Raw genomic sequence first — 115,343 nt, forward strand, 5'->3', positions numbered from 1 at the left:
GAGGTCGAGGCCAACACCCGCCTCCTAGAACTCTGTGCGATCTATACAAAACCGCCACAGCGTTCCTAGCGCTTAACATGGCGTCCGCAGGTGAGGCCCTGCGGATAAAGTAAGACCAATAAGCCAAAATATATGCCGGAATCGGAATGCATTCCGAACGGGGCATATATCCCAGCGATTGCCGCGCTTTTGGATGCGGCAAGCAAGGAGACGGTATGGGCGCCACACATCTGCCCGCGACCGAGTTCGACGGAACCGGCATGGATGACCAGCGCGAGGCGGAGGCCGAGGCCCGGCTGGGCGGCCCCGCCGAGCCCATGGTGCAGTTGCTGGCGCCCGACGGGACGCTGGGCACGGACCCGGTTTTCTCGGAATACGCGCAGCGGCTGGACCCGGACAAGCTGCGAGGGTTCTATGCCGACATGGCAAAGATCCGCCGCTTTGACGTGGAAGCCACCGCCCTCCAGCGCCAGGGCCAGCTTGCGTTGTGGGTCCCGTTGACCGGCCAGGAAGCGGCGCAGATCGGTTCCGGCAGGGCCAGCCAGCCCCAGGACTATATCTTCCCCACCTACCGCGAGCACGGTGTGGCGCTGACCCGCAACGTTGACCTGGCCGAGCTACTGCGCCAGTTCCGCGGCATCTCCAACGGCGGCTGGAACCCGAAGGACACCAACTTCCACCTCTACACACTGGTACTCGCCGCGCAGACGCCCCACGCGGTCGGCTACGCGATGGGCATCCAGCGGGACCAGAAGCTCGCGGCTGCGGCCGCGCAGGCGGACGGAACCGCGGGCCGGCCGAGCGAGCCGAAGGCCGCCGTCGTGGTCTACTTCGGTGACGGCGCGAGCTCGGAGGGAGACGTTCACGAATCCATGGTGTTCGCCTCCTCCTACAACGCGCCGGTCGTGTTCTTCTGCCAGAACAACCACTGGGCCATTTCGGTGCCCAGCTCGGTGCAGACGCGGATTCCGCTGTCCAACCGCGCCAAGGGGTACGGCTTCCCTGGCATCCGGGTGGACGGGAATGATGTGATCGCGGTGCACGCGGTGACAGAGTGGGCGCTCGAGCGGGCCCGCGAGGGCAGGGGTCCCGTGCTGATCGAGGCGTTCACCTACCGCGTCGGGGCGCACACCACGGCAGATGACCCGACGAAATACCGGGAATCCGCCGAGGAAGGCCTCTGGAGGGCCAAAGACCCGCTCGACCGCCTGGAGAAGTACCTCCGGGCCGCAGGGCTCGCGGACGACGCGTTCTTTGACCAGGTCAAGGCCGACGGCGACGAACTGGCCGCTTACGTCCGCAAGACCACCCACGACCTGGAAACCCCGGACATCCGGACGGCCTTCGCCAACACCTACGTGGAGGCGCACCCGCTGGTGGCCGAGGAGCTGGCCTGGTTCGAGGAGTACAGCGCAGGGTTCGCCGACGAGGCGGAACCGGCCGACGCAGAGACAGGGGCGGCCCACTGATGACCACCATGACCATAGCCAAGGCCATCAATGAGGGCCTCCGCGCAACATTGGGCAGCAACCACCGGTCGCTGCTGATGGGTGAGGACATCGGAGCCCTGGGCGGCGTCTACCGTGTCACCGACGGTCTCCTCGCCGAGTTCGGCGCGGACCGCGTGGTGGACACACCGCTCGCCGAGTCCGGCATCATCGGCACGGCCATCGGCCTGGCCCTGCGCGGCTACCTGCCCGTCTGCGAGATCCAGTTCGACGGCTTCGTCTTCCCCGGCTTCAACCAGATCACCACGCAGCTGGCCAAGATGCATTCGCGCAGCAACGGCAACCTGACCGTGCCGGTCGTCATCCGGATCCCTTACGGTGGCGGCATCGGCTCCATTGAGCACCACTCGGAGTCACCGGAGGCGCTGTTCGCCCACACCGCAGGCCTGCGCATCATCACTCCGTCCAACCCGCACGACGCCTACTGGATGATCCAGCAGGCCGTTGACTGCCAGGACCCCGTGATCGTCTTCGAACCCAAGCGCCGCTACTGGCTCAAGGGCGAGGTGGACACCGAATCCCCCGGTATGTCGGAGGACCCGTTCAAGGCGCACGTGCTGCGCGAGGGAACGGATGCCACCGTCGTCGTCTACGGCCCGCTGGTGCCTGTGGCCCTGGCCGCGGCCAACGCCGCCGCCGAGGATGGTCACAGTGTCGAGGTAATCGACCTGCGCTCCATCTCGCCGATCGACTTCGACACCGTCACGGCTTCCGTCAACAAGACCGGCCGGCTGATCGTGGCCCACGAGGCGCCGACGTTCGGCGGCATCGGCGGGGAAATTGCGGCCCGGATCAGTGAACGGGCCTTCCACTCGCTCGAGGCGCCGGTCATCCGGGTGGGCGGCTTCCACATGCCCTACCCCGTGGCCAAGGTCGAGGAAGACTACCTGCCGGATATCGACCGCATCCTCGAGGCACTCGAGCGAGCCCTTTCCTACTGAAACGCATTCCGAACCGCCATACTGCCGGGACGCCTTCTCCAACCAAGGACCACCATGACTCTTCACAAGTTCAACCTCCCCGACGTGGGCGAAGGGCTGACCGAGGCCGAAATCGTCTCCTGGAAGGTCCGGGCGGGGGACACGGTGGCCGTCAATGACGTCATCTGCGAGATCGAGACCGCCAAGTCCCTCGTCGAGCTGCCCTCCCCGTTTGCCGGCACGGTCGCGGAACTGCTGGTCCCGGAGGGGGTAACGGTCGACGTCGGAACCCCGATCATCAGCGTCAATGATACGGAGGCGGCCGTCGCCGGGGCCGCCCCGGCCGGCGCCCCTGCCGCTGCCGTCCCGGCCGCGGCGCCGGTTGACCAGCCCATGTACGGGAAGTTGGACGAAGACATCTCCGACGCCGGCGGACCGGCCGGGCTCCCGGCCGGCGGACCGCTGGTGGGGTCCGGACCGAAGGCCGACGCCGCGAAGCGCCGCCGCCGGGTGTCCTCGGCCCCGGCGTTCAAGCCTCCGGTTCCGACACCTTCAACCGCCGGACCCGGTCCGGTGGCCGCGCCCGTCAGCCCGGCCGAACGCGCCGTTCCGGCGGAGGGCATCGTTCCGGCGGAAGGCATCGACCCTCGGCCCACCCTCGGCGGTGCCATCACCGGCCTCGTCAACCGGGTCCTCGCCAAGCCGCCCGTCCGCAAGATTGCGCGCGATCTGGGCATCGACCTGTCCGATGTCGTCCCCACCGGCGCCCGCGGCGAGGTGACCCGCGAGGACCTGGTCAGCTACCAGGCACAGCGCGACGCCGAGGTGGACAAGGCCGACAGCTTCTGGGGTAAGACCGGGCGCCCGCAGGATCAGCGCCTTGAACGGATCCCGGTCAAGGGCGTCCGCAAGGCCACGGCCAAGGCCATGGTCGAGTCGGCCTTTTCCGCCCCGCATGTGAGTATCTTCGTGGACGTCGACGCGAGCCGCACGATGGAATTCGTGAAGCGGCTGAAGGCCTCCCGCGACTTCGAAGGCATCAAGGTCTCGCCGCTGCTGATTCTCGCCAAGGCCGTCATCTGGGCAGCGGCCCGCAACCCGAGCGTCAACGCCACCTGGGTGGACAACCCGGACGGCAGCGATTCGGCCGAGATCCAGGTCAAGCACTTCATGAACCTCGGCATCGCCGCCGCGACGCCCCGCGGCCTCATGGTGCCCAACATCAAGAACGCCCAGGACCTCTCGCTCAAGGAACTGGCACTTGCCCTGAACGAGCTGGCCACCACCGCCCGCGCCGGCAAGACCCAGCCCGCCCAGATGCAGGGCGGCACCCTCACTGTCACCAATATCGGGGCGCTCGGAATCGACACCGGCACGCCCATCATCAACCCCGGCGAGGTCGCGATCGTGGCCTTCGGCACCATCAAGCAGAAGCCGTGGGTCCTCGACGGCGAGGTGATTCCGCGCTGGATCACCACCCTCGGCGGTTCCTTCGACCACCGGGTCGTGGACGGCGACCTCTCGGCCCGCTTCATGGCCGACGTCGCGTCCATTCTGGAAGAACCCGCGCTGCTGCTGGACTGACACCCGTTGGCGCCATTGGTATGTAAACCGTCCTAATAGCTCTAAAACAGGTATTTCCCCTTACTAATCGGGGATCCTAAGCTGGTTGGAGCAGGCGCCGGGCCTGCTCCGATCCGCCGGGGGCAAAATGGAGACGCGGCATCTCAAGTACTTCATCGCGGTGGCCGAAGAACGCCACTTTGGCCGGGCAGCCCGCCGCCTGCATATGGCCCAGCCCCCGCTGTCCCAGCAGATCCGCCAACTGGAGGAACAGCTCGGCACACCGCTCCTGATCCGCACCACCCGAAAAGTGGAGCTCACCCCGGCGGGACAGGTCCTGCTGGACCGCGGCAGGGTGCTGTTGCAGGAACTCGACGCGCTCGAGGAGGACGTCCAGCAAGTCGGCGCCGGTGCCACCGGGGTCATCCGGGTGGGGTTTACAGGAACCGCCACTTACCGGCTGATGCCAAGCATCGTCCAGGCGGCCCGCCGCACCCTGCCAGGACTGCGCATCACTGTCCAGGGTGAGATGCTGACGCCGCAGATGGAGTCCGCGCTCGAGGACGGACGGCTCGACGTCGCCGTCCTCCGCCCGCCGGTCCGCTCCGGAATTGTGGCCCTCAAACTGCTCGAACAGGATCAGCTGGTCGCCGCACTGCCAGCGGATTCACCGCTGGCAGCCAGGGGCACCCTGGAACTGGCGGAGCTCGCCGGCCAGGACTTCATCGGCTATCCCAGCTATTCCGCCGTGAGCAGCATTTTGGTGGACGCCTGCCGCAAGGCCGGATTCCAGCCACGGCTCGTCCAGGAGGCGAGGGAAACCTCGACCCTGCTCTCGCTCGTCGCGGCCGGGATGGGGATCGCCCTGGTCCCGATGACCTCGCGGACGTTCTCCTTCCAAGGCGTCGTGTTCCGGCCGCTGCGCAACCCGCCGCCGGTCGACCTCGCCGTCGCGTGGAACCGGAACAGCGAGACGCCGCTGCTGCACAATTTCCTACGGCTCTTCGACTACCTGCCAGCCCCCCAGCCGGGTCAGCCGAGTCAGTCGGGCGCGCAGCAGCGCCCAACACCTCCAGAGCCACCATCACCGCCAGTAGCCGCAGTAAAGGAAACACCCCGTGAAAATTGAACGCATCGAGGCTATCCCCTATGCCATCCCCTACGCGCGTCCCCTGAAGTTCGCCAGCGGGGAAGTCACCTCCGCGGAGCACGTGCTGGTCAGGATCCACACCGACACCGGCATCTGCGGTGTGGCGGACACGCCCCCGCGGCCCTACACCTACGGCGAAACCCAGGACTCCATCGTCTCCGTGGTGACCAGGGTGTTTGCCCCGCAGCTGATCGGACTCGACCCGCTGGACCGCTCCAAAGTCCAGCAACTGCTCCGCCGCACCATCCACAACCCCACCGCCAAAGGCGCCCTGGACATCGCACTCTGGGACATCGTCGGGATCTCGCTGGGCACCCCGGTGCACAAACTGCTCGGCGGCTTCACGGACAGCATGCGGGTCTCCCACATGCTCGGCTTCAAACCCGCCGCCGAGTTGCTGGACGAGGCGCTGCGGTTCCGCGAGACCTACGGGATCAACACGTTCAAACTCAAGACGGGCCGGCGGCCGCTGTCCCTCGACGTCGAGGCCTGCCATGTGTTGCGCGAGGGCCTGGGCGAGGACACTGAGATCTACCTCGACGCTAACCGCGGCTGGACGGCAAACGAGGCCATGGAAGTGCTCCGCCGCACCGCAGGACTCGGCTTGTCCGCGCTGGAGGAACCGTGCGAGGCCGGCGAGGCCATGGGCCGCCGCAGGCTGGTCCAGCACTCGAGCATCCCGATCGTCGGCGACGAAAGCGTCCCCACCCTCGGCGACGTCTCCCGCGAGCTGCTCTCCGGCGGCAGCAACGCCATCTGCATCAAGACGGCGCGCAGCGGCTTCACCGAGGCCGCACAGATCCTCGGACTCTGTGAAGGCCTCGGCGTGGACGTCACGATGGGCAACCAGATCGACACGCAGGTAGGCAGCCTCGCCACCGTGACCTTCGGCGCGGCGTTCGAGGCCAGCTCCCGGCGGGCGGGGGAGCTCTCCAACTTCCTGGACATGACGGATGACCTGCTGGCCGAGCCGCTCCGCATCACCAACGGCGCGATCCGCGTCCGCGAGGTCCCCGGCGTCGGTGCTGCCATCGACGCCGACAAACTCCAGACCTACCGCCAGGACTGACCTGGGCCCGCGCCGACCCCTGGCAAAACCTAGCCGACACCTGACAAAACTAGGAGAAACTCATGCTGTATCTGGTCCGCATGGAAGTTAGCATCCCGCTGGAGATGCCCAAAGAACGCGCCGATGCCATCAAAGCCGAGGAACGCGAATACTCCCAACAGCTCCAGCGCGACGGCCGCTGGGCGCAATTGTGGCGGGTGGTGGGGGAGTATTCCAACTACTCGGTCTTCGACGTCGCGGACAACGACGAGCTGCACACCCTGCTTGCCGGCCTGCCGCTCTTTCCGTACATGGACATCAAGGTCACGCCGCTGGCCAAGCACCCGTCCGCCATCGAATAGCCCGGCCCCGCCTCCAGCATTCATACCCAAAAACTTTCAATGAGCCGGAAACAGGTATTTCCCCTCGATCCATTCCGGGCCTACCGTTGAAACAGCACCGGATGTGATGCGCGGCACGACGCGCGGCGCAGCATGCCAGTCCGAAACCCACCGACAACCGCTTTTTACGATCGTTCTTTTTGACAAGGGAGTCACCATGACAATGGAAACCGAAGCCACTGCGGCCGCTTCTGGCGCGGGGGCCACCGCCCGCTTCCGCGAGAGCAAGCACCTTGCGGCCGGGACCAGCCAGGAGCGGGTCAGCACCCTCGCTGGCCGGGTCATCAAGGCGATCAACGACACTGTCCTGGACGAGAAGGTCACCTACAACGAGTACAACGCCTTCAAGGCGTGGCTCATCCAAGTCGGCGAGGACGGCGAATGGCCGCTGTTCCTCGACGTCTGGGTGGAGCATTCCGTCGAGGAGGTTGCCAACGCCAACCGGCACGGTTCCAAGGGAACCATCGAGGGCCCGTACTACATCCCGAACGCGCCCTCGCAGGACACCCCGGCCACCCTGCCGATGCGCGACGACGAACCCGGCACGCCGCTGCTGTTCCGGGGCCAGGTCACGAACGTCGCCGGCGAGCCGCTCGCAGGGGCACTGATCGAGCTGTGGCACGCCGATGACCTCGGCTTCTATTCCCAGTTCGCTCCCGGGCTGCCTGAATGGAACCTCCGCGGCTCCATCATCGCCGACGGCCACGGCAACTTCCAGATCAACACAATGCAGCCTGCGCCGTACCAGATCCCCACCGACGGCGCCTGCGGTGCCCTCATCGCCGCGGCCGGCTGGCACGCCTGGCGGCCGGCCCACTTGCACCTGAAGGTTTCGGCCCCGGAGCACCAGCTCATCACCACCCAGCTCTACTTCGAAGGCGACGAGCACGTCGCTGACGACATCGCCTCGGCTGTGAAGCCCGAACTCGTCCTTGCCCCCACAGAGCGCGCCGACGGCAAGGGCCGCGAAGTCACTTACGACTTCATTCTCGACCCCCAGGACTAATCCGCCCATCCAGGGCCCGGGGCACCCAAATGCCCCCGGGCCCGACCCGGCCGGGCCCTATCCAGACATCATCCCCACCACCCGCCGTGATGCCGCCTGTCCAAAATCAAGCCGCCGCACCGCGTGGATCCCGGATCAATCGGATCAGAACATCACACACACGAAAGTGAGTTACCGGTGACAAAACTCGCCTATAACGTCCAGGACGTTATCGACAACACGCCCATGGGATTCAAACGATGGTCCATCGTCGTCCTCTGCTTCGTGATCGCACTGCTGGACGGATTCGACACCCAGTCCATTGCATTCATCGGACCTGCGATCGCCGAAGACTTTGGCTTGCAGGCCACTGACATGACATGGGTGATCACCGCCAGCACAGTCGGCATGTGCGTGGGCGCGATGTCCCTTGGCGCTTTCGGGGACCGGATCGGCCGCAAGAAGACCATTCTGCTTGCACTGACCCTGTTCGGAGTGTTCTCCCTTGCCGGTGCTTTCGCTCAATCGCTGGAGCAGATTGTCATCCTGCGCTTCCTCATTGGCCTGGGAATGGGCGGGGCCACGCCAGCGCTGCTTGCCCTTACGGCGGAGTTCAGCCCCAAATCTCGCCGCGGCACGTTCATGACATTGGTGCTGCTGGGCCTGCCCGGCGGCGCGCTTCTCGGTGGGCTTATGGCCGCGGCATGGCTGCCCGTTATGGGCTGGCGCGGCATTTTCCTGATCGGCGGCGTGCTGCCGCTGGCCATGGTGTTGGTCTGCATCAGGATGCTCTCCGAATCGCCTGTTTTTCTGGCGGCCAAGGGCACGCCCACGGCCGACGCGCAGGCACGTCAGATCATGGCGACCGTCTCCGGCAGCCCGGTCAGCCCGGACGCCGTAATGGTGACAAATGACAAAATAGAGGCGCGCAGCTCCATCGCAGCACTTTTCTCCGCCAGGTACCGGATGGTCACCATCGCGGTCTTCGCCACGTACCTGCTCAACTGGATCGCCTGGTTCCTGCTGCTGCTTTGGATGCCCACCGCGCTCAAGATGTTGGGGCTGGCAGGCTCCCAGGCCGCGATGGGAACTGTTACCGTCAACGGCGCGTTCATCCTCTTCGCCATCCCTCTGTCCATCATCCTGCCCAAGGTCAACCCCAGGAAACTGCTGCTGGTCATGTTTGCTGCAGGGATCGTCATTGCGCTGGGCCTGGGGCTGGCCGGCTCCAACTTTGCGCTGGTCTTCGTGCTGATCGGCCTGGCCGGCTTCGGCATTGGCGGCCAGCAGTTGGCCCTGAATTACCTGATCGCTAACGCATACCCCACACAACTTCGTGCCACGGCCACCGGCTGGGGCATCGGAATAGGCCGCCTCGGTTCCATCGTGGGCTCTGCCCTTGGCGGGGTCATCCTCACGGGGCTGGGCGTCTCCGGTTACTTCATGGCCCTCGCCGTGCCGCTGGTTCTGGCCGCTCTGGCCACCCTGATGGTGCGAAGCACGGCAACCCAAGCCGAGATTGCACGGACGACGATGGCGCCATTGGAACGCGAAGCCATCAGCTAACGGGCACACAGAGACTACAGGCGGGGCCCGCGGCAGCGGTACGGACGGGTAATTCCCGGGACCCACTCCGATGCCGCGGGCACCTGCAAGGTTAACTGGCCCTAACCGGCCGAAAGATCCCAGGACGAAAGGAAGCACAGCCATGCGTTTTACTGACAAGGTTGTAGTGGTGACCGGCGCCGCCCAGGGGATTGGCGCCGTCGTCGCCCGTGCGATAGCCGCCGAAGGCGGCACCGTAGTGTTGGCGGACCGGTCAGGGCTGGTCGGTGAAGTGTGTGCGGAGCTTACGGCCAGCGATGTGCCTGCCCGGTATTTTCTTTGCGACCTGGAAACCCATGCGGGCGCCACGGACCTGATGGCCTACGCCGTGGCGGAGTTCGGACGGATCGACATCCTGATCAACAATGTTGGCGGTACGATCTGGGCAAAACCCTACGAGCACTACCAGGAGGAGGAGATCGAGGCTGAAGTGCGGCGCTCCCTGTTCCCCACCCTGTGGTGTTGTCGCGCCGTCCTGCCGCACATGATCGAACGGACGGCTGGGGTCATCGTCAACGTCTCCTCGATAGCCACCCGCAGCATCAATCGCGTGCCATACGCGGCGTCCAAGGGTGGGATTAACGCCCTGACCGCTTCACTGGCGTTCGAAGCCGCTTCAAACGGTATCCGCGTAGTGGCCACCGCCCCAGGCGGTACGGAAGCCCCGCCGAGGAAGGTTCCGCGCAACCCCAACACGCAGTCCGGCCAGGAAGAGCAGTGGTACCAGCAGATCGTAGACCAGACCACCGAAAGCACGCTGTTCAAGCGGTACGGCACGCTGGAAGAGCAGGCCGCTCCGATCTTGTTCATGGCCTCTGACGACGCCAGCTACATCACCGGCGTGGTGCTGCCGGTGGGCGGCGGGGACCTAGGGTAGCACCTTGTCGATCGACCAGATGGACGTGGCCCTGCACTTCGCCGGCCACGTCCTCGACGGGGAACCGGAATGGACCCTGCACGGCAACGCCCCCGTGCTCACGAAGAACGCCGACACCCTCCAATGCCGGCCGTGGAACACCTATGACGGCTCCGACCACCTCACGCGTGGAATTCATCGCCGCTGCGCCGAAGTCCTCCTCGGGAAAAATCCTGCGCCGGATGCTGAAGACCGCTGCGCCGACGGGCACCGGCAAGGCCTGAGGTGCCGGTCTCCTAGTCGGCGACGTCAGTCTTGGCGATGTAGACGTCGCAGGGTGCGTTGTGGGCCACGCTGTTCGCGACGCTCCCGAGCACCCTGCCGATCCCGCGCATCCGCCGGTTTCCGACCACGATCATCCGGGCACCCGAACGCTCGGCCTCGTTGATCAGGGCGTCGGCCGGCTTGCCCCGGGCGGCCGAATAGGTCACCGTGATCTCCGGTGTGCGGAGGCTCTCGGCGACGCTCCTGGCGACCTTCTCCGCGTCGCCGGCGTCGGAGACAATCCACTGGTCACTGCCGCTGCCGAAGACCTCGGTCCGGTCGCTGTCGAAGGCGCTGACCACGTGGAGGGTGGCCCCGAGCGTGAGGGCCAGATCCTTCGCGGTGCGGGCAGCCCGCAGGGCCGTTTCGCTGCCATCGACGCCGACAACAATAATTCCGGTCATAAAGTTCTCCTTGGGTCAACGATCATCTTCGGTCCTGCGCCAGTGATGCTTCAGGCTACAACGCCTCAATGGCTTCCCGCAGGACCGGCGCCAGCCGGCGGACACCCTCGCGGATGGATTCCGGCGGGACGGCACTGAAGGCCAGGCGGATCTTGTTGGACGGCTCGTCAGAATGCGTAAATGCGGCTCCGGGAATGAACACCACGCCGGCGTCGATGGCCTTTTTCAAGAGGGGGTAGCTGTCAACACCCTCGGGCAGGGTCACCCAGACAAAGAAGCCACCTTCCGGACGGGTCCAGCTCAACCCGGCCGGCATGAATTCCTCAAGGGCCGCCAGCATCGCATCACAGCGTTCTTTGTACAGTCCGCGGTAGGTTTCAATCTGCCCGCGCCAGTCATAGTCCCGCAGATAGGCGGAGACGAGCATCTGGTTCAGCGTGGGTGGGCAGAGCGTCACGGCTTCCGAGGCCAGGTAGTACCGGCGCTGGAGGTGGGCCGGCACCAGGGCCCAGCCGATCCGCAGCCCCGGGGCGAAGATCTTGGAGAAGGACCCCATGTAAATTACGTCGTCGGGGTTGGCGGCGCGCAGCGGTGTCAGCGGTTTGCCGTCGAAGCGGAGCAGGCCGTAGGGGTTGTCCTCCAGCACTAAAATATTGGCGTTACGGCAGATCTGCACGACCTGTTGCCGGCGGGCCTCGGACAAGGTGATTCCCGAGGGGTTGTTGAAGCTCGGAATCGTGTAGAGGAACTTGATGTTCTTGCCCGCCGTCTGCAGCGCGGTGATTCTGGCCTCGAGCAAATCCGGGATGATGCCGTCCTGGTCCATCGGTACGGTCGCGACTTCCACCTGGTAGGCCTCGAAGGTGTTCAGGGCGCCGACATAGGTGGGATCCTCGACGAGGACCACGTCCCCCGGGTTGCAGAACACCTTGGTTGCGACATCCTGGGCGGACTGGGAGCCGGCGGTGATCACGACGTTTTCGGGCTGGGCGTCCAGGATCCCCTCGGCCGCCATGACCTCGCAGATCTGGTTCCGGAGCTCCCCGGTGCCCTGCCCTCCGCCGTACTGCAGGGCGGTCATGCCCTGCTCGGCGATGATCTTCGCGGCGGTCTGCCCCAGCCGTTCCAGCGGGAGCGACCGCAGGTACGGGCTTCCGCCCGCCAGGGAGACGAGTCCGGGGCGCATCGAGATGTCAAAAACATCCCGGACCGCCGACTGCTTGATGTTTGCTGCGCGCTCCGAGAAAAGCTGCTCGTGGCGGTGGGCGGACGTAGCCGCACGTTCGATTGCGTCAATAGCCTCGGCCGGAAGGACTTCTGCGGCGGCATCCATTGTTTCGTGGGTCACACTGCCCAGACTACATCCCTTGTTGCTGGGAAGTAAACGTTTGTTCACCGTCGCCCGATGAAGATGGCCGTAAACAAGCTTCCCCCGGAGTCTGGGACTGCCGGGGGAAGCTTGCAACTCTTCGTAGTGAGCTAGGCAGCGGCAGCCGTGCGCGAGACTTCCAGCGCGTCGAAGACGCCCTTGATCTGCTCCACGACCTCGGCGTCGTCCTTCGGGTGCACCTCGGCGAAGCGGACCATCGAGCCCGGAACTGCGAGCTTTACGTCCTCGAGGACCTGGGCGCCGGCGATGCCGACGGCCTTGCGGGCTTCATCTTGGGCCCACACGCCGCCGAACTGGCCGAATGCGGTGCCGACGACGGCGGTCGGCTTGCCGCTGAGGGCGCCGGCGCCGAACGGGCGGGACAACCAGTCGATGGCGTTCTTGAGCGAGGCGGGCACGGTGCCGTTGTGCTCCGGGGTCACGAGGAGGAGGGTATCGGCGTCGTTGGCGGCGGCGCGCAGGGCCGCTGCCGCGGCCGGGACCTGCCCCTCGACGTCGATGTCCTCGTTGTAGAACGGGATGTTGCCGAGGCTGTCGTGGATGACAACCTCAACCTGCTCCGGCGCATTCAGCTGGATAGCCTCGGCCAGCTTCTGGTTGGTGGAATCGGCGCGGAGGCTGCCGACCAGGGTGAGGACAGTGTTCTTGGGCATGGGAACTCCTAGGTGTCGCGCCGCGGTCTTCCCGCGACTGGCTGATCGTCGAGGCTTTTGGGGCCTTCACCGTTCTAAACGGACTGAGGTCCGGTTAATATTCCCCCGGGCTACAATGAGCGTTGTGAGCTTAATCCCATTGCGGCCCGGCGCCCGGAACGGCGTGCTCCCGGTCGCGGCATCCGAACGAAGCGATGCTGCGCGGAACCGCGAGCTGCTCCTGCAGGCGGCCCGGGAGCTCATCGAGGAATGCGGCGTCGACGGGGTCACCATGGGCGCGCTCGCGCAGCGCGCCGGCGTCGGTAAGGGCACTGTGTTCCGGCGCTTCGGCAGCCGGGCCGGTCTCATGATGACTCTGCTCAGTGACGCCGAGGCCGGATTTCAGGGGCGGTTCATGTTCGGCCCGCCCCCGCTGGGCCCCGGCGCCCCTCCGCTGGAGCGGCTGGTGGCCTTCGGCGTCGAACGCATCGCCTGGGTGCTGGAGTACGGGGAACTGGCGCGGGCCGCCGATGTCTCCGCCTACAACCGCTTTGACGTGCCGGCCGCCGTACTCTGGCACCGGCATCTCGAAATGCTGCTGCGCGAAGCGGGGGTGACCACCGACCCATGGCTCATGGCCACCTCGTTGAGCGCAACCCTTGAGCCGGAACGCCTCCTGCACGCCGTGAGAGTGCACGGGATAGCCCCGGAGCGCCTCGCCGCGTCCTGGCGGGAACTTGTTTCGCGCCTGCTTGGAAAGGCGTAAAATGGCTCAGATTTCCCGCCGCCAAATCCAGTGCAGTGATGATTCATAACGATCTGGTGCTAGACCTGCCGTTGTGCCGCGAGGGCGCCCGAAGCGGCACCCTCGATGTGGTAGTTTCCTCTGGAATGTGATCCGCAACATAGTGCACCAGGACTGGCCGAGGCCTGGGGACCGGCCAGGCATCCGGCGGGCCATGATCCCGGATCAGCAGCGGAAACCACCTGCTGGAGGGGACCTATGGAAGGATTAACGTTGTGAACGTTGCTACGAATCCCGCGCACGGGCAGGCCGCACCGACCTGCCCAGTTTCCGGTCCTGCACAGACAACGGCGACTCGGAACTAGAGGCTAAATGCTCCGGTACCTGGCAAAACGAGCCGCCACCTACGTTTTCATGATTTTCCTGACCACATCGGCCGGGTACTTCCTGGCGGTCAGCACCTTGCAACCGGCCCTGTTGGAACAGGAACGCATCCCCCGCCCCACGCCGGAACAGGTGATCAATTCCTTCCGGCTCAGGGGCCTCGATCCGACCCTCAACCCCTGGGAACGGTACGTGGACTGGTTGGCCGGGATCGTCACCCGTTGGGACTGGGGGCGCAGCCCCAACGGCGCCTTTATCAATGCCGAGTTCGGCGACCGGGTCTGGATCTCAACCCGGCTCTTCCTGGCCTCGATCGTCCTGACCCTGATCATCGGCGTCGCCCTCGGGGTGTACACGGCGGCACGGCAATACAAGTTCTCGGACCGTGTCATCACCTCCTACAGCTACCTCGTGTACATCGTGCCGGCGCCGATCGCGTACTTCCTGGTCCAATTGGGCGCGATCAACATCAACGAGACGGTGGGCGAGCGGATATTCTTCGTCACCGGCATCTCCACTCCGGGCCTGGCGGGAGACGGCTGGGTCCAGTTCCTCGACATGCTCGCCCATTATGCGGTGCCGACCTTCGCGATCACGATCGTCGGCTGGGGCACCTACCAGATAGCCCAGCGCCAGTACCTGCTGGACAACGTCAACGCCGACTTTGTCCGCACCGCCCGGGCCAAGGGCCTGACCCGGAACCAGGCCATCACCCGCCACGCCCTGCGGGTTTCCTTCATCCCCGTGGCACAGAGCATCGCCTTCACCATCCCGGCCATCTTCGCCGGCGGCTTTTTCGCGGAGAAGATTTTCGCCTGGCACGGCGTCGGCTCCTGGTCCATCGACGCCATCGCCCTGCAGGACGTCAACGCCGCCACGGCGACCCTCGCCTACGGTTCCGTGATCTTCGCGATCGGTGCCATCCTGGCTGACTTCGCTACCACGCTGGTCGACCCGAGAGTACGGGTGCAGTAACCCATGACGAACCTGAACGCCATCGATCCGGCCGCCGTCGCTGCCGAGGCAAAAATCGAGAACAACGATGTGGTGATCGGCAAGGCCACCATCATCGCGCGGCGCTTCCTGCGCAACAAGACGGCCGTGGCCGGTCTCGTCATCTTTTTGGGGCTGACCGTCTTTTCCTTCATTGGCGGTTTCTTCTCCAGCTGGGACAAGGAGACCATCGACCCGTTCAACATCGGGATGCCGCCGTCGGCGGAGCACCCGCTGGGCACCTCCCAGGCCGGGATCGACCTCTACGCCCTGACCGTCGAAGGGACCCGGATCTCGATCCTGATCGGTCTCGTTGTGGGCCTGGTCTCGGTGCTGATCGCCGCCGTCTACGGCTGCACCATGGCCTACTTCGGCGGAAAAATCGACAAGGTCATGCTGTTCGTCCTCGAAGCCCTGATCATGATGCCAGCCCTGCTGGTGGTCGCCGTGGCCACGAGCGGCGGCGGCAATGGCCTCCAGCAGAACCTTCCCAGCTGGCTGTTGCTGATCATCGTCCTGCTGATCTTCAGCTGGATGGGCACCGCCCGCCTCATCCGGTCCCTCTCGATGTCCCTGATGCAGCGCGACTTCGTCAAGGCCGCCCAGTACATGGGCATCCCGCCGCGCCGCATCGTCTGGCGCCACCTCGTCCCCAACATCGGCTCGCTGCTGGTCCTGGACATCACCCGCGGCGTGACCGGAGCCATCCTGGCCGAAGTGGCGTTCTCCTTCATCGGCATCGGCATCAAGGTCCCGGACGTCAGCCTTGGCGTGCTGATCGGCCAGGCCACTTCCCAGGTCTCCACCTTCCCGTGGATGTTCTGGGTGCCGCTGGTCGTGATGTTCCTGCTGACCGGATCACTGGCCATGATGAACGACGGCCTCCGGGACGCATTCGATCCCAGTTCCAGCTCCATTGGCAGCGCCAACAGGAGCCGCGCCCGGACGGGCAAGACACAGGCGGGCAAGACACAGGCGGGCAAGACACAGGCGGGCAAGACACAGAAGACAGCAAAGAAGACCAGCAAATGAGCTTCGAAATCGCCGCCAACACCGAATCGAACGGTCCGAACACCGCCGAGCGACTGCATGTGGCGGGGCTGCACGCACCCACGGACGCCGTCCTGTCTGTCCGGAACCTCAACGTCCGCTTCAACACGGAGAACGGCGTGCTGCACGCGGTCCGCGGCGTCGACTTCGACCTCCTGCCCGGAAAGACGCTCGGGATCGTGGGCGAGTCCGGCTCCGGAAAATCGGTAACGGCCATGGCCATCATGGGCCTGCTGGCCCCGACGGCGGAGATCACCGGTTCGGTCCGGCTCAAGGGCAAGGAACTGCTGGGCCTCAGCGACAAGGCCATGTGTGCGTTCCGCGGCAACGACATCGCCATGGTCTTCCAGGATCCGCTGTCCTCCCTGACCCCGGTCTACACGGTCGGGGCCCAGATCATCGAGGCGCTCACGGTCCACAACCCCACCATGAGCAAGCAGGCCAAGGAGGCCCGCGCCGTCGAGCTGCTCGCGATGGTCGGCATCCCCAGCCCGAAGGACCGGCTGAAAGCCTTCCCGCACGAGTTTTCCGGCGGGATGCGCCAGCGCGTCATGATCGCGATCGCGATCGCCAACAATCCCCGGGTGCTCATCGCCGATGAGCCGACGACCGCCCTCGACGTCACCATCCAGGCCCAGGTGCTGGAGGTGCTGCACACCGCGCAGGAGGAAACCGGCGCCGCCGTCGTGATGATCACCCACGACCTCGGCGTGGTCGCAGGCATGGCGGACGACATCATGGTCATGTACGCGGGCAGGCCGGTGGAGACCGGCACTGTGGATGACATCTACTACAACCCGCGGATGCCGTACACCATGGGCCTGCTGGGTGCGGTGCCGCGTGTGGACATGGCGGAGAAGTCGTCGCTGGTGCCGATCGAGGGCACCCCGCCGAACCTGGTCCACGCTCCCACCGGGTGCTCTTTCGCCCCGCGCTGCCCCCTGGCCAGCGAGGCCTGCCTGAAAGGCGAGCCGGAGCTCTGGCCGGTCGGCGGAACGGGCGGGAACGGCGGCATGGAACATAAGGCCGCCTGCATCAAGACGGATTCGCTCGGCGCCGGGGTGGACGTTCACGAGATCTTCCGGGCCCCGGCCGTTCCGGTCTCGCGCTTCGATGCGGTCCCCCGCACCGAGCGCAAGGCCGTCCTGGAGCTCAAAGACGTGAAGAAGCACTTCCCGCTGACGAAGGGCGCGCTGATCAAGCGGCGGATCGGCACGGTGAAGGCCGTGGACGGTTTGAGCTTCGACATCCGCGAGGGCGAGTGCTTTTCCATCGTGGGCGAATCCGGCTGCGGCAAGACCACCACGCTGCTGGAAATCATGGAATTCCACAAGAACCAGGACGGCGAGGTGAGGATCGGCGGTCTCAGCAACAAGGAAGCCTCCGATTTCCGGACCCGCAGCGCCATGCGCAAGGAACTCCAGATGGTGTTCCAGGACCCCACCGGTGCCCTCGACCCGCGCTTCACGGTGTACGAGGTGCTGGCCGAACCGTTGGAAAACGCCGGAATGGCCAAGCCCGCCATTCGGAAGCGGATCCTGGAGCTGATGGAACTCGTGGGTCTGCAGCCTGACCACGTCAACCGCTTCCCCAACCAGTTCTCCGGCGGACAGCGCCAGCGCATCGGCATTGCCCGGGCCCTCGCCGTGAACCCCAGGCTGGTGGTGCTGGACGAGCCGGTTTCCGCCCTCGATGTGTCCGTGCAGGCCGGTGTCATCAACCTCCTGGACCAGCTCCGCGCCGAGCTCGGGCTGAGCTATCTGATGGTGGCGCACGATCTGTCCGTGGTGCGCCATATCTCCAACCGCGTCGCCGTGATGTACTTGGGCAAGATCGTGGAGATCGGGGAGGTAAACAGCGTCTTCGACAACCCGCGCCACCCCTACACGCGCGCACTGCTCTCCGCGATCCCGGTCCCGGACCCACGGCTGGAGCGCACCCGCGAACGTATCATCCTGCAGGGCGACCTGCCGTCGCCGCTCGATGCGCCCAAGGGCTGCAACTTCGCCAGCCGCTGCCCGGTGTTCGCGGCGCTGCCACCCGCGAAGCAGGAGAAGTGCCTGACCATCGAGCCGCGGCTGGAACCGGATGCGGCGGCGGCCGCCGGCACCACAGACCAGCAATTCGCCTGCTTCTACCCCGACGGCGAACTGGACGCGGACATGCTCGTTGTCCACGAACCCACCTGACTTACCGAACCACCACGCATCACAACTCGCAGCAGGAAATGAAGGGAACACCATGAAGAATCTGACCAAGATCGGCGGAGTTACCGCCGTCGTGGCAGCGCTCGCGCTCACCGCTTGCGGTGGCGGGGGCGGCGGTGCCCAGGGCCCGGAGGCCGGCAGGGGCCAGGATGCGGGCAGTGATCTGACCAAGCTCATCAGCATCAACGCCAAGGACGCCAAGGACCTGCAGCCGGGCGGAACTGTCACGCTGCCGCTGGGCAACATCGGGCCGGACTTCAACGGGTTCTCCAACAACGGCAACAGCGCGGACAACACCGCCCTGATGGTTCCGGTAAATCCGGTGGCCGTGAACGGTGGCGGCACCGGCGGCTGCTGGAAGCTCGACTTCGTGGGCAAGGCCACCCCGAACAAAGACTTCTGCGAGTCGGTGGACAGCAAGATCGCGGATGGCAAGCAGACCATCACCATCAAGGTCAATGACAAAGCCAGCTACAACGACGGCACGCCGATCGATGTGAAGGCCTTCCAGAACACCTGGAACGTGCTCAAGGGCGAAAACAAGGATTTCGACGTCGTCAGCTCCGGAGCCTACGAGTTTGTTGAGTCCGTAGAGGCCGGCAGCAGCGATAAGGAAGTCATCGTCAAGACCACCCAGCCGGTCTACCCGCTGGAATCGCTCTTCTTCGGTCTCGTTCACCCGGCCGTGAACACCCCCGAGATCTTCAACACCGGCTTCACGGGCGAGATGCACCCGGAGTGGATGGCCGGCCCCTTCAAGGTTGACCAGTACGACAGCGCCGCCAAGACGGTCACGCTCGTCCAGAACGAGAAGTGGTGGGGCACCAAGCCCGTCCTCGAGAAGGTTGTCTTCCGCCAGCTGGAGAGCAGCGCCGCCATCGCCGCTTTCAAGAACGGTGAGATCGACGGCGTTTCCGCCAACACCATCACGCCGTACAAGCAGCTCGAAGGCACCCAGGATTCGGAAATCCGCCGCGGCCAGCGTCTCTTCGCCGGCGGCCTGAACATCAATGCCCAGAAGGCGCCGATGAACGACGTCGCTATCCGGAAGGCCATCTTCACGGCGGTAGACCGCGAGGCCCTGCGCAAGGTCCGCTTCAACGGCTTGAACTGGGAAGAGCCCAGCTCCGGATCGATGATGCTGCTGCCGTTCTCCGAGTACTACCAGGACAACTACCCGGTGACCGAGAGCGGTGCCGATGCCGCCAAGAAGGTCCTGACCGACGCCGGCTACACGGCCAACGCCGCGGGCATCATGGAGAAGGACGGCGTCCCGGCCGCGTTCAAGATCAGCAACTTCGGTGACGACCCCACCACCCTGGCCTTTGCCCAGACGCTGCAGAACCAGCTCAAGGCCGGCGGCATGGACGTCGGAATCGACCAGCGCGCCTCGGCCGACTTCGGGAAGGTCCTGGGCAGCCGTGACTTCTTCCTGAGCATCTCCGGCTACACGGTCGGCTCTGACGCGACGGATGCGGTCAAGCAGTTCTACGATTCCAAGACCAACGAAAACGGGCTGGGCGACGCCGAACTGGATGCTGACATCGCCAGGCTGGCCTCGATCGAGGACAACGCCGAGCGGAACAAGGCGGCCATGGAAGTGGAAAAGAAGCACATGGCGAAGTACTTCTCCATGGGTGTCGTGATGAACGGACCGCAGATCTCCTTCGCCCGCACCGGTCTGGCCAACTACGGCCCGTCCCTGTTCCAGAGCCTGTCCCAGGTTCCGGACTGGACCACACTGGGCTGGGAAAAGAAGTAGTCCTCCCCGTTCGATCCGACGCTCCCTCACTTTTCGCAGCTTTCGGAGTGACGCTCCCTCAGCGGGTGAGGGAGCGTCGCTCAATTTTCTGCATTACGTGGGGGAGCGTCCGGGGTAGCGTATGAGCCATGACAACAGATTCCTCCCGGCCCATCCGAGTCGCCATTGCCGGCTTCGGTCTCTCCGGCAGCGTCTTCCACGCGCCGCTGATCGCGGCCGTCCCCGCCTTCTCCCTCGAGGTCATCTCCACGTCCGACGCCGGCCGCAAAGCCGCGGCGTCCGCGAGCTATCCCGCGGCCAGGATCGTCGACAGTCCGGCGGACATCCTCGAACTGGGCGGTGAACTGGACCTGCTGGTGCTCGGCACGCCGCCGGCCACGCACTACCCGCTCGCGAAGGCCGCGCTGGAAGCCGGGCTCGACGTCGTCGTGGACAAACCGTTCACGGTGCACAGCGCGGAGGGCGAGGAGCTGATTGCCCTGGCCGAACGGCTGGGCCGGGTATTGACCGTCTTCCAGAACCGGCGCTGGGACGGCGACTTCCTGACCGTCCGCGGCCTGGTGGGCAGCGGCGGCCTCGGTACCGTCTCGCGGTTCGAGTCACGCTTTGAGCGCTGGTCGCCTGCGGTCGCGAAGGCCTGGAAGGCGTCAGCGACGGCGGACGACGGCGGCGGCGTGCTGTTCGACCTCGGCACGCACCTGCTGGACCAGGCGCTTGAGCTGTTCGGACCGGCCGCGGTGGTCCACGCGGAACTCGACGCGCGGCGCCCGGGGGAGAAGGTCGATGACGACGTGTTCCTGACGCTGCGGCACGATTCCGGCGTCACCAGCCACCTGTGGATGAATATGCTGTGCGCCCAGCAGGGGCCGCGCTTCCGGCTGCTGGGCAGCGAGGGCGGCTACACCAAGCACGGCGTGGACCCGCAGGAACCGTACATTGTGGCCGGCGGCAGCCCGCTGGACGAGGAGTACGGCGTCGAGGACCCCGACTGGGCCGGATTGCTCGGGCGGGACGGCCACCTGGACCGCCTGCCCACCGACCGCGGCGCCTACCCGGAGTTCTACCGGATCCTGGCGGAAAAGATCAACGACGGCGGCGCGGCCTCGGGGCTGCCGCTCCCGGTGGATCCCGCGGGTCCGGTTGAGGTCCTGCGGCTGATCGAGCAGGCCCGGGCGCTGGCTTAAACAGCAAACGGCTGCTCCCCACCGGCCCCCTCGCCTCGCAAGCTCGGCCAGGGAACCCTGCCGGTGTGGGCCCAACCGCCCTTCCGGGTGTCCGGAAGGGCGGTTAGGGAGCAGCCGACGCGTAAGCCGGTGTCAGGCGGAGACCAGCTGGTGCCAGTCGGCCACGAGCGGCAGGTTGTGCGCCTCGGACACGGAGCGGTGGGCGACCTTGCCGGCGGCGATGTTCAGGCCGGCGGCCAGGGCGGCGTCGCGCTCGAACGCGGCGGAGACGCCGAGGTTGGCCAGCGCGACGGCGTACCGCAGGGTGACGTTGGTCAGCGCGTAGGTGGAGGTGTTCGGCACGGCGCCGGGCATGTTGGCAACGCAGTAGAAGATCGTGTTGTGGACCTTGTACGTCGGTTCCTGGTGCGTGGTCGGGTGCGTGTCCTCGAAGCAGCCGCCCTGGTCCACGGCGATGTCCACCAGCACGGAGCCCGGCTTCATCCGCGAGACGAGTTCGTTCGTGACGAGCTTCGGGGCCTTGGCGCCCGGGATCAGCACGGAGCCGATCACGAGGTCGGCGTCGACGACGGACTTCTCGATCTCGTAGGCGTTGGAGGCGACGGTCTTCAGGCGGCCCTGGTACTGGGCATCGAGTTCGCGGAGGCGGTTGATGTTGATGTCCAGGATGGTGACGTCGGCGCCGAGGCCCAGCGCCATCGCGGCGGCGTTGGTGCCGGCCACACCGGCGCCCAGGACGACGACCTTGGCCGGGCGGACCCCCGGGACGCCGCCGAGCAGCACTCCTTTGCCGCCGGCCGGAGCCATCAGCGAGGTCGCGCCGACCTGGACGGACAGGCGGCCGGCGACCTCGGACATCGGGGCCAGCAGCGGCAGCGTGCGGCCCTCCTGGACGGTCTCGTAGGCGATGGCGGTGACGCCGCTGTTGATGAGCTCCTGGGTCAGTTCCGGCTCGGCGGCCAGGTGCAGGTAGGTGAAGAGGATCAGGCCCTTGCGGAAGCGGTGGTATTCGGCCTTGACCGGCTCCTTGACCTTCAGGACCATGTCGGCGCGGGCCCAGACGTCATCGGCGTCGACGACGATTTCGGCGCCGGCGATGGCGTATTCCTCGTCCGTGATCCCCGAGCCCAGGCCGGCGCCGCGCTCCACCAGGACCGGGTGGCCGTGGGTGCGGAACTCGTGGACGCCGGCAGCGGTGATGGCGACGCGGAATTCGTTGTTCTTGATCTCTTTGGGGACACCGATGATCATTTGGGCTCCAGTGCTGGTGGCCTTTGCGGCCGGATGTGCGGGGGGAAGTCGTATCTCCAGAATAAATCCCGCTGTGAGGCAGCCGACAGCGCCGGGATACCGCCGTCGCACCCGTTCCGCGGATTTCCACGGTTCCTGGAAGCAGTCGATAGACAATTGTCGAGTCCGGGAGCGTCAGGTGTCGCCTGCTGTCCGTCCGGCCAGTAGTCTGGCAGGATGCAGCAGCAGGACGTGGAACAGCTCGTGGAGCAGGTGGCGCTGAAGCTGGGCCGGGGCCTCTCGCTCGAAGACCTGGACGGGGTCCTGCTCGCGTACAGCTCCAACCAGTCGCATGCGGACCGGGTGCGGGTGAACTTCCTGCTCAGCAAGCGGGTGCCGATGGATGTCAGCGCCTGGCAGCTCTCGCATGGGATCGCCACGGCGGTGCGCCCCGTCGTCGTGCCGGCGAACGAGGAGCTGGGCATGCTCGGCCGGGTCTGCGTCCCGCTGCTGGTACGGGGTTTCCGGGTGGGCTACCTGTGGGTCCAGCTCGACGCCGAAGAGCCCAATGCGACGTCGGTGCTCGCCCACCTGCCCGACGTGGCCCGCGAAGTGGAGCAGCTCTCCGCCTTGCTGCTGGATTCCAATACTGCCGAATCGGAGTTCCGCCGTCGCCGCGAGCAGGAATTTCTCGCCGCCTGCCGGAGCGAGTTCAACGCGGTCGCCGCCGTGGCCGGTTGGAAGGAAGTGCAGGGACGCGGGCCCTGGCAGCTGGTGACAGTGCTCGACGCCGACGGCTGGGCCGAGGGATCGGATCCCATCGCCGCCACCCTGATCCACCGCTCCGCCGCGCTGCAGGCCACGATCGGCGTGGACGCGGCCCTGTTCAGCGCCGGCACCGAAACCCACGCCGTGGTGCTGTTCCAGGAATCCACCGGCCGGGCGGACCACGCCCAGGTCCTGGTCCATTACCAGCTGGAGCTGGCCAAACGCTCCGGACGGCCAGTCCGCCGGATCATCCTCGGCACGTCGGAGGGCTTCGCCAAACCGCGTGAACTGGCCGAGGCGTACCGGCAGTCCCGCCAGGCGGCGCAGGCCGCGGCGGTGGACCCCCAGCTGGGCGAACTTGTCGATTCCCGGGCCACCGGGCTCTACCAGCTGCTGGCCTCCGCCGGCGGTGGTGCAGGGGCCTGGGCGGATTCGGGCTCGGTCTATTTCCGGCTCCTGGAGGACCAGGACCGGAACGGGGAACTCCTGCCCGTACTCGAGCTGTTCTACGACAACGACGGCTCGGTCCAGGAGGTGGCCGACAAGCTGCACCTGCACCGGAGCAGCATCTACAACCGGCTCGGCCGGATCCGGCAGCTCCTGGGCGTGGATCCGCTCAAGGGGATGGTGCGGCTGGAACTCCACGCGGCGCTCAAGGCGCGGCGCTGGGCGGCACGGCCCAGAATCTAGCGGGCCGGAAGCCAGCCGAGGCCGTCCCGTGTGGGGCTGTCGGGTGAGCACCAAGGCGGCAATGCCAGCCACGATGTGCCACCCTCTGAACTTACCCGAGATTCAAGCGTAACCCCGGCCTTCTCCGCGTTTCCGCGCAGGGCCGGGATCGTTGCTTGAGCCTGATCGCGGCTTCACGAACCATCCGCGGCACCGTCATGCCCGGCGCCCGGGGCTCCGTCGGCAGTACTGTTCTTTTTCTGCGTTTCGAGCCAGGCCATGATGTCCGCCAGCCTGATGCGGCGGTGAGTGCCCCGGTATTCCACCGGGATTTCGCCCCGGTCCGTCATGTTCCGCAGGTAGGTGTGCGAGATGCCGGCCAGCTCCGCCGCCTTCGAGGTGGTGAGCATTTCCTCGACGCTGCTGACCGTGACCGCCTCGCCCCGGCTGAACCGGCTGAGCAGATCGACGACGGCGTCCCGCGCCTCCGGCGGCAGCCGATGTACCGTGCCGTCCACGAAAACGGTGATGTCGTCACTGCCGTTCAGGGCGTACTTCAGTTTCTGCGCGTCCTCGGCCGGAAGGCCGGCCGTCACCCGGGGGGCTATCTGTGCCATGGAGTGCATCCTAGCGCCCCGGGTGGAGGCTCGCGCTGCCGCTGCTGACTCCGGCGCTACAGCCCGAGCTCCTCAAGCACCGGCAGCTTCTCCCGGACCCATGCCCGTGCCTCGGTCGCGCTCGGCGCGGAGAGGGCCAACTTGGCAAGCTCCTGCGCCTCGGCGAGCGTGACGGTCTTGAGCACTGCGGCCACGGCCGTGATCGACCGTGCCGTCATGGACAGCGTGCTGACGCCGAGTCCGGTGAGGACGACGGCGAGGGCGGGGTCCGCCGCGGCCTCGCCGCAGACACCCACCGGCTTGTTGTGGCCCTCAGCGACGGAGCCCTCGACCGTCAGGCCGACCAGCCGGAGCACGGCGGGCTGCCACGGGGTGTTCAAGGCCGCGAGCGGGCCGAGCTGGCGGTCCGCCGCCATGGCGTACTGCGTGAGGTCGTTGGTGCCCAGGCTGGCGAAGCCGACCTCGCGGAGGATGGCCTCGGCGGTCAGGGCCGCGGAGGGGACCTCCACCATGACGCCAGGGGTTTTGATCCCGGCCTCGGCGCACATACTGGCGAACCGGGCGGCTTCCTCGGCCGTGGAAATCATCGGCGCCATGACCCAGACGTCGGCCTCGGATTCCTGCTCCGCCCGGGCGATTGCCTGCAGCTGGCGCTCCAGCACACCTGGCGTGGTGAAGTCGGTCCGGTAGCCGCGAACGCCGAGGGCCGGGTTCGGCTCGGTGGCGTCGGACAGGAAAGGCAGGGGCTTGTCGGCTCCGGCGTCGAGGGTCCGGAGCACCACCTTTTTTCCCGGGAAGGCGTCGAAGACGCCCTTGTAGGCGACCGCCTGCTCGTCCACCGTGGGTTCGGTGTCGCGTTCCAGGAAGCAGAACTCGGTCCGGAAGAGGCCCACGCCCTGGGCGTTGAGCGCGGCGGCGGCGACGGCGTCCTTGGCTCCGCCGACATTGGCGAGGAGTGGCACGAGGTGACCGTCCGCCGTCGCGCCCGTGCCGTCAAAGTCGGCCAGCAGCGAGGCGGTGACTGCCCAATGGGCCGCGGCCGCGCGTTCGGATTCGCCCGGGTCAACGGTGATGAGGCCGGCGGCGCCGTCCACGTAGACTTCGGTTCCGTCGGGGAGCTCATCGACGCCGATGGCGGCGACGACGGCGGGCAGGCCCAGGGAGCGGGCAATGATGGCGGTGTGCGACTGCGGCCCGCCGCCGGCCGTGAGCAACGCCAGGACCTTCTCCGGGTCCAGCGTCGCGGTGTCTGCGGGCGCGAGGTCCTCGGCGATCAGGATGAACGGCGTGGCGGACGTGGGGATGCCGGGTGCGGGCACTCCCCGCAGTTCGGCCACGATCCGGGCGCGGACGTCCAGGACGTCGGTGGCGCGCTCGGCCATGTAGCCGCCCAGGTTGTGCAGCATCTCCGAGACGGAGGCGCCGGCCTCCCAGATGGCCCGCTGGCTGGAGGTCCCGCGGCCGATCAGCTTGGCGGCGCTCTTCAGGAGCATGGTGTCCGTGGCCATGAGTGCCGTCGCCTCCAGGACTGCCTTCCCGTCGCCGCTGACAGTCTCGGACCGGGCTTTGAGCTCGTCGTGGACTGCTTTAGCGGCCGCTTTCAGCGCCGCGGTCGCTTCCTCCGCCGTGCTACCGGCCGGCAGTTGCTCGCCCGCAGGGGGTTCGCTGATGGGTTTGGGCATCTGGCGGATGGTGCCGATGATGCGGCCGGGGCTGACGCCCACGCCTGGGAAGTTCTGCACTGAAGGTCCTCATTCTCTGCCGTGGCCGGGGGCCGGTTCAGGCGCCGCCGCTGATCCGGTAGGTCCTGTGTGCAAGCGGCTGACGGCTACGTCAACCGGGGGATCGCGGCACCTGAAAAAATTGTATGTGATGCACTTCATATAGCGTTGCTATAGGTGCTAGGGTAGCGGTTATGAGTTCCGATGGCCAGCTACCGCCCAAAACGCGACTGCTTCGTGCAGCCGCCGAGCTGCTGGCCAACTCAGCCGGGGGCGCCGTTTCCACCCGCCAGATCACCAGGCTGGCGGGAGTGACTGCCCCCACCCTTTACCACCACTTTGGTGACAAGGAAGGGCTGTTCGACGCCGTCGTCGCGGCCGGTTTTGAGGAGTACGTGGCGGACGAACGCGACTTCGCGCCGTCCGGGCAGCCGCTGGAAGATATCCGCCGGATGTGGGACAAGCACGTGCAGTTCGGCCTCAAGCAGCCGGAACTGTATTTGGTCATGTTCGGCAATATTCGTCCGGAGAGCCGCCCCGTCATCGTCGCCGATGCCGAGGCGCTCATGGAGGAGTTGCTGAACAAGGCCGCCGTCGCAGGCCAGCTCAACGTCCCGCCCCGGGAAGCGGCCAGGAGCATCCTGGCCGCCAACGTGGGCGTGACGCTCATGCTGATCGCGGAAAAGGCGCCCGAGCGGAACCTCGAGCTCTCCACCATGACCCGTGACGCCATGATCTTTGCGGTTTCCACGGAGCAGGCCCGGGACAACGGCGCTGAAAATTCGGGGAAATCCTCGGTGGTTGTCGCGGCCATCGCCTTGAACGCCGCTCTTCAGGCGTCACACTCGGACCAGCTCTCCAGCTCGGAACTCAAGCTGTTCCTTGAATGGCTCCACCGAATCTCCACCAGCTAGCTCGTCGAAATCATCGGACCATCCTGCGGAGCAGCAGGAATCACGGTTAGGAAATCACATGGCAACAGAGACAGTTGCAAAACCCCGCACAAGCATGCGGGTTAGCGTCCAGAAGTTCGGGACGTTCCTGTCCGGAATGATCATGCCCAACATCGGCGCATTCATCGCCTGGGGCCTCATCACGGCGCTGTTCATTGAGAAGGGCTGGATCCCGGTCCCTGCATTGGGCGGCTTCGGCACGGACGCCGCGGGCGACCCGAATGTGGGCCTCGTCGGCCCCATGATCACGTATCTGCTGCCTCTTCTGATCGCCTACACCGGCGGCAGGATGGTCTACGACGTCCGGGGCGGCGTCGTGGGAGCCATCGGCACTATGGGCGTCATCGTCGGAGCCGGTATCCCGATGTTCATCGGTGCCATGATCATGGGCCCCCTCGGCGGCTGGACCATGAAGAAGATTGACTCGATCTGGGACGGCAAAATCCGCCCGGGCTTCGAGATGCTGGTGAACAACTTCTCCGCCGGCATCTGGGGCGCCCTGCTGGCCATGCTCGGCTTTTACGGAATCTCCCCGCTGGTCACGGCCTTCAGCACGGCCGCGGGCAACGTGGTCCAGTTCCTCGTCAACAACGGCCTCCTGCCGCTGACCAGCATCTTCATTGAACCAGCCAAGGTGCTGTTCCTGAACAACGCCATCAACCATGGCGTGCTGACCCCGCTGGGCATCCAGCAGTCGCTTGAACAGGGCAAGTCCATCCTGTTCCTGCTTGAGGCCAATCCCGGCCCGGGCCTCGGCATTCTGCTCGCGTACATGTTCTTCGGCAAGGGCCTGGCCAAGGCTTCGGCGCCCGGTGCCGCCATCATCCACTTCTTCGGCGGTATCCACGAGATCTACTTCCCCTACGTGCTGATGAAGCCGATCCTCATCCTCGCCGCGATCGGAGGCGGCATGACCGGGATCGCGACACTGGCCCTCACCAACTCAGGCCTCGTAGCCCCGGCGGCCCCTGGCTCCATCATCGCGGTGGTCGCCCAGACTGCCCGTGACAGCTACTTCGGAGTGATCCTCTCGGTCCTGCTCGCAGCCACCGTCTCCTTCCTGATCGCTTCGGTAATCCTGAAGTCCAGCAAGACCCCGGTCGGCGAAACCGAGGAAGACGCCCTTGGCGCGGCCACCTCGCGGATGGAGGCCATGAAGGGCAAGAAGAGCTCCGTTTCCTCAGCCCTGGTGGGTGCGGGCAGCGGTGCCGGTGGCACAGCCGTCATGGCTGGCCCGGTCAAGAACATCGTGTTCGCGTGCGACGCCGGCATGGGGTCCAGCGCGATGGGCGCCTCGGTGCTCCGGAACAAGATCAAGGCTGCCGGCTTCCCGGACGTCAAGGTCACCAACGCGTCCATCGCAAATCTCACCGACAGCTACGACGTGGTCATCACGCACCAGGACCTCACCGAGCGCGCCAAGCCGGTCACATCCAGTGCGGTACATGTCTCCGTGGACAACTTCATGAACAGCCCGCGCTACGACGAGATTGTGGAATTGGTCCAGCACAGCAATTCCGCAGGAAGTGCAGACACCGCAACTGCCGACGCCGGAACCCCCGTGGCCAGGGCCGGCAGCGCCACTGAGGCTCCTGCCGAAGCCGCCCCGCCGTCGGGCATCCTGGTGGCCGACAGCGTCATCCTCAACGGCACGGCCACAACCCGGGACGACGCGATCGATGAGGCCGGCCGGCTCCTGCTGGCGCGCGGCGCCGTGGACACCGCCTACCTGGACGCCATGCACGAACGCGAGGAATCCGTGTCCACGTACATGGGCAGCTACCTCGCCATTCCGCACGGCACCAACGCCGCCAAGGACCACATCATGAAGTCCGCGGTCTCCGTGGTCCGCTACCCGGACGGCATCGACTGGAATGGCAAGGAAGTGAAGTTCGTCGTCGGCGTCGCCGGCATCAACAACGAACACCTCCACATCCTCTCCTCGATCGCGAAGGTCTTCACCAACAAGGCGCAGGTGGCGCAGCTTGAGGCTGCCACCACGGTCGATGAAGTGCTGGACCTGTTCGGAAAGGTCAACTCATAGTGAAGGCTGTTCATTTCGGCGCCGGAAACATCGGGCGCGGATTCGTGGGCCTGCTGCTGCACGAGGCGGGGTACGAGGTGGTGTTCGCGGATGTCGCGGATGCCCTCATCACCCAGCTGGCCGCCGCGGACAGCTACCAGGTCCACGAGGTGGGGGAGGACCCCACCGTCCGCACCGTCACGAACTTCCGCGCGCTGAACTCCAGCAGCCAGGAGGCCGACGTCATCGCGGAGATCGCGACGGCGGATGCCGTCACTACGGCGGTGGGTCCGCACATCCTGAAGTTCGTGGCTCCGGTGATCGCCAGGGGAATCGCGGCACGGGCTCCGGGTCTCGCCCCGCTGCAGGTGATGGCGTGTGAGAACGCCATCAACGCCACGGACATCCTCAGGGGCGAGGTGGCGGCCCAGTGGGATCCGGCCGCCGGCTCCCTCGCTGATGCCGCCGTGTTCGCGAACACGGCAGTGGACCGGATCGTGCCCAACCAGGAGGCCGGACAGGGCCTGGATGTCACGGTCGAGACGTTCTACGAATGGGTCATCGACCGGACCCCGTTCGCGGGCAAGGAACCGGTGATTCCGGGGGCCACCTTCGTGGACAACCTGGAGCCGTACATCGAGCGGAAACTGTTCACGGTGAACACCGGGCACGCCGCGGCGGCCTACTTCGGCTTTGAGGCCGGCCTGGAGAAGATCTCCGAGGCCATGGCCGATCAGGACGTCGCGGCCGATGTGCGCGCCGTCCTGGACGAGACCAAGGAGCTGCTGGTGCATAAGCACGGGTTCAACCGTGAGGAGCAGGAGGCCTATGTGCAGAAGATTCTGGGCCGCTTCTCCAACCCGCACCTCCCGGATACCGTGAACCGGGTGGGCCGGGCGCCGTTGCGCAAGCTCAGCCGGCACGAACGCTTCATCGGTCCGGCGGCGCAACTGGCCGAACGCGGGATCGTCCCGGAGGCCCTGCTCGGCGCGATCGCCGCAGCACTGCGCTTCAACGATCCGGCCGACGCGGAGGCCGTGGAGCTGGCGAAGATCCTCGCCGCCTCCGCGCCGGACGCGGCAACGGAGAAGATCACCGGCCTGGAGCGGAGCCATCCGCTGTTCCCGGCCGTGTCCGCCCTGGTCGAAGAAGCGAAGGCAAGCGTCTAAGCAGCCCTCGAACGCCAAAAAGAGACGCAGAAAACGCCCATGTTCAGCAGGAACATGGGCGTTAACTGTCTCCTCGGGAGGTGCCGGAGGGTCAGGACTTGGCGGAGTCCTTCGGGACGAAGAGCGTTTCGGCCTGTTCCAGGGACATGCCGTTGGTCTCCGGCACCTTGAACATCACGAAGAAGAACGACGCCGCTGCGAACAGGGCGTACATGGCGTAGGTCAGCGGCAGGGAGGCCGCGGCCATCGCCGGGAAGCTCAGGGTGATGGCGAAGTTAGCGATCCACTGGGCAGCCGCGGCCAGGCCCAGGGCGCGTGCCCGGATCCGGGACGGGAAGATCTCACCCAGCAGCACCCAGACCAGCGGGCCCCAGGAGGCTCCGAAGCTGATGACGAAGACGTTGGCCGCGACGAGCGCAGCGGGCCCCCAGGCCCCGGGCAGGGAGATCGCCTCGCCTTCGCCGGTGGCCGAGCTGAAGGCCACGGCCATGGTGCCGAGGGAGAGGGCCATGCCGATGGAGCCCGCCAGCATGATGGGACGGCGGCCGATCCGGTCCACAAGGGCGATCGCCACGAGGGTGACCAGGATGTTCGTGATGGCGGTGGCAACGGAAATTGTCAGCGAGTCCTTCTCCTGGAAGCCCACGGCCTTCCACAGCGTGGTGGAGTAGTAGAAGATCACATTGATGCCGACGAACTGCTGCAGCACGGACAGGAGGATGCCGATCCAGACCACCGGCTGCAGCCCGAGGACCTTGCCCCGCAGGGAGCCCTTCTGGCCGGCGAGTTTGTCCTCGTCGATGGCGTTCTTGATGTCGCGCAGGTGGCGGTCCGAATCCTCGTCCGGGGCGATCGACTTGAAGACCTTCAGGGCATCCGCATCCTTGCCCTGGAAGACCAGGAAACGCGGGGATTCGGGCAGGGTATACGCGATCCAGCCGTACACGACGGCAGGGACGGCAGCAGCCATGAACATCCAGCGCCACGCTTCCAGCCCGAACCAGAGGTCCTGGTCCGCGCCGCCGGCCGAGTTTGCGAACAGGGCGTCGGAGAGGAGGGCGGCGAAAATACCGGTGGTGATCGCCAGCTGCTGGAGCGAGGCCAGGCGTCCCCGGACGTGGCGGGGCGAGATCTCGGAAATGTACGCCGGAGCGATCACGGAGGCCAGGCCGATCCCCAGGCCGCCGACCAGGCGCCAGAAAATCAGGTCCCAGACGCCCAAGGCGAAGCCGGTGCCGATGGCGCTGACGAAGAACAGCAGGGCGCCGATCTTCATCGCGGGGATGCGACCATAGCGGTCGGCAACCTTGCCGGCCAGGTAGGCGCCCGCCGCGCAGCCGAGGAGTGCCACGGCCACGGCGAAGCCCGTCACGGCCTCGCTCAGCGCGAACTCGTCCTTGATGGCGTCGACGGCGCCGTTGACGACGGAGGAGTCGAAGCCGAAGAGGAAGCCGCCGACGGCCCCCGCAACGGCCAGCCAAATGACCCGGTTGGGGATCTTGGCGACGGTCTGGTCCTGGATGGTGGTCATACGGCTCCTCGGCAAGTCGGTCCACGGTTTTCGCCGCGGCTACCAAGTCTTGCATCGGACCCGGCGTGCCGCCTGTCACACGGGCCAAATAGTGAGAGGAAACATACCCTTACCGCTGCCGGGCACCCGCCCGTTACGCGGATGACGCCCTTCCCGGCTTCCCCTCAGCGCTGGACGAGGATCCCGTCCGGGTCACACCAGATCATGGCACCGGGCCGGATGGTCACGCCGTCGATCACCAACTCCACGTCGACCTCCCCGTCACCTGCCTTCGCACTCTTGCGCGGGTTGCTGCCCAGTGCCTTGACTCCCAGCGGCAGCTCAGCGACGGCGGTCCGGTCACGGATGGCGCCATTGACGACGACGCCGGCCCACCCGTTGCTGACGGCGCTCGCCGCGATCATGTCCCCCATCAGTGCGGTCCGGAGCGAACCGCCGCCGTCGACCACCAGAACGGCCCCTCCGCCCGGGGCCGACAGGGTCGACTTCACGAGCGCGTTGTCCTCGAAGCAGCGGACCGTCCGGACCGGTCCGCTGAAATGCGAATGGCCGCCGATCGACTGGAACTGCAGGGCCACGGAATCGAGCTCCTCGCCCCGTTCGTCGTAGAGGTCGGCGGTGTTGATGGTCGATGCGGTCATTGGTGCTCCTTCGACGAGAAATAGAGGGCGGACCTTGATCCCCACGATAGTCTGGCCCCAGAGCGACTATCAGCCTGAGTCACCAGTTCCGGGAGAACAAACATGAGCCTGTCCGAAACGCCTGGAGCGGCTCCGGATCCTGCCGTCGCAGGTCCTGGCAGGGCGACGGGGGCGGCGGCGGTGGCGCTCGGCGAGCCGGAGCGGCGCGTCGGCCCGGTCTGGACGGCGGGCGTGGTGCTGGTGAATCTCGGCATCAATGCGGCCTTTTTCGGCCCGATCCAGGTTCTGCTCGGCCAGCAGGCGGCAGCCTTCAGTGAAGAGGACAAGGAAGCCATTCTTGCCCTCGTGACCGGCGCGGGCGCCGCGGTGTCGCTCGTGGTCAATCCCTTGTTCGGAGCCTTCAGCGACCGCACCACGTCCCGGTTGGGCCGCCGGGTGCCGTGGGTGGTCTTCGGGGCGGTGCTCGGCGCCGCAGCCTTGATCGCGCTCGCCGGTGCGCCGAACGTCGCTGTCATGACGCTGCTGTGGTGCCTGGTCCAGGCCGGGTGCAACGGCGCTTATGCCGCCATTACTGCCGCAATCCCGGACCGGGTGCCGGTCCGGCAGCGCGCGACGGTGGGCGGACTGGCCGCCATGGGACAGACTGTCGGGATCCTGATCGGCGCGGTGATCGCCGCCGCCGTCACGGGAAACTTTGCCGCCGGCTACTTCGTCTGCGCGGCGGCGCTGCTCGCCGGCGTCGTGCTCTATTTCTTCAAGAACGACGACGTCCCGCTGCCTGCGGAGGCCCGTCCGGCGTTCAGCCTGGCCGGCTTCGCCAAGAGTTTCTGGGTCTCCCCGCTGCTGTACCCGGACTTTGCCTGGGCGTGGCTGACGCGGTTGCTGGTCAACATCGGCAACCACATGGTCACGCTCTACCTGCTGTTCTTCCTCAAGGACGCCGTCCATGTGAAGGAGACCCAAGGGATCGAACCGGAATTCGGGGTGCTGGTCCTCACCGGGCTGTACGCGGTCATGGTCATCATCACGAGCGTGGCCGGCGGGCGGTTGAGCGACCGGATGGGCAAACGGAAGCCGCTGGTCATCATCTCCTCCGGCATCATCGCGGCGGCCTCGCTGATCCTGGCCATCGCCCCGACCTGGACCGGAGCCCTGATCGGCGCGTCCGTGCTCGGCATCGGCTTCGGCTGCTACCTCGCCGTGGACTTCGCGTTGATTACCCAGGTGCTGCCCAGGGCGCTGAGCCGCGGCAAGGACTTGGGCGTGCTCAACATCGCGAACTCGCTGCCTCAGGTGCTCGCACCGCTGATCGCGTTTCCCTTCGTAGCACTGTGGGGCGGCTATGTTTCGCTTTACGTGGCGGCTGCGGTGATCGGACTTCTGGGAGCAGTGTTTGTCGTGAAAATCAAGGGCGTTGACTGAGCGCGGGGCCCCAGCGCTCGGCGTCCGCCGGATCCCGCGCTGACTCGCCGGGTGCCTGCGGCGGTACCGTATAGTGGTCGGGAATCGCCGCGGCAGCGCTGCGGGGGAACCCCTCCCGGCTGCCGAGAATACCGACCCCCGGAACGGTGCTGATGCCTGAAAACCACTCAGATCTTCCACCGATGGCTCCTCCTCCCACCCTGCCCCGGCAGCGCCTGCGCTACACCCGGATCCTCGAAGTGGCCGCCGGATACGCCCGCAAGGGCCTGGACTCCGTGGTCCTTTCCGAAGTTGCGGCCCAGGCCGATGTTCCGCTGGGGACCCTCTACCGATACTTTCCCTCGCCCACCCAGCTGGTCCTCGCGCTGTACCGCAAGCAGCTGGCGGAGCTGCATGCCCCCGAGGAGACGCCCGCGCCCTCATCTGCGCGGACACGGGCTGCCAGCCGTGCGCACAAGCCCGCCCCGGCCGGCCCGGGGCCCGCGCGCCGACCGGTGGCCGGCACCGGTGCGAACGGCCCGGCGCAGACGCATGCGCTGGTCGCGGTGGCGATGGAGATCTTCCACATGCGCCTCATGCAGCCGGCCGTCGAGCAGTGTCTGAGCAAAGCGGTCTACGTGAAGGGGTCCGACACCACCCGGCTGCTGCGCGAGATTGACGCATTGGCGGAGCAGGCTGTCACCGCCGTCAGCGACGACGTCGGGATCTCCCGGGTGCTGCTGCTGACCGTCACCGGTCTGGTCCAGTCGGTCCGGTGCCGCCGCCTCTCATTGTTCGAGGCGGAGGAAGCCCTGAAAAAAGCGTGTGCCCTGCTGTCGGGTCCCCGCGGGGCCGCGTAACCGGTCTAGACCGATACCGCCTAAAGCTCCAATTTTAGGTGAGGTAGCTCACAAAAAGTCGGGATAAACGCTTCACCACGGCCGATCGCCGGCTCATGACACCTCGGCGGATGCCAGCAAACGTACCATTGCAGAACCGGAGCGGCCCCGCCGCCAGCACTTCCCGGAGCTTCACCGGCCGCCCGCCATCCATGGGCCGCCACCCGACGCCCCACAGCCCGACTTGAGCATTGTGCTTGAGCTTCCCATACCCGTGCGCCCACGGTGAGCCCCAGGAGACAACGACGTGTCCACTGAAACGATCATTCCCGCCGACTCCACTTCCGCCGCAGAGCCGGTGGCGCCGCTCAGCGATGAGGAGATCTTCGCATCCCACCAGGGCGGCAAGCTGTCGATTTCCAGCACCGTCCCGCTCGCCAGCAAGCGCGATCTTTCGATCGCGTATACGCCCGGCGTCGCGCAGGTCAGCCGCGCCATTGCCGCCGACCCGGAGCTGGCCAAGACCCTCACCTGGGCCCAGCGCCTCGTCGTCGTGGTCAGTGACGGCACCGCCGTGCTGGGCCTCGGCGACATCGGCGCCAGCGCCTCACTTCCCGTGATGGAAGGCAAGTCCGCCCTGTTCAAGGCCTTCGGCGAGCTCGATTCCATCCCGCTGGTGCTCAACACCACCAACGTGGACGAGATCGTTGAGACGCTCGTCCGGCTGCGCCCGAGCTTCGGGGCCGTGAACCTCGAGGACGTCTCGGCACCGCGCTGCTTCGAGCTGGAGGAAAAGCTCATCGAGGCCCTCGACTGCCCCGTCATGCACGATGACCAGCACGGCACCGCCGTCGTGGTGCTCGCGGCCCTGACCGGCGCCGCAAAGGTGACCGGGCGGGAGCTGGAGGGCCTCCGCGTGGTGATTTCCGGTGCCGGTGCCGCCGGAATCGCCGTCGCCGAGATCCTGCTCACCGCCGGCGTCGGCGACGTCGTCCTGCTGGACTCCCGCGGCGTGATCAACAAGGTCCGCGCCGACATCGCCGCGGACCCGGGCAGCAAGAAGGCACGGCTCGCCGGGCGCAGCAACCCCCGCGGCGTCGTCGGCGGCCCCGCCGAGGCGCTGCTCGGGGCTGATGTCTTCATCGGCGTCTCCTCCTCCAAGCTCGCCGAGGAGCACCTGAAACTCATGAGCCACAGCTCCATCGTCTTCGCCCTGTCCAACCCGGACCCCGAAGTCCTGCCGGAGATTGCGCGCAAGTACGCGGCCGTCGTCGCCACCGGGCGGAGCGACTTCCCGAACCAGATCAACAACGTCCTGGCGTTCCCCGGGATCTTCCGCGGAGCTCTCGACGCCGGCGCCCGGCGGATCACCCCGGCGATGAAGCTGGCCGCGGCCCGCGCCATCGCCGCCCTCGCCGAGGATGGACTCTCCGCGGACTACATCGTGCCGAGCCCGCTGGATCCGCGCGTGGCGCCGGCCGTCTCGGCCGCCGTTGCCGCTGCGGTCGAGGCGGAGTAACCCACCCGCAGCAGAAGGCCTCCGGCTACCGAACGACGACGGCGACGCTTCCCCTTTTCCCGCGGGGCAGGCGTCGCTGTCGTCGTTGGTGCTTGCGGCGGCCCGGAAGGGCCTCCGCGCGGGGTCCCGGGGGTGCCAGCGTCAGGCCCCCGCCCCGCCCCAGACCGCCATAGACTGGGGCGATGAACCCCGAGACTGTTGTGACGATCCTCTGCGGGCTGGCCATCCTGGTGGGCGTTGCCGGCACCGTCATTCCGGTGCTTCCCGGCGGCTTCCTGATCGGCCTCAGCCTGCTGGCCTGGGCGATCTGGGGCGGCGCCGGAATCACGGGCTGGGTGGTGTTCGGTATCGGCATGGTATTCGTCCTGGCCGGAATGGCGGCCAGCGCCGTCCTGACCGGCCGGAAGCTCAAACAGCACAGCATCCCCAGCCGTTCGGTCGTGGCCGGCCTGGTCCTGGGCGTCGTGGGGATGTTCATAATCCCCGTGGTGGGGCTGTTCGTGGGCTTCGCCGCCGGGCTCCTGCTCAGCGAACTGCACCGCACGCGCGTTTTCGGTACCGCCGTCGCCTCCAGCTGGGCCGCCCTAAAGGCGACCGGCCTCGGCATGATTGTGGAGTTCGGCCTGGCCTGCCTCGCCGCGAGCACTTGGGTAATCGGCCTCTGGGTGGCCGGATCAGCCTAGCGGACGCGGACCGGGGACCCCTTCTGCGGCCGGGAAGTCCCGGAGCCTACTAGCATGGGTTCATGAGCGCCGGACCCGGAGAATCCGCCCCCCAGCAGCCTCCCCTGTTCCACGACACCCGCGACCTGACGCCGTTCCGCAAGGCGCTGATCCGCACCCCGGTGCGCGGTCTCGCCGGTGGCGTGGGCGGCCTGGTCTCGGGAGTGCTGGCCGGGCGGACCCGCGGCACGCTGGCCGTGGAGGGCGGCGTTCCGTGGCTGGGCAAAGTCGCCGGCAGATCGGCCGGGAAGGCGGCGAAGGCCGTGCATCCCGCTGTTTTCGGTAGCACGGACCCGGACCGGCTGATCGGACTGGCCCGGGAGTTCCCGGGCTGGGCCGGGCTCTGCTATCTGATGGCCGGGCTGCTGGAATATTCGCATGGCGGATACCAGCGCGCCTCCGAACTGCTCCAGCGCGGCCTTTCCGTCCGGAACGACGACGCCGCGAACGGCTACGCCTCCGAGTACCTCGCCGCTGTGCTCACCCGGGTTGAGGTTGCGGAGCGGATCGAGGTCCCGGTCCTGTTCAGTGAGGAAGCGGTATTCCTCGCGCTGTCCCACTCGCTCCGGGAGACGGGCCAGACGGAGGCCGCACTGGCCGCCCTGGCGGGGCTGCCGCCATCGTTGCCGATGGCCCTGGCCCGTTGCTCCCTCGCGGCGGTGCTGGGGAGGGACGCGGAGGTTGCCGCGGACACCGAGGGCCTGCTCAACGGCGATGACCTTTCGGCGGCGCTGCTGCTGGTCCGGGCGCGTTCGTTGCGGAAACTCGGCGACTACGGTGCCGCCCGGGACGCGTTGCAGGAGGTCCTGCGCCGGCGGAAGACTGATTTCACGCTGCGCAGCGATGCCCTGACCGACCGGGCCCTGCTGCTGCTGGACAACGGGCGTAAATCGCTGAGCCCGAGGGAATGGCAGCGCCGGAAGCCCGCCGAACTGGAGGCCGTGAGGGCGATCCGGAAGGACGCCGAGATGCACGAACTCTGGGACCGCGATTACGGCCGGGCGGCCGACGGCGAGGGCGGCTGATCCGGGTGCCGGTGCGCTTCCGTCCCAGCTCAGACGGCATGTTGCCGTCAACCCCACCCTTGCGGGCCCCGGCATCAGGGAGTACAAACGAGGCATGAGAGATGCCGCCATCCGCTGGATGCAGCACTACATCACGGCCTGGAACTCGAACGAGCCGGACGACATCCGGGCGTTGTTTACTGAGGATGCCGAGTACTTCACGAGCCCGCACGAGGCGGAGCCGTGGCGCGGGCGGGAGCGGATCGTTGAGGGCTGGGTCGCCGCGCGGGATGAACCCGGTGACTGGTCGTTCGAGTGGAAGCTGTTGGGCGTCGACGGCGGACGGGCCTTCGTGCAGGGCCGCACCACCTACCAGCGTGACCACCGCAGCTATGACAACCTCTGGGTCATCCAGCTCACCGCGGACGGCCGGGCCTCGTCCTTCACCGAGTGGTACATGCCGCGCAAGTGAGGGTGCCGCTGTCCCGGCAGTCGCTCAGCTGCGCAGCACGGCGTGGCCCAGCGTCGGCCCGAGCTGCTCGGCGAGCAGCACAAGGCCCAACACCACCATGATGATTCCGCTGGCGAGTGTCACCCGCCGGGCCGCCGCCGGCCGGGAATGCAGGATCTTCCGTGCCAGCAGTGCCACGCAGCTGTAGACCACGGCCACCAGCAGGACGAAGGTCAGGCCCAGCAGCCCGGACTGCACCGGCACCGGCAGGGGCGCCTCCGGGCTGACGAACTGCGGGACGAGGGCCACGTAGAACAGCAGGCCCTTCGGGTTGATGCCGCTGGTGCCCATGCCCTGGACGAAGGTCCGGAACTGGTTCGCCGGCGCCGGCAGCTCGGCCGTACCGCCGCCGAAACTCGCTCCGCGCCAGGACCTGATGGTGGCGGCGCCAAGCCAGAGCAGGTATGCCGCGCCGGCCACGGTCAGCCAGCCCAGCACGCCGGGGATGCCGGTGAGCAGGGCGGACAGTCCCGCCACGAGAAGGACCGTGTGCAGCACGTAGCCGCCGCAAAGCCCCGCGATGGCAGGAACGAAGCTGCGCTGCCTCAGGCCCGCCGTGATGGAATATGCCCAGTCCACCCCGGGGGTACACGCGAGGGCGCCGGCGACGACCATGAAGGCGAGAAACAACTGGGGATTCATGCGGAGCTCCTAAGGCCTGGTTACACGAGAAACTCTAGGGAAATTGCCGCCACAAGTGTTCCCTCTTTTCGCCGGAAAACCCGCTGGCTTGGTAAGGTTTTTGCGTGATTGACCACATCGACAAAATTATTTTGCGTCATCTTAAAACCGATGGCCGGATGACTGCCACCGCGCTCGCCGCGAAGGTCGGTTTGACGGTGGCGCCGTGCCACCGGAGGCTCCGCGACCTGGAGGCATCCGGGGTGATCCGCGGGTACCGGGCGGACATCAACCCGGCGGCCGTCGGGCTGGGCTTCGAGGCGATCGTGTTCGTGACGCTGCGGCAGGTGGACCGGGCCACGATGGAGATTTTCGAGAACCGCGTGGCGGCCAACCCCAACATCGTGGAGGCGCAGCGGCTGTTCGGCTCGCCGGACTACCTGCTGAAGGTGATCGCCGAGGACCTGCCGGCCTACCAGCGCTTCTACGACGCCGAACTGACCTCGCTGCCCGGCGTCGAACGGCTGACCTCCACGCTGGTGATGAAGAACCTCAAAACGAACATCGGACCTCCGGTCTAAACCGGACGTCCCGATCCAAACCGGACGCCCCGATACGGCAGAATCAGGCGCCCAACAGCCCAGTGGTCCGGTACGGGATGACCTCGCGCAGGAACATGCTGGTGGACGTCCTCACGATCCCGGGGCAGAGACGGATCTCCTCGGACACGCGGTACAGATCGTCCGGGCTCCGTGCCACCACCCGGATCAGCAGGTCCGTATCACCGGCCGGGGCGTGGCACTCCAGCACCTCGGGGATGTTCCGCAGCGCGGCGATCGCCTCGTTCAGATGGCTCTGGTCCAGCTCGGCGCTTACCGACGCCGCGACACCCCGGCCCAAGGCGGACGGCAGGACGCGGCTGCTGTTCGGCCGGAGGGCCCCCGACGCCGTCATCCGTTCCAGGCGCGACTGCACCGTCCCGCGCGCCAGCCCCAGTTTCTGCGCCAGCACCATGATCGGAACCCGGGGGTCCTCATCGAGGGCGGCCAGGATCCGCCGGTCCGTGGCGTCGAGTTCCTGCAAAGTGACCACTTCCTGTTCGTCATCAGCCATCGGATTGAGCAGATTGATCACTGCTGGAGAAGTGCGTTGCACCAACTGTAGGGCTTCTGTTGAAATGGTGACAACACAAGGGGCGAGGCCACCGCCGGATCCCGAAAGGCTAAGGGCATCCCGGCACACCACCCGGTCCCCCGATGAGGCTTCCCGCAAGGAACCTGCCGCTGATTGACACTTGTTCACGCATCGTCTCTCCGCATCCGCAGTGCCATGGCCCGGAGCAACGCCCCGGGCCCGGCACGGCAAGAGCCCCTGAGCCACCGACGTCGGATTTCCCGAAGTCTTCGGTAGCTGAGGGGCTCTTGTGGTGCCCCGCTTAGGCTGGACCCATGACGTCTGCCGGCCGCTTCGCCCCCAGCCCCTCCGGTGAACTGCATGTGGGCAACCTCCGGACCGCCATCCTGGCCTGGCTGTTCGCCCGCTCCACCGGCCGGCGGTTCCTGATGCGTGTGGAGGACCTGGACCGGGCACGGGCCGGCGCCGAGGCCGAACAGCTCCGCGATCTGGCCGCCGTCGGCGTGAGCTGGGACGGCGACATCGTCCGCCAGACCGACCGCGGGCCCTATTACTCGGATGCAATCGCCCGGCTGAGCGCGGAGGGCCTGACCTATGAGTGCTTCTGCACGCGGCGGGAAATCCAGGAGGCCCCGTCCGCGCCGCATGCCCCGCAGGGCGCCTACCCGGGGACGTGCCGGAATCTGACCAGGACCGAGCGCGAGCAGAAACGGGCGCTCCGGCCAGCCGCGGTCCGGCTCCGTTCCGCGGTCACGGAAGCGGCGGTGCAGGATGTGCTGCACGGCAGTTACACCGGGGTGGTGGATGACTTCGTGCTTCGGCGCAACGACGGCGTGCCCGCCTATAACCTCGCCGTGGTCGTGGACGACGCCGGGCAGGGGATCGACCAGGTGGTCCGGGGTGATGACCTCCTGCCCTCCACGCCCCGCCAGGCATACCTCGCCTCCCTGCTGAATATTCCCACCCCGGAATATGCGCACGTGCCCCTCGTGCTGAATGCCGGCGGCGCCCGACTTGCCAAGCGCGACGGCGCCGTCACGCTCGCGGACCTGGCCCTGCTCGGCCTGACGGCGGACCGAGTCCGGGATGCGCTGCTGGACTCCCTCGGGCTGCCGGCCGGTCCCTTGCACAAGGTGCTCGCCGCCTTTGATCCCGCGGCGCTGCCCCGGGAGCCCTGGGTGTGGCCGGGAGCTGGCCTTCGCGGGGCGTAGTCCTGCCGTGCTGCGCGACGCGTAGGCTGGAACCATGTCAGAACCCGCAGTTCCCCGATTCACCGTCGAGACGGCCAAGGTCCTTGCCGAAGTCGCGCACAACCGCCAGAAGGACAAGCTCAAGCGGCCCTACCGGGAGCACGTGCTGGCCGTCGGGGACGCGCTGGCCGATTTCGACGACGACATCCGGATCGCCGGCTACCTGCACGACATCGCCGAAGACACCCCGATGACCCGCCAGGCGCTGCTGGACATGGGCGTCTCGGAGCGGGCCGCGGACATCATCGAGCGCGTCACGAAGCGCCTGCATGAAAACCCGGACGACTACCAGGCCGGCATCCGGCACATCGCCGAAGACCACGACGCCACCCTGGTGAAGATCGCTGACAACGCCCACAACTCCCTGCCCGAGCGGGTCAAGGCACTGGCCGAGAAGTGGCCGGACAAGCCGTCGGTCACCCGCTACGACGAGGCCCGGCCCGTGCTCTACGCCGCCGTCCCCGTGGAGGAAACCCGGAAGATCCTGGCCCGCATCAACCCCTGGCTGCTGGCGGAACTGGACGACATGCTGGACGAGGCGGACGACACCGACTACGAAAACCTCTCCTACGACGACCCGGAGACGTAACCCCCGGCGGGACTCCGGAGTCGGGCCGCGGCAAGGGTAGCTCGCGGCCATTTCGCCGGACACGTGCGGGTTCGCCGTAACGTCTCCGCGAACTCGCAGGGCTCCGGCGAGTTCGGTGCGTGCGCACGCGCCAAACCAGGGACTACACGCGGCCCAGGGCGTCGATGTCCTCGAGGAACTGCTCGTGGGCTTCCGCGCTGACCGTGGTCCGGGTCTCCGCGATCGCGTCGAGGTAGTCCTGGGTGGCCGGACCCTTCCGGACCGCCTCCCGGAGAGCCACATTGCCGCCTGAGGCTGCGCCGCCGTCGTCGTACACCGCTTTTTCCAGTGCCCGCTGGGAGGCGCTCCGGGCCGCGTACTCGATGTCCGCGGGGGAGAAGCCCTCGGTGCGGTCCACCAGCAACTCCACGTCCACGTCGTCCACCACGGCCGCGGGGATGAAGCGCTGCCACATGGCCTCGCGGGCCTGGCGGTCCGGCAGGCCGATCGGGATGACATAGTCGAAGCGGCCGTGGCGCAGGAACGCCGAATCGAGGGCGCGGATGAAGTTCGTGGCGCAGACCAGCAGGCGGCCGGGCTGTTCGCGGAACGCCGGGATGATCTTGAGCAGTTCGTTGGTGACGCCCTGCAGCGGCGACGGCGGTTCGCCCGAACGCTGGGAGGCGATTTCCTCCACCTCGTCGATGAACACGACGGCGTGCTCCAGTTCCGCTATCTCCAGGAACGTCTCGCGGAGCGCACCGGCCAGCCCCTTGGGATCGGAGGCCAGCCGCGAGGGGAAGACCTCCACGAACGGCCACTCCAGCCGGGACGCGATCGCCTTCGCAAAGGTCGTCTTGCCGGTGCCGGGCGGACCGAAGAGGACGACGGCGCGCGGCGGCACCACGCCGTATTCGTCGGCGAGGTCGGCCTCGGCGAGGGGCAGGACCAGACGGCGCTCCAGCAGTTCCTTCTCATTGCGCATGCCTGCCACGTTTTCCCACAGGTCACGGGCCAGGATCCGGCCGCCCAGCAGGCTGAGCGGCTCGAGCTCCTGCCTCTGGACCGGGATTTTCCGCTCGAAGTAGCGCAGGTTCTGCTTCAGGACGAAGCCGCGGCCCAGGAACGCCTCCACCCGGGTCTCGGCCTCCGGCATCAGCGCGGAAAGCTTGTTCAGCCCGTGCGGGGCCATCCGGTTTTCGACGGCGGCGAGCAGCGAGGTGCCGATCCCGCGGCCGCGGTATTCCGGCAGGGTGGCCAGGAAAACAATCCAGCCCTGGTCGTGCGCGGCGCGTCCGACGGCGGCGCCCACCACCTGGTCGCCCTGGACCGCGACGACGGCATGGTCCTTTTCGCAGGAGGCCAGCACCTCGGAGAGCGCGTAGACCGGCTCGACATCGGTGGCCTTGAGGGATTCCCAAAGATGCAGGATCCCGTCCAGATCGGCCGAATGGAAATCCCTGATCCGCCAGTTGGTCATGAGGTGTCTCCCGGGTGGTTCGTCGCTGAGCCAAGTTGAGCCTGTCTGCTGAGCATATGCGAACCGCATGGGGGAGAGGCCGCGGGGACGTTGCGTTACGGCGCCGCGCCAAACGGCCGGGTGTTGTGCTCCGGGTCCGCGGCGGCCGGGGCATAGTGTTCCAGCCTTCCACGCTCGGCGACCTTTAACAGTTGGCCAGCGGGGACAACTGTGACACTATCTGCGTATGAATGCAGACATGCAGGTTGAGCTCGCCAGTCCCCACGTGGAACTCGCCGTCGAGGTGTTCTCCATGCTGGCCGATGCCACGCGTGTCCGTTTGATCCTCGTCTTGGGACAGGGTGAACTGCCGGTCAACGTCTTGGCTGAGCGTGTGGGGAAGCCGGCTTCCGCCGTCTCGCAGCACCTGGCCAAGATGCGGCTGGGCGGCATGGTCGCCACACGGCAGGAAGGCACGAAGATCTTTTATCGGCTGCAGAATGATCACGCCCGCCAACTGGTGATGGACGCAATCCACCAGGCCGAGCATGCGCTCGGCACTGCCCCTCGGCACGGCTCATGAACCGCCCGTCGGATGCCGTGGACGAACACAGCCACGGCGAAGGCCAGGAGCGCACGCACGATCACCCGCACGACCACGGCCACGGACCGCACGGGCATATGCACGCCACCGGTCTGAAGGGCTGGCTTCAGTCGGTCTTCGTCCCGCACTCCCACGACTCTGCGGACTCCATCGACGAGGCGCTCGAATCCAGCTCGCAGGGAATCCGCGCTGTCAAGGTCTCGCTGCTCGGCCTTGGCGCCACCTCGCTCTTCCAACTGGTGATCGTGCTGATCAGCGGCTCCGTGGCGTTGCTGGCCGATACCGTGCACAACTTCTCCGACGCGCTGACCGCGGTCCCGCTCTGGATCGCGTTCCTGCTGGGCCGCCGCAAGGCCACCCGGACGTACACTTACGGTTTCGGCCGGGCCGAGGACCTTGCCGGGCTGTTCATCGTGGCGATGATCGCGCTCTCCGCGGTGGTGGCCGCCGTCGAATCCATCCGCCGCTTCTTCGAACCCCAGCCCGTGCACAACCTCGGCTGGGTGCTCGCCGCCGGGCTGGTGGGCTTCGCCGGCAACGAACTCGTCGCGATCTACCGGATCCGCGTCGGCCGGCGGATCGGTTCCGCGGCCCTGGTGGCCGACGGTGTCCACGCCCGGACGGACGGCTTCACCTCGCTGGCGGTCGTCGCGGGCGTCACCGGTGTCTGGGTCGGCTTCCCGCTCGCGGACCCTATCGTTGGCCTGCTGATCTCCGCCGCCATCGTCGTCCTCCTGTGGGGCACCGTGCGCGACGTCGGACGGCGGCTGATGGACGGAGTCGACCCCGACCTGACGGAACGGGTTGAGGCCGTCATCGCGGAACACTCCAGGGCCGGCGGGACCGCTCGGCTGCGCTGGTCCGGCCACCGGCTGCACGTCGAGATCACGGTGCCGGTCCCGCCGGACGGCCACCTGGTCGAGCTCGCCTCGGTGACGTCCAGTGTGGAACGCGGGGTCCGGCGGGCACTGCCGCACGTCGGCTCGGTGGCGGTCGTGCCCGGCTTCGCCCCGAGCCAACTCGCTACAGACGCCCTAAATCCTTAGCTAGGAGGCGGCGGCTGTGTGTGAGGGTTCCGGGCCCTCAGCCCACGCACGGTCGTCAAGCGCGAGCGTTTTCCAGCCCACATACGACAGTGCCACGGAATAGGGCAGTGTGCCGATGACGCTGAATGCCAGCGTGGACGGCAGGGTCATGGACCCGATGACGAATGCCACTACGGCCGCTGCCGGCCACCACGGGATAAAGCCGTTCCGCCAGAGCGCCAGCAGGAACAGTGGCAGTCCGAAGTAGACGCCGATGAGCCCCGGAATCTGCCATGCGGCGATATTTACCGGCGTCGCCGACCTCTCGAGGATCCCGACGGCAGCGTCAATGGGCAGCCCGGATTGGCCCAGGGCAATGGCGAACCAGTCGACTAGGAGCATCCCGCTCAGGTTGACCAGGCCGACAAATGCCAGCAGCCCCGCGGCACGGCCCCAGATGACTGCCCGGTGGCGAACCATCGTCAGCAGTCCCAGCACTGAGATCGACAGGAAGACCCAGCCGTAATGAAGGAACAGCGGCGCCACCTCGCCCTGGAGGGAATTGGCGCTGACCGTTTGGATGAAACTTGCAGCGGTGTCTTCAGGCTCCCACGGTGTGAGAGCCATTCCGGCGAGCATGCCCAAGGCGCCGAGGAAGAGTCCTGCCGCCGTCGTTATGCGGCTGAACCGTGCTGCCTGAAGGATCATCGTGACCACTCGCCTCGGAGGACAATGGTATGTTCGGCCATTGTCCTCCTGCCGCTTGCGGCGGACAAGCAGAATTGGGTTGGACAGCCGGAAGCAATCAGCGCGCATGTCGGCGATGATCTCGCGGCAGTAGCTCACTGGCAGTTGGTCGTCGCAGCCGCTCACCCGGCCACCGACGGACCAGGCACCCGCCGTTCGTCCCCGACGCCGGACCTGTTCGGGCCGGCTTCCGGGCGGAAATCGCCGCCGGGCCGACCCTTGAACTCCCCGGCCGCTACCTAGAGGTGCTGGATGCCTGCCCGCTGCATGGCGTCCTTGTAGACCTCGACGTTCTTCGCCAGGAGTTCTTCCTGCTTGGCTGCCGAGACGGCGAACGCGCGGCCGCCGAGGGCGGTGGCCTTGTAGATCTTGACGCCGCGGTTCTTCAGTGAGGAGTGGTAGGTCTTCTCGAAGAGGGTGAGGAAGGCGTGGGCGTCGGCGCCGTGGGCGATGATGGCCGAGACGCGCTTGTTGATCTTCAGGAACTGGCGGAAAGGCCGCAGGCCGTCCGTTTTCTCCTGGACGTTCAGTGCGGAGGGGAGCTCGGGGTCGCGGACCCAAGGGTAGGCGTTCCACGGCATCACGTAGCGGGGGTCGAGTTCGACGGCCTCGTAGATGGAGGTGGCGCGGCGGGCGGCCTCGTCATCGTTGAAGTGGGAAACGAAGCCTGACTCGGTGCCCTTGCCGGGGGCGATGTGCAGGCTGACGATCCGGCATTCGTCCTCGTCATGGACTGGATCGATGTACGGGACGACCGACCCCGGCTTCTTTTCCATGAGTTCGTCGCAAAGCGCCGTTACCGCCGCGATGTTCGGTTCCTGCAGCAGGGTCTTCTTTTCGTCCCAGTCAATCGTCACGATTTCTCCCTCAGCGCTCGGCGTCCAGAATCAGGCGTCTGCTCCCACTCTACGCTTCCGGCGGAGGCGGCGTTTTTTGAGGGCGCCTGCGACGTTGCTTTTGCCAGCCCCAATGACCCCTGTGACCTGGCGGCTTAACGCGCCGCTGAGCCCCGCCGGCAAATTATCCGCAACCGGCCAGTTGGTCCCCTAGTGCCTTCGGGTTGCCCGGCGTAGGCTTAAAGCGCCTGCAGGTAGCCGTCAGATTACGTTGGGCCGTTCAGGACATTTAAGTGTCCGAGCCATCTCATAGCGAGATCGCGAAGGTACCTGCAGGCTTCACGTGCCCGCCAAGTCTGGCGGGACGCCGCAGCATCCGGCCAATCTGGTTCAGGCGCGGGGGACAAAAACGTAGTGGCGGAGTGCCGGCTAGCGGGAGGCACTATCTCAAGCACCGGCACAGGTCCATCATGAAGGGAGCAAGCCAGTGCGACGGGCTCCCTTGAGGACCAATGGCGAGCGTGCTGGCCGTGAACCTGAGGAGATTGTCGTGACCAGGATCCGCTCCGCTTCCCCGGACCGCCGTTCGCTTCTCAAGGCGGTGGGGATCGGAGCCGCTGGAATCGCGGGCGCTCCGCTGCTGGCCGGCTGCACTTCCCAAGGCGAGCCTCGTGGCGGTCCCGGCCAACCGAGTTCGACGGCGTCGTTACTCCCGGCGCCGGAGCCGCAGGTCAAACCCTTGCTGGACCAGCAGAAGTTCGACAATGCCTTGGCCAAGCTCGACGGGATGGTCCAGGGCGCCATGGAGAGCACCGGAGTTCCGGGGATCGCGGTGGCCGTGGTCTACCGGGATCAGACGGTGTACACGAAGGGCTTCGGGGTGCGGGAGTCCGGCAAGACAGAGACGGTCGACGCCGACACGGTCTTCCTGCTGGCGTCCGTGTCCAAACCGCTTGCCTCGACGGTGGCTGCGGGGGCCGTGGGCCGCAACGCCGTCCAATGGAAGGACCCGGTAATCAGCCACAGTCCGGACTTCTCCTTGAAGGACCCGTTCGTCACCCGGAATGCGACCATTGCGGACCTGTTGTCGCACCAGGGAGGCCTGCGGACCGGCTCGGGCGATCTGCTCGAAGACCTCGGATTCGACCAGCCGTACATCCTCAGCCACCTCAACCAGCAGCCGCTGGACTCGTTCCGGTCCAGCTACAACTACAGCAACTTCGGCTACACCGCAGGAGCACAGGCGGTCGCCGACGCCATGAAGATGTCCTGGGAGGACCTGGCCGACGAGATACTGTTCAAGCCGCTCAATATGACCGACAGCAGCTACCGCCACGCGGACTACCAAAAGGCGCCGAACAGGGCCCTCATTCATGTACCGGCCGGGGACAGGACCTGGGTGGCCAAATACAACCGCGACGCCGATGCGGAGGCCCCCGCCGGCGGCGCCAGCTCCTCGGTCCGGGACCTTGCCCGCTGGCTCCGGTTGCAGCTCGCCAGCGGCAGCTATGACGGCAAACAGGTCATCGCCGCGGAAGCCCTTGGGGTCACCCATGTCCCCCACGCAGTCTCGGGACCGCCCGCCACCCCGGGAGCCCGCACACGGTTCTACGGCCTGGGATGGAACGTCTCCTATGACGACCACGCCCGCCTCCAGCTCGGGCACTCCGGAGCCTTCAACCTTGGTACCGCGACCGCCGTCTCCATGCTCCCGGGAGAGCAGCTGGGGATCGTGGTTCTGACGAACGGCTGGCCCCAGGGCATTCCCGAGGCCATCTGCGCCGGCTTCCTGGACGTGGCTCAGAATGGAGAGCCCACCGTCGACTGGCTGAGTTTCACCGCCGGAGTATTCCAGCAGATCCACGAGTCGGAGAAGCCGAAAGTGGACTATTCCAAGACCCCTGACCGGACACAGCCGGCGCGGACCAACACCTTTTACACCGGCAGCTACACCAATTCCTACTACGGGCCGCTGACTGTCGCCGAGGAGGGAGGCGCGCTGGAATTCAAAATGGGTCCGGCCGACAAGACCACAACGTTCCGCCTTGCCCACTTTGACGGAGACACCTTCAGCTTCAACTCGATCGGGGAGAACGGCAACGGTCTGGCCGGGGCCATCTTCACCCCAGGTTCGGGCGGCACAGCCTCCAGCGTCAAACTCGACTTCTACGATGAGACCGGGCTGGGCACCTTCACCCGCAGCTGAGGCCGGGGTACTTCCGTAAGCTTCAAGGGAACAGCACCGCCCGACCCGAGGAACCCATTGCCGATCAACCGACAGACCCTCAAGGCCGACGGGTTCACCGGGTTCAGGATCCTTGCGGACCTTGACATCAACCGCATCCCGCAGAAAACCGGGATTTTCGCGGTACTGCGGCCCGAGGGGTTCCGGCCGCAGTACCTGGCCAAGAGCACGGCGGGCGTCTTCAAGAAGAAGGATCCCAGCCTGCGGGCGGATGCGCTCGCCGCCGAATGGGTCGACGACGCCGATGTCCTCTACATCGGGAAGGCCGGCCCCGGCAGCAAAGGCAACCGCGGGCTGCGCCGGCAGATCCAGGAGTTCGTCGACTTCGGCAAGGGCAAGCCGCCCGGCCACTGGGACGGCCGGCTGATCTGGCAGCTCGCCGGCGCGGGTTCCCTGATCGTCGCCTGGAAGGAACTGCCCGCCGAGCAGCTGACCGCCGCCGAAGCCGGATACCACGCCGGGTTCCGCGAAGAATACGGCCGGCTGCCCTTCGCCAACCTGGTGCAGTCCAGGGTCAAAGGCGGCTAGACGCCGCGGTGGGTGAACCGCCCCGCCACCAGTGTGGCTGCCACCGGCATCGCGGCGAACACGGCATCGGACACGGCAAGCGGGTCGCCGTCGAGCACCGCAAGGTCCGCCGGGTCGCCAACCCGGACGGTGCCCCGTCCCCTGGTTGAGGCCGTCAGCGCTTCCATCCGGGTGAGAGCCTGCTCCGGATGCCAGGGCGCGCGTCCGTCCCGGCCAGCCCGCGTGGTGGCCGCGGACATCGCCAGCCAGGGCTCAAGCGGGGACACCGGAGCATCGGAACCGAGCGCCAGCGTCGCCCCGGCGGCCAGCAGGGACCGCAGCGGGAAGGCCCGGGCGGTGCGGCCGGCCCAGTTCGAATCGGCGGCGTCCCGGTCATCGAGGGCATGTGCTGGCTGCACGCTCGCGGTCACGCCCAGCTCGCCAAAGCGCGGGAAGTCCCCGGTCCGGACAAACTGGGCATGCTCAATCCGTCCGCTGATCCCGGCGGCCTCGAACGCGTTCAGCGCCACCTCGTTGGCGCCGTCGCCGATCGCATGCACCGCCGGAACGAAGCCGGCGTCCCGCGCCCGGACCAGCAACGCCAGCAGTTCCCCCTCGCTCACGGTCAGCAGCCCCCGGCCGCCGTGCGGGTACGGGTCTACGCAGTACGCCGTGCGGGTGTTCAGCGCGCCGTCGATCAGCACCTTGAGCGGGCCCACCCGCAGCAGTCCCGCCCCGCCGTCGAGCAGCTGTCCCGTCCGCAGGCCGTCCGCGACGGCGCGGTCCAGGTGCTGTGGGTAGACGCCGGCGTCCACCCGGAATGAATCAAAGCCGCCGACGATGCGTCGCAGCCACACATCCCGGTTCCAGGTCATTTCAAAGTCGACAACCCCCACGATTCCGCGTGCCGCCGCCGTCTGTGCGGCGTCCCGCACCCAGCCGTCCAGCACGACGTCGGGGAGTTGGCCCAGCGTGCGGGTCAGGTCGAAGGCCGGCTCCTCACGCAGCAGCCCGCTCGCGTCCACCGGCACGCCGTAGCGTGCAGACGCCGCGGTGTTGAGCCAGACACAGTGCAGGTCGTGGCTGAGCAGCGCCGTCGGCAGTCCGCGGGTGACGCCGTCAAGCAGTTCCAGAGTCGGAGCATCGCCCCACAGGGCGTCCCGGAAGCCGACGCCCACCACCGGCAGCCCATCGTCCGGGTGCTCTGCCACAAAGGACCGGACGACGTCGGCCGCCGCCCGCGCCGAACCGGCGCCGGACAGGTCGATCCGATGGGCGGCGAGAGCCCACTGGGTCATGTGGACATGCTCATCCCAGAGCCCGGGGATGAGGTACCGCCCGTCGAGGTCGACAACGGGAACGCCCGCGGGCAAGCCGGCAGTATGCCCTGCAGGAGTGATCCGGGAGACCAGACCACCGCTGACGTGGACGTTGCGCAACGCGGCCTCACCGGCGAATCGAACGCTGGCGAGGACGAGGTCGGAAGCCGCAGTACCGGCAGGGGTCTCGGGCATAGTGAACAGGCTATGGGCAGGCCGTCCGGACAGCAATCCGGTAACATCCGGCCGCCCGCTGGCCCGGGACCGGCAGGGGCGCGAGCACGCCCGGCCGCGCGCTGGTCGAAAGGCCAATCCGGGACTTTTGCCCCTTGCCGGGATACCGGGTCCCGACCATGCTTGGGGTGGGGTGGTTCCTGCACGGACATTGGGGGATGAACCGCTTTCGCAGTACCGGTCTCGCTAAGAACCTTGGGGAAGGAAACGGCAATTTGCTCTTTCCGGCTTCAGCAGGAAAAGGCAGGAGACCACGTCCACATGATCACTCACCACGAAGCCTCCGAGGCTCGGTCAATGCTCCCGCGGTGGGGGAGCTCTGGGGCTCCGTGAGCCATTCTCATCACCGCTCCAGCTCGTACCACGCACACCCCTCTCACGGGGATCCGCGCATGAAAGTGCTCATCCGCATCGACGCCGTCGAAGAGTCCGCGAAAGTTGAGGTTCGGGGCGTCGTGACGAACGCCAATATCCGGGCCCTCTATGTCGTCTGCCGTCGCGTAGTCTCCAAGTTGCCAGGATATGAGGTCGTCGTTGATCTCGCCCACGCCATGGTGACGGCGGTCGCTTTTGATGAGCTCCAGGAGCATGCCCGCCAGTCAATTGTCTCCTCAGGCATCGACGGCTCGGTGACCCCCTGCCGCCTGCGGATCGTGGAACCTCCGGTCCTTCTCAGGCGCAAAGAGCACGTATGAAAGCCCTCGTCTACGGCGGGCCCGGCGAAACGACAGCGCCCCAGGGCGTGACCACCTCCTGAAAAGGGCCTTGTGAAAGGACGGCGGTCATGCGACCAGGCCGGATTGTCATGCTCGTGCTGGGCACTCTCAGCGCACTTTTCGGGCTGGGACTGCTCGCCGGCGCCGGTGCTGCGGGGTGGGCCAATTACCAGCAGCGCGACAACGGGTATTTCACGACGCCGTCGGCACGCTTCGCCGCGGACTCCTACGCCCTGACTTCTCCCCGCCTCGGCGTCATGACCCAAGACCGCTTCTCGGACACGGCATCCGTGAACGTGCCGGGCAGCATAGTGATCCGTGGCTCCGCCGCGGACCCTGCTAAGCAGATCTTCATCGGGATCGCGCCGCAGGCCGCGGTGGCGACCTACCTGGCCGACGTCCAGCACTCCGAGGTCACCGACGTCCGATTCTCTCCCTTCCGGGCACAGTACCTTGCTGTCCCAGGCTCCAGAACCCCGCCGCAGCCGGCCGACCAGGGTTTCTGGACGGCCGCAGCCGCCGGGCCCGGGGCCCAAGAACTCAGGTGGGACCTGCGGTCCGGCAACTGGGCCGTAGTAGTCATGAATGCCGACGCCAGCATGCCCGTTGCCGTTGATCTCCAAGCCGGGGCCCGCTCCGACCTGCTGTGGCCGATCTTTGTTGGCCTGCTCATCGCCGGATTACTGCTGCTGGCCGTCGGCGTGCCCCTGATCGTGGCCGGCGCCGCGGGGCTTGGGCCTGGCCTGCCCCGCCCGCCAGGGTCGCCGCCAGCCGGCCCGCGGCAGGCCGGGCAGCCCTACGGAGCGCCGGGCTACGGGCAGGCCTACGGTACGCAAACTTATGGCGTGCAGGGTTCAGGTGTTCAGCCACCCGCCGGGCCACCCTACGCCGGGCCACCCTACGCCGGGCCACCCTACGCCGGGTCACCCTACCTCGGGCAGCCAGTAGCCGGCCCGCCTGGCACCCGGCAGCCAGGGGCAGGGCCGCTTTCCATGCCCCAGCCGTATCCGGCCCAGCCCTATGCGGCGGCGGCGCCGCCAGGCGTGGGCGGCGTGGTGTATCCGGCACGAGTCAGTGGTTACCTGGATCCCGACCTGTCCCGCTGGCTGTGGCTGGTGAAATGGTTGCTGGCAATCCCGCACTTCATCATCCTGCTCTTCCTCTGGTTCGCCCTCATCGTGGTCACGATCGCGGCATGGTTCGCGATCCTGTTCACGGGCCGCTACCCGCGCTCGCTGTTCAACTTCAGCGTCGGGGTGATCCGCTGGAACTGGCGGGTGTCCTTCTACGCCTACGGTGCGTTGGGCACGGACCGGTACCCGCCCTTCACCCTCGCCCGCACCGACTACCCGGCCGACTTCGACGTCGACTATCCCGAGCGGCTGTCCCGGGGACTGGTATTGGTCAAGTCCTGGCTGCTGGCCATCCCCCACCTGCTCATCGTCGCCGTGCTGACCGGGACGGCACAGACATGGACAGTGCGCGACGGCGCTTGGGTGCAGGAGAGCGTCGGCATCTCGCTCCTGGGACTGCTGGTATTCATCGCCGGGGTCATCCTGCTCTTCACCGGGCAATACCGGCGGGGCCTCTTTGACTTGGTGCTGGGGCTTAACCGCTGGATCTATCGGGTGATCACCTACGTGGCGCTGATGCGGGACGAATACCGCGCCATTCCATCTGGACCTGGGGCCATTGGATCCGGGCGACGCCCGGAGGGTTCCAGTGGATCGCTCCGGGACAGGAGATCCCTCTGAACCGGATGGCTCCGCTCAGCCTGGGCCTGCCGCCCCGCCGCATCCGTAGCATTTCCGCCCCCTTGCCACCGCGCCCCGGCAAGAACATAGTTGAGGGAATTCACCACTCCGCGGCAGGAGGCAGGCGACGATGCTGAACAACGATGCGCCCGGTAAAGGCTTGCTGCACGGCAAGACCGCCCTGATCTACGGAGCGGGAGGCGCCATCGGCGGGGCCGTAGCCCGCGCCTTCGCGGCTGAGGGCGCCTTCGTTTACCTCGCCGGGCGCACCGAGTCGCGGCTGGAAAAAGTAGCCCACCAGATCCTCGAGGACGGCGGGCAGGCGGAAACCGCCGTCGTCGATGCCCTCAACGAGGATCAGGTGGACGAGTTTGTTGCCAGGGCGGCCAAGAAGAGCCGCCGGATCGACATATCCTTCAACGTCATCTCCTTTGGCGACATCCAGCAGCCGCTACTGGAAATCGACGTGGATGACTTCACCCGGCCGGTGACCCTCGCAACCCGAACCCACTTCCTCACCACCCGCGCCGCGGCGACGCAGATGATCAAGCAGCGGTCCGGCGTCGTGCTGATGTTCGGCGGTTCCGGTCCGCAGACCCTGCCGGGACTGGGCGGCTTCAAGGTTGCCCTCGACGCGATGGAGGGGCTGCGGCGGCAGTGGGCGATCGAGCTGGGAACGTACGGCATCCGCGTGGTCACCATGGTCACCGGCGGCATCATCGAGACAATCCCCTGGCAGGCCGAAGGGCGGGAGGAGATCGTCGCGGAGATCGCGAAGACCGCGCACCTGAACCGGACGGCTACGCTGGCCGACGTCGGGAACGTGGCCTGTTTCATCGCCTCGGACAAGGCCGGGGCCATCACCGACGCCACGGTCAATATCTCCGCCGGCGCGATCGTCGACTACTAGCTAGGCGCCCCCGGGGAGGGTGCCCCCTGCTGGCCGACTACCGCCGGGGGACGGCGGGCGGGCGGGGGCAGAACCGGCTACTCGACCGTGACTTTGATCCGCTGCACGGCGTTGTTGCCCATCCCCTGGTAGTTCCACACCTGTTCCAGGGGTTGCGTCGCACCGCTGGTGTCCGTGGCGCGGCAGGACAGCTCGTGTTCGCCCCGGTCGGCCACCCACGGCATCGACCAGGCGCACCAGGCAAAGGGTGCCGCCGGGTGCTCCAGCTGGGCCGGTGCCCACTTGCCGTCAATCCCCACTTCGACGCGCTGCACGGCACCCTGCCCGGACCAGGCCCGGCCGCTCAACATCACGGGGCCCGCGGGCAGGACCCTGCCCCGGGTGAAGAAGTCCGGAACCCCCGGCGGGACCATCAGCGAGCGGACCCTCGCCCACGTGACCGGGATGCCGGGGTCGTTCGCATCCTGCTGGTAGCGGTATGCCACCTGCTGCTGGAACCCGTCGAAAGGCCTGGTCAGCACCTTGATCGAGGAGAGCCACTTGACGCTGGCCATGCCGTACCAGCCGGGCACCACCAGGCGGAGCGGGTAGCCGTGCTGCGGGGGCAGTTCCATTCCGTTCATTCGGTACGCCAGGACGACGTCGGGCCGCAGCGCCTCGCCGATTGGCAGGCTCCGCGCGTATTGCTGCCGGACGCCGCCCTGGATCCCGGTGTCAGCGCCGGTAAACACGACCTCCGCGGCCTCGTCCAGCACGCCGGCCTGGGTCAGCAGGTACGCCAGCGGGACGCCGGTCCAGATGGCGGTACCAACGCCCTCGAGCCGCCAGGGCTGGCTCAGCGGCCGGGGCCGCAAGAGGGAGCGCCCGTTCCCGGCGCATTCCAATGTCACCGGGACGGCGATGGTCGGCGCCCGGCGGAGCGCCCGGAGGCTTAGCTCCAGCGACCGCTCCACGGCTCCGCCGATCCGAAGGTGCCAGTGCTCCCCGTCGATGAACGGGATGTCGAAATGGTTCAACAGGTAGTGCAGCCCGGGCGGTGTGATGTCATACCGCAGCGCTTCCAGGGGCATCGAGTGGTTCCGGACGGCGAGCTGGAGTTCCTCGGCCGTTAGCGGCCCATGGCTCGGGTCGCCGGGATGCGGCGCGAGCCTCTCGGCGGGGGGGCGGGGGGTCTTCAGGATGGAGGAGTGTCTGGACATTTGCTTCGGCATGGCGTGCTGCGATTCTGATCCGGACCAGCCCGGTTATGGCCGGTGCCACCTGCATTCAGGTCTACGCCGCGGCCCGGAGTGCGTCAAGGCTGCGATACTCCGGCCGGCCCGGACCGTCCGGCGGTCTTCTGGTCCGTGGCCGACTCCACCAGCGGAGCCACTTTTAAGGTCTCCTGCACGGGAGCCGTGGGGATGGGCAGGTCGCGAACGGACACTGTGACGGCCGGGGCGGCTTCCGCCTTTGCCCGGGCGGCCGCGCGGGCGTCCGCCCGGTCGACGGCGGCGGCCCAATCGGCCGATAGTTGCGGGGTTTCCTTCCGGCTGGGCTTGACCGGCGTGGGACGTTTCGACGGCCGGGGGGCAGTGGACGGGAAGGCGTTGTCCGCGGCGTCGCTCGGCGCCGCTGGTGAGGTCGAGGGGGCTGGTGTGGCGGGCCGGGCGGCTGCGGTGACCGTACCCGCAACGCGGGCCACGCCGCCGGCGATGGCCACAACGGTGACGGCCGCCAGGCGTCCTATGCCGGCAATCACCAGGGTGGCGACGAAGACGGCGAAGAGGCCGAGGAACATCACGAACGCCACCCCGAGGGTCCCGAAGAAGGTCAGGTTTAGCGCGATGGTCGTCGGATCTTCCACTTCACCTCTCCAATCTGGCCTGCAGCATCGTGCCCGTCGTAAAGTTCGTGGCGGGCAGCGGCACCCGTTAACCATACGGACTTTTCTCAACGGACACACAGGGGTCACCGGTTTCCGCCAAGACGTGTCAAAGCTGTTATGGAGCCTGCGGCCGGATCAGCTGGCGGGGCTTGCGTCTATAGTCGGAACAACGACCCGCCGGCACCGTCCGGCCTACCGGAAGGACGCTCGTGACGCAGGCCGCTTCGTCCACTCCCGGTCCGGCTGGCCCCCCGGACCGTCCCCCGTTTGAGGGGAACTGCCCGTGTCTTTCGGGGGAGCAGTACGGTGATTGCTGCGGCCGGTTCCACCGCGGGGAGGCGCAGGCCCCGACGGCGGAACAGCTCATGCGTTCCCGGTACAGCGCCTTCGTCGTTCTGGACACCGCATACCTGCTGCGGACCTGGCATCCGGATACCCGCCCGGCCGGGCTCACGCTGGACGACGCGATGCGGTGGCGTCGGCTGGACATCGTCTCCACCAGCCGCGGCGGCCCTTTGGACCGGGACGGAACCGTGGAGTTCAAGGCGCACTTCCGGCACGGCCGCGAACGCGGCGTCCACCACGAAACAAGCCGTTTCCTGCGGGTGGACCGCCGCTGGTACTACCTCGACGCCCTCCGGGCGGCCTGAGTTAACGGCGCCGGTGCTCGCCGGATCAAGGATCATCAGGGCGCCGGGCACCGTGCCGGGCACCCTGCACGCCCGGGCGGTTTGCCAAGACCCGCCTAGTGGTCTTGGCCCCTGTCCGCCGGAGTGAAGCCCGCCCGGTCCACCTTGCGGTGGAAGTGCATGCCGGCAAGCCCGCCCAGCACGGCGCCGATCAAGGCCACCACGGCAATCACGACGGCGGCGATGATGCTCATGGTGCTGAGCTGGCCCTCGTTGACCGGGATCCTCGGGAAGCTGTTCAGATTGGCCAGGATATTGAATTGCTGGCCCGCCACGAGACCGAGAATCGCCACAACGACGGCGGCGATGATGGCCCAGACCCACACCATGAAGCCCTGCTTGGCCCCGTTGAAACGAGCCATCCGCCCGGCGACGTAGCCGCCGCAGTAGTAGGCCACGAACAGGACGACGAGCAGAGCGATGACGCCGACGAGTCCCACGGTCTCATTGCCGCCGCTGACCGCTTCGTTGACGTCGGTGTTGGTGGCGAGTCCGACGGCCGTTCCGGCCGCGGCGACCAGTGCTGTCAGCAGCACCGCCGTGCCGGTGGCGGCCAGCCACCCGAAGAAGGCGGAACCGATTTGGATGCCGCCGAACTGCTCCTTTTCGCGGGCCACCACGGTCTCCCTCGTGGGCCCGCTGCTGACGGCGTCCTGCCGCTCTGTGTCCTGCCGCTCTGTGTCCTGCCGCGCGGTGTCCTGCCGCTCTGCGGCCTCGCGTGCGTCGTGAATCCGGGCGTCTTGGGAGGGCGTCCGGTCCTCGCCGCGACGGGGGGTTCGATCTTCGGGGCCTACTGTGCTGCTCATGAGGACTGCTCGCTTTCACTGACTGACCCGGATTCATGGTTTGAACCGGCACCGCAAGGCGGAGACCGGGGTAGTGGTCTCACGTCCACCTAACCACGCCGAAAAGCCGGTTAGCAAGGGTGCTTACCATCCCGCCGGGCCGGTGGCACGGTGCCTCCCGGCCCGCATCACCGGTAGTTCCGGTGCAGGTTCTCCTTCTCCGAGGCGCGCGGGCTGGCGTCCGCAATCCACGGGCCGGTCCCCTCGGACTGGTCCAGCACCCCGGCCTCGAGCCAGACGTACTCGCCGTCGAGCACCTTGCGGGAGAGGATGTGGTCGCCGTCGTCCGTGTTCCGCCACAGCTGGTCAAAGTATTCGTCCACCCGCACCCTTGCCTGCTCGCAATACGCCTCGGCGAGCTCGAAGGCCGACGCGGCCCGTTCCGGCGCGGTGCGCAGCAGCATCTCCGCCCGTGAGCAGCAGGCAGCCATCGCGAACAGCTCGGCCCCGATATCCACGATCCGGCCCAGGAATGCCTGCTTGTGCTCGAGCCTGGCCTGCCAGCGGCCCATCCCGTAGAAGGTCTGCCGGGCCAGCCGCCGGGAGGATCGCTCCACGAAGCGCAGCTGCTTTGCCAGCCGGCCGAAGTCGCTATAGGACCGCGGATCCATGCCGGCTCCGGCCACGAGCTTGGGCAGCCACTTTGCATAGAATCCGGAGGCGCCGACGGCGGCCTTTGCCTTGTCCGACAGGGTTGCATCGACCGACGCGAGGTCACCGGCCACCGCCAGGTGCGCGTCTACGGCTTCACGGGCGATCAGCAGCCGCATGATTTCCGAGGAGCCCTCAAAGATCCTGTTGATCCGGAGGTCCCGGACCTGCTGTTCGGCCGGCACGGCGCGCTCGCCGCGGGCCGCGAGCGATTCGGCTGTCTCGAAGCCGCGGCCGCCACGGATCTGCACCAGTTCGTCTGCAACCCGGCAGCTGATTTCGGTGCACCACAGCTTGGCAAGGGCGGCCTCGATCCGGACGTCCTTTTGCCCGGCATCGGCCATCTCGGCGCTCAGCTCGAAAACGGCGTCCAGGGCGAAGGCGCTGGCGGCGATAAACGCGATCTTCTTGCCCACCGCCTCGTGCTGGCCGACGGGCCGGCCCCACTGGGTGCGGGCGTTGGACCATTCGCGGGCGATCTTCAGGCTCCAGCGTCCGGAGGCGACGCAGAGGGCAGGAATCGAGAGCCGGCCGGTATTCAACGTGGTGAGGGCGATCTTCAACCCCTGGCCCTCGCGTCCCAACCGGTTGGCCGCCGGGACACGGACCTGGTGGAAGCGCGTCACGCCGTTCTCGATGCCGCGCAGCCCCATGAAGGCGTTGCGGTTTTCCACGGTGATGCCGGGGGAATCCATCTCCACCACGAAGGCGCTGATGCCGCCTTTGTGGGCCGTGCCGTCGGCGTCGGTGTGGGCCGGGACGAGCGCCATGACGACGACGAGTTCGGCGATCACGCCGTTGGTGGTCCAGAGTTTCACGCCGTCCAGCAGGTACGACTCACCGTCGTCCGAGGGGAGGGCGGTGCTGCCCATCCTTGCCGGGTCGCTGCCGACGTCGGGTTCGGTCAGGAGGAACGCGGTGATGGCGCCGGCGGCGCAGCGCGGCAGGTACTTCTCCTTCTGTTCGGGTGTGCCGAACACCTTCACCGGCTCCGGGACGCCGATGGACTGGTGGGCGGAGAGCAGGGCGCCAAGGCTGGGATGCACCGAGCCCAGCAGCGCCAGCGCACGGCCGTAGTAGACGAGGGAGAGGCCCAAGCCGCCGTAGTCGCGGGGGATCTTCATGCCGAAGACCCCGAGCTCGGCGAGGCCCTTGAGGTACTCGTCGGGGATCAGCGCATTACGCTCGATTTCGCGCCCTGACATCGTCCGGCAGTAGGCGGTCAGACGGGCCAGGAACGCCTCGCCGCGTTCGACGTCGTCCGCGGGCGCTTCGGGCCAGGGGTGGATCAGGCTCAGATCAAAGCTGCCGAGGTAAAGTCCCTTGGCGAAACTGGGCCTGTCCCAGCTGGTCTCACGGGCGGCTTCGGCGATGGCCCGCGCGTCGGCCGCGGTGGCCGCCGGCCCGATCGCATGTGCACGGACCGGCATATCGGCGGCGGGACTGTCGGTGGCGGGACCCGTGCGGGGAACTTCAGTTCCGGGATTTTCAGCGGCTGGATTTTCGACGGCGGAGCTCATCGGGCATCTCCTCATAACCGGGGCGACCGGCTCGAGCGCTGGATCCGCCGTGGGTGGAGGACCCTTCAGCTGTCCCGCAATACTACCCGCGGGTAAGTTCCCGTACTAGGGGCCGATTGCCCTACGAAGTCAGCCGCGAAATCGCCGGGCAGCTCCGCGGGCAGCTCCACCGCGGATGCATGGTGGACCAGCCGGTCCCACGTGTAGTTGAGGCCGCGGACGAGTCCCAGCAGGAGGATTGCCGAGATGAGCCAGACGAGGCGCCCGACGCCGGTAAGCACCAGGGCGGCCAGGGCCGCCGTCATCACGAACAGTGTGAGCACCAAAGCAAACACGAGCGTTCCAATGAACACCAGGGTTGCCGCTTCCACTGCGCTTAGGTCGAACTGCATTCTTCCTCCTGCACCATTGCTTCGGCTGAATCAGTAGCCTGAGCGTAGGGTGCAGGAGGTGCGGGCAACCAGAGTCCCGAGGGATGTCCTGGCTGTTGATATGGGATTGAAATGCTACCCGGGCGTAGGTCACGGAGCGCTTGCGAACGCGCACCGTCCGCGCTGGGGGACCCGTGCGGCGGGGTCAGTCGTCGAACTCGGGTGCGTCCTGGCGCAGGACCTGGAAGTCCGCGCCGACCTGCACCTCGACCTGGGAGCCGTCCGGTAGGCGGACCTCCACCTCGTAGGCGGCGCCGCCCTCGTTCTCCCGTTCCACTTCACTCACGGTACCCTGGCCTACCCTGGCGAGGGCGGCGTTCGCGGCCTGGTCCCGGTCAGCGGCGTTAAGGGCCGGCAGGTTGGAATCGTCGTCGTCGGGGCCGTCTACCGTTGCCACCTGGAATGAACGATCCACTTCGACCTCGACCGTGGTGCCGTCCGGACGCTGGACGTCAACCTCGTAGGCGCCGTCGTCGGTCTCCGCCTTGAGTACGGTTCCACCGCCGGCTTTCGCGAGAGCGGCATCGCTGGCCTGCTGCAATTCGGTTCCGCTCAGGGCCTGGTCATCGGCGGCCAACGTGCTGGCGGCCACCGCCACCGTCGCCCCGCCCAGGACTACGGCCGCCGCCGCCACCCCGGTGATCAGCATCGTTTTCTTGCGCATGAAAATCTCCTCTGATGTGTGGTGTACATAGTGTGCTCCTGAACTCAAAAGCAGACAATGCAAAATGCAAAGCCGGGGCCTGCGTTAACCTTGTAGCTGGCAGTTTTGCGAATCCGCTGCCCATCCCCCACCCCCGAGGCAGCTGAAGGAGAGTGCGTGTCCCGCTCCGCCCTGTCGTCGGCCGACGCCATCAGCGCCCGTCTCCGCGACCTCGAGCTCCTCACCAAGGGCCCGGCGTGGGCGCTCACCCGCTCCGCGCCATGGGTGATTGCCGTGCTTCAGGCCTCCTTCTCGCGCACCCGCCCGCAGCTTCCGCTGGAGCAGTTCCATGCCGACGTCGACGCCTTCCTGGAACAGCTCCGCCGGCAGGCTCCCGGCACGGGAGAGCAGCAGAGCGGATCCGCCAACGGCGCGCTGTCCGGAAAAAAATACGCCGACGAATGGACCCGGAAGAACTTCCTGACCCGGCGCAACCAGTCCGGGCAGATCGTCTATGAAGTCACCGAACCGGCCGCGCGCGTCCTCGCTTTCCTGGACAGCCTCTCCAGCGAACGTTCCACCCTTAACGGGTCCCGGCTCGGGACGCTGCTGGGCGACGTCGAAAAGCTCGCCCATGAGACGAACCCGGACCAGAGCGCCCGCCTGGAGTCCCTCGAGGAGGAGATCGGCGAACGGCGCCAGCTGATCGAGGACATCAGCTCCGGGGACTTCGACGGCCTGCTCGAGGACGACGAGGCCGTGGAGGCCGCCGGTAACATCCTGGACCTCGCGGCCAGCCTGCCTGCCGATTACAAGAAAATGCGCGACCGGATCGAAGAGCTGGTCGGGGAGCTCCGCAACCAGATCATCGAGGAGTCACTGAGCAAGGGCGCCACCATGGCTCAAGTGCTGGAGGCGGACAAACGGCTCCGGCAGAGCCCCGAGGGCAGGACGTTCCGGTCCTTCACCGCATTCCTGGAGGACCCGCAGCAGCAGCTGCGTTTCCGCTCGGCGATCGGCGAGGTGCTCAGCCGGCAGTTCGCCGACGATCTCAGCCACGAGGAACGCGAGACGCTGAAAAACCTCGTGGTCGAGCTCCGCACCCAGCACAGCCAGATCCAGCGGATTTACGGCAAGCTCAGCGAAAGCCTCAACACCTACGTCCAGAGCGATGACTTCCGCCAGTCGGTCCGGCTCCGGAAGGTCCTGCGCGAAGCAGAGCAAGCGATCCGCTCCCTGCCGTACGAGCGCGAACGGCCCGGCCTGGTCCGCGGTCCGGTGCTGTTCAACGCAGGCTTCGAATCCCTCGCCATGGTCAAGCTCTTCGACCCGGACGAGTTCGCGGCCCCGCCAAAGCTCGCGGACCCCATCTCGTTCAGCGACTCGGACCGGGTACGCTCGCCACGGACGGGGAAAGCCGACCCGGCGGCAATCCGGGCCGCGTTCGCGGGCGCCTCCACCCTGGCCGGGGCCTGGGCCCAGCTGCCGGCCGAGGAACGGCACATCAACTCCATCCGCGCCCTGCTCTCCCACGCGCTCCACGAGGGCGCCGGCTTCGACCGCGACGCCTGGAACACCCTCGACTTCGAACAGATCGACGGCTCCACGCGTACCGCGTACCTGCCCCTGGTCACGCTCACGAAAGATTGAAGATGACTGACGACATCACGACGACGGCGGCGGGCACGCCCGACGAGGGTTCCGGCGATCACATCCACGCCGATCCCTTCACCGTCGCCCCACGGGACTCCTTCGTGGACGGCGCTGCCCTGTTCCCCGGCGACACCGGCGTGCTCCCGATGAAGGTCCGCCAGGCCCTCGTGAAACTCCTCAAAGGCCCGTACGTGGACGGCGGCCGGGACGAAAAACTGTGGACCACGCTGCTCGATAACCAGCTGATCCTGCGCAGCCGCTTGTCCGAGCTGTTCCTCACGCTGCAGCTGGATCACGAACGGAAGGTGGCCGTGCTCCGCCCGGTCGACCCCGAGGCGATCGGCGGCAGCACCCGCTCCAGCATCCTGCGCCAGCAGCGCGCCCTGAGCCGGATCGAAACAATCGTGCTGCTCCGGCTCCGCCTGCTGCTGGACCGCCACGTCACCGCCCAGACGGACCCCACCGTCACCCGCGAGGAAATCGGCGAACTCGTCGCCCATTACCAGCCGGCCGGGCAGCAGGACGCCCTGCGCGATTCCGACGTCGTCAACCGCGCCATCACCAAGCTCCTGGCCCGCCAACTCCTCCTCACCACCGGCCTGGACGAGGTCTACACCATCTCCAACGCCCTCCCCCTGGCCCTCCCCTTCGAAAACATCGGCGACATCCCCGCCCAAATCGACGCCCTGATAGCAGCCGCCACCGACGAGTCAGGAACAGAACCGCTGCTGGAACTGGACGGCACTCCTCTGGCCGGGTCTGCTGCCGAGGATGACGGCGACGAAACAGACGGCGGCGACGAACCGGAAGGTGACGCGCTAAACGACGACGACGGCGATGCCGCCCAGGGAGTGGCATCTAAGGGACCGGACGAGGGGCCCGATGCGAGCTTGCGAGCATTGGGAAGTCCGGGGCCGCTATCGGAGCCGCGCGCTGAGCTGATCGAAGATCAGCGGCGCGGCGAAGGGGCGGGGGCGGCATCGCCGTCGTCGTCTCCCAAGCCAACCACTGAGGAAGCGGCGGCCGCCAAGTGAGCATCGCAACCATGCTCCCGCTCGGCGAGCTCACGAACCCAGGCCAGATGCGCCTCGCCCTGGTCCAGGTGGTCAACTGGGGCACATTCCATGGCGCGCATACGATGCACGTGGACCGCAACGGTACCCTGCTGACCGGCAATTCCGGCGTCGGCAAGTCCACCCTGTTCGACGCGATGCTCCGGGTCTTCGACGCGCGGCCGCGCTCCAACGAGGCCGCGGCCCAGCGGGCCGGCGGAGCCGTGGAGGACAAACGGACCACGTTCACGTACATGCGCGGGAAGGTGGGGGACAAGGCCGTCGGCGAGGGCTCGGCCAGCGCCTTCCAGCGTCCCGGCGCCACCTGGTCCGCCGTCGCACTGACCTTCGATAACGCCGCCGGCACCCGGGTGACGGTCTCGGCCCTGTTCGACCTGCCGAAGAACGGCACGGAGTCCAGCGTCGGGCGGTACTACCTGATCGACAACAAGCCGCTGGATCTGACCGCCATCGAGGGCATCGCGGAGAAGCGGTTCACCAGGCCGGCCCTGGACGCGATCTTCCCGGACGCGCAGATCTTCGACGTGCACAAGGCGTTCGCGGAACGCTTCCGGCGGCTGCTGGGCATCAATTCGGACCAGGCCCTTCCGCTGCTGCGCGTCATCCAGGCCGGCAAGGGCCTCGGCGGCAAGCGTCAACACCTTCTTCCGCGACCAGGTCCTGGACGCCCCCGCGACGCTGTCCGCCGCGGACGACGTCGTCGAGGAATTCAGCAACCTGATGTCCATCCGGCAGCGCCTTGAGGACATCCGGCAGCAACGCGACCAGCTGGCTCCGGTGCCCGCGCTGAACAAGGAGTACGCCCAGGCCCTGCTCGACGCGAACCGGCTGCGGGACCTCGCCGGCGAGGAATTCGAGGCCTACAAGCAGCAGTTGGCGGTCACCGTGCATGCGAAGACCCTCGCCCGGCTCAAGGACCTGGCCCAGGCGAAGGCGAAGGAGCTGGCTGCCGAACGGGGCATCCGGGACGGCCTGGCCAAGGCGTTGCGCGAGCTCGAAGCGGACTACAACAACCAGGGCGGCAACGCGATCTCCGCGATCGAGCAGTCGCTGGAGAATGCAGGCGTGGGGCTCAAGCTCCGCCAGCAGGTGGAGGAATCGGCGCGCAAGGCGCTGTCCGACGCCGGCCTGGAACTGGAGTGGACGGCGGCCGGCTGGAAGCAGGCCCACGCGCACGCGGCCACCCGCTCGGCGGAGCTGGCAGACGACTCGGAAGCGCTCAAGGAGCTGCGCTTCGAGGCCTTCGACGGCCACGCCACCAAAAAACGCGAGTTAGCAGCGGCCCAGCAGGAGCTCGTCTCGCTGAAGACGCGCAAGTCCCTGCTGCCGCCGTCGAGCATTGAAAACCGGAGCGCCATAGCGGCCGCCACGGGGGTCGCCGAAGAGAACATGCCGTTCGGCGGCGAGCTGATCGATCTCGCCGAGGGGCAGGAGCAGTGGCGGCCCGCCGCCGAGCGCGCGCTGCGCAGCCTCGCCACCACGCTGCTGGTCCCGGGCGAGCATTTCGCCGCCGTCACCCGATACCTCAACGATAATTCCGTCCGGGGCGCCCTGCGCGCGGTGGACGCCTCGAAACCGCTCGCGGGCGGCGCGCTGGCCGTGGAGGACGCGGCCCCCACCGATCTGCTGCGCAAGCTGGACATTCTCGCCGTTGGCCCGGCCTCGGCGGCCGGCGAGTGGATCCGCGAACGGATCGCCCTGGAGTTTGCCTACCCGTGCGTCGAGGATCCGGATGAGCTCGCCCGGCTGGACAAGGGCCTAAGCCTGGGCGGTGTGGTCAAGCGCAACCGCCACACCGTGGAAAAGGACGACCGCTTCACGTCCCGTCAGGACTATGTCCTCGGGTTCGACAATGCCGCCAAACTTGAACTGGTGGCCGGACAGGTCGAGGACCTGCAGCAGGAACTCGCCAAGGCCGCCGAATTGGCGCAAAGCCGCGAGGAATCGCACCAGGGGATGACCCGGCAGCTCGAGGCCTTGCGCCGGGTAGCCGAGGACCACCGCACGTGGGAGCAGGTCTCGGCCGCCGTGGCCGCGGACGAACCCGCCCGGATCGGGCAGCGGCTCAAGGATGCCCTCGCGGCGCAGGCCGACCTGGAGCCCCTGCGCGGCAATATCGAAGCCGCGCGGCACAAGCACCAGTCCAGCACCGAGGCCGCGGCTGTGCTGCAGAGCGAATACAAGGCCCTCGATTCGCGGCTCACGGCTGCCGATGCGCTGCTGGATGCCGCACGCCGCCGGTTGGAGCAGGCGCCGCCGTCGGACGCCACGGTGGCCGCGCTGGAACCGTACTTCGCTGGCTTCGGCGACGTCCTGGAGATGCACGAGCTGGACAATCTCGCCAACCAGGTGCGGACCCGGCTCCTTGCCGAACTACACGCCGCGGAGTCCGGCGGACAGGCCACTTCGGAGCGGCTCACCCGCATCTTCGAGGGCTTCGTCCGCGAATGGGGCACGGCGATCTCCGCGGACCACGGAACGTCCATCGGCGCCGCGGGGGAGTTCGAGTCCCGCTACCACGCGATCGTCAGCGACGGGCTGCCCGCGCAGGAGTCCGAGTTCCGCCAGTTCTTCAACCAGCGCACGCATGAGTCCTTCAGCACCCTGCTGCATCTGCTGGACGAGGAGCGCCGTTCCATCAGCAGCCGCATCCTGCCGCTCAACGGGATCCTGTCCGGGGTGAACTTCCACGAGGGCAGTTTCCTGGAACTCGACATCAAGCAGACCCTTCCCGCCACGGCCAAGCAGTTCAAGGACGCCATCCAGAACGCGCTCAAAGTCCGCCACTCGCGTCCGGGGAAGGCCGCTGCCCCGGCTTCCGGGGCGGACACCGACGGCGACGCCGAGCTCGGCAGCCGTTACAAGTCGCTCGAAACGCTGGTGAAGCGGCTGGGCTCGCAGACTCCGGAGGACCGCCGGTGGCGTGCCGAGGTGCTGGATGTCCGCGGACACCTTTTCATCCAGTGCAAGGAGCACCGCGAGCTGCAGGTCAGCGGCGCCAAGGGTCCGGCGAAGGGCTCCAGGAAAACCGAGGTGTTCATGCATGCCGACACCGGTTCGATGTCAGGCGGTGAGCGCCAGCGTTTCACCGCGTTCATCATGGCGGCCGCGCTGAGCTACCAGCTGGGCATCGCCGAACAGGGCTTCACCACCTACGGGACCGTGATGATGGACGAGGCCTTTGTCCTCGCGTCCGAGGAGTTCGCCGGTGCCGGTATCAAGGCGCTGCACGAGTTCGGCTTCCAGCTGCTGCTGGCTGCCCCGGAGAACGTGATTGACCTGTCCCGGCACCTCGGCTCGGTCACGGAGATCCTGCGGGACAAGCGCACCAACCGCTCCGGGGTGCTTACCGCTCCTGTGATCGGTCCGCGCGGAGGGGCCAAGGGAAGCTGGCGTTCCGAGGCAAACCCGGTGGACATCGTCCTCCGCTGACCTGATCCGCCCTGGGTATCGAGTGTTATCTGCTTTCTGACGAAAAATATAACAAATCGATGGATTTACTGGTGAAGCTCTGGTGCGGCTGCGCAGGGGCGTGCGACTCTTTTGAACATCAACTCCTCGCCCGCGCTTCACCCGGGGTCATCACGGAACTCTCCGTCCGCGATGCACAAGCTTCCCACCCCGCCGAGCTTGAGGGCGCCCTCAAGAAAGGCATCCCATGCGCTCTTCGCATCGCGCACCCTTCGTCGCCGCCCTCGCAACTGCCGCAACCCTTGCCGTGACCGGCTGCGGGGCGGCCTCGGGCGAAAATGCGTCGCCCGCGGCCGCCGCCAGCCCGCCCGGATCGGCGAGTGCCGCGTCTGCCCCGGGTACGGCCGCCCCCGCCACCGCAGGCCCCGCCACCGCAGGCCCCGCCGCGACGAGCCCGACGGCGGCGGCCGGCGAACCGCCGTCGTCCGCTCCCGCTCCGAACGGCCTGGTGACGTACACTTTTCCGGACGGTCACGTGTCCTTCAAGCACCCGGCTGACTGGCGGGTGGAGCTTTTCGATGCGGGAGGCTCGCCCTTCGTGGGAACGGCCACTGTTTATGACGCCGCCGGAACCAGGCAAGCCACGGTGTACTCCGGGCAGATTGCCGACGGGGTGACGAGCCCCGTGACCAGGACGGTCTTCGAATCTGTGCCCGTTCCGGGACTGCAGGGCCAGCCTGCGCCGGCGGCCCGGTACTCGTTTTACGTGGACCGGGTCAATGACCTTGCGACGTACCGCATGCACCTGACGGCCGGCGCTCCGATTCCCGGCGCGGAGATGGCACTCGACGGCATCATCCGCACGGCGCACGGCGTTCTGGTGGCCGACGTCCACTTCATCGAAAAGCCCTTCGCCAGTGACGCGGCGGCCAAGTCTTGGCTGGCAGGCGCCGAGGGGCAGGCCCTCAAGGCGCTGCTGCTGAGCGTCTCCTACCGCTGACCGCCGCCGGCTGGGCTTGTCGGAACTGCACGCGACGAGCCCGGCCGGCCGGGCTGCCTGCCCGGGTGGCGCGGAAAGCCGGTTGCCCGAAGAACGGCACTCGTGCCGATCGAAACAATTACGTTACGAGATCCTTCCTTAATCTACAGAAGGATAGGCTAGCCTTACTTGGGTTCGCATCATTGACCTAAGGATCTTCATGACCACCCCTGTTTACACGGGCCCTGCCGGCTGCCTCCGCCCGCCGCGGCGTATTGGGCGAAGCCCGAAAGAGTGCCGCCGCCAAGACGGCCGCCGTGCTGGCCGCCGCCGTCCTCACGCTCAGCGCCTGCTCCACCGGTCCGGCCGCCTCCGCACCGGCCGGTTCCGCCGCGCAGACGGCCAGTTCGGAATTCCCCGTGACCATCAAGCACGTTTTCGGCGAAACCACCGTCCCGGAACAGCCCAAGCGCGTCGTCACTGTTTCCTGGGTTAACGACGATGTTGCGATCGCCCTCGGCGTCGTCCCGGTGGGCCTCCCGAAGAACGAGTGGGGCGGCAACGATCTTGGTTCCACGCCGTGGAAGGATGCCGCGCTCGAAAAGCTCGGCGCGGGCTTCGGCTCGGACGCGGCTCCGGTCCAGTTCTCCGAGGCAGACGGCGTCAACTTCACCGAAATCGCCAAGCTCAACCCCGATGTCATCCTGGGCGCTTACTCCGGCCTGAAAGAAGAGGACTACAAGAAACTCAGTGAAATCGCCCCGGTGGTCGCGTACCCGGACATCGCGTACGGCACACCCTGGCAGGAAACGACCAGCATGATCGGTACCGCCCTCGGCAAGGAAGCGGAGGCCACGAAGCTGATCGCCGACACCGAAGCCACCATCAAGGACAAGGTTTCCGCGTACCCGCAGCTGGCCGGCAAGACCTACATCTACGGCAACCTGGAGCCCGCCAAGAGCGACGGCGTCAATGTCTACACTGCCAACGACAACCGGCCCCGCTTCCTCGACTCTCTCGGCATGAAGCTTGCACCGGTCGTTGAAGAGAATTCCAAGGGCTCCGCGGAGTTCTTCATCCCCTGGTCCGCGGAGAAGGCCAACGAGCTCGAGTCCGACATCTTTGTGACCTGGGTCCCGGACGCCGGCACCGTCGGCTCCATCCAGGCCGACCCGCTGCTGGGCCAGATCCCCGCCATCAAGAGCGGCGCCCTCGTGGCCGACTCGGACAACACGCTCACGCTGTCCATCTCCGCCTCCTCGCCGCTGAGCCTGCCGTGGTCCCTGGACACCTTCCTGCCGCAACTGGCCAGCGCGGCCGACAAAGCAGCGAAGTAGCCACCGCACCCATGAATCCAAGAACGACGACGGCGGCCCTGCCCGCCCTGGCCGCACCCGCAGCCGCCGCGGTTGGCGGGCGGGGTCGTCCGGCCGCCAACCGCAGCAGCCGTCCCGCTTGGCTGCTGGCCGCCGTCGTCGTCCTGGTTCTAGTGACCGCCGCGTCCCTGGCGGTCGGAGCCCGCGGCCTGGCACCGGACATCGTGTGGCAGGCGCTGACGCGGTTCGACCCGGCCAACGGCGACCACGCCGTGGTGCACGCGCGCCTCCCGCGGACCGTCCTGGGCCTGCTCGCCGGGGCTGCGCTGGGACTGGCAGGAGCCGCCATGCAGGGCGTCGCCCGGAATCCCCTGGCGGATCCGGGCATCATGGGTGTCAATGCCGGCGCCGCGTTGGCCGTTGTCACCGGTATCTACGTGTTCGGCATTTCCTCGCTGACGGGCTACATCTGGTTCGCGTTCATCGGTGCCGCGGCCGCTGCCGCCGTCGTCTACCTCATCGCTTCGCTCGGCAGGGACGGCGCGACACCGGTAAAGCTCGCCCTCGCCGGCGCCGCGTTGAGTGCGGGACTCTTCTCGCTGATGAACGTCATCCTGGTCTCCAGCCAGGACACGCTGGACCGATTCCGGTTCTGGCAGGTGGGCGGTATCGCGGGCCGTGACTGGTCGGTGGTGCTTCCGGGTGTGCCGTTCCTGATGCTCGGCGCGGGGATTGTGCTCGCCACCGGGCGGATCCTGAACAGCCTGGCCCTGGGCGACGATATTGCCCGCGGCCTGGGCCAGCGGGTGGGCGTAGTCCGCGGGGTCACCGCGCTGGGGATTGTCCTGCTGTGCGGCTCGGCAACCGCGCTGGCGGGGCCCATCGGGTTCGTGGGCCTCGTCATTCCGCACGCGGTACGCTTCCTGAGCGGCCCGGACTACCGCTGGATCCTGCCGCTGTCGATGATCCTGGCCCCGGCGCTGCTGCTGGCGGCCGACGTGGCAGGCCGCGTGATCCTGCTCCCGGGTGAGGTTCCCGCCGGAATCATGACTGCCCTCGTGGGCGGGCCCGTGTTCGTGTGGCTGGTCCGGCGCGGGAAGGGGGCCGGCCTGTGAAGACCGTATCCGGCACCACGCCCCCCGTCCCGGTCGCTACCTCCGCCGGGATGACAATTCGCGGCAGTGCCGCGCGCCGGCATTGGCGTTATCTGTCAGCTCGCGGCGCCTTCCGCAGCCGCACGGCCGTGCTGGCGCTCGCCGTCGTGGTCCTCTTCGCCGCGGGCGTTCTGCTGGGCAGTTACACCGTCACCCTCCACGACTTCTTCCGGATTCTCACCGCCCACTTCACCGGCGGACCCAAGATCCCCGGCGCAAGCTTCATCGTGATGGAGAACAAGCTGCCGCGGGCGGTGACCGGGGCGCTGATCGGCGCCGCCTTCGGCCTCTCCGGCGGACTGTTCCAGACGATGCTGCGCAACCCCCTGGCCAGCCCCGACGTGATCGGCATCAGCTACGGGGCAAGCGCCGCCGCCGTCACCGCAATCGTGCTCTTCGGGGCCTCCGGTGCCGTCGTATCCGGCGCCGCCCTGGCCGGTGCGCTCGGCGTTGCCGCGCTCATCTACGGCATTTCCCGCGGCGGGCGTCTGGGCTCCGGCGTGGTCTCCGGGGGGCGGGGTGATGCTGCCGGCAGCCGGCTGATTCTGGCCGGGATCGGGATTGCCGCCGCGCTCCAGGCCGTGGTCAGCTTCCTGATGACCCGGGCGGACATCCGCACGGCCGCCGACGCGCTGATCTGGCTTAACGGCTCGCTGAACGCCGCGAGCTGGGACCGGGCCGGGGTCCTCGGGCTGGCGTTGCTCGTCCTGGTCCCGGCCGTGGCGTTCCTTGCCGGGCGGCTGCGGATCCTTGAACTCGGCGACGATGCCGCCGCGGGCCTCGGCGTGCGGGTCGGGAGTACCCGCCTGGCCGTCGTGATCACCGCCGTCGCCCTCGCTGCGGCGGCGACGGCGGCAGCCGGCCCGGTGGCCTTCGTCGCCTTCCTCGCGGGGCCGATCGCCCGGCGCTTTGTCCGCCAAGCCAGCCTCCCGGCGGCCGCCTTGACCGGGGCGCTGATCGTCCTCGCTGCGGATTTTCTTGCCGTCAACATCGCCCCGCTGCTGCTTGACGGCACCGTCCTGCCGGTCGGCGTGGTCACGGGTGCGCTCGGCGCGCCCTTCCTGCTCTGGCTGCTGGTCAGCTCCAACCGAAAGGACGCCTGAAATGGCAGTCTTGCACACCGCCGGCCTGACACTCACGTACGGTCAACGCACTGTCATCGAGGGGCTGACCGCCGAGATCCCGCCGGGCAAAATCACCATGATCGTCGGCGCCAACGCCTGCGGGAAATCCACGTTGCTGCGAGGCCTGTCCCGGTTGCTCAAGCCCGCCTCCGGCACGGTGACGCTGGACGGCACGGACATCCATGCCCGGCCCGCCCGCCAGCTCGCGCGCAGCCTGGGGCTGCTCCCGCAGCATCCGACGGCGCCGGACGGCATCACGGTCCGCGACCTCGTGGGCCGCGGCCGCTATCCGCATCAGGGCTTCTTCCGGTCCTGGTCCGTGGAGGACGAATGCGCCGTGCAGCGAGCCCTGGCCGCGACCGACATCCTGGAGCTCGCCGACCGGAACGTGGATGAGCTCTCCGGCGGGCAGCGCCAGCGCGTGTGGATCGCGATGGCGCTCGCCCAGGAAACCGAGGTGCTGCTCCTGGACGAGCCGACCACCTACCTGGATCTCGCCCACCAGGTGGAGGTCCTGGACCTCATCACCGATCTCAACCGTGAGCGCGGCACCACCGTGGTGATCGTGCTGCACGACCTCAACCTCGCCGCCCGGTACGCGGACCATGTCATCGCCATGAAGAGTGGACGGATCGTGGCCGAAGGCGCCGCCCGCGAGGTGGTCACCGAAAACATGGTGAAGGACGTCTTCGGCCTGGACTGCCGGGTGGCCCCGGACCCGGTCTCCGGAGCGCCACTGATCATCCCGCTGGGCCGCCACCACGCCTATTCCACCCCCGCCGCAACAACGTCCCTGGAGCTGATCTCATGACCGCAGCCAACAGCACCCTCCGCACTGTCCGCACCGAGCCGGCACGGCAATCCGCCGCCGAACCGATGACCATGGCGTTCGAAGTCCAGGTCACGGCCGTCCAGCAACTCACGCCGACTTTCCGCCGGATCACGTTCGGCGGCTACTCGCTGCGGGACTTCGGCGTGCACGGCAACACACTGGATCTGCGGATCAAGCTCATGATCCCGTCCCTGGCCGAAGACGGCAGCGCGCTCCCGCTGCCCGAATTCCGGACCGAACAGACGGGGTGGTACCAGGACTGGCTCGCCCGGGACCCGGGCGCCCGGGGCTCCATGCGGACCTACACGGTGCGCCGGGAGCGCCTCGACGCTGTCTACCCGGAGATCGACGTCGACTTCGTCCTGCACGTTGACGACGCCGGCAACGGCGGGCCGGCAGCCAACTGGGCACTGCGTGCCAGCCCGGGGGACACCCTCATCCTTATCGGGCCCAACAACAGGGCCGCACACTGCGTGACCGCAGGACACTACTCGGGCATCGAATGGCGGCCCGGCCTGGCCCAGCGCGTGCTGCTGGCCGGCGACGAGACAGCGGTCCCCGCCATCAGTGCCATCCTCGAGAGCCTCCCGGACTATATGAGCGGGCACGCCATCCTGGAGGTCCCCGAAAGCAGCGACTTCCAGGAGCTGAGGACAGCGGCCGACGTCGACATCACCTGGCTTGCGCGCGGTGCCGCCGCAGGCCTGGTTCCGCACGGCCAGCTCCTGCAGGAAGCGGTCCGCGCTGCAGTGCCGCTTCCGGGCTGGGTAGGCATCAGGGCTCCGGAGCGGGCAGCCGGACCCGAGCCCGAGGACGTCGACGTGGACCAGGAAATCCTCTGGGAGACTCCGGCCCGGATGGGCGCGGCGGCTATCGGCGCCGGCAGGAACCCGGACACACCCGCCGGTGCCCTGCCGTTTTATGCCTGGCTTGCCGGTGAAGCGGGGGCCATCAAGGACATGCGCCGCTACCTGGTCCGGGACGTGGGGATCGACCGGAAACAGGTGGCGTTCATGGGCTACTGGCGGCAGGGCAAGGCCGAGCTCTGAGTCGGTTCCCTGCGGCCTCGCCCGGCTCTGGGCGGCGATGCGCTCCTACGCAAAGCACCGGCGGCGACCGTTCAGCATGGCTCACCCCTGCGCCTCCTATCGTTTACCCCGCCGTTTCCTGCTGGCCCGTTGGGCTGACTAGGGTGGCGCCGTGGCCGAGAACCTTCTGAACCCGGGCCCGGGCGCCCGACGCCTCTATGTTGCCTTGGGGGATTCCTTTACGGAGGGGGTGGGTGACTACGACCCCCGGCTGCCCAACGGCGTGCGTGGCTGGGCGGACCGGGTGGCGGAGAAGCTGGCCAAGGCGGAACCGGGATGGGAGTACGCCAACCTTGCAATCCGCAGCAGGCGATTGCGTCACGTCATCGCCGAGCAGTTGCAACCGGCGCTGGCCATGGGACCGACGCTCGTCACCTTATACGCGGGCGGAAACGACATCCTGGATTTCGGGACCGACATCGACGCCCTCATGAAGGACTACGAAACCCTCGTCGCCACGCTGGCCGCGAGCGGGGCCACCGTGGTGCTGTTCACGGGCTTTGACGTCAAGATCTCACCCCTGCTTGAACCGCTGAAGAGGCGCAACGCCGTCTACAACCAGCGTGTCCGCGAAATGGCGGTCCGCCACGAAGCCGTGCTGGTGGACTACTGGTGCTTTGACGCGTTCCATGACCCGCGGATGTGGGATACGGACCGGCTGCACATGTCCAAGGCGGGCCACAGGTATCTCGCCGGGCAGGTCCTCGACCAGCTCGGAGTGCCGCACAAAATCAAACCCAAGGAACGGGATGTCCCCGCCCGGCAGGGGTTCCGGCATTGGGAACGCCGGCAGCGGCGCTGGGTGCATGACTGGGTGCTTCCGCTCTTTGGGCGCAAACTCCGCGGCGTCACTCTCGGGGATCATCTGACTCCGCGCTGGCCGGAACCCGTCCGGGTCCCGCGGAAGGGACTAAAGAAACTGACTGTAGGTGAAGCGCCGGAACAGCGCCGGCGGTGACGCTAGCCGTCCAGCAGGTTCTCGTAGCCCGGGGCGACCCGGTTGGCGTGGAACTCCATGACCTCGAAGTCGGCCACTCCGTTGATGTAGAACGGATCCTTGGCCAGCGAGGCGTCAAGGGCCGCCCGGTCGGTGTTGGAGAGCAGCAGCCCGCCCGTACGCGGGATCTTCCGCCCCGCGACCAGAAAGACGCCCTCGTCGAAGGCCGTCTGCAGCCACGCAACGTGCGCGGGGAGATGAAATTCAACGATCTCTTCGGGGACCCTATAGGTCAGGGAGACGACGTACATACGGTCAGCGTACCGCCTGCTTAGCCGCACGCCCCCGGACCGATTGGCGAGATCAGTCCCTCGGTTGAACGGTCAAGCTTCAAGACTCCTAGAATGGACCCATGACCGAACCGCGCTGGCTCAACGCCGAGGAACGCCGGGCCTGGCTGGCCCAGCTGAGCATCAATACGCTGCTGCCGGCGGCCCTGGACACCCAGCTGCACGGTGCGGGAAAGCTCTCCCTTTTTGACTACAACGTGCTGGCGATGCTCTCCGAGGCGGATGAGCGGTTCCTGCCCATGAGCGAACTCGCCGCGCGCACGAGTGCCTCCCTGTCCCGGCTTTCACATGTGGTCACCAAGCTGCAGAACCGTGGCTGGGTGGAACGCCGCCAGCATCCGGGAGATGCCAGGGTCACCACGGCCCACCTCACGAACGCCGGCATGGCCACCATCGAGCAGCTCGCGCCCGGGCACGTCGAGGCGGTCCGGTCGCTGTTCCTTGATGCCCTCAGCGAGGACGACATCGCCGACCTGGCCCGGATCGGCGAGAAGATCGTGGCCCGCCTCGACGACGACCACTGGATCCTGCGCGAAAGCCAGTAGCAGCGCGCAGCACGATGGGGCACCGGGACTGCGCGTTTCCGGCCGCCTTTGTTCGCTCGGAGCAACTGCTGGCAGACTGGCTGCATGGATTTCAGCTCCCGCTACGTGGCCCTTGGAGACTCCTTCACGGAAGGCGTCGGCGACGACGACGCCACCCGGCCCAACAACGTCCGGGGCTGGGCGGACCGCGTGGCAGAACAGCTCGGCGCCGCGGATCCGGCCTTCGGGTACGCGAACCTCGCCATCCGCGGCCGGAAGCTCCGCCAGATCATGGCCGAACAGGTGGATGCCGCCGTCGCCCTTAAGCCCACGCTGGTGAGCATCTACGCCGGCGCCAACGACATCCTCCGGCCCAGGATCGACATCGATGATCTGCTGGTGGACTACGACGCCGGCATCCGCAAGCTTAAGGCCACGGGCGCCACCATTGTCATGTTCACCGGATTCGACTCCCGCGGCTCGAAGATCTTCGGCACCACGCGCGGCCGCACCGCCATCTACAACGAACTGGTCCGCGGAATCGCCGGCGACCACGGCGCGCTCCTGGTGGATTACTGGCGCTTCAGCGAGTACTACGACTGGGGGATGTGGGGCACCGACCGGATGCACATGTCCGCGGCCGGCCACGCCAACATGGCCAAGCGCGTCCTGACCGTCCTGGAGCATGACCATTCGATCGATGTCCCGCCCATGACGCCGGTGCCGGAACTGAGCCGGACCGAGGCGATCCGCGCGAACGCACGCTGGGTCCGCGAATTCGCCGCGCCGTGGGTGGTCCGCCGCGTCACCGGGAAGTCCTCAGGCGACGGCCTGACGCCGCGGTACGGCCAGCTCACTCACCTTTAGAGGTCGCTCAGCCCAGGGAGCCGGGCCATGGTCCCGGATGGCACACTTTGTGGACTACTACTCAACTGGTCTTCAAATCACACAAGGAGCAGTTCAAAGATGAGCACCCTGCCACTCGAATTTCCCGAAGGCTTTCTCTGGGGCGCGGCAACGGCCGCGTACCAGATCGAGGGGGCCGCCCACGAAGAGGGCCGGCGGGACTCCATCTGGGATGTTTTCGCGCGCAGGCCCGGCGCCGTCGCCGATGCCCATAACGGCGAAGTGGCCTGCGACCATTACCACCGCTCGACGCAGGACGTTGCCCTGATGCAGGAACTGAACCTGAAGGCCTACCGCTTCTCCACGTCGTGGGCACGGTGCATGCCTGACGGCGTGACGCCCAACCCGGACGGCATCCGGTTCTACTCCCGGCTGGTCGACGAGCTGCTGGCTGCAGGCATCACACCCTGGCTGACCCTGTACCACTGGGACCTGCCGCAGGCCCTGGAGGACGAGGGCGGCTGGGCCAACCGCGACACTGCGGAACGCTTCGCCGAGTACGCGGCGGTGATGCACGAGGCGCTGGGCAACCGCGTCCGCATTTGGACCACCCTGAACGAGCCATGGTGCTCCGCGTTCCTGGGTTACGCCGCCGGAGTCCACGCACCGGGGCGGACGGAACCGGCCGCGGCGCTCGCCGCCGCCCACCACCTGTTGCTGGGCCACGGCCTGGCAACGCAGCGGCTGCGCGCCCGGGACCCGGAGGCAAAGCTCGGCATCACCCTCAACCTCAACGTCGTCGACCCGGTGGACCCCGCCGACGAGGGGGACCGCGACGCCGCCCGCCGCCTTGACGGCCAGTCCAACCGGATCTTCCTGGACCCGCTGTTCCGCGGCGAGTACCCCCCCGATCTGCTGGCGGACGTGGCCCACCTCGGCCTGGCCGAGGTCATCCGCGAGGGCGACCTGGAAGTCATCGCGGAGCCGATCGACCTGCTCGGAGTGAACTACTACCACGGCGAAGCCGTCACCAAGACGCCGCCTGCTCCCGCGGCCACCGCGCCCGTGGCCGCCGCGCCGCCGTCGCCCTTTGCCGCCCCGCAGCCGTCGCCCTTTGTCGCCGCCGACGGCGCACATTCCGTGCCGCGGGGCCTGCCGGTCACCGGAATGGGTTGGGAAGTCCAGCCCGACGGCCTCCGGCGGTTGCTGAACCGGGTGCAGCAGGACTACACGGGACCGGCCGGCATTCCGATCTACATCACCGAGAACGGGGCTGCCTACGAGGACGTCCCCGATGCAGCCGGCTTCGTCGATGACCAGGAGCGCCTCGCCTTCTTCGACGTCCACCTTCGAGCCCTCCACGCGGCATTGGCCGACGGGGTGGATGTGCGCGGATACTTGGCGTGGTCCCTGATGGACAACTTTGAATGGGCCTACGGCTACTACCAGCGTTTTGGGCTGGTGCGGGTGGACTATGAATCCCAGCAGCGCATCCCCAAGGCCAGCGGCCGCTGGTACGCCGGAGTCGCCGCGCAAAACGCGTTGCCGGCTGAGCCGGGACTGCAGCCCGCCTAGCTCGACGCCCGAAAGCCCAGTGTCCCAAGCAGCCCCCATCGGCAATGGCAAGCACTTCGCTTCCCAGACGTCCGTGGCACGGTCGAGATCGGGCGGCCGCCGGCCACAATCGCGTCGCCAGTAATGTCGGCGGTGACAATGTCCAGGGCGGCCACCGACACCTGGACGAAGTCGGCCCGGCCCGCACCGGCCGTCCAGACATGGGTCCCCACGCTCCGCCGAGCCGACGTGGCCAGCGCGGAAAAATGCTTGTGATCGGCGCCGACATTGGGATTCTTGCCGCCGGCCCTTATACACCCCGCAATGGTGGATTGGTCTTTAAATCGCCAAGCTCGTAGACTTGGTAGGCGCTAGGTGGCGCGGAGCGTGTGCAATTGCTCCGGTTGGCGGGATTTGTCAGCAGAAACGACAGTCCTGATGGCCGGTAGTTAGGGGCTCAAGTTGCGGGCACTCCTGTATTCGCCCAGTATCCCGGCACTTCGCAGCGGCTTTCCGAAAGGATTCCGCCGCCCGTGACCGTGGCCCACAATCTTCGCCGCAGTGAGGACGACAGCCGGTTTGCGCCGGCAGCCTGAACTTTGGGGCCGAGGAAAAATGTGGGGGCTGGACGCGGACGCTGCCTGTCGCACGGTTAGGCGGGAACTCCGCCAACCGGTTCATTTATTTTTAGGAGAGTCGTCATGGCAGCACACTGCCAGGTGACCGGAGCCGAGCCGGGCTTTGGACACAGCATTTCGCACTCGCACCGTCGCAACAAGCGTCGGTTCGACCCGAACATCCAGAAGAAGCGCTACTGGGTTCCGTCCCTGCGCCGTAATGTCACCCTGCAGGTCTCTGCACGTGGCATCAAAACCATCGACGTGCGTGGCATCGACGTAGTCGTAGCCGCCATCCTGGCACGAGGAGTGAAGCTCTAGTGGCAAAGGACAAGGACGTACGTCCGATCATCAAGCTCAAGTCGACCGCGGGCACGGGTTACACCTACGTGACGCGCAAGAACCGTCGTAACAACCCGGACCGCATGGTTCTGAAGAAGTACGACCCCAAAATCCGCCAGCACGTCGAATTCCGAGAGGAGCGCTAAACACATGGCTAAGAAGTCAATGATCGCTAAGAACGAACAGCGTAAAGTCATCGTCGAGCGTTACGCTGCAAAGCGCCTCGAACTGAAGAAGGCTCTGGTTGATCCCAACTCAACCGACGAAGCACGCGAAGCTGCTCGCCTCGGCCTGCAGAAACTGCCCCGCAATGCCTCGCCGGTACGTCTGCGTAACCGCGACATCATCGATGGCCGTCCGCGCGGTACCTTCCAGAAGTTTGGCATCTCCCGTGTTCGCTTCCGCGACATGGCTCACCGCGGTGAGCTCCCGGGCATCACGAAGTCTTCCTGGTAATTCAGCACTCCTGAAGCCAGTGGCTTGAGAGAGGCCGGCACCCGTGTGGGTGCCGGCCTCTTCGTGTTTAAGCCAGCCGGCCCGACGGCGTCCGGCGTGGATTGAGCCCTGACGGGGCGGCGGCCGGACGGTGATGGGAGTACACCTCCCGGCCATCGGTGCGGCCGTCGGTGCGGTCAGCGGTGCGGTCAGCTGCGGTGACCGAGCGCTCACGGGGTGGAGTTGCGCTGGGGGTTGGGTGGGTGTATTGTTTTCTAAGTCGCCGAGAGGGAGACCAGCGGGAATGCTGGGAACCGGAGGCGGCCAATCCCCTAAATTTTCAAGGCCAGGATCTGGTTGGCGTTTTGTGCGCTGCGGGTTCGGGTGGGGTTGGTTTGGTTGCTGGTGTGGGTCCTGGAAGCGGGATTTGCATCGGGGGCTGGAACCGGGTAAGTTTGAAAAGTTGCTCCGGAGCGATCCACGGCTGAGATGTTGTGGTGGTGCCGGGTGTGTCTGTTGTTTGAGAACTCAATAGTGTGCCAAGTTTGTTGATACCAATTTATTTATATGGATTGGTTGTTTTGCCGGGCCCGCCACCCCGTGGTGTGGTCTGGTTTTTACAGCTGGTTTCAAATTTTGTGCAGCCGGTTTCTCCCGTTTTCCCGGGGGTGTTGGTTGTGTCTGTTTTTGTTTTACTTCAACGGAGAGTTTGATCCTGGCTCAGGATGAACGCTGGCGGCGTGCTTAACACATGCAAGTCGAACGATGACCCGGTGCTTGCACCGGTGATTAGTGGCGAACGGGTGAGTAACACGTGAGTAACCTGCCCTTAACTCTGGGATAAGCCTGGGAAACTGGGTCTAATACCGGATATGACTCCTCATCGCATGGTGGGGGGTGGAAAGCTTTATTGTGGTTTTGGATGGACTCGCGGCCTATCAGCTTGTTGGTGAGGTAATGGCTCACCAAGGCGACGACGGGTAGCCGGCCTGAGAGGGTGACCGGCCACACTGGGACTGAGACACGGCCCAGACTCCTACGGGAGGCAGCAGTGGGGAATATTGCACAATGGGCGCAAGCCTGATGCAGCGACGCCGCGTGAGGGATGACGGCCTTCGGGTTGTAAACCTCTTTCAGTAGGGAAGAAGCGAAAGTGACGGTACCTGCAGAAGAAGCGCCGGCTAACTACGTGCCAGCAGCCGCGGTAATACGTAGGGCGCAAGCGTTATCCGGAATTATTGGGCGTAAAGAGCTCGTAGGCGGTTTGTCGCGTCTGCCGTGAAAGTCCGGGGCTCAACTCCGGATCTGCGGTGGGTACGGGCAGACTAGAGTGATGTAGGGGAGACTGGAATTCCTGGTGTAGCGGTGAAATGCGCAGATATCAGGAGGAACACCGATGGCGAAGGCAGGTCTCTGGGCATTAACTGACGCTGAGGAGCGAAAGCATGGGGAGCGAACAGGATTAGATACCCTGGTAGTCCATGCCGTAAACGTTGGGCACTAGGTGTGGGGGACATTCCACGTTTTCCGTACCGTAGCTAACGCATTAAGTGCCCCGCCTGGGGAGTACGGCCGCAAGGCTAAAACTCAAAGGAATTGACGGGGGCCCGCACAAGCGGCGGAGCATGCGGATTAATTCGATGCAACGCGAAGAACCTTACCAAGGCTTGACATGAACCGGAAACGCCTGGAAACAGGCGCCCCGCTTGCGGTCGGTTTACAGGTGGTGCATGGTTGTCGTCAGCTCGTGTCGTGAGATGTTGGGTTAAGTCCCGCAACGAGCGCAACCCTCGTTCTATGTTGCCAGCGCGTGATGGCGGGGACTCATAGGAGACTGCCGGGGTCAACTCGGAGGAAGGTGGGGACGACGTCAAATCATCATGCCCCTTATGTCTTGGGCTTCACGCATGCTACAATGGCCGGTACAAAGGGTTGCGATACTGTGAGGTGGAGCTAATCCCAAAAAGCCGGTCTCAGTTCGGATTGGGGTCTGCAACTCGACCCCATGAAGTCGGAGTCGCTAGTAATCGCAGATCAGCAACGCTGCGGTGAATACGTTCCCGGGCCTTGTACACACCGCCCGTCAAGTCACGAAAGTTGGTAACACCCGAAGCCGGTGGCCTAACCCCTTGTGGGAGGGAGCTGTCGAAGGTGGGACTGGCGATTGGGACTAAGTCGTAACAAGGTAGCCGTACCGGAAGGTGCGGCTGGATCACCTCCTTTCTAAGGAGCACCTACAATCACCTTGCCTCATGTATGTGAGTGTGGAGGGTTTGTCAGGAGTACGCCCGTTGCGCAGACGTTTGTTCTGCGGCGGGTGCTCACGGGTGGAATATCAACGAACAGCGGCCGTCATCGTCTCTTCCTGACCCAGTACGGACCGGCTCTTCGGAGCAGGTCCTGGAACGGTCCCGGGAGGAGAGGGAGACGGTTTAGTGTTTGGCACACTGTTGGGTCCTGAGACAACAGGACCGGGAGGTGACTCCCGGGGCTTGTTTGTTTCTGGTTTCCTGGCTGCACCGGGCATGCACGTGGGGCTCTTCCGTTTGGGAGGGTTGGTGTGTGGGGGTGTGGTACGGGGTTGTTGTTTGAGAACTACATAGTGGACGCGAGCATCTTTTATAAGAAGCAATTTCCAAGAATATGAACCTGGATCTGTTGTTCCGTGCCTTCGGGGACGGGGTGATGGTTTTCATGGTTCTCTCGTGAATTAGTTTTTTGATCTTTTGTGGTCAAGTTTTTAAGAGCACACGGTGGATGCCTTGGCATTAGGAGCCGAAGAAGGACGTAGGAATCTGCGATAAGCCTGGGGGAGTCGATAACCGGACTGTGATCCCAGGGTGTCCGAATGGGGAAACCCCGCCAGGGGCGCGAGCTGCCTGGTGACCCGCATCTGAACACATAGGGTGCGTGGAGGGAACGCGGGGAAGTGAAACATCTCAGTACCCGCAGGAAGAGAAAACAATAGTGATTCCGTCAGTAGTGGCGAGCGAACGCGGATCAGGCTAAACCGTTCCATGTGTGATAGCCGGCGGGCGTTGCATGGTCGGGGTTGTGGGACTTCCCGCTTCAGTTCTGCCGGACTGAGAAGGTGAGTAGTACAGGCATAGGTGAACGGTCTTGAAAGGCCGGCCAGAGAGGGTGTGAGCCCCGTAACCGAAATGTTGTGTACCGCCTGGTGAAGTATCCCAAGTAGCACGGGGCCCGAGAAATCCCGTGTGAATCTGTCAGGACCACCTGATAAGCCTAAATACTCCCTAATGACCGATAGCGGACCAGTACCGTGAGGGAAAGGTGAAAAGTACCCCGGGAGGGGAGTGAAACAGTACCTGAAACCGTGTGCTTACAATCCGTCGGAGCCTCCGCAGCTTGCTGTGTTGGGGTGACGGCGTGCCTTTTGAAGAATGAGCCTGCGAGTTAGTGTTACGTCGCGAGGTTAACCCGTGTGGGGAAGCCGTAGCGAAAGCGAGTCTGAATAGGGCGTTGCAGTGGCGTGATCTAGACCCGAAGCGAAGTGATCTACCCATGGCCAGGTTGAAGCGACGGTAAGACGTCGTGGAGGACCGAACCCACTTCAGTTGAAAATGGAGGGGATGAGCTGTGGGTAGGGGTGAAAGGCCAATCAAACTTCGTGATAGCTGGTTCTCCCCGAAATGCATTTAGGTGCAGCGTTGCGTGTTTCTTACCGGAGGTAGAGCTACTGGATGGCTAATGGGCCCTACAAGGTTACTGACGTCAGCCAAACTCCGAATGCCGGTAAGTGAGAGCGCAGCAGTGAGACTGTGGGGGATAAGCTTCATAGTCGAGAGGGAAACAGCCCAGACCACCAACTAAGGCCCCTAAGCGTGTGCTAAGTGGGAAAGGATGTGGAGTTGCGAAGACAACCAGGAGGTTGGCTTAGAAGCAGCCATCCTTAAAAGAGTGCGTAATAGCTCACTGGTCAAGTGATTCCGCGCCGACAATGTAGCGGGGCTCAAGTACACCGCCGAAGTTGTGGATTTCAGATGATAGCCAAGCCGCCCCCGTTGTGGGGTTGGTTCAGGCGTCTGGAGTGGTAGGGGAGCGTCGTGTGGGCAGTGAAGTCGCGGTGTAAACCAGCGGTGGAGCCTACACGAGTGAGAATGCAGGCATGAGTAGCGAAAGACGGGTGAGAAACCCGTCCGCCGAATGATCAAGGGTTCCAGGGTCAAGCTAATCTGCCCTGGGTAAGTCGGGACCTAAGGCGAGGCCGACAGGCGTAGTCGATGGACAACGGGTTGATATTCCCGTACCGGCGAAAAACCGCCCATGCTGAACGGGGGATACTAACCGCCCGAAACCTGCCCGACCGCCCTTGTGGTGGAAGGGTTTTGGTGGAGCGCGGGACCTGATCCCGGGAGGCAAGCGTATTAACAGGTGTGACGCAGGAAGGTAGCCGAGCCGGGCGATGGTTGTCCCGGTCTAAGGATGTAGGGCGAACGGTAGGCAAATCCGCCGTTCATGATGCCTGAGACCCGATGGGACCCCCGTATGGGGGGATTCGGTGATCCTATGCTGCCGAGAAAAGCATCGACGCGAGGTTTTAGCCGCCCGTACCCCAAACCGACACAGGTGATCAGGTAGAGAATACTAAGGCGATCGAGAGAATTATGGTTAAGGAACTCGGCAAAATGCCCCCGTAACTTCGGGAGAAGGGGGGCCCCCATCGTGATGGACACTTGCTGTCCGGAGCGTGCAGGGGCCGCAGAGACCAGGGGGAAGCGACTGTTTACTAAAAACACAGGTCCGTGCGAAGTCGCAAGACGATGTATACGGACTGACTCCTGCCCGGTGCTGGAAGGTTAAGAGGACCGGTTAGCCGCAAGGCGAAGCTGAGAATTCAAGCCCCAGTAAACGGCGGTGGTAACTATAACCATCCTAAGGTAGCGAAATTCCTTGTCGGGTAAGTTCCGACCTGCACGAATGGAGTAACGACTTCCCCGCTGTCTCAACCATAAACTCGGCGAAATTGCAGTACGAGTAAAGATGCTCGTTACGCGCAGCAGGACGGAAAGACCCCGAGACCTTTACTATAGTTTGGTATTGGTGTTCGGAGTGGCTTGTGTAGGATAGGTGGGAGACGTTGAAGCCCGGACGCCAGTTCGGGTGGAGTCATCGTTGAAATACCACTCTGGTCACTTTGGACATCTAACTTCGGCCCGTAATCCGGGTCAGGGACAGTGCCTGATGGGTAGTTTAACTGGGGCGGTTGCCTCCTAAAAAGTAACGGAGGCGCCCAAAGGTTCCCTCAGCCTGGTTGGCAATCAGGTGTCGAGTGTAAGTGCACAAGGGAGCTTGACTGTGAGAGAGACATCTCGAGCAGGGACGAAAGTCGGGACTAGTGATCCGGCGGTACATTGTGGAATGGCCGTCGCTCAACGGATAAAAGGTACCTCGGGGATAACAGGCTGATCTTGCCCAAGAGTCCATATCGACGGCATGGTTTGGCACCTCGATGTCGGCTCGTCGCATCCTGGGGCTGGAGTAGGTCCCAAGGGTTGGGCTGTTCGCCCATTAAAGCGGTACGCGAGCTGGGTTTAGAACGTCGTGAGACAGTTCGGTCCCTATCCGCTGCGCGCGCAGGAAATTTGAGAAGGGCTGTCCTTAGTACGAGAGGACCGGGACGGACGAACCTCTGGTGTGTCAGTTGTACTGCCAAGTGCACCGCTGATTAGCTACGTTCGGATGGGATAACCGCTGAAAGCATCTAAGCGGGAAGCTCGCTTCGAGATGAGATTTCCATACACCTTGTGTGTGAGAGGCCCCCAGCCAGACCACTGGGTTGATAGGCCGGATGTGGAAGCGAGGACTAACGACTCGTGAAGCTGACCGGTACTAATAGGCCGATAACTTACACCACACACTCTCTCCGTGAACGGATTCAAAAGACGTTCACACCATGAAGAGGGTACAAAGAAACAAGACTGCTTGCGTCCACTATGTGGTTCCCAACCAACAAACCCGGTCCCCGGGCTTTGTTGCCACGGGAACGAAACCACAACAAAATAACAACACCACAACTGCCCCCAACAGGGCAGAGCACATGTTGTAACACCAAAGTTTTCCCACCCCCGGGCACAGCCAGGCGGGGCGGGAGCAAGGGTTACGGCGGTCATAGCGTGGGGGAAACGCCCGGTCCCATCCCGAACCCGGAAGCTAAGACCCACAGCGCCGATGGTACTGCACCCGGGAGGGTGTGGGAGAGTAGGTCACCGCCGGACAACCATTAGAAACGGTCGAGAGCCTCCAACCACCAGGTTGGAGGCTCTCCCGCATTTAACCGGCTTATCGCAGATGAGGGCGTAGAGGCGGGCGCGTCGGGTGCCGAGGCATCGCGCTGGCCGGTGATGTGGTTTACCGGCCATAACCGGCCACCGAGGCGGATCCGCTCTACGGCATCCTCAGGCAGCTACGCGCCGACGCCAACCCGCCCCCGGACTGGACCGCGGTCATCAACGCGCGTCCCTGCCGTGCCGGTCGAGCTCCGAACCTCGGGTGCGCGTCCCTGCCGTGCCGGTCGAGCTCCGAACCTCGGGCGGACCCTGAAACGGCGTGCCGCCGACCTGGTGGCCTACCTCGATCGCCTGGCTCACCGGCAACGGACCACCGAGGCCAGCAACGGCCGCCTCGAACACCTCTGCGGCACCCCCGGATTCCGCAACCCCACCAACTACACCACCCACGCCCCTGCTCGACACCGGCGGGCTCCGACCCCGACCACACCCTCATCTGCGATGAGCCCCTTCGCTGCATCTCGACAAACAACGAAGCTGTCGAGGTGCAACGAAGACTGACTGACATTGCAGAGAACCTGACGTAAGCAGCCATCGTCATCGTGGGGACTGTAATTTAAACGGTGTAACTCCGGAGAATTAGGAGGTTGCCGTGACTGATGTGATTAGTGATGTGACTGCTGCGAACGTCCGGGAGGTCCGCCAGCTGGGGTGTCTGGTCCACGATGTATCCGGTAGCTGCGAGGGAGCCCTGATGCATGAATGCGGCTACTTTGAAGAATTTCAGCGGAATCTGCACGTCCCTGTAGATGGGGTCGGTGTCACTGAAGATCGGACCCGTGAAAACGACGAGCCGCCGGCCGTTGTCGGCGGCGTTGTCCTGCAGGTAGGACTCCAGACCGAGCCAGAGGGCCAGGCCCTGATTAAACTTCGCCGCCTGCGGGGCCGCGTTCGTGTAGTGGAAAGTGTCCACGTTGGCCCGGGCAGCTTCCGCCCGTGTCCCGCCCCATACTGCTGATGCCCTGCGGGCGAGGTGGCCGCGGTCGATGTCGTTGCCGGCGTAGACCATCCCGCCCGTCTGCTGGTCCGCGCGCAGCCGCGGATCCAATCTCCACTGGATCCCTGACCGGTCCAGATCCATCAGCTTGGTGCCGTCAATTCCGAGGGCAGTGACAGCAGCCAGCCGCTTGTCCAGCCGCATGAGGACGGAAAAGTGGGTGTAGGGAAGCAGGGTCGACTCGACGCCGTCCAGGGCCGGAATGCCAACCCGGACACCCAAAAACGCTTCATCGAACCCGGGACGCTCGGAAAGATCCTCCGCAGTCAATGCGTGCTGGCTTTGCACTAATTCATCCATCGGCAGACCGTATCAGTGCCCGGCGACAGAAGCACGGATGCATCTAGTGCCCTCAGGCGAAGCGAAATCTCCTGGAGGATCTTCACGCGCGGTGCTCCTTGTCTTGCAGCTAGCCCGGATTTTGCATCGGTCGTCGGTCGGGGTGTTGATGGCGGCTGAGCGGCTGGCGTGTTGTCTGGGCGGATTCCGGGCACCCTCGACCGTCCCATGCGCCGGGGTTGGCGCGGGTTTCCACGTACCCGTGATGGCTGTCTGTCTGCTCGCAGTGATGGGGCTGGTTCCGGGCGTCAGGTCTGCATGATGGCGGTGGGGTTCTTGAGGCTCGCCGCGATGCTTGCGGTGGCTTCGAGTAATCTGTGGATCAGTTGGTGTTCGGGTGCCGTTCCGGGCAGGAGGAGATAGCTCTTTCTGGCGCGGGTGATGATCTTGCCTGCAGTGGCGAAGAGCCGGTAGCGCCAGCGTTTGATGTCCCATCCCTTGGCGTGGTCGCCGGCGGGGAGCGCGGTGAGCTGGAGCCAGGAGACGAGGTTGGAGGCCAGGGCTGCGATCCACGCCCAGGCCTGGTTCGCGGCGAAGTCGAAGAACGGCAGCTTGCCCAGACCGGTGTTTTTCAGGGTCTTGATCCGGTTTTCGCACCGGGCCCGGGCGCGGTGTCTGGCGTCAAGGAACGGGCCGTGCCAGCGCGGTGAGTTGGTCAGGAACGCGGTGATCCGGTGCCCGTCGATGTCCAGCAGCGTCGGTTGCGCGCCGGGGTGCAGGGGCTCGGCGCGCAGGAACAGGTTCGTTCCCGGCGGGTAGTCGGTGAGCGGGATGATGTCGGTGGCGTTGATGACCCAGGCATCGGTCCGGTCGTTGCCGGCCTGGTCCAGGGCCGGCTGCCAGTTCTTCTTGTCGTTGATCCAATCGACCATGTGGGCTTTGGCCGCGGGGACGGGGTAGGAGACGGAGAACTGGGCGTTCCGGCTGTGCAGGTACCAGAGGAACTTCCTTGAGGCTCCGGCGCTGTCGGTGCGGACCAGGACGTTCTCTCCGGCCAGCGCCCCGGTCTCGTCGAAGAATCCTTCGGGCAGGCCGGACACGGCGGTCTCGAAGACGCGGATGTGGTCATCGGCGCTGTTCGCGCCGGCGTTGCCGGTCCGCAGCAGGCAGGCGAGGATTTCCCCGGTGCCGTTACCGGCACCGTAGTCACAGGACGCGATGAAGGGGGCGAAGCCGTAGCCGCCCTTGTAGGTGCCGGCGACGTTTTCCTTCTCCGAGTGTGAGGCCACGAGGGTGGCGTCCAGGTCCAGGATGAGCGGATCCGCCGCTGTCGCCGACAACGCCGGGTTCCGGTTCCCGGCCGCTTCCCAGGCCGTGGAGCGCAGTTGCCGGGTGAGGGTTTCGATGCCATAGCCGAACAGCTCGGGGTTCGTCACGGTCCGTTCGAAAAACCGGGACACCGTCGCGTTCGAGGGCAGCTGGCCGAAGACCCCCGGTGAGACCCGCAGGATGTCCAGATCGGACACGTGTTCACCTCCGGCGGCCAGCATCGCCGCCAGAGAACCGACCAGCCGGCCGGGCCGGTGCGTCGCGCCTGCGGGAACGAACTGGCCCAACCGGTCCTCGCACAGTGCCCCGAAACCCAGGGCATCCATGAAACCGGTCAGGACCTTCACCCCGGCGTGGGAGACCAGCGACTGGCCGGTGAAAGTGACCGGAACCGACGGAAAAACACAGGTAGACTTTTGCATCGAAAGGGTGCTCCTTCACTCGGCAAATAACGGTCTCGACAACCACTATTTTCCCAGCTCAGAGCACCCTTTCCCTGCTTAAACACACACCCTCAGCCACCCGCCATGAAATCCCCGGGCTAATGACGACTATCGACGGTGCAGCAGTAGTTGCGATACATGGTTGTAAGAATGACTGGCTCCCGGAAATCCGACTTCGGCCTTGCTAGTCACCCCTGCTTGGTGAGACGCCTCGGGTTGAGAGGCAGGGGGCCTGCGCGAAGATCGACCGGCTTACGGGCGTGCGACCGATCAAAAAGCATCGCCCACTTCAATCCGACGAAGAGGAACAGCAACTGCCTTGATCACCACGACCGCCAATAGCGGTTCTGCCTAAAAGGTTAAGCAACCGTGACCTTCGGGTCATTCATTCGTGGTGCAACACCCATTACTGTCAACAGCACCATCGGGGACGACGGAAGAGGCACGATGAGCATCGACATCGAGATTGGTACAAGCCTCAGCAACGAGGACGCAGCGCACTTCGCGGCCAAGACTGAAGCAATCATCGCGGCGATGCAACGGGTACGGGAACAGCACGCGGCATATAGCTGGGTGTGGACGGACGAGATCCGCTGTCGAGGATGCAGCGCCAGCCTCGACATACCGCTGCTTGCCAGTACGAACGCAAATGCCGACAAAGCTTTTCAGGCACATCAATTCGCCCAGCTTGATGCCGTATTGGCTGCTGACAGACATCAGCACGGCGAATCATGAAGGCTTCTTGAAATAGATGTAGTCGCAGCATCAACGCTCAGAGCCGGCACCGCAAGGCAAGGGCCGTCAGCACCGACCCTATAATCATGCTTGGTATATACCCCCGACGTCGCGCAGGTCAGGGAAAGGCGGCGCCGAGGGGGGTGAAGGCATAGCCCTTGTCCAGCAGGGCCGGGATCGCTGCCGCGAGTCCGGCCGCCGTGCCGGACCCGGGATGGTTTCCGTGGGAGATGATGATGTCACCAGGCCGGGCTTTGGCCGTTTCGGCGGCGACCTTTGGTGCCGGGTAGGTTGCCCCGGCGTCGGCGTTGATGCTGAAGCCGGTGGGGATCACGCCGAGGGCGAGAGTGATCTCGGCCGCGACGTCGTCCAGGTAAGCAGTGCCGGGACGGAAAAAGCCCGGGCGCTTACCGGTGATTTCTGTCAGGAGGCTGTCGTTGGACATGATCTCGTCATAGACCTGTCCACTGCTTCTCGTTCCGGGGATCCCGTAGGCGGAGTTACCTGTCACGCTCAGCGGCGCGTGGCGGGTTCCGTGGTTGGCCAGTTCAAAGAGCGGCTCAACCGCGAGTTCCCGTGTCAGCGTTTGGTTGGCGTGGATCCAACGCGCGTTCAGGAACAGCGTTGCCGGCACACCGAGGCGTTTCAGCATATCCAGGGCGGCGTGATCCGTTCCGGAGCCTCCGGGACCGCCGCAAAAGTCCAGCGTCAACGCGATCCCTGCCGCGGGCTCTGGCAGGACCTGGAGGACGTTCGGCGCCTGCAGACCCCAATAGGAAGGACGACGCCGAGAAAACTCGGCGATAATCTGCTCCTGCGACCGGCGCGTCGGCTCCGGCGCGGGAGGCAGCACAGGAGGTCCTGGCTCCGGAGAAACGTCAGGAACCGGCACAGCGGCTGACGATTCAGGCATCGGAAGAACTGTCGGCTCCGGTGCCGAAGGTAACGCGACGCTAGCCCCGCCGGGTTTGCATCCGGCGAGCAGCAAAGCCGTCGCTGACAGGAGGAACACCCGGCGCTGCGGATTATTGATCAATTGATGCATGGCGAAATTTTCCCACACCGATTTCCCCTGCCCGTTAGACAGCAAAGCGGCCTCGTCGGCACTGCCACTGGCAACCGTACATTTCGCACCGAAAGTTTGGCTGTGACGGCTGATTATGGCGGCAGTTTTGGAACAACTTAAGGGACAGCGGGATTACGCAGCTGTGACTTTTCGTTCTGCCGGTTGTCGCGTGATCTCCGTAGTCCTTGTGGCACGGGACTGTAGATCTCGGGGTCAGCGGTCGGGGTGTGGCAACAGCCGGGGATTGAACGCGGAGGAAGGAACGCCGGCACCCGTTATGCGCGGAGTCGGACGGTTCGTTCCGCGCTGGTTCTTTTCAAGAGGCCCGGGTCCGGCCGGTTAGGGCGTGCTGGTCAGTTGCCGGGCTCTGTTGAGGGCCTGCTGGCATGCCTGTGCGAGATGCTCGCGTTGGCCGGTGCTGCGATAGAGGTCCCGGGCCCATTCAAACTCCGCGGCAGCTTCCCTGTACCGGGCTTCATCGAAGAGCCGCCTGCCGATCTGACGGCGGACCAGAGCTTCCCTGCCGGCGTGCGGGCCAGGCGCAGGGCCTCTTCGTGCAGCCGGGTGGCCTCGTGCCAGGAGTACTGCCGCTGGTAGGCCTGGGCAAGCACGAGCAGTGGCCGGAACCGGTCCGCGGCTCCTGCCAGCAGATCCTGCCCCTCCGTAATCGCTTCCTGGGGCCGGTCCAACAGGCACAGAATCCAGACCCGTTCCAGCGCAGGGCACTGTGTCAGGCGGTCCTCCATGACGGCGCGGTCCAGGACGACGTCCCGCAGCGTAGCAGGGTCCGTCCGCCAGATGTCCCCTGGTGGCTTCACTTGTCACAGGCCTTCCCCTTTCCCCGGGCTGACGGAATTGCCGGGACCAGCGATGCCAACGGTCCCTTTCCAGTATTGTGCCGTAAACCATTCCGGCCCGCAGATATAGGTCTGCAGCGGAGCCGGCGTCTTTGGTACCCGGGGCAGAGCGCGACTGCGTGTTCAGGGTCCGCGAACCTCAGGGCTGATCTCCGTCGTCACCCCAATGCGGACCAGGAACGATGCGGGGCGGAGAAGGAGCCGGGGGCCAGGCCGGGGTGTCGGGGGCGGGCCGGGTGCGCCGGCTCCGGCGCATCAGAACCCAGGCCAGCGCAGCGGCAAGCAAGACCAGGGCGGCGAGGATTTGCCACCACGGGGCTGCCGGTTCCTGCGCCGGTTTCGCCACCGGCTCGGTGGGGGGCCCGTCGTCCGGGAAAGTGATTCGGGTCTGGGCTTGTCGTTCCAGGAGTCCGCTCTTCAGGGTGACCCGGGCGTTCCACGGGCCGTTCGGTATTTCGCGGGGCACCGAAAAGTCCGCGGTGCGGACCTCGCCGGGGGCAAGTGTCGTTTGCTGTTGCAGACCGAACGGACCGGCGGAAAGTCCGCCCGGGCCTGCTGTCAGGCTGAGTTCGCCGGTGAGGTCAAGAGCTCGTCCCCCTGAGTTGGTGACCACGGCACTGAGTTGGGGATTGCCCTCAGCATCCCGGGCAGCGGTGACTGACGTGATGGTGAAATCGGCGGCTTTGCCGCCGCCGGGACCCACAGCAGGGAACCTGGCCATCGTTTCCGTTGAAGCGCCCGTCGCGTCCTCCGGGCAGCCGGTTGATCCGGTGAACGGCCCCAAAGTGCCGCCGGCCTCCCCGGCCGGGCCGCTGGACAGCGCGAGGACGGTCCTGCACGCCAACGCCCCCTACGGCGCCGGTACCTACACCCAGGGCATCAACCTGTCCCTGGCGATCCCTGCCAATACCCGGGCAGGGACCTACACCTCCACCATCACCATCGCTTCCGGACCCTGACCGCCTTCGAGACCACCGCCTAACACTGCCACTTCAACGTTTAAAGAGGTCCCGTCACATGCCCCAACCATCCCCCGGCCGGCTGAGAGGGATCCGCCGCGCCCGCTTCCTGCCGGCGCGGGTCCTTCTGGTTCTGGTGTGCGCCGTAGCAGCCTTGACAGGACCCATCGGCGGGGCGACCGGCGATGACGGGAAGCAGCAGGTCAATCTCAGTCTCAAGCCGGTCGGCCAGCCGGGTTCCTATTTCAGCCTGAGCATGGCACCGGGCCAGAGCCGGCAGTTGAAGGCGGAACTGGGCAACCACGGCGCAGCAGCGATCGCGGCACGCACCTACGCAGCGGACGCCTACACCCTGATCAACGGAGGGGTCGGGGCGAAAGACCGCGACAGCACCCCAACCGGCGCCACCGCCTGGCTGTCATATCCGACCGAGGTCCTGCAGTTGCCCGCCGGGCAGGCAAGCGTCCGCACGTTCACGCTCACGGTGCCGGCCGGAGCGGCGCCCGGGGACTACGTCAGCGGCCTTGTTCTGGAAAACGATGTGCCCATCCAGGGCTCGGGGTCCGTCGCGTTGAATCAGATCGTCCGCCAGGTGATCGCCGTGGCCATCCATGTTTCCGGGCCGCTCCAACCGGCCCTCGACCTTGGGGCCGCGAGCCACATGATCAGCGCGACAGGTCCGTCGTATCCGTCCAGATCAAAAACACCGGCACCACGAACCTCAAACCCGCCGGCACTCTGCTTATTCACGACCGCGACGGGAAAACCGTCAGCCAGGCCCCTGTGGCCCTCGGCTCGGTCTATGCGCGCACCGACACGCAGATCGAGACCACCTTGGACGGCAAGCTCCAAACCGGGGACTACACCGTGACCGTGACCCTGACCGACGCGCCTACAAAGGCCAGCGCGACCGGCACCATCCCTTTCACGGTTGCTGATCAGGCCCTGGCGAAGTCCGGGAGCGCCGGCCCGGTACCACTGCCGCAGATCATCCAAGACGCCGGAACCGGGCCGTGGCCCTGGCTCGCCGCACTATTGGTTCTTGCCGTCCTCGCCGTAATTCTCTTGCTCCGCCGCAGCAAGCGGAATACGACAGAACAGACGGCCAAGGCCATCGCGCCGGGCGCCGCAGGAAACACCGCCGGCAGGGGCGATCACCGGATCAACTGAAACCGTGGACGCGCCCCGTCGGACCGGGAACCGGAGCCCACAGCGTGCGCCCGCCCTAGAGGAGCATGTTGAGGTGTGTCAAGGATGTGAGACAGGTGGGGCTGACCTGTACCACCAACGAATATTTTGGTTCGCCGCCGGCCAATCAGATCCTCAGGCTCCTATAATTAAGCTGGCCCCAGACCTCAATTGGGCGCGGGGCTCAGGCCGCGTGACGCGATCCATGTGGATTGGATACCAACCGGCATCTCGCGACCCTCTGAGGTGTTCGTCATGGATGTTGTTGCTACTGGCCTCTTAGCCGCAGTCCGCTCCGACCTCGACGGTCTGCGAGTTCCAGGAATGCCGTCTAACGGCCCCCAACATGGCCAGTTCGGTTCTGACCTCTTCCATGGCTTGAACATCTGGCCATCAGCTAATCCCGCTCATGCACTCGTCGGAACGGAACCCGCAACCCTCTTGACGGGGCGGGCGTCATCCGTGCGCCGGGGAGACTGTTTAGCCGTCGACCTCACCCAGGGCAGATTCTTTGATCTGCGCTCTTTCCCTCATGCAATAACCTGACCTATCAATGGAGGTTCCGATGTCTGAGACACGAACCGCTTCGCCAACCCCACCCAGTGCTTCCAACGGCGACCTGCGGCAAGCAATCAGCCGACGCCAAACCCTTAGGGCTGGCGCCGGCTTCCTCGCCTTGGCTGCCCTGCCGGTTTTCAAGCAACACACCCCGCAGCCCTCGGCAAACGGTACGGCATCCGTGCCCTTCACGGCTCCGGTGCGGTCCGGACGTCTGGAGGCCTTCGGACGCGGCTCAGACCACGCGCTCTGGCACAACTGGCAGGTAAGCCCAAACGGGGCCTGGAGCGGCTGGGCTTCCCTCGGCGGCGGGGTCGACCAACCCACCATCGGACGCAACGGCGACGGACGCCTCGAGGCCTTCGTCGTTGGAAACGACCACGCGCTCTGGCACAACTGGCAGGTAAGCCCGAGCGGGTCATGGAGCGGCTGGGATTCCCTTGGCGGCTGGGTTAACCAACCCACCATCGGGCACAACAAGGACGGCAACCTGGAAGCCTTCGTCGTTGGCAGCGACCACGCGCTCCACCACAACGTGCAAAGCGGTCGCGTATGGAGCGGCTGGGCGTCCCTTGGCGGCTGGGTCGCAGAACCCACCATCGGGCACAACGCGGACGGGCGCCTGGAAGTCTTCGTTGTCGGCAGCGACAAAGCGCTCCACCACAACTGGCAGGTAAGTCCGGGTGGGGCATGGAGCGGCTGGGCCTCCCTTGGCGGCTCGGTTAGCCAACCCACCGTCGGGCAAAACGAGGACGGACGCCTTGAAGTCTTCGTCGTCGGCAGCGACCGCGCGCTCTGGCACAACTGGCGGGACGGTCCCGACTGGAGCGGCTGGCATTCCTTGGGCGGCTGGGTCGACCAACCCAAAGTCCACCGCAACGCAGACGGGCGCCTTGAAGTCTTCGTTGTCGGCAGCGACAAAGCGCTCTGGCACAACTGGCAGGTAGCTCCGAGCGGGGCATGGAGCGGCTGGGCGTCCCTGGGTGGCCAGTGCGACAAACCTGCGGTCGCCCGGAACGGGGATGGCCGACTCGAAGTCCTCGTCATCGGAAGCGACCACGCGCTCTGGCATAACTGGCAAAGCGGTGGCGTATGGAGCGGCTGGGCCTCCCTCGGCGGCTGGATCGATCAACTGGCCGTGGACGTCAACGCATAGCCCTGCATACCGACGGCGCATCGGCAACGCCGACGATCGCTGACGCCTTGGCATTACCCATGTCCCGCGCGATCAGCTCGGAATACGACGGCCGCTCCGCGGCCAGTTTCTCAGCGGGAGCCACACTGGCCGCCTGCCTTCCGGTCGTCCGCTGGCGCAGCGTCCGCGAGCCCTGGTGCGCATCGCTGCGAGCGGGTGCTTCCTAACGAGAAGTGCCAGCGGCGTCGACCAGCGCTTGGCGACCTCTTGCTGGTCCATGCCGAATAGACGGCCCCGCTTACGTGTTTCTTGCTTGTGGTTGGCTGCTGGGATGCGGGCGCGGTGGGCTGAGTGCGGCGAGCCGGTTCAGGGCCTTGATGAGCAGGTCCTTTTCGGGGGCTCTGGCAGCGAGGTGGACGGTGACCCGGCCGGGCGTGATTAAAGATTTTCCCGGCGATTCAAAGATCCTGGCACGGAGTTTTTTTCGGCGCTCACCTGCGCGTTTTGGTTCCGGTGAACGAGGGTTCCCGGCACGATGCGCCGCAAGAGCGTATCGTGCGCCTCCTGCAGAGTCTCAGCACGCGCCTGCGCTTTCGGCCTCTTGTTCTACTGTCGCGCCCGCTCCAGCTGCGCCGCCGTTGCCGCAGCGAGGCTTTGAGCCCGGTGATTCGGGGCGGTGGTTGTGACAGGTTTGGATGGCCCCGGTAGGACGGGGGTGGTTTCTAACATCGTCGCAACACCTGAGCATTTCAGGAGTTGCAATGGCGCGGTCGACAGCGCCTTGAATAGCTCGGCCGTCCGGATCAGGGTCTGTTCATCAGTCATCATCAATACCTACATATACCTTGATCTGCCGGCAGGCGGCAGTCCCGTGGGACAGGAGGGCCGCCTGTTTGTAGATGAGAATGATTCGCATGTAGGGTGGCTGGCATGCATGTAACTGTTGTGAGCTCCCTAGATGTTTTCTGCCGCCAGCAGGCCTGCGCGGCCCTGGCCGCAGACTCCCCGGGTGCCCTAGTCGTCTTCCATGATCTTCTCGAAGGCGGGCTCGTCATCCGCAGGACCTTCCGGGAGGGCAGGCGCCTGGAGCGGGAGGAATCGACGCTGGAACACGGCTGCCTCAGCTGCACCGTGCGCCTGGACGTCGTGCCCACGGTGGGCCGGCTGCTGGACTCGGGTTCCCGCCTTATTCTGGGTCTGCCCCCGGGGGTGGCCGCGGCAACTGCCGTGCACGCCCTGCTGCGGGGTCTCGGGGATTCGTTCACCATTGATTCGGTGGTGCTGGCCTGCGCCCCGGATGCCGTGGAGGACCAGATCTGGGACCATCACACCCTGTTCGAATCCGGCTTCACTGCCGTCCCGGAGGATGACCGGACGCCGGGGGAATTCCTTTTGGGGGAGCTGTCGTTCAGCGACACGGTCGTGCTGGCCGATCCGGCCCTGGTGCCGGTTGATCCTGCAGCGCGTGCCCGCGGAGTCCAGCTGGTCAAAGAGCTGGCCCCGCACGTGGTGCTGACCGACAGTGCGGGCGTCTTCCGGCCCGGCCGGCACAATCTCGCGGAGGCAACGGCGCGGACCGTCCCGGGTTCGGTGCGGATCCCGGCTGAATCCTCCCCGCCCTTCACCACGGTGGTGCAGCGGATTGAGCGGCCCCTGCACCCGGGCCGCTTCCGCCACGCCCTGGCGGCCCTCGCTGAGGGATCCTGCTGGCTGCGCGGACGGCTCTGGGTGGCCTCGGTACCGGGTTGCAGGATCGCCGTTCAGGGCATCGGACCGAGGGTGTGGCTGGAAAACACCGGCCCCTGGCAGGCTGACCGGAAGTCCCTGCCGTTAATGTCTGCGGTGGACGGTCCTGACGCCGCGCTGGCCTGGCATCCCGAATTCGGCGACCGGGGAACGGTGCTGGCCGTCACCGGCGATGATGTCGACGCGGCCGAAATCGCCGCACTGCTGCAGGCCTGCGAGCTGACCGAGGCGGAGATGGCCCCGGGCGCAGCCTCCTTCGCTGATCCCTTCGACCTTAACCAATCAACTGAGACACCACTGAGGAGCAAGTCATGAAAGTACGAAACTCGCTGCGGGCACTGAAAAAAATACCGGGAGCCCAGATTGTCCGCCGCCGCGGCCGCACCTTCGTCATTAACAAGAAAAACCCCCGGATGAAAGCCCGCCAGGGCTGACCCGGAACCCGCAGACGCGGGAAGCGCACCGCCGTCCGCACGACCAATCCCGAGGGCACAGGCCGGCAATGCCGTCCGGCTCCCGTTGGCCACTACCGGCCAGGGGCCAGGCGGCACTGCCGTTCCCTGCCGGGGCCGCAAACCTCCTGCTGCCGGACCCGCTCAGCGCGGATTCCGCCGTTCTGCCGCAGGCAGCCGGACCCTCGCCGCCACGGCAACAGGAACACCCCCCGCTGTCAGCGGCGGTCCTTATGCCCGGTATCAGCGGCCGGGCATACCGAGGGCTTCAGCGACAGGGCAGGCGCTCCTTCCGCGGTCCCGGGCCGCGGCCAGGACGCGGAAGCCATGGAGCCGGGCATGCAGCAGCCCTCGCCTTTCCAGGCGTCCCGCCCCTCCTTGAGGGCCACCGCCGCAATGACGAGCGCCGCGACCGGACCAGCCCAGGGCGCTGTTGAGCACCAGGCCCAGCAGCAGAACACCGGAGAGGTACGTGCACAAAAGGGTCTGGCGTGAATCGGCGACAGCAGAGAGGGAGCCCAGCTCCCGGCCTGCCCGCCGTTGTGCCAGTGACAGGAACGGCATGACCGCCAGGCTGACCGCGGCCAGCATGATCCCGGCCCTCGAGTGCCCCGCCTCACCTGCCCCGGACAGTGACAGGACCGCACTGACGGTGACGAAGACGGCCAGGGCAAAAAAGGGCGACCGCTATCAGGCGCAGCGCCGTCTTCTCGCGGGCCTTCGGGTCGCGGCCGGAGAACTGCCAGGCGACAGCGGCCGCCGAGGAGACTTCAATAACTGAATCCAGCCCGAAACCGACCAGGGCGGTGGATGAGGCCACCGTTCCCGCCCCGAGGGCGATGACCGCCTCGACCACATTGTGACCAATCGTTGCCGCCACCAGGAGACGGACCCGGCGGGTCAAAACGGCCTCCGCCCCGCACCCTTCTCCGCCCGGGCCGGAGCCTGCCGGGCGTCCATCAGGCGGCCGCGGATGCCAGCGAGCACCTGATCCACAACCCCTTGGTTCCAGCCTGGTTCCAGGGACAGAACGTCCTCGTCACCCTCTTCCTCCTGGCTCTCCTGGCGGCCGTGTTCCTGCGCGGCTTCAAGGAAGCCATCGGTGTCGCCGTCGCAATTGTTGCCGTATACCTCAGCCTCAACGCCGTCGTCGTCATAGCAGCGACGATTCAAGTCTTCACCCACCCTGTATTCGTCGCTGACTGGTCCACGGCCCTGTTGACTTCACACGGGGATCCCCTCATGGTGATCGCCTTCGCCCTGCTCGTTTTCCCGAAACTGGCACTGGGACTTTCCGGATTCGAAACAGGAGTGGCGGTAATGCCACAGGTCAGGGGCGACGAGGACGACACCGAGGAAAATCCTGCGGGCCGCATCCACGGAACGCGCCGCATGCTGACTACAGCCGCAGTAATTATGAGCTCCTTCCTGATCACCAGCAGCTTCATCACAGTGGTGCTCATCCCGGAGCAGGAATTCCAGGACGGCGGACAAGCCAACGGCCGAGCCCTGGCCTACCTCGCCCACGAATACCTCGGAGTCGGGTTCGGGACCGTGTACGACATCAGTACCATCGCGATCCTCTGGTTCGCCGGTGCTTCCGCAATGGCCGGCCTGCTGAACCTGGTCCCCAGATACCTACCCCGGTATGGCATGGCCCCCGGCTGGGCCAAAGCTGTCCGCCCCCTGGTGCTCGTCTTCACACTGGTCGGGTTCCTGATCACCTACCTCTTTGAAGCTGACGTGGATGCCCAGGGCGGGGCATATGCCACCGGCGTGCTGGTGCTGATGACCTCGGCAGCCGTTGCAGTCACGCTCTCGGCCCGGCGCCGGAAACAGCGCAAACGCACCATCGGATTCGGCACGATCACCGTGGTGTTCACCTACACCACCATTGCAAACATCATTGAACGTCCTGAAGGAATCAAGATCGCAGGCATCTTCATCCTGGGCATCATCGTGATCTCACTGCTCTCGCGGATCCGGCGTTCCTTTGAACTGCACGCCACCCGGGTTCATCTTGACCAGGAAGCGCTGCAATTCATGTCCTCCAACCTCGACGGGCCCATATCGATCATCGCCCACGAACCACGCCGCATTTCCGCCGAGGCCTACCGCGACAAGCTCCGATCCGCGATCGAGGTCAGCCACCTGCCCCTCGAACACGAGGCTCTGTTCCTGGAAGTGATCGTCGATGATTCCTCGGACTTCGAAACGGAACTGCAGGTGCGCGGCGTGATCCGGCACGGGTACCGCATCCTGGAGGTCCATGGCCCAGTCGTACCGAACACCATCGCTTCCGTCCTGCTTCATATCCGCGACGTGACCGGCCTAATGCCCCACATCTACTTCCGCTGGACTGAAGGCAACCCGGTGATTAACCTCCTGCGGTTCCTGTTCCTAGGCGAGGGCGAAATTGCTCCCGTCACCCGGGAAGTACTGCGGGAGGCCGTGCCCGACGTCACCCAACGCCCATGGGTCCACGTCGGCTGACTACGGACGAGCCGAGAACTGTCCAGGATTCCTTGCCAACCCGCAGGATCACACGTGAACAGGCCAAGGCACGCCGGCTCCTCAGGGATGGAATCATGCGAATAGTGCTGCGTCTGGTTTAGCAAGTGAAATTGGCCGCACCGTGAGCACGTGGACAACACTCCAGATAACGGTGTCCGTCACGGCGAATATGGGGGATATGCAGCCGCGTCGGCTAGATCAACGACACCCGGTGAGGGGCTAGAGGAAACATATATTCGAATCGACACTCCGCGAGTTTCCCGTAGCGGAGGCCGCTTGATTCAATGTGCAGGCTGGGTCTGACAAGAACGGGTTGCACGCCAATGGGGACAGGGCGCTTTCCAGGGATAAACACGAGCTCTGTTACCTTCAAATTGAGCCTGTTGCGTCGTTGGTTGGAAACCGCCCAGCTTTGAGCTGTGCGGAAACGGTAATGGGACTGGTCGAATCAGGCTCCTGAAGTCATGTCCGCCTGACTCAACACCCCCCGACGAACCTTGAACCGGTGGACGAATCCAGAGAAGGACAGTACTCGAAGGCACGTCGGTTTCCGCTTGAGTCACACCGGTTCAAGTCCGTTTCCAGTAGTACCGTTTCCGCTGCGCTCCAACCAGTTATCGGGCGTCCGCTTCGCGGCCGGCTGTTGGGTCCAGAGCTGTCCGTCGCAGAGCTCCGGCCATCCCTGGCCCTCTTTGTCTACGACGATGCTCCTATAGGTGTCAGTTTGAACCTGGCAGTTGATTTAGGCCAGCTGCATCGTTGGTGGGGGCCTTCCCCATGTGAACCCTTTGGCCCCGCTAACCGGACGAGCTGAGGCCGGGATCCCCACACGCAGGGTTCGGAGCCAGCTTCGGTGCGGCGGCGCCTCCCCGCTGGCGCACTGAGGAGAATAGGGGCCGTGGCAGGGAAGAGGTTCCTGACGTTATCGGTGAGGGCCGCGAGAAGCGTTGCCCGCACGTCTGCATACCGACGACTTGCGTCAGCTTTGTGCGCGGGCACTTCGAATCGGGAATACGGAGACGGGTATACGCATTGGATCAATCGGAGACAGCTCTCCATAACCTACAGATGGGAGATTGATTGTGGAGTCGGGCGAATTCAAGCTGGTGGTCCTGGCTGCCGGCGTCAGTACGCCGTCGTCGAGCCGGTTACTGGCTGACCTGCTCGCTGAAGAGGCGGTGGTTGGCCTTGCTACGTCCGGTATTCCGGTTGAACCAGTGGTGATTGAACTGCGTGATCTCTTTGCTGACATCGCAGCGGCCTACAGTGGAGCGGTCACTTCCCGTCTGCGGGAAGCATTCGACAGGGTCAGTGCCGCGGATGCCTTGGTTGTGGTGAGCCCAGTGTTCGCCAGCTCCTACAGCGGCATGTTCAAGGCGTTTCTGGATCTGATGGATCCGACGGCGATCGTCGACACTCCAACTATTATCGGAGCCACGGGCGGCAGTCTCCGTCATTCCCTGGTGCTGGAGCACGCCATGCGGCCCTTGTTTTCCTACTTGCGAGCAGTTGTGGTTCCGACGTCAATCTTCGCCACTGCCATGGATTGGGCAGCCGAAGAAACCACCCATGCCCTGCGCGAGCGTGCGCAACGGGCCGCTCAAGAACTCACGCAAACAGTCCGCTCAAGTGGTGTTCCGCTACTTATGTCGCCACCGTACGGGCAGCAACAGGCGGCCTAACTCGGAATCGGTCAAACCGATCGGGCCTGGGGCGCTACCGCGCATATCGGGTGTCGGCGCCTCAGGCCTCGCTGACTTTGTCCGCCTTTCGTTCCGTACGCCGAGCGTCTCGAAGCCGTGGACGCATCATCGTCCGGGCGACCTGGCTGGGTTTCATCGGCGGTTCAGTCAGCGGTGTAGCCCTGTCCGGCCGGATGCCGTCAAGGAACAGTTCGACATTGCGCCGCCACGCACTGGGCGCGACGTCCCTCGTCGCCTCTGCGATACGACTGTTGGCGAGCATGACGAAAACGAGATCCTCTGCCCTGAAATCCGACCGGACCGCCCCCGCATCGCGCGCCTCGCGGACCAGTTCTTCAACGCGCACCTGGATCCGCCTGCGAAGCGCCAGAAGCGTTTCTGACTCATCGAGCCTGGTCGTCATGAGATTGAGGTAGCCCCGGCTGTCAGCCTCGAGTGCGCAACTGGCCATGATGTAACCCGAGAGGCCCTTCCATTTGTCCGGGTTCCTCAGGGCCTCCTCGGCAAGGTGTAACTGCTCATTGAGGGGTTCAACCAGAACCACGCCCCATAAGTCCGACCGGCTAGGAAAGTGCCTATAGAGGGTTCCGGCGCCAACTCCGGCCGACGCCGCGATAGCGTCCAGCGACGCATTGAGGCCCTCCGCCGCGAATGCGAGCCGCGCTGCTTCGATGAGCGCTTCCCTGTTGCGGAGACTGTCCCGACGCGGCGCACGAGCCCGCACGGACTTGCTCCCTCGATCCTCGCTCGGCATGGCGCAACCCCTCATCTTCGTCCCCGGAAATACGGAGATGGATCTACGCATTACACTTACCGGAGACCACTCTCCACAACACTAGAAATGGGAGATTACCATGGAGTTGGGCGTGTATTCCTTCGCAGAGGCCATCGCAGACCCGAATACCGGGCGCCGGATTAATCCTCAGGAACGCCTGAGAGACCTCGTCGAGGAAATTGAGCTGGCCGATCAGGTCGGCCTCGACGTGTACGGGCTCGGGGAGCATCATCGTGAAGACTTTGCTGCTGCGAGTCCGGCTGTTGTTCTTGCGGCTGCCGCCGCACGAACCGAGAAGATCCGGCTGACCAGTGCCGTGACCGTGCTCAGCTCGTCAGATCCGGTGCGGGTGCACCAGGACTTCGCGACGCTCGACCTGCTCTCCGGCGGACGTGCGGAAATCATGGCGGGCCGCGGCTCCTTCACGGAGTCGTTCCCGTTGTTCGGATACGACCTGTCGGACTACGACACTCTCTTCGAAGAGAAGCTGGACCTTCTGCTGAAGATCCGCGCTGAAGAGAGGGTGACCTGGTCGGGTCGCCACCGTGCCTCTCTGTCGGACCAAGGTGTTTACCCCCGCCCGGCACAGGATCAGCTGCCCCTATGGGTAGGGGTCGGTGGATCACCGTCGTCCGCCATCCGTGCCGGCAAGCTTGGACTGCCCCTGTCTCTGGGCATCATCGCCGGCGACGTCCGGCGCTTCGCTCCTCTGGTGGACCTGTACAGGGCAACCGCCCTCGAGGCCGGCCACTCGGAGAGCGCCCTGAAGGTCAGCATCAACGCCCACGGGTATGTCGCTGACAGCAAAGAGCAGGCCATCGACCTGAGCTACCCCTACTTCCAGTCCGCGATGAGCACCTTCCTCAATGCGCCCTTCTCGGCCCTGCCGACGAAGCAGCACTACGGTAAGGACACCTCTCTGCAGGGAGCCCTCGTCGCAGGGTCCCCCGAGGACGTCGCCGAGAAGATCCTGTTCCAGCAGAGCGTCTTCGGCAACGAACGCTTCCTCATGCAGATCAGCGTCGGAACCATGCCGCACAAAGAGGTCATGCGATCCATCGAACTCCTCGGCACCCGTGTAGCCCCGATCGTTCGCGCCGACTCGCTCGCCTCCGCAGCCTGATACCCGCGAACCCGCTTCACGGCCGCTAACTCGGCCGTGAAGCCGGCCTCGCTCCTGTCAGGGCACCTCACCGAATACGGCGACTCCGTGCGCCTTCATCACCACGGAAAACCATCCACTCATATCCACTCATCATCGTCAGAACGGGATACCCCCACTCATGTTTATAGCAGCATCCATCCTCAGCCTCCTTTTCTCGGCCCTGCTCGTGTTCTCCGCCGTCGGAAAGCTTCGCAAAGACCCTAAACAGATGGCCGTCCTGGAGCTTGTGAAAGCAACCAAAGCGGCGCCACTGCTCGCCACCCTTGAAATCGCCGCAGCAGCCGGTCTGCTCGTCGGTCTCGCCTGGTGGCCCATCGGAATCGCAGCTGGAATTGGTGCAGTTCTTTACTTCGCTGGGGCGATCGTTACACACTTGCGCGTCGGGGATCGCGCCGTGACCAGTGCTGCCGTCCTGCTCGGAGTCAGCGTCGCCGTGGTCGTTCTCAGGGCCCTGGCGCTCTGAGTCCACGGTCATAGCGTCACTGCACGGCACATACCCCTCCTCGTCCCGATCAGCGGGAAGAGGAGGGGTTTGTCCTATCTGGAGGGCGTGACCCCACATCCTCTTTTCGGATGCCGCGCATCATCTTCAGCGCACCGGTCTCGCGAGACTTAGGAGGGGAAGGGCAGGCTCGCAGGGCTCGCCCTGGCTTCCGCTGCGCTCCAACCAGTTAGGCCGGGGCGCGCAAGCTCGCTGAGGAGTGTGGAGCTGCTTGGCCGTTGGAGCTCGAACAGGCCACCAAACAACTATGGCACCGTGAATTGCAAATGGCTTGGTAACCCCTGATTCTCTGAAATCCGGATTTTGGCTGTTTGCTCGGTCAGCCACTGGCGGTACTTCCTGGCGAGGGCGTCGTTTCGGAGGAGGCCCCGTTCCAGGAGGGAAATCTTGGAGGGCCATTGGCCAAGTTCCCGGGCTGCGGTTGTGATGGTGCAACCGAGTGTGCTGCGCATTTGGCGCAGATCGGTGTTGTTTGGGGCTGCCTGGGGGTTGGTGATCTGGCGGTAGATTTCCCGGGCTGCGTAGCGTTTGAGGCAGCGCATGATTTCCCGTTTGCTCTTGCCCTCCGCGGTGCGCTTGGCCACGTAGTCCTTGGTCCGTTGGCACGAGGCCATGCGGACCAGGACGACCTGATACAGGGCATGGTTGGCGTTGCGGTCACCGCCTCTGCTGAGCCGGTGACGGATGGTTTTGCCGGAGGATGCGGGTATGGGTGCGACCCCGACGAGGGCAGCGAACTGGGCCTCATTTCCAAGGCGGTCCGGGTTGTCTCCGACGGTGACCAGGAGCTGGCTGGCTACTTCGGTTCCGACACCTGGCAGGTCACAGAGCATCGGTGCATAGGTGTCGAGGATTTCTCGAAGCGCGGCGTCCGCGGTGGCGATTTCTGCCGCCAGGGAGTGGCATCGGGTGGCCAGGGCTTTCAACGTCAGCAGGCATACGTACTCGGGGTCAGCAATATGGCCGGTCGGCCTGGTGCGCTGCAGGGCCGTCATCATCGCCGCGTACCCAAACCCCGGTATTTCGCCCGGAGTTTGTCCGGAGCCGTTACGAGGAGGCCTTTGATCTGGTTGATGGCTGCGGTGCGGGCCTTTAGGGCCGAGGTGCGCCCGGCACGCAGTATTCGCAGGCATTCAACGGGTCCGTCTTTGGCTTTCGGGACCGATTTGGTTCGGCCGTCGAGTACGGATTGGGCGGCCTGGTAGGCGCCCAGTGGATCGGACTTGCCTTCCAGCCGCCGCGCGGCACGGTTCGGACGGTTCACCTCGAGTACACACAAACCTTCACCGCGCAGGATCCGGGAGATCTCGGCTCCATAGGAGCCTGTCCCTTCGACCCCTACGGCGGAGACTGTGCCATGGCTGGTGATGAAGTCCACGATCTTCCGGTATCCGGATCCCACGGCCAGGAATTCCTTGTCCGCGAGGGGTTTGCCATGTTCGTTGATGACAGCCACGTGGTGCGTATCGGCATGCGTGTCGATGCCGGCGATGACGTTGGTTGGTTCAGTTGCCAAGATGGAAGCGGCCCCCAGTCGAGTTCAATGGCTGATGAGTCGGGGGCAGGCCAGGTGGGCAGACAAAACGGTAATGGGATTAGTCGTATCAGGCTCCTATGAAGTCATGTCCGCCTGGCACATCACCCCCTTTGATGGACCTTGAGCCGGCCGACAAATCGTCGGTAAGACAGTGCCGCCAGGCACGTCAGTTTTTTGCTGAGTCACGCCGGCTCAAGACCTTTTCCAGTATTACCGTTTTTTGGCTGCTGTCCTTCGGATTCTACGTGTCCGCTCCAGCCTGTCTAGCCCCTCCTGCGTCGGGGCCTGCGGCGCGTGAATTTCCCTCCGACGCTCCTTCGTCGCTTATTTCCTCCGGGAATTTCCCACACCTTGCCCTGCGGGTAGACAGGCCTCCGTCGGCCACAGCTCCGCAAGCTTCGCCAGCAGCCAAAAAACAACTGTGAGTCTTACAGTGGCTGGTCTGGGACTAGCTGGCAGTGTTGATGCCGGTCGTTCTGCCTGGCGCGTGACTCGAAAAAACAATTGCCCCCTTGAGGGTGCATTTCCCCCGACTTGTCCGCGCTGGGTGGAGCGGCCGGCGTTGACCTGTCCCACGTCGGTGGCCTAATTAGAAGCTTGCCCAGCCTCTGGAGGTTGTGGCTCATCACAGTATTGCCTCGAAGTGACACTTCCCAGGTCCAGTGCCGGTCGCGATGCGACCCGTCTTGTCCGTTCGAAAGGAAGAAAGGTGGCCGCGTTGACTACCGTTGCGCAGACCCGCCCGTTCGTAATCGGCGTGGACTGTCACGCCCGCACACACACTTACGCCATCATCGAAGCCAGTACCAAGCGACAGGTCGCTTGCGAGCAGTTCCCGACCACCTCGGCAGGGATTTCCCGCGCACTTGCTTGGGCTGGCCGAAGGACAGACAGAGATATGGGGTGTCTATGGGCCGTTGAGGGCATCGGCTCATATGGGGCACGTCTGGCCAGGGCAGTAACCGACGCCGGCTACGACGCCGCCGAAGCTCCACGGATGAACGCCCGAGGTCGCCGGGGGATCGGCAAATCCGACCCGTTGGACGCCGCTGCCATCGGAGCCGCTGTCCTGGGCTTAGAGGAGTCCCAGCTCCGAGCTCCGCGACGGGATGGAGGAACCCGTGCCGGACTCAGGATTCTGAGCGCAGCCCGGGATCAGTTGACGCGCGAACGAACAGTAAACGTCAACGCGCTTATCGCCCTACTCCGGGCACATGATCTTGGAATCGACGCTGGTAAACCTCTGGTTCCCGCCCAGATCGCCACGATCACGAGATGGCGGGAACGGCAGGAGCAGATGGAACTGTCGATCGCGCGCGAGGAAGCAGTTCGGTTGGCGCGTCGCGTTCTCGAAGTGACCACTCAGCTCGCTGCGAACCAGAAGCGCATGACAGAGCTGATCCAGCCAAGCCCCGCTGCGCCGATGTTGGAGATGGTCGGCGTCGGGGCTGTTACAGCCGCCGCTGTCCTGACAGCTTGGTCGCATCCAGGAAGGGTTCGCAGCGAAGCTGCCTTAGCCTCACTGGCAGGGGTGAATCCCTTGCCTGCCTCAAGCGGTAACACTGTCCGGCACAGGCTCAACCGGGGCGGTGACAGGCGCCTCAATCGAGCCTTGCACACCATCACCATGACCCGGATGACCCACGACCCCGGAACACGCGGCTACGTCGCAAAACGCACCCAAGAAGGCCGCAGCTACCGCGAAATCCGCAGATCTCTCAAGCGCTACGTCGCCCGAACCCTTTACCGCCAACTCAACACCCTTTACGCCACCGCGGAACCGGCGCCATCCCACGCTGCAGGGGCAGTCTCCTTCCAGGGATAGGAGCACACCGTCGCTCCTCATCACCCGCAATTCTGGTTCTCGAGGTGGTCGTTAAGTTTCTTGGATTGCTTCACCGCACCAGGGCACGGACATCGTTGTGCTCGGCCGTTCTGAGCGTCCCGCGCTCGGCTACGGGCGGGCCGTGGCGCAGAGCCTCCAACTAGGAAGACGCGTCAAGCAGGAACTCCAACGCGACCTGCCGAAACTTGGCTGCCCAGCTATTGCCCGTCTCATATTCCTAAGGATTTGGGACATATGGGTTGAGACACACCCGGCATGGGAGCCGATTCGCGCCCAGGGCAGGGCGGCTTTCTTGTCGCCCTGCCCTTCAGTTACGTGGTGCAGGTGCAGAAGGAAGGGGAGACCGGGGCCGCCAGGCATCACAAGTAGGGGGATTCGTCGTTCTCTTCGGAAGGCTAATTAACAATCGCCCCTTTGCGGCGGGGTATACGGTCCAAACGACGGCGGAACGGCTGGCGCCGGGAGGCTGGCAGGAGATCTTGAACAGCGACTCCTCTACGGCGGAACGGATGTGGGCAACTGCGGTGCCGCGCTGTCGAGCCAGGACGGCAGGATCGAGGTGCGGCTTCCGGCCAACGGCCTCCTCGTCCTGCGGCGGAAGTGACCACGCCCCCGCCCGGCCCTGATTGGCGCGCTCACGTGAAGATGTCGGCCACATACCTGCCGTGGGTGCGTTCCACCTCATCCATCCACTTGTCGGCGTCCGCCTCGGAAGCGCCGGTCGCCTCCCGGTAGATGCGCCCGCACGTGTCCCGCACCTCCGGCGCCATGTGCTTGCCGTCGCCGCAGACGTAGACAGTGGCGCCCTGCCTGACGAGCTCGACGACCTCGGCCCGGTCCGCCCAGAGCCGGTCCTGGACGTACTTCCTGCCGTCCTCGGGTGCGGTGGAAAAGACGGGCCGGAGGTCCAGGTTGGCCGCGTCTGCCCAGGATGCCAGCTCCGACTGGTAGAGGAAGTCGGTGTCCGGTGCCCGGCAGCCGAAAAACAGCATGGCGGGTGCCGGCTTGATGCCCTCAGTCTCGGCCCGCAGCGCCCGGTCCTGAATGAATCCCCGGAAGGGCGCCAAGCCGGTCCCTGCGCAGACCATGATGAGCGGAACCTGTAGGGACTGCGGCGGGTGGAAGGCCGCATTCGAGGGACGGACCGTGACCGCGACCCGTGACCCGGGCCTGGCCTGGGCGAGATACGTGGAAGCGGCGCCTTCGAAGACGCCGCGGCCCGACCAGGCCGGAGCCTGGATGACGGAGAAGGTCAGTGTCACGTGGTCGGGGCTCCAGAGCGGGGACGAGGAGATGGAGTACCGCCGCGGGGCCAGTTGGGCCAACAGCTGCAGGAACGAGCTGAACGACAACTGGCAGGACGGGTACATCTCCAGCAGGTCCAGCAGGGAGACGCGCTTGTCGAGGATCTCGGCCGCATGGCGCTCACGGTCCTCCGCGAAGGACTCAAGCTCCCGGCGGTGGGCGGGATCGTCGGCGACATCGGCCAGGTGCCCGAGCTGGCTCCTGGTCGCCGGTACCGCGAGTTCCACGTAGCTGCTCAGTAGTTCGCCCACGGCCACGGGCATGCCGGTGGGCAGGAAGGTGTCTCCTTGCTCCATGCTCAACAGGACATGCGAGTCGTAATCGAGGTTGAAGCGGTTCAGCGCCCGCTGCACCGATTCGCTGGGATTTAGGGGGAGGACGGCCAGGTAGTCGCCGGCGCGGTACCTCATGCCATCGGGCAGGGCGATCTCGACATGCCGCTTGGACCGGGCCCGGGGCTGTGCCATATTGACCAGTTCGCGGTTCGCGACCACGGTGCCCAGGGCCAGCCCGTTCTGGCGCAGCAGGGGGTCCCGGACATTGCCGACGAACTGGACCTGCAGCCCGGGTTGCGCCGCCGGCGGGCTTGTATCCTGCCCAAGCGCCGCGTCCACGGCCGGCCAGAATCCGGCATACCACTCGTCGAAATCGCCAAAGAAGTCCCCGCGGGCGTTGGCCTCGCCCCGGACGTAGATCCGCTCGGCGCCCGCGGCCGCCAGCCGGGCGTCAATGGCTTTGGGGACCTCCTGGTAGGTCCGCGCCCAGTCCTTGTTGCCATTGCCGAAAACCGTGTACCGCACCCCTGCAAGGCTGCCGGGTTGCAGGCCCTCGGTCCAGGCCACGAATTTCCGGGCGTTATCCGGCGGCTGCCCCTCATAGGAGGAAGCGACGATGGCGACAAGGCCCGCCGTCGGTAGTCCGCCGGCTGAATCGTCAAGCGGACTGATGCCGGGGCTGTAGCCCCGCCGCCCGGCGTCGTTGGCGATGCGCTGCGCAAAGTCCTGGGAGGTTCCCGCATTGGAACCGTAGAGCACGCGCAGCGGGATACCGTTGGCCGCCGCGGCGGCCGTTTCGACGCACGGAGCATGCTCGACGGCGGTTTCCGCGGTTCCCCTGATCTGCACGTCCCGCCGTCGTACATGCAGAAACAGCCCCTCGGGCTTCATGGTCAGCGTGTGGTGGATTTTCAGTTCATAGGCGGGGTCGGCGGCCGTGATCTCGAACCGCTGCAGGAGCTTGGCCAGGAAGAGCTGGGCCTCCTGCAGGGCGAAGCCCCGGCCGATGCAGGAGCGCTGCCCGTTGCCGAAGGGCTTCCAGGCATTGGCCGGGATTGCTGCTGCCCGTTCGGGGGAGAACCTCTCGGGATCGAAAACCTCGGCGTCGTCGCCCCACGCCGCCTTGTCCCGGTGCAGTTGGGGGAGGAGGACCAGGATGGGCTGGCCGGCGGGGATCTCGTAGCGGCCGCCCAGTGTGGTGTCCTCGAACGGTGCGACGCTGAAGGCCGGCGCGGTGGGCCAAAGCCGGAGCGTCTCCTTGAGGACCTGGTCCAGGTACCCCAGCCGGGGCAGGTGCTCGAAGCGGGCGCCCGCGGTGCCCAGAACCTCATCCACCTGCTGCCGCGCTTTGGCGAGGACCGCCGGATGGCGCAACAGTTCGTAGAGGGCAAAGGACAGCAGGCCGCTGGTGGTTTCATGCCCGGCGACCAGAAAGGTGACCATCTGGTAGCGGACGTTTTTCTCGGACAGCCGCTCGCCCGTCAGCGGGTCCGCCGCGTTGAGCATGGTGTCCAGAATGTCTTCGGTGCCGGGCGGGCTGGGGTTGCGCCGCCGGTCGCTGATCATCTGGTCGGCGACCTCGAACATCAGGGCGTTATCTTCCTGGAGCTGGTGCCGTTTGCGCAGCATGATCTTGTTCTGCACCGGAAGCCGGCGCGACCGGTCACCGGATTCGACCAGGGCGCGGACCATGGCTCCCACGAAGGGATGCATCTCATCCCGGTAGAGGCTGTTGAAGCGGTAGCTGAACGAGCACAGGGCGATGGTGTCCAGGGTCAGCCGGGTGGTGTTGTCCGGAACATCAATCCGGACGTTGGGGCCAAGCCTCTCCCACTTGAGGAGCAGCTGCTCAGCGATGTCGTCCATGCCGCTGAACATCCGCCTCAGCGCCGCAGGCCCAAACGCCGGCATAAGGATCCGGTGGGCCTTTTGCCAGTTGGGTTCCTGTGTTTCCGCAGTGAACAGGCCGTCGCCGATGAAGTCCCGCACCTCCCGCAGGGCTCTGCCCAGCACCTTGCCAAAGCGGGATTCATCGCACACCTCGTTGACGAGCTGCTGCGAGGAGATGGCGACGACGCTGCGGTTGAAGAACTGGATGCGGACGATAGGACCGTACCGCTCGGCCACCTCGACGAGTCGCAGGACGCCTTTGCTGGAGTCAATATCTGCCAGGTTACCCACCACGGGCTTTGGGGGAGGTTGCGGTATGGGGACGGTGGGCGAAGTCATGGTGCGCTCCTCAGCGGCCGGCGATCGAGGCATGTGGGAAGATTTTCCGCTGCCCGACCGGTCGAGGCTCTCCCCGTGTCCGGTCCACGATACTCCCGTTGGATTTCGGGCACTATGGGCGCAGGGGGCGGGCCGAACCTTCCGGATACGTCTGTACGACCTCGTTGAGCACGTTCGTGGCGAAATCCGGGGCGCTCGGGTCGATGGACGACGCAGGAAGGCGGGCAGGCTGGGGCCCAGGCGGCGCTCATCCCCCGGCATTAAGGGTTGCCCCGTGTGGTGATGTGGTCGGAACAGCGCTGCCTTGGGCGCGCTTACTGGACACTCGCCGGGGCCACGCCAGAGTCGCAGCCAGACTCCTTGCCCTCGCCGCCGCGATCTGGCAACTGGCGCACCAGCACTTCCCCAGGAAACGATCACTCATCGCCTTCGACCACTAAATTCAATAGGAATTAATCATCTCTAAAGGACTACCTCACGGAGATGCCAGTCTCTACGTCATACCGGATCGTCCCATTTTTGAATGCATGAGTAACGGGGCTCCCCGCTGATATGAGTTGAGTTGTTCCTTCACAAACACCTCCGGAGATGCCAGAAGGGAAGTATCAGATTCCTTTGAGGATCTGGCGCTGGGCCGTGGGATCCTCCTGTCACTTTCCGGAGGTGGAGATGATGTCTCTTGATGTTGCTGTGGTGCGGGCGCCAACGGTTGTTGTTGTTGCTGTCGATGTGGGAAAGTCGACGGTCGCGTTGTCGGTCACGGGCGCAGATCGCCGGCGTTTGCTGGGTCAAGTGGATTTTAAGATGACAGCGCCGGGGCTTGAGGCAGTTCTGGCACGTGTCCGCCGCGTGCTGCCCGTTGCCGGGGCCCTGGTCAAGGTGGGGATAGAGGCTGCAGGCCACTACCATCGTCCTTTGCTGGCACCGTCTGCATGGCCTGCCGGGTGGGAGGTACTGGAGCTGAATCCGGCACACGTCGCCGAGCAACGGCGTGTCCAGGGCAGGCGCAGAATCAAGACCGATGCGATCGATCTTGAGGCGATCACCGAGCTGGTACTCGCCGGCCGCGGGGTTCCGGTGCGGTCCCGGGAGCTGGTCATCGGTGAACTGGCTGCCTGGTCCGCGCATCGGAGGCGACGGGTCCAGACCCGGACTGCCACGAAGAACCAACTGCTGGGCCAGCTGGACCGCTGTTTCCCAGGGCTTGGCCTGGTTCTGCCCGATGTGTTGGGCACCAAGGTCGGCAGGTTCGTCGCGGAACACTTTGCCGATCCGCACAGGCTGGCGGCCCTGGGCGCCGGCCGGTTCATCCGTTTCGCGGCCGTCCGGGGACTGCAGGTGCGACGGCCGGTGGCGGAAGGGCTGGTCACGGCCGCACGGGATGCGTTGCCAATGCCTGACGCTGCCGTCGCCAGGGAGGTTTTGGCCGCGGATCTGGTGTTGTTGTCGGACCTGGACGCCCAGGTAACGGCGGCCGAGGCGGCGATGGCCGCGTTGCTGCCCCGTAGTCCTTTTGCCACGCTGATCACGGTCCCCGGTTGGGGAACGGTCCGGGCCGGGAATTACGGTGCCGCCGTGGGCGACCCGCACCGCTGGCCCGGACCGTCTCAGGTCTATCGGGCCTCAGGGCTGTCTCCGATGCAGTACGAGTCCGCCGGCAGGCGCCGGGACGGTTCCATCAGCCGCGAAGGCAGCGTGACCCTGCGCCGGGCGCTGATCGACCTGGGCATTGGCCTATGGCTCTGCGACGGGCCCAGCCGCGCCCACGCGGCCGCGTTGAAGGAGCGTGGGAAGAACGGTGGCGTCGTCGCCTGTGCGATGGCGCACCGTGCCAACCGGATCGCCTACGCCTTGGTGCGTGACCAGACAGCCTACGACCCCGCGCACTGGGCCTGAGCAAACCCCCAGGCTTTCCCGGATAGCTGCCGGCCGCACCGCGGCGTACGGAGCGGTCAACGTGGAGCGCCCGCAGCGCAGCGAGGACGAACGACGTTGACAGCGACAAGCCGCGGCGCACGATCATGGCGGCCCGGAAAGCCAGCGCCCGGTCCGGATCGATCAAGGAGGTGCCCGGAAGCCCTTCACAACCCGGCTCAGCGGTGAGACGCTGGAACCGACGAAGGGCCGGATCAGACGCCGTTTCCGCTATGGCGGACGCTTCACGCGTTACGCCGAGGCTAGCTTGGCGCCCGGCCCTTCGCCCATGGCAGCAGCCCGAACGACGCCAGATGACCCTGTACACACAGAGGCCGCATAAGTCAGCGTGGGCGCTGCCCCATCCCTCGACGTCGGGCCCCAGCCGCAAACCGCAAGCCACAGCACAAAAGCCGCCGCCGCGTCACCGAGGAGGCACTGCCGCATGCCCGACGATGCTATTGACAAGACCTATAGCCAGCTAGCCAAGCGTCTTGAAACCCTTGGGATACGAGGCGTCTCATTCGCCGAACAAACACCCGAGTGGGCAGGACCATGGTTCCTGTGAAATCACGCGACTTTCTCCGCGGCCGGCGATTCTCATAACTATGTCCCGAAACCTGCAGGTTGAATCGGCATACCAATCATTAGATATGAGACACATCGGAGACAGGCCATGACGAAACTTATTGGATATGCACGAGTTTCGACACGGCAGCAGTCCACCGACCGATAGCGGGCGGATCTGCTGGCCGCCGGCGTTCGACGCGATGACCTCTACGTTGACCATGGAGTCTCCGGAGCACGGGCTTCACGGCCACAGTTTGATCGAGCACTTGACGCGCTAATGGAGGGTGACACCCTCGTCATCACGACTTTGGACCGGCTTGGGCGGTCCACCCAAAACATGCTCGCTTTTGCCGATGAACTCCGCAGCAGGGGTGCCGGCCTGCGCGTCCTGAACCTGGGCGGAGGCGATGTCGACACCGCGACGCCGATGGGGTCCATGTTGTTCACGATTATGGCCGCTCTCCCCCAGATGGAACACGAAATCAAGCGCGAACGCGTCACGGATTCCATTATCAAGCGAAGAGAAGCTGGCAAGGACCTCGGCGGCCGGCCCCGTCGGGTTACTGATAGTCAGATCAGAAGCGCTGTTCGCCTGGTCAAAGGTGGCGAGCCCGCGGTGCAGGTTGCCCGGGATCTCGGTATGTCCCGAGCGACTTTCTACAGGCGGTCACGAGCCCTTGCCGACCAGCAGGGCGACATTTAGCGCCACAAAAAAAGGCTATAGCGCCGACACTCACATACGTCGCGGGCGCGGGAATGGATGTCTTGCACAGCTGTGCCTTTTAAGACGCCGGTGCCATTCCGCGGCCCGGATTGAGAGCGCCCGGCGAACCTAGACAGCGCACAGCGCTGTGCGCTGTCTAACGGTCCTCGCTTCGCTCGGGCTGTAGAAGCATTTTCCTTGTTTTTGGCTGCTGTCCCAAGGGATTGTACGTACCCGCTCGGGCCCGTCTAGCCCCTCCGTGAACTCCGGGGCCTGCGTGCCGGGAATTTCCCTCCGGCGCTCCTGCGTCGCTTACTTCCTCCAGGAATTTCCCGCCCTTGCCCAAGGGTAGACAGGCCTCCGTCGGGCACAGCTCCGCAAGCTTCGCCAGCAGCCAAAACAACGGGGGAGGGAAGCTGGCCAATCACCACGAGCGCCCACTCTCGCTAGCCACCGGCAAAACCACGACGAGGGGCGCAATCCGGTTGGTCAGCGCACGAAGCCCGCCTCCTACCGCTTGACAGACATAGAAGCGTCGGGGGGAGAGGGGAAGCTGGCCGGTCATCTGAGCCGCCCCACCCGCCGGAATCCTCTGCAAAAGGAGCAACACCATGATTGAAAGATCAACCTCTCCGGTCCCGCTGACCTGCTGGCGACCATACCGCATTTGCTGGGGATAACGCCTTCGGAATCGTTTGTGGTCCTCACCGCCCATGCCGGTGCCCTCGGCGCGACGCTGCGGGTGGATGCACCCGAACAAGTCGAGCCGCTGGACTACGCGCAGACGCTGACCAGCCACGCCGCCAACGATGACAAGGCAACGGCGTCCTACATCGTCGTCTACACCGACGAGGATCAGGACAGCTACCCGTACGCCGCGCATGTCGCCTCGCTGGTCAGCGAGCTGGCCGCAGCCCGGATGCCCGTGCGGAACGTCTGGCTCGTGACCTCGAGCTACTGGACGGAGTTCGGCACCGACGAGGAGCACCCGCTGGAGCAGATCACCGACAG

Annotated in this window: 94 protein-coding genes, 3 rRNA genes and 7 pseudogenes (2 of these 104 running past the window's edge); 73 read left to right on the plus strand and 31 right to left on the minus strand. The window is 65.8% G+C overall.

The window, feature by feature from the left end; translation table 11 throughout:
- The 10 genes from QFZ69_RS21850 to QFZ69_RS21895 form a co-directional block, all read left to right on the plus strand.
- A protein-coding gene (locus QFZ69_RS21850) for a histidinol-phosphate transaminase (RefSeq protein ID WP_306914489.1) crosses the window boundary here: on the plus strand, positions 1-69 show its 3' portion. 1,050 nt of this gene lie to the left of the window's left edge; the window shows 69 of its 1,119 coding nt (coding positions 1,051-1,119); the start codon falls outside the window, past its left edge; it ends in the stop codon at positions 67-69.
- A gap of 146 nt (positions 70-215) precedes the next feature.
- Positions 216-1,469, plus strand: a complete 1,254-nt coding sequence (locus QFZ69_RS21855; RefSeq protein WP_306914491.1) for a thiamine pyrophosphate-dependent dehydrogenase E1 component subunit alpha — start codon at positions 216-218, stop codon at positions 1,467-1,469.
- The gene (locus QFZ69_RS21860) at positions 1,469-2,449 is read left to right on the plus strand and encodes an alpha-ketoacid dehydrogenase subunit beta (RefSeq protein WP_306914493.1); all 981 of its coding nucleotides are present in this window, start codon (positions 1,469-1,471) and stop codon (positions 2,447-2,449) included. The genes QFZ69_RS21855 and QFZ69_RS21860 overlap by 1 nt, the downstream gene beginning before the upstream one ends.
- 54 nt (positions 2,450-2,503) lie before the next feature.
- Positions 2,504-4,012, plus strand: coding sequence for a dihydrolipoamide acetyltransferase family protein (locus QFZ69_RS21865; protein ID WP_306914495.1), 1,509 nt, complete (start codon positions 2,504-2,506; stop codon positions 4,010-4,012).
- Between the two features lie 127 nt (positions 4,013-4,139).
- Complete coding sequence (locus QFZ69_RS21870) at positions 4,140-5,120, plus strand: LysR substrate-binding domain-containing protein (RefSeq protein WP_306914497.1); 981 nt, start codon at positions 4,140-4,142, stop codon at positions 5,118-5,120.
- Positions 5,110-6,210: a mandelate racemase/muconate lactonizing enzyme family protein gene (locus QFZ69_RS21875; protein ID WP_306914499.1), complete on the plus strand. Its 1,101-nt coding sequence runs from the start codon at positions 5,110-5,112 to the stop codon at positions 6,208-6,210. The genes QFZ69_RS21870 and QFZ69_RS21875 overlap by 11 nt, the downstream gene beginning before the upstream one ends.
- A gap of 62 nt (positions 6,211-6,272) precedes the next feature.
- On the plus strand, positions 6,273-6,551 hold the full coding sequence (gene catC, locus QFZ69_RS21880; RefSeq protein ID WP_306914501.1) for a muconolactone Delta-isomerase: 279 nt from the start codon (positions 6,273-6,275) through the stop codon (positions 6,549-6,551).
- 196 nt (positions 6,552-6,747) lie between these two features.
- On the plus strand, positions 6,748-7,596 hold the full coding sequence (gene catA, locus QFZ69_RS21885; protein ID WP_306914503.1) for a catechol 1,2-dioxygenase: 849 nt from the start codon (positions 6,748-6,750) through the stop codon (positions 7,594-7,596).
- Positions 7,597-7,773: 177 nt separating this feature from the next.
- Positions 7,774-9,141 carry an MFS transporter gene (locus QFZ69_RS21890; RefSeq protein ID WP_306914504.1) on the plus strand — a complete coding sequence of 456 codons (1,368 nt, stop codon included), beginning with the start codon at positions 7,774-7,776 and terminating at the stop codon, positions 9,139-9,141.
- Between the two features lie 142 nt (positions 9,142-9,283).
- Positions 9,284-10,057: a 1,6-dihydroxycyclohexa-2,4-diene-1-carboxylate dehydrogenase gene (locus QFZ69_RS21895; protein ID WP_306914505.1), complete on the plus strand. Its 774-nt coding sequence runs from the start codon at positions 9,284-9,286 to the stop codon at positions 10,055-10,057.
- 275 nt (positions 10,058-10,332) lie between these two features.
- On the opposite strand, the gene QFZ69_RS21900 is transcribed toward QFZ69_RS21895, so the two are convergent.
- The 3 genes from QFZ69_RS21900 to QFZ69_RS21910 all read right to left on the minus strand — a co-directional run bounded on the left by QFZ69_RS21900 (position 10,333) and on the right by QFZ69_RS21910 (position 12,807).
- Positions 10,333-10,764, minus strand: coding sequence for a universal stress protein (locus QFZ69_RS21900; RefSeq protein WP_306914507.1), 432 nt, complete (start codon positions 10,762-10,764; stop codon positions 10,333-10,335).
- Between the two features lie 55 nt (positions 10,765-10,819).
- Positions 10,820-12,112, minus strand: a complete 1,293-nt coding sequence (locus QFZ69_RS21905) for a PLP-dependent aminotransferase family protein (protein ID WP_306914509.1) — start codon at positions 12,110-12,112, stop codon at positions 10,820-10,822.
- A 131-nt stretch (positions 12,113-12,243) separates the two neighbouring features.
- On the minus strand, positions 12,244-12,807 hold the full coding sequence (locus tag QFZ69_RS21910; protein WP_306914511.1) for an NAD(P)H-dependent oxidoreductase: 564 nt from the start codon (positions 12,805-12,807) through the stop codon (positions 12,244-12,246).
- Between the two features lie 124 nt (positions 12,808-12,931).
- On the opposite strand from QFZ69_RS21910, the gene QFZ69_RS21915 reads away from it, so the two are divergent.
- The 6 genes from QFZ69_RS21915 to QFZ69_RS21940 all read left to right on the plus strand — a co-directional run bounded on the left by QFZ69_RS21915 (position 12,932) and on the right by QFZ69_RS21940 (position 21,111).
- Positions 12,932-13,552: a TetR/AcrR family transcriptional regulator gene (locus tag QFZ69_RS21915; RefSeq protein ID WP_307000435.1), complete on the plus strand. Its 621-nt coding sequence runs from the start codon at positions 12,932-12,934 to the stop codon at positions 13,550-13,552.
- Positions 13,553-13,903: 351 nt separating this feature from the next.
- Positions 13,904-14,890, plus strand: coding sequence for an ABC transporter permease (locus tag QFZ69_RS21920; protein WP_306914512.1), 987 nt, complete (start codon positions 13,904-13,906; stop codon positions 14,888-14,890).
- A 3-nt stretch (positions 14,891-14,893) separates the two neighbouring features.
- The gene (locus tag QFZ69_RS21925) at positions 14,894-15,940 is read left to right on the plus strand and encodes an ABC transporter permease (RefSeq protein WP_306914513.1); all 1,047 of its coding nucleotides are present in this window, start codon (positions 14,894-14,896) and stop codon (positions 15,938-15,940) included.
- Positions 15,937-18,147 carry an ABC transporter ATP-binding protein gene (locus tag QFZ69_RS21930; protein ID WP_306914515.1) on the plus strand — a complete coding sequence of 737 codons (2,211 nt, stop codon included), beginning with the start codon at positions 15,937-15,939 and terminating at the stop codon, positions 18,145-18,147. The genes QFZ69_RS21925 and QFZ69_RS21930 overlap by 4 nt, the downstream gene beginning before the upstream one ends.
- Before the next feature lie 52 nt (positions 18,148-18,199).
- A complete protein-coding gene (locus QFZ69_RS21935) occupies positions 18,200-19,927 on the plus strand; it encodes an ABC transporter family substrate-binding protein (RefSeq protein ID WP_306914517.1) in 1,728 nt (575 codons plus the stop codon).
- Positions 19,928-20,055: 128 nt separating this feature from the next.
- Positions 20,056-21,111 (plus strand): Gfo/Idh/MocA family oxidoreductase, encoded by a 1,056-nt coding sequence (locus QFZ69_RS21940; protein ID WP_306914519.1) that lies wholly within the window; start codon positions 20,056-20,058, stop codon positions 21,109-21,111.
- A gap of 132 nt (positions 21,112-21,243) precedes the next feature.
- Here QFZ69_RS21940 and ald read toward each other — a convergent pair whose 3' ends face one another.
- Positions 21,244-22,362: an alanine dehydrogenase gene (ald, locus tag QFZ69_RS21945; RefSeq protein ID WP_306914521.1), complete on the minus strand. Its 1,119-nt coding sequence runs from the start codon at positions 22,360-22,362 to the stop codon at positions 21,244-21,246.
- A 216-nt stretch (positions 22,363-22,578) separates the two neighbouring features.
- Between ald and QFZ69_RS21950 the strand changes: the two genes are divergently transcribed.
- Positions 22,579-23,799, plus strand: coding sequence for a CdaR family transcriptional regulator (locus QFZ69_RS21950; RefSeq protein ID WP_306914523.1), 1,221 nt, complete (start codon positions 22,579-22,581; stop codon positions 23,797-23,799).
- A 173-nt stretch (positions 23,800-23,972) separates the two neighbouring features.
- Here QFZ69_RS21950 and QFZ69_RS21955 read toward each other — a convergent pair whose 3' ends face one another.
- Positions 23,973-24,395, minus strand: coding sequence for a helix-turn-helix domain-containing protein (locus QFZ69_RS21955; protein ID WP_306914524.1), 423 nt, complete (start codon positions 24,393-24,395; stop codon positions 23,973-23,975).
- Between the two features lie 56 nt (positions 24,396-24,451).
- A complete protein-coding gene (ptsP, locus tag QFZ69_RS21960) occupies positions 24,452-26,137 on the minus strand; it encodes a phosphoenolpyruvate--protein phosphotransferase (RefSeq protein WP_306914527.1) in 1,686 nt (561 codons plus the stop codon).
- Between the two features lie 173 nt (positions 26,138-26,310).
- Between ptsP and QFZ69_RS21965 the strand changes: the two genes are divergently transcribed.
- Genes QFZ69_RS21965 through QFZ69_RS21975 form a run of 3 tightly spaced genes read left to right on the plus strand, consistent with a single transcriptional unit; the run spans position 26,311 to position 30,261 of the window.
- Positions 26,311-27,030 (plus strand): TetR/AcrR family transcriptional regulator, encoded by a 720-nt coding sequence (locus QFZ69_RS21965; protein WP_306914528.1) that lies wholly within the window; start codon positions 26,311-26,313, stop codon positions 27,028-27,030.
- Between the two features lie 58 nt (positions 27,031-27,088).
- A complete protein-coding gene (locus tag QFZ69_RS21970) occupies positions 27,089-29,113 on the plus strand; it encodes a PTS mannitol transporter subunit IICBA (RefSeq protein WP_306914530.1) in 2,025 nt (674 codons plus the stop codon).
- Positions 29,113-30,261 carry a mannitol-1-phosphate 5-dehydrogenase gene (locus tag QFZ69_RS21975; RefSeq protein ID WP_306914531.1) on the plus strand — a complete coding sequence of 383 codons (1,149 nt, stop codon included), beginning with the start codon at positions 29,113-29,115 and terminating at the stop codon, positions 30,259-30,261. The genes QFZ69_RS21970 and QFZ69_RS21975 overlap by 1 nt, the downstream gene beginning before the upstream one ends.
- A gap of 91 nt (positions 30,262-30,352) precedes the next feature.
- On the opposite strand, the gene QFZ69_RS21980 is transcribed toward QFZ69_RS21975, so the two are convergent.
- Positions 30,353-31,792, minus strand: coding sequence for a sugar porter family MFS transporter (locus tag QFZ69_RS21980; protein WP_306914532.1), 1,440 nt, complete (start codon positions 31,790-31,792; stop codon positions 30,353-30,355).
- Between the two features lie 164 nt (positions 31,793-31,956).
- Positions 31,957-32,433 (minus strand): ribonuclease E activity regulator RraA, encoded by a 477-nt coding sequence (rraA, locus tag QFZ69_RS21985; protein WP_306914533.1) that lies wholly within the window; start codon positions 32,431-32,433, stop codon positions 31,957-31,959.
- 102 nt (positions 32,434-32,535) lie between these two features.
- Between rraA and QFZ69_RS21990 the strand changes: the two genes are divergently transcribed.
- The 6 genes from QFZ69_RS21990 to QFZ69_RS22015 all read left to right on the plus strand — a co-directional run bounded on the left by QFZ69_RS21990 (position 32,536) and on the right by QFZ69_RS22015 (position 38,390).
- Positions 32,536-33,855: an MFS transporter gene (locus tag QFZ69_RS21990; protein WP_306914534.1), complete on the plus strand. Its 1,320-nt coding sequence runs from the start codon at positions 32,536-32,538 to the stop codon at positions 33,853-33,855.
- A 152-nt stretch (positions 33,856-34,007) separates the two neighbouring features.
- Positions 34,008-34,694 carry a TetR/AcrR family transcriptional regulator gene (locus tag QFZ69_RS21995; protein WP_306914535.1) on the plus strand — a complete coding sequence of 229 codons (687 nt, stop codon included), beginning with the start codon at positions 34,008-34,010 and terminating at the stop codon, positions 34,692-34,694.
- Positions 34,695-34,980: 286 nt separating this feature from the next.
- Positions 34,981-36,192, plus strand: a complete 1,212-nt coding sequence (locus QFZ69_RS22000) for an NADP-dependent malic enzyme (RefSeq protein ID WP_306914536.1) — start codon at positions 34,981-34,983, stop codon at positions 36,190-36,192.
- 182 nt (positions 36,193-36,374) lie between these two features.
- Positions 36,375-36,875 carry a DUF456 domain-containing protein gene (locus tag QFZ69_RS22005; RefSeq protein WP_306914537.1) on the plus strand — a complete coding sequence of 167 codons (501 nt, stop codon included), beginning with the start codon at positions 36,375-36,377 and terminating at the stop codon, positions 36,873-36,875.
- 62 nt (positions 36,876-36,937) lie between these two features.
- Positions 36,938-37,939, plus strand: a complete 1,002-nt coding sequence (locus QFZ69_RS22010; protein ID WP_306914538.1) for a hypothetical protein — start codon at positions 36,938-36,940, stop codon at positions 37,937-37,939.
- A gap of 94 nt (positions 37,940-38,033) precedes the next feature.
- Entirely contained in the window at positions 38,034-38,390 is a 357-nt protein-coding gene (locus QFZ69_RS22015) for a nuclear transport factor 2 family protein (protein WP_306914539.1), read from the plus strand.
- Between the two features lie 24 nt (positions 38,391-38,414).
- Here the strand turns inward: QFZ69_RS22015 and QFZ69_RS22020 are convergent, their stop codons facing one another.
- The gene (locus QFZ69_RS22020; RefSeq protein WP_306914540.1) at positions 38,415-39,071 is read right to left on the minus strand and encodes a LysE family translocator; all 657 of its coding nucleotides are present in this window, start codon (positions 39,069-39,071) and stop codon (positions 38,415-38,417) included.
- A gap of 104 nt (positions 39,072-39,175) precedes the next feature.
- Between QFZ69_RS22020 and QFZ69_RS22025 the strand changes: the two genes are divergently transcribed.
- Positions 39,176-39,631 carry an Lrp/AsnC family transcriptional regulator gene (locus QFZ69_RS22025; RefSeq protein WP_306914541.1) on the plus strand — a complete coding sequence of 152 codons (456 nt, stop codon included), beginning with the start codon at positions 39,176-39,178 and terminating at the stop codon, positions 39,629-39,631.
- 43 nt (positions 39,632-39,674) lie between these two features.
- Here QFZ69_RS22025 and QFZ69_RS22030 read toward each other — a convergent pair whose 3' ends face one another.
- The gene (locus QFZ69_RS22030; protein ID WP_306914542.1) at positions 39,675-40,163 is read right to left on the minus strand and encodes an Lrp/AsnC family transcriptional regulator; all 489 of its coding nucleotides are present in this window, start codon (positions 40,161-40,163) and stop codon (positions 39,675-39,677) included.
- 335 nt (positions 40,164-40,498) lie between these two features.
- On the opposite strand from QFZ69_RS22030, the gene gluQRS reads away from it, so the two are divergent.
- On the plus strand, positions 40,499-41,395 hold the full coding sequence (gluQRS, locus tag QFZ69_RS22035) for a tRNA glutamyl-Q(34) synthetase GluQRS (RefSeq protein ID WP_306914543.1): 897 nt from the start codon (positions 40,499-40,501) through the stop codon (positions 41,393-41,395).
- A 34-nt stretch (positions 41,396-41,429) separates the two neighbouring features.
- Complete coding sequence (locus tag QFZ69_RS22040; RefSeq protein WP_306914544.1) at positions 41,430-42,023, plus strand: HD domain-containing protein; 594 nt, start codon at positions 41,430-41,432, stop codon at positions 42,021-42,023.
- 142 nt (positions 42,024-42,165) lie between these two features.
- Here QFZ69_RS22040 and QFZ69_RS22045 read toward each other — a convergent pair whose 3' ends face one another.
- Positions 42,166-43,482, minus strand: coding sequence for an ATP-binding protein (locus tag QFZ69_RS22045; RefSeq protein WP_306914545.1), 1,317 nt, complete (start codon positions 43,480-43,482; stop codon positions 42,166-42,168).
- Positions 43,483-43,708: 226 nt separating this feature from the next.
- Here QFZ69_RS22045 and QFZ69_RS22050 point away from each other — a divergent pair, with 226 nt between their 5' ends.
- Complete coding sequence (locus tag QFZ69_RS22050) at positions 43,709-44,044, plus strand: metalloregulator ArsR/SmtB family transcription factor (protein ID WP_306914546.1); 336 nt, start codon at positions 43,709-43,711, stop codon at positions 44,042-44,044.
- Positions 44,041-45,111 (plus strand): cation diffusion facilitator family transporter, encoded by a 1,071-nt coding sequence (locus QFZ69_RS22055; protein ID WP_306914547.1) that lies wholly within the window; start codon positions 44,041-44,043, stop codon positions 45,109-45,111. The genes QFZ69_RS22050 and QFZ69_RS22055 overlap by 4 nt, the downstream gene beginning before the upstream one ends.
- On the opposite strand, the gene QFZ69_RS22060 is transcribed toward QFZ69_RS22055, so the two are convergent.
- Positions 45,112-45,798 carry a hypothetical protein gene (locus QFZ69_RS22060; protein WP_306914548.1) on the minus strand — a complete coding sequence of 229 codons (687 nt, stop codon included), beginning with the start codon at positions 45,796-45,798 and terminating at the stop codon, positions 45,112-45,114.
- Between the two features lie 278 nt (positions 45,799-46,076).
- Positions 46,077-46,694 carry a uracil-DNA glycosylase gene (locus QFZ69_RS22065; protein WP_306914549.1) on the minus strand — a complete coding sequence of 206 codons (618 nt, stop codon included), beginning with the start codon at positions 46,692-46,694 and terminating at the stop codon, positions 46,077-46,079.
- A gap of 529 nt (positions 46,695-47,223) precedes the next feature.
- Between QFZ69_RS22065 and QFZ69_RS22070 the strand changes: the two genes are divergently transcribed.
- Entirely contained in the window at positions 47,224-48,879 is a 1,656-nt protein-coding gene (locus QFZ69_RS22070; RefSeq protein WP_307000437.1) for a serine hydrolase, read from the plus strand.
- A 57-nt stretch (positions 48,880-48,936) separates the two neighbouring features.
- On the plus strand, positions 48,937-49,446 hold the full coding sequence (locus QFZ69_RS22075) for a hypothetical protein (RefSeq protein WP_306914551.1): 510 nt from the start codon (positions 48,937-48,939) through the stop codon (positions 49,444-49,446).
- Here the strand turns inward: QFZ69_RS22075 and QFZ69_RS22080 are convergent.
- Entirely contained in the window at positions 49,443-50,939 is a 1,497-nt protein-coding gene (locus QFZ69_RS22080) for an amidohydrolase (RefSeq protein WP_306914552.1), read from the minus strand. The two genes, QFZ69_RS22075 and QFZ69_RS22080, sit on opposite strands and share 4 nt — an antisense overlap.
- A 431-nt stretch (positions 50,940-51,370) precedes the next feature.
- On the opposite strand from QFZ69_RS22080, the gene QFZ69_RS22085 reads away from it, so the two are divergent.
- From QFZ69_RS22085 to QFZ69_RS22095, 3 genes are all read left to right on the plus strand, one after another.
- On the plus strand, positions 51,371-51,673 hold the full coding sequence (locus QFZ69_RS22085) for a hypothetical protein (protein WP_306914553.1): 303 nt from the start codon (positions 51,371-51,373) through the stop codon (positions 51,671-51,673).
- Positions 51,674-51,762: 89 nt separating this feature from the next.
- Positions 51,763-53,448 (plus strand): DUF4389 domain-containing protein, encoded by a 1,686-nt coding sequence (locus tag QFZ69_RS22090; RefSeq protein ID WP_307000439.1) that lies wholly within the window; start codon positions 51,763-51,765, stop codon positions 53,446-53,448.
- 130 nt (positions 53,449-53,578) lie between these two features.
- Positions 53,579-54,358: an SDR family NAD(P)-dependent oxidoreductase gene (locus QFZ69_RS22095; RefSeq protein ID WP_306914555.1), complete on the plus strand. Its 780-nt coding sequence runs from the start codon at positions 53,579-53,581 to the stop codon at positions 54,356-54,358.
- A gap of 77 nt (positions 54,359-54,435) precedes the next feature.
- On the opposite strand, the gene QFZ69_RS22100 is transcribed toward QFZ69_RS22095, so the two are convergent.
- A complete protein-coding gene (locus QFZ69_RS22100) occupies positions 54,436-55,557 on the minus strand; it encodes a sulfite oxidase (protein WP_306914556.1) in 1,122 nt (373 codons plus the stop codon).
- A gap of 95 nt (positions 55,558-55,652) precedes the next feature.
- Positions 55,653-56,204, minus strand: coding sequence for a hypothetical protein (locus QFZ69_RS22105; protein ID WP_306914557.1), 552 nt, complete (start codon positions 56,202-56,204; stop codon positions 55,653-55,655).
- 230 nt (positions 56,205-56,434) lie between these two features.
- Here QFZ69_RS22105 and QFZ69_RS22110 point away from each other — a divergent pair, with 230 nt between their 5' ends.
- On the plus strand, positions 56,435-56,875 hold the full coding sequence (locus tag QFZ69_RS22110) for a YchJ family protein (RefSeq protein ID WP_306914558.1): 441 nt from the start codon (positions 56,435-56,437) through the stop codon (positions 56,873-56,875).
- 95 nt (positions 56,876-56,970) lie between these two features.
- Here QFZ69_RS22110 and QFZ69_RS22115 read toward each other — a convergent pair whose 3' ends face one another.
- The 4 genes from QFZ69_RS22115 to QFZ69_RS22130 form a co-directional block, all read right to left on the minus strand.
- The gene (locus tag QFZ69_RS22115; protein ID WP_306914559.1) at positions 56,971-57,720 is read right to left on the minus strand and encodes a hypothetical protein; all 750 of its coding nucleotides are present in this window, start codon (positions 57,718-57,720) and stop codon (positions 56,971-56,973) included.
- A 167-nt stretch (positions 57,721-57,887) separates the two neighbouring features.
- Positions 57,888-59,840, minus strand: coding sequence for an acyl-CoA dehydrogenase family protein (locus QFZ69_RS22120; RefSeq protein ID WP_306919540.1), 1,953 nt, complete (start codon positions 59,838-59,840; stop codon positions 57,888-57,890).
- A gap of 155 nt (positions 59,841-59,995) precedes the next feature.
- Positions 59,996-60,322, minus strand: coding sequence for a hypothetical protein (locus QFZ69_RS22125; protein ID WP_306914560.1), 327 nt, complete (start codon positions 60,320-60,322; stop codon positions 59,996-59,998).
- A gap of 184 nt (positions 60,323-60,506) precedes the next feature.
- Entirely contained in the window at positions 60,507-61,025 is a 519-nt protein-coding gene (locus QFZ69_RS22130) for a PepSY domain-containing protein (protein ID WP_306914562.1), read from the minus strand.
- A 156-nt stretch (positions 61,026-61,181) separates the two neighbouring features.
- Between QFZ69_RS22130 and QFZ69_RS22135 the strand changes: the two genes are divergently transcribed.
- The 10 genes and pseudogenes from QFZ69_RS22135 to QFZ69_RS22180 all read left to right on the plus strand — a co-directional run bounded on the left by QFZ69_RS22135 (position 61,182) and on the right by QFZ69_RS22180 (position 74,592).
- On the plus strand, positions 61,182-62,654 hold the full coding sequence (locus QFZ69_RS22135; protein WP_306914563.1) for a DUF3375 family protein: 1,473 nt from the start codon (positions 61,182-61,184) through the stop codon (positions 62,652-62,654).
- A 2-nt stretch (positions 62,655-62,656) separates the two neighbouring features.
- A pseudogene (locus QFZ69_RS22140) lies at positions 62,657-63,460 on the plus strand (DUF4194 domain-containing protein); the annotation flags it as partial.
- A gap of 227 nt (positions 63,461-63,687) precedes the next feature.
- Positions 63,688-67,162 (plus strand): annotated as a pseudogene (locus QFZ69_RS22145) (ATP-binding protein).
- A 226-nt stretch (positions 67,163-67,388) separates the two neighbouring features.
- Positions 67,389-68,141: a hypothetical protein gene (locus tag QFZ69_RS22150; protein ID WP_306914568.1), complete on the plus strand. Its 753-nt coding sequence runs from the start codon at positions 67,389-67,391 to the stop codon at positions 68,139-68,141.
- Positions 68,142-68,395: 254 nt separating this feature from the next.
- Complete coding sequence (locus QFZ69_RS22155; RefSeq protein ID WP_307000440.1) at positions 68,396-69,457, plus strand: iron-siderophore ABC transporter substrate-binding protein; 1,062 nt, start codon at positions 68,396-68,398, stop codon at positions 69,455-69,457.
- Between the two features lie 11 nt (positions 69,458-69,468).
- Complete coding sequence (locus QFZ69_RS22160; RefSeq protein ID WP_306914572.1) at positions 69,469-70,551, plus strand: iron ABC transporter permease; 1,083 nt, start codon at positions 69,469-69,471, stop codon at positions 70,549-70,551.
- 50 nt (positions 70,552-70,601) lie between these two features.
- Complete coding sequence (locus QFZ69_RS22165) at positions 70,602-71,693, plus strand: FecCD family ABC transporter permease (protein ID WP_373461920.1); 1,092 nt, start codon at positions 70,602-70,604, stop codon at positions 71,691-71,693.
- Position 71,694: 1 nt separating this feature from the next.
- Positions 71,695-72,525, plus strand: coding sequence for an ABC transporter ATP-binding protein (locus tag QFZ69_RS22170; RefSeq protein ID WP_306914576.1), 831 nt, complete (start codon positions 71,695-71,697; stop codon positions 72,523-72,525).
- Between the two features lie 65 nt (positions 72,526-72,590).
- Entirely contained in the window at positions 72,591-73,595 is a 1,005-nt protein-coding gene (locus QFZ69_RS22175; RefSeq protein WP_307000492.1) for a siderophore-interacting protein, read from the plus strand.
- Between the two features lie 151 nt (positions 73,596-73,746).
- Positions 73,747-74,592, plus strand: a complete 846-nt coding sequence (locus QFZ69_RS22180) for an SGNH/GDSL hydrolase family protein (protein ID WP_306914578.1) — start codon at positions 73,747-73,749, stop codon at positions 74,590-74,592.
- Positions 74,593-74,594: 2 nt separating this feature from the next.
- On the opposite strand, the gene QFZ69_RS22185 is transcribed toward QFZ69_RS22180, so the two are convergent.
- Entirely contained in the window at positions 74,595-74,882 is a 288-nt protein-coding gene (locus tag QFZ69_RS22185; protein ID WP_306914580.1) for a YciI family protein, read from the minus strand.
- A 101-nt stretch (positions 74,883-74,983) separates the two neighbouring features.
- Between QFZ69_RS22185 and QFZ69_RS22190 the strand changes: the two genes are divergently transcribed.
- The 10 genes and pseudogenes from QFZ69_RS22190 to QFZ69_RS22235 all read left to right on the plus strand — a co-directional run.
- The gene (locus QFZ69_RS22190) at positions 74,984-75,466 is read left to right on the plus strand and encodes a MarR family winged helix-turn-helix transcriptional regulator (protein WP_306914581.1); all 483 of its coding nucleotides are present in this window, start codon (positions 74,984-74,986) and stop codon (positions 75,464-75,466) included.
- Positions 75,467-75,550: 84 nt separating this feature from the next.
- On the plus strand, positions 75,551-76,312 hold the full coding sequence (locus QFZ69_RS22195; protein WP_306914583.1) for an SGNH/GDSL hydrolase family protein: 762 nt from the start codon (positions 75,551-75,553) through the stop codon (positions 76,310-76,312).
- Positions 76,313-76,411: 99 nt separating this feature from the next.
- Positions 76,412-77,866, plus strand: coding sequence for a glycoside hydrolase family 1 protein (locus QFZ69_RS22200; protein ID WP_306914585.1), 1,455 nt, complete (start codon positions 76,412-76,414; stop codon positions 77,864-77,866).
- 680 nt (positions 77,867-78,546) lie between these two features.
- Positions 78,547-78,783 carry a 50S ribosomal protein L28 gene (gene rpmB, locus QFZ69_RS22205; RefSeq protein ID WP_011693744.1) on the plus strand — a complete coding sequence of 79 codons (237 nt, stop codon included), beginning with the start codon at positions 78,547-78,549 and terminating at the stop codon, positions 78,781-78,783.
- Complete coding sequence (gene rpmG, locus QFZ69_RS22210) at positions 78,783-78,950, plus strand: 50S ribosomal protein L33 (protein ID WP_164204159.1); 168 nt, start codon at positions 78,783-78,785, stop codon at positions 78,948-78,950. The genes rpmB and rpmG overlap by 1 nt, the downstream gene beginning before the upstream one ends.
- A 4-nt stretch (positions 78,951-78,954) precedes the next feature.
- Positions 78,955-79,260: a 30S ribosomal protein S14 gene (gene rpsN, locus QFZ69_RS22215; RefSeq protein WP_043485315.1), complete on the plus strand. Its 306-nt coding sequence runs from the start codon at positions 78,955-78,957 to the stop codon at positions 79,258-79,260.
- A 676-nt stretch (positions 79,261-79,936) separates the two neighbouring features.
- Positions 79,937-81,462: ribosomal RNA gene (locus tag QFZ69_RS22220) — 16S ribosomal RNA — on the plus strand.
- 507 nt (positions 81,463-81,969) lie between these two features.
- Positions 81,970-85,117 (plus strand): 23S ribosomal RNA (locus tag QFZ69_RS22225).
- A 244-nt stretch (positions 85,118-85,361) separates the two neighbouring features.
- Positions 85,362-85,478: ribosomal RNA gene (gene rrf / locus QFZ69_RS22230) — 5S ribosomal RNA — on the plus strand.
- Together the 16S, 23S and 5S rRNA genes form the textbook arrangement of a ribosomal RNA operon.
- Before the next feature lie 309 nt (positions 85,479-85,787).
- Positions 85,788-85,995 (plus strand): annotated as a pseudogene (locus QFZ69_RS22235) (ISL3 family transposase); the annotation flags it as partial.
- A 111-nt stretch (positions 85,996-86,106) separates the two neighbouring features.
- On the opposite strand, the gene QFZ69_RS22240 reads toward QFZ69_RS22235, so the two are convergent.
- Together QFZ69_RS22240 and QFZ69_RS22245 are read right to left on the minus strand one after the other, a co-directional pair.
- Positions 86,107-86,835 carry a DNA/RNA non-specific endonuclease gene (locus QFZ69_RS22240; protein ID WP_307000441.1) on the minus strand — a complete coding sequence of 243 codons (729 nt, stop codon included), beginning with the start codon at positions 86,833-86,835 and terminating at the stop codon, positions 86,107-86,109.
- Between the two features lie 299 nt (positions 86,836-87,134).
- Entirely contained in the window at positions 87,135-88,577 is a 1,443-nt protein-coding gene (locus tag QFZ69_RS22245) for an IS1380 family transposase (protein ID WP_306914167.1), read from the minus strand.
- Positions 88,578-89,045: 468 nt separating this feature from the next.
- On the opposite strand from QFZ69_RS22245, the gene QFZ69_RS22250 reads away from it, so the two are divergent.
- The gene (locus QFZ69_RS22250) at positions 89,046-89,333 is read left to right on the plus strand and encodes a hypothetical protein (protein ID WP_306914591.1); all 288 of its coding nucleotides are present in this window, start codon (positions 89,046-89,048) and stop codon (positions 89,331-89,333) included.
- Positions 89,334-89,451: 118 nt separating this feature from the next.
- Here the strand turns inward: QFZ69_RS22250 and QFZ69_RS22255 are convergent, their stop codons facing one another.
- The 3 genes from QFZ69_RS22255 to QFZ69_RS22265 all read right to left on the minus strand — a co-directional run bounded on the left by QFZ69_RS22255 (position 89,452) and on the right by QFZ69_RS22265 (position 91,977).
- Positions 89,452-90,045, minus strand: coding sequence for a polysaccharide deacetylase family protein (locus QFZ69_RS22255; protein WP_306914593.1), 594 nt, complete (start codon positions 90,043-90,045; stop codon positions 89,452-89,454).
- Between the two features lie 707 nt (positions 90,046-90,752).
- Entirely contained in the window at positions 90,753-91,217 is a 465-nt protein-coding gene (locus QFZ69_RS22260) for a hypothetical protein (protein WP_306914594.1), read from the minus strand.
- A gap of 178 nt (positions 91,218-91,395) precedes the next feature.
- Entirely contained in the window at positions 91,396-91,977 is a 582-nt protein-coding gene (locus tag QFZ69_RS22265; RefSeq protein ID WP_306914596.1) for a hypothetical protein, read from the minus strand.
- A 49-nt stretch (positions 91,978-92,026) separates the two neighbouring features.
- On the opposite strand from QFZ69_RS22265, the gene QFZ69_RS22270 reads away from it, so the two are divergent.
- The 6 genes from QFZ69_RS22270 to ykgO all read left to right on the plus strand — a co-directional run bounded on the left by QFZ69_RS22270 (position 92,027) and on the right by ykgO (position 97,276).
- The gene (locus QFZ69_RS22270) at positions 92,027-92,215 is read left to right on the plus strand and encodes a hypothetical protein (protein ID WP_306914598.1); all 189 of its coding nucleotides are present in this window, start codon (positions 92,027-92,029) and stop codon (positions 92,213-92,215) included.
- A gap of 58 nt (positions 92,216-92,273) precedes the next feature.
- Positions 92,274-93,086 carry a WxL protein peptidoglycan domain-containing protein gene (locus QFZ69_RS23435; RefSeq protein ID WP_373463157.1) on the plus strand — a complete coding sequence of 271 codons (813 nt, stop codon included), beginning with the start codon at positions 92,274-92,276 and terminating at the stop codon, positions 93,084-93,086.
- Positions 92,999-93,385, plus strand: a complete 387-nt coding sequence (locus QFZ69_RS22275) for a hypothetical protein (RefSeq protein WP_306914600.1) — start codon at positions 92,999-93,001, stop codon at positions 93,383-93,385. Before QFZ69_RS23435 ends, QFZ69_RS22275 begins: the two co-directional genes overlap by 88 nt.
- A 583-nt stretch (positions 93,386-93,968) precedes the next feature.
- Positions 93,969-95,117: a hypothetical protein gene (locus QFZ69_RS22280; protein ID WP_306914602.1), complete on the plus strand. Its 1,149-nt coding sequence runs from the start codon at positions 93,969-93,971 to the stop codon at positions 95,115-95,117.
- Positions 95,118-96,026: 909 nt separating this feature from the next.
- Positions 96,027-97,157, plus strand: a complete 1,131-nt coding sequence (locus QFZ69_RS22285; protein ID WP_306914603.1) for a GTP-binding protein — start codon at positions 96,027-96,029, stop codon at positions 97,155-97,157.
- Positions 97,154-97,276, plus strand: coding sequence for a type B 50S ribosomal protein L36 (ykgO, locus tag QFZ69_RS22290; RefSeq protein WP_011693081.1), 123 nt, complete (start codon positions 97,154-97,156; stop codon positions 97,274-97,276). The genes QFZ69_RS22285 and ykgO overlap by 4 nt, the downstream gene beginning before the upstream one ends.
- Before the next feature lie 236 nt (positions 97,277-97,512).
- On the opposite strand, the pseudogene QFZ69_RS22295 reads toward ykgO, so the two are convergent.
- Positions 97,513-98,198: pseudogene (locus QFZ69_RS22295) on the minus strand (cation transporter).
- A 59-nt stretch (positions 98,199-98,257) separates the two neighbouring features.
- Between QFZ69_RS22295 and QFZ69_RS22300 the strand changes: the two are divergent.
- A pseudogene (locus QFZ69_RS22300) lies at positions 98,258-99,787 on the plus strand (amino acid transporter); the annotation flags it as partial.
- 1,103 nt (positions 99,788-100,890) lie between these two features.
- Positions 100,891-101,490, plus strand: coding sequence for a CE1759 family FMN reductase (locus tag QFZ69_RS22305; RefSeq protein WP_306914618.1), 600 nt, complete (start codon positions 100,891-100,893; stop codon positions 101,488-101,490).
- 61 nt (positions 101,491-101,551) lie between these two features.
- Here the strand turns inward: QFZ69_RS22305 and QFZ69_RS22310 are convergent, their stop codons facing one another.
- Positions 101,552-102,265, minus strand: a complete 714-nt coding sequence (locus QFZ69_RS22310) for a TetR/AcrR family transcriptional regulator (protein ID WP_306914620.1) — start codon at positions 102,263-102,265, stop codon at positions 101,552-101,554.
- A 112-nt stretch (positions 102,266-102,377) separates the two neighbouring features.
- Between QFZ69_RS22310 and QFZ69_RS22315 the strand changes: the two genes are divergently transcribed.
- Positions 102,378-103,409 (plus strand): Atu2307/SP_0267 family LLM class monooxygenase, encoded by a 1,032-nt coding sequence (locus tag QFZ69_RS22315; protein WP_306914621.1) that lies wholly within the window; start codon positions 102,378-102,380, stop codon positions 103,407-103,409.
- A 160-nt stretch (positions 103,410-103,569) separates the two neighbouring features.
- Entirely contained in the window at positions 103,570-103,914 is a 345-nt protein-coding gene (locus tag QFZ69_RS22320) for a DoxX family protein (RefSeq protein WP_306914623.1), read from the plus strand.
- 284 nt (positions 103,915-104,198) lie between these two features.
- Here QFZ69_RS22320 and QFZ69_RS22325 read toward each other — a convergent pair whose 3' ends face one another.
- Complete coding sequence (locus tag QFZ69_RS22325) at positions 104,199-104,948, minus strand: IS110 family transposase (RefSeq protein WP_306914625.1); 750 nt, start codon at positions 104,946-104,948, stop codon at positions 104,199-104,201.
- Positions 104,948-105,469 carry a transposase gene (locus tag QFZ69_RS22330; RefSeq protein WP_306914627.1) on the minus strand — a complete coding sequence of 174 codons (522 nt, stop codon included), beginning with the start codon at positions 105,467-105,469 and terminating at the stop codon, positions 104,948-104,950. The genes QFZ69_RS22325 and QFZ69_RS22330 overlap by 1 nt, the downstream gene beginning before the upstream one ends.
- Before the next feature lie 739 nt (positions 105,470-106,208).
- Between QFZ69_RS22330 and QFZ69_RS22335 the strand changes: the two genes are divergently transcribed.
- Positions 106,209-107,315 (plus strand): IS110 family transposase, encoded by a 1,107-nt coding sequence (locus QFZ69_RS22335; protein ID WP_306914629.1) that lies wholly within the window; start codon positions 106,209-106,211, stop codon positions 107,313-107,315.
- A gap of 656 nt (positions 107,316-107,971) precedes the next feature.
- Here the strand turns inward: QFZ69_RS22335 and QFZ69_RS22340 are convergent.
- Positions 107,972-111,145, minus strand: a complete 3,174-nt coding sequence (locus QFZ69_RS22340; RefSeq protein ID WP_307000443.1) for a bifunctional cytochrome P450/NADPH--P450 reductase — start codon at positions 111,143-111,145, stop codon at positions 107,972-107,974.
- Between the two features lie 335 nt (positions 111,146-111,480).
- Between QFZ69_RS22340 and QFZ69_RS22345 the strand changes: the two are divergent.
- The 4 genes and pseudogenes from QFZ69_RS22345 to QFZ69_RS22360 form a co-directional block, all read left to right on the plus strand.
- Positions 111,481-111,585: pseudogene (locus QFZ69_RS22345) on the plus strand (IS982 family transposase); the annotation flags it as partial.
- A gap of 232 nt (positions 111,586-111,817) precedes the next feature.
- Positions 111,818-113,041 carry an IS110 family transposase gene (locus QFZ69_RS22350; protein ID WP_306919541.1) on the plus strand — a complete coding sequence of 408 codons (1,224 nt, stop codon included), beginning with the start codon at positions 111,818-111,820 and terminating at the stop codon, positions 113,039-113,041.
- A gap of 694 nt (positions 113,042-113,735) precedes the next feature.
- Positions 113,736-114,332, plus strand: a pseudogene (locus QFZ69_RS22355) (recombinase family protein).
- A 649-nt stretch (positions 114,333-114,981) separates the two neighbouring features.
- A protein-coding gene (locus QFZ69_RS22360; protein WP_306919542.1) for a DUF4192 family protein crosses the window boundary here: on the plus strand, positions 114,982-115,343 show its 5' portion. Its footprint extends 124 nt past the window's final position; only the first 362 of its 486 coding nucleotides appear in the window; it begins with the start codon at positions 114,982-114,984; its stop codon lies off the right edge, out of view.

This window comes from Arthrobacter sp. V1I7, assembly GCF_030817015.1.
Taxonomy (GTDB): domain Bacteria; phylum Actinomycetota; class Actinomycetes; order Actinomycetales; family Micrococcaceae; genus Arthrobacter.

Bases quoted from the DNA above. Each gene is read 5' to 3' on its own strand.
- QFZ69_RS21855 (WP_306914491.1), top strand. From the start codon at position 216: ATGGGCGCCACACATCTGCCCGCGACCGAGTTCGACGGAACCGGCATG.
- QFZ69_RS21860 (WP_306914493.1), top strand. From the start codon at position 1,469: ATGACCACCATGACCATAGCCAAGGCCATCAATGAGGGCCTCCGCGCA.
- QFZ69_RS21865 (WP_306914495.1), top strand. From the start codon at position 2,504: ATGACTCTTCACAAGTTCAACCTCCCCGACGTGGGCGAAGGGCTGACC.
- QFZ69_RS21870 (WP_306914497.1), top strand. From the start codon at position 4,140: ATGGAGACGCGGCATCTCAAGTACTTCATCGCGGTGGCCGAAGAACGC.
- catC (WP_306914501.1), top strand. From the start codon at position 6,273: ATGCTGTATCTGGTCCGCATGGAAGTTAGCATCCCGCTGGAGATGCCC.
- catA (WP_306914503.1), top strand. From the start codon at position 6,748: ATGACAATGGAAACCGAAGCCACTGCGGCCGCTTCTGGCGCGGGGGCC.
- QFZ69_RS21895 (WP_306914505.1), top strand. From the start codon at position 9,284: ATGCGTTTTACTGACAAGGTTGTAGTGGTGACCGGCGCCGCCCAGGGG.
- QFZ69_RS21900 (WP_306914507.1), bottom strand. From the start codon at position 10,764: ATGACCGGAATTATTGTTGTCGGCGTCGATGGCAGCGAAACGGCCCTG.
- QFZ69_RS21910 (WP_306914511.1), bottom strand. From the start codon at position 12,807: ATGCCCAAGAACACTGTCCTCACCCTGGTCGGCAGCCTCCGCGCCGAT.
- QFZ69_RS21920 (WP_306914512.1), top strand. From the start codon at position 13,904: ATGCTCCGGTACCTGGCAAAACGAGCCGCCACCTACGTTTTCATGATT.
- QFZ69_RS21925 (WP_306914513.1), top strand. From the start codon at position 14,894: ATGACGAACCTGAACGCCATCGATCCGGCCGCCGTCGCTGCCGAGGCA.
- QFZ69_RS21930 (WP_306914515.1), top strand. From the start codon at position 15,937: ATGAGCTTCGAAATCGCCGCCAACACCGAATCGAACGGTCCGAACACC.
- QFZ69_RS21935 (WP_306914517.1), top strand. From the start codon at position 18,200: ATGAAGAATCTGACCAAGATCGGCGGAGTTACCGCCGTCGTGGCAGCG.
- QFZ69_RS21940 (WP_306914519.1), top strand. From the start codon at position 20,056: ATGACAACAGATTCCTCCCGGCCCATCCGAGTCGCCATTGCCGGCTTC.
- ald (WP_306914521.1), bottom strand. From the start codon at position 22,362: ATGATCATCGGTGTCCCCAAAGAGATCAAGAACAACGAATTCCGCGTC.
- QFZ69_RS21950 (WP_306914523.1), top strand. From the start codon at position 22,579: ATGCAGCAGCAGGACGTGGAACAGCTCGTGGAGCAGGTGGCGCTGAAG.
- QFZ69_RS21955 (WP_306914524.1), bottom strand. From the start codon at position 24,395: ATGGCACAGATAGCCCCCCGGGTGACGGCCGGCCTTCCGGCCGAGGAC.
- QFZ69_RS21965 (WP_306914528.1), top strand. From the start codon at position 26,311: ATGAGTTCCGATGGCCAGCTACCGCCCAAAACGCGACTGCTTCGTGCA.
- QFZ69_RS21970 (WP_306914530.1), top strand. From the start codon at position 27,089: ATGGCAACAGAGACAGTTGCAAAACCCCGCACAAGCATGCGGGTTAGC.
- QFZ69_RS21980 (WP_306914532.1), bottom strand. From the start codon at position 31,792: ATGACCACCATCCAGGACCAGACCGTCGCCAAGATCCCCAACCGGGTC.
- rraA (WP_306914533.1), bottom strand. From the start codon at position 32,433: ATGACCGCATCGACCATCAACACCGCCGACCTCTACGACGAACGGGGC.
- QFZ69_RS21990 (WP_306914534.1), top strand. From the start codon at position 32,536: ATGAGCCTGTCCGAAACGCCTGGAGCGGCTCCGGATCCTGCCGTCGCA.
- QFZ69_RS21995 (WP_306914535.1), top strand. From the start codon at position 34,008: ATGCCTGAAAACCACTCAGATCTTCCACCGATGGCTCCTCCTCCCACC.
- QFZ69_RS22005 (WP_306914537.1), top strand. From the start codon at position 36,375: ATGAACCCCGAGACTGTTGTGACGATCCTCTGCGGGCTGGCCATCCTG.
- QFZ69_RS22010 (WP_306914538.1), top strand. From the start codon at position 36,938: ATGAGCGCCGGACCCGGAGAATCCGCCCCCCAGCAGCCTCCCCTGTTC.
- QFZ69_RS22015 (WP_306914539.1), top strand. From the start codon at position 38,034: ATGAGAGATGCCGCCATCCGCTGGATGCAGCACTACATCACGGCCTGG.
- QFZ69_RS22020 (WP_306914540.1), bottom strand. From the start codon at position 39,071: ATGAATCCCCAGTTGTTTCTCGCCTTCATGGTCGTCGCCGGCGCCCTC.
- QFZ69_RS22030 (WP_306914542.1), bottom strand. From the start codon at position 40,163: ATGGCTGATGACGAACAGGAAGTGGTCACTTTGCAGGAACTCGACGCC.
- gluQRS (WP_306914543.1), top strand. From the start codon at position 40,499: ATGACGTCTGCCGGCCGCTTCGCCCCCAGCCCCTCCGGTGAACTGCAT.
- QFZ69_RS22040 (WP_306914544.1), top strand. From the start codon at position 41,430: ATGTCAGAACCCGCAGTTCCCCGATTCACCGTCGAGACGGCCAAGGTC.
- QFZ69_RS22045 (WP_306914545.1), bottom strand. From the start codon at position 43,482: ATGACCAACTGGCGGATCAGGGATTTCCATTCGGCCGATCTGGACGGG.
- QFZ69_RS22050 (WP_306914546.1), top strand. From the start codon at position 43,709: ATGAATGCAGACATGCAGGTTGAGCTCGCCAGTCCCCACGTGGAACTC.
- QFZ69_RS22055 (WP_306914547.1), top strand. From the start codon at position 44,041: ATGAACCGCCCGTCGGATGCCGTGGACGAACACAGCCACGGCGAAGGC.
- QFZ69_RS22060 (WP_306914548.1), bottom strand. From the start codon at position 45,798: ATGATCCTTCAGGCAGCACGGTTCAGCCGCATAACGACGGCGGCAGGA.
- QFZ69_RS22080 (WP_306914552.1), bottom strand. From the start codon at position 50,939: ATGCCCGAGACCCCTGCCGGTACTGCGGCTTCCGACCTCGTCCTCGCC.
- QFZ69_RS22085 (WP_306914553.1), top strand. From the start codon at position 51,371: ATGAAAGTGCTCATCCGCATCGACGCCGTCGAAGAGTCCGCGAAAGTT.
- QFZ69_RS22090 (WP_307000439.1), top strand. From the start codon at position 51,763: ATGCGACCAGGCCGGATTGTCATGCTCGTGCTGGGCACTCTCAGCGCA.
- QFZ69_RS22095 (WP_306914555.1), top strand. From the start codon at position 53,579: ATGCTGAACAACGATGCGCCCGGTAAAGGCTTGCTGCACGGCAAGACC.
- QFZ69_RS22100 (WP_306914556.1), bottom strand. From the start codon at position 55,557: ATGTCCAGACACTCCTCCATCCTGAAGACCCCCCGCCCCCCCGCCGAG.
- QFZ69_RS22115 (WP_306914559.1), bottom strand. From the start codon at position 57,720: ATGAGCAGCACAGTAGGCCCCGAAGATCGAACCCCCCGTCGCGGCGAG.
- QFZ69_RS22120 (WP_306919540.1), bottom strand. From the start codon at position 59,840: ATGCCGGTCCGTGCACATGCGATCGGGCCGGCGGCCACCGCGGCCGAC.
- QFZ69_RS22125 (WP_306914560.1), bottom strand. From the start codon at position 60,322: ATGCAGTTCGACCTAAGCGCAGTGGAAGCGGCAACCCTGGTGTTCATT.
- QFZ69_RS22130 (WP_306914562.1), bottom strand. From the start codon at position 61,025: ATGCGCAAGAAAACGATGCTGATCACCGGGGTGGCGGCGGCGGCCGTA.
- QFZ69_RS22150 (WP_306914568.1), top strand. From the start codon at position 67,389: ATGCGCTCTTCGCATCGCGCACCCTTCGTCGCCGCCCTCGCAACTGCC.
- QFZ69_RS22160 (WP_306914572.1), top strand. From the start codon at position 69,469: ATGAATCCAAGAACGACGACGGCGGCCCTGCCCGCCCTGGCCGCACCC.
- QFZ69_RS22165 (WP_373461920.1), top strand. From the start codon at position 70,602: ATGACAATTCGCGGCAGTGCCGCGCGCCGGCATTGGCGTTATCTGTCA.
- QFZ69_RS22170 (WP_306914576.1), top strand. From the start codon at position 71,695: ATGGCAGTCTTGCACACCGCCGGCCTGACACTCACGTACGGTCAACGC.
- QFZ69_RS22175 (WP_307000492.1), top strand. From the start codon at position 72,591: ATGACCATGGCGTTCGAAGTCCAGGTCACGGCCGTCCAGCAACTCACG.
- QFZ69_RS22185 (WP_306914580.1), bottom strand. From the start codon at position 74,882: ATGTACGTCGTCTCCCTGACCTATAGGGTCCCCGAAGAGATCGTTGAA.
- QFZ69_RS22190 (WP_306914581.1), top strand. From the start codon at position 74,984: ATGACCGAACCGCGCTGGCTCAACGCCGAGGAACGCCGGGCCTGGCTG.
- QFZ69_RS22195 (WP_306914583.1), top strand. From the start codon at position 75,551: ATGGATTTCAGCTCCCGCTACGTGGCCCTTGGAGACTCCTTCACGGAA.
- QFZ69_RS22200 (WP_306914585.1), top strand. From the start codon at position 76,412: ATGAGCACCCTGCCACTCGAATTTCCCGAAGGCTTTCTCTGGGGCGCG.
- rpmB (WP_011693744.1), top strand. From the start codon at position 78,547: ATGGCAGCACACTGCCAGGTGACCGGAGCCGAGCCGGGCTTTGGACAC.
- rpsN (WP_043485315.1), top strand. From the start codon at position 78,955: ATGGCTAAGAAGTCAATGATCGCTAAGAACGAACAGCGTAAAGTCATC.
- QFZ69_RS22245 (WP_306914167.1), bottom strand. From the start codon at position 88,577: ATGCAAAAGTCTACCTGTGTTTTTCCGTCGGTTCCGGTCACTTTCACC.
- QFZ69_RS22250 (WP_306914591.1), top strand. From the start codon at position 89,046: ATGAGCATCGACATCGAGATTGGTACAAGCCTCAGCAACGAGGACGCA.
- QFZ69_RS22265 (WP_306914596.1), bottom strand. From the start codon at position 91,977: ATGGCCAGGTTCCCTGCTGTGGGTCCCGGCGGCGGCAAAGCCGCCGAT.
- QFZ69_RS23435 (WP_373463157.1), top strand. From the start codon at position 92,274: ATGCCCCAACCATCCCCCGGCCGGCTGAGAGGGATCCGCCGCGCCCGC.
- QFZ69_RS22280 (WP_306914602.1), top strand. From the start codon at position 93,969: ATGTCTGAGACACGAACCGCTTCGCCAACCCCACCCAGTGCTTCCAAC.
- QFZ69_RS22285 (WP_306914603.1), top strand. From the start codon at position 96,027: ATGCATGTAACTGTTGTGAGCTCCCTAGATGTTTTCTGCCGCCAGCAG.
- ykgO (WP_011693081.1), top strand. From the start codon at position 97,154: ATGAAAGTACGAAACTCGCTGCGGGCACTGAAAAAAATACCGGGAGCC.
- QFZ69_RS22310 (WP_306914620.1), bottom strand. From the start codon at position 102,265: ATGCCGAGCGAGGATCGAGGGAGCAAGTCCGTGCGGGCTCGTGCGCCG.
- QFZ69_RS22320 (WP_306914623.1), top strand. From the start codon at position 103,570: ATGTTTATAGCAGCATCCATCCTCAGCCTCCTTTTCTCGGCCCTGCTC.
- QFZ69_RS22325 (WP_306914625.1), bottom strand. From the start codon at position 104,948: ATGACGGCCCTGCAGCGCACCAGGCCGACCGGCCATATTGCTGACCCC.
- QFZ69_RS22340 (WP_307000443.1), bottom strand. From the start codon at position 111,145: ATGACTTCGCCCACCGTCCCCATACCGCAACCTCCCCCAAAGCCCGTG.
- QFZ69_RS22350 (WP_306919541.1), top strand. From the start codon at position 111,818: ATGTCTCTTGATGTTGCTGTGGTGCGGGCGCCAACGGTTGTTGTTGTT.